This window comes from Nocardia amamiensis, from assembly GCF_015477605.1.
GTDB classification, from domain to species: domain Bacteria; phylum Actinomycetota; class Actinomycetes; order Mycobacteriales; family Mycobacteriaceae; genus Nocardia; species Nocardia amamiensis_A.
The window spans coordinates 285407-398411 of record NZ_JADLQX010000002.1; the positions used below are offsets into that span (position 1 = coordinate 285407).

Genomic DNA, 113005 nt, shown 5'->3' on the forward strand with positions numbered 1-113005 from the left:
TGAGCACCGCGATCGCGAAGCTGTGGGAGGTCTCCGAGCGCGAGACCGGGGTGTCGATCGACGTGTCCGCCCCGGCGGGCAGATGACGACGGCGCCGGTGGACCGCGCCGCCGCGGTCCGCCGGTCGCTGCGTACTTTGGTGGCGCGCAATGGTTTTCACGGCACCTCGATGAACGCCGTCGCCAAACAGGCCGGTGTGGCGACCGGCACCGCCTACACGCACTACGCGTCCAAGGACGAACTGGTGCTGGCCGCCTACCGGGAAACGAAGGCTCAGCTCGCGGCGGCCGCCACGACCGGCCTAGATGCCGGTATGCCGCCGGCGGAGCGTTTTCGCGGTGTCTGGGTGAACAGCTACCGCTATCTCGAAGCACACCGCGATCACGCCCGTTTCCTGCTGCAGGTCGACAACTCGCCGTATCGCGAGGCCGCCCATCAGGCAGCGATCGCCGACGGTGACCCGCTGGTGGAGCAGGTGGCGCTGCCCGACGTCGCCGCCCGGCTGCTGCCGCTGCCGCTCGAGGTGCTCTACGAACTGGGCCTCGCGCCCGCCGTGCGGCTCGCGGCCGGCGGAATGGAGCTGACCGAGGACCAGCTCGGCGACATCGCCGCCGCGTGCTGGCGGGCGATCAGCCGACCGGGCTGAGTCCGGAGCCCGGCTCGGTCTCCAGCCGAACCCGCCGTCGTCGCGGTCGCCGAGCGGATCCGGCCGCGCATCGCTTTGCGCCTGATCGTCCCGGAAAAATCCGTTGTCCGGGACGGGATCGGACCGTAGCGTCCCTTCGGTTTGTCCACCGATCAACCGAAGGAGAACCGTCATGGAACCCGTCACCGAACGCGACATCCGATCGTCGTTCGTCAACTGTTCGAAGGGAGATGCCAAGCGGCTGCCCGTGCCAAGGGACCTGGACGAGCGGCCATGGGACGATCTGGACTTTCTCGGCTGGAGCGATCCTTCCTTGCCCGGCCGGGGCTACCTCGTCGTCCCGCAGGATGACCGCCTGGTCGGCGTCGCGCTGCGCTACGCCACCGGCGGCAACGGCCGGGCACAGATGTGCACGATCTGCCTGACCGGCCACGTCGGCGGCGGCGTATCCCTGATGACCGCGCACAAGGCGGGGGAATCCGGGCGGCGAGGTAACTCGGTCGGAACCTACATGTGCACCGATCTCGCCTGCCCGCTGTACGCGCGCAACAAGAAACGGCCCGCGCTCGGGAGCCGCTATCGAGAGGATCTCACGCTCGAGGAGAAGATCGAACGGGTGCGCGACAACATGACCGCGTTCCTCGCCAAGCTCTACGCCTGATCCTGCTCTCGATACCTGTCCACCCGGCAGCCGACGAGCTGCCCGCCCGAACGGAGGTAGATGCCATGTGCCGACACTCGAGGATCACCGGTCGAGCCGCCCGGGTTCTGCGGCTACACCGCAACAGGACCCGGGCGGTGCCGGATTCCTCGCCGGTCGTGTCGGCCCGGATTGCCCGGACCGTCCCGTCCGGCGAGGAATCCGCATTGCCAGAGCGGTTGGATCCCAATAGATTCCGTCTGGGCGATGCGCCCGCGGACGCATTATTGCGGCGGGTCCTGGCGCGCGGGTTCCCATCTCGCACAAGCTCGGTGCACCGGGCACGCGGTCGGGAGCGGCCGCCGCCGCTAGAGCTTCCCACTGCCGGGAGCATGACCGGGTGAGCAGGCAGTCAGTCCACTGGCGCTTCGGTTTCCTGCACGGTCAACCAGCGCACTGCGCCTGGGTCATCGATCGTCAGCACGGCGGTGACCCGCCGCCGGGTCACGCTTCCGGGCGCCCGGTGCGTCTCCAGGAAACGAACCACCGCCACGCTCTGCGACCGCATGAGTTCCTCGACTTCGGACACCTCGATGGCCATCCCCGGCACGGAGTTCCCAGCTCGGCGCACAACGGCGATCAGCTCGCTGCGGCTCAGCACGTCGCCGCCGGTCGTCACCATGGAAAACCGCTCGTGCTGCGCCGCCGCGAACCGCTCGAACACCTCGACCGGCGCCTGCGAGCCCAGCCACGTCGCGAGGTCGGCATGCAACCGCTCGACCACGCCGACAAGATCGATACCCATGCGCGGCATCGTACGTCCAGTGAAATCAAAAGCCGCCGTACGGGACGGTGATCAACTCCAGGTAATGACCACTGGGATCGAGGAAGTACACGCCGCGCCCGCCGTCGTTGTGATTGATCTCGCCAGGACGCTGCCGGCGCGGATCGGCCCAATGATCGAGTCGATAGCGCTGGATCTTGGCGTAGGCCGCGTCGAATTCGGCCTCGGAGATCAGGAACGCGTAATGCTGGGGCTGGATTTCGCCGAGATCGGCCGGCACGTTCGCGAAGTCGAAGGTGACGCCGTCCGCGAGGGACACCGGAATGAACGGTCCCCACGGTGCTCCGACTTCCAAGCCCAGGATATCCGCCCAGAATTCGGCGGACTCGCGGTTGTCGTGACAACCGACAATGGTGTGGTTGAACTGAACGGACAGTGGAATTGCTCCTCTGAGTCGTGACGATCCCGACCCCGGGCTCGGTACAAGGCGGCCAACGGGAGCACCGTCACGGTCGGCGAAGATAGCACCGAATCGCGGAACCCGCCAGCGCCGGGGAATCGAAGTCCCGTGGTGCTGCCGCCGCAGCGGCCAGACCCCGCTTTTCGAGCGCAGCAGGCGCTGCATGAACGAGCACAGCGCAGCGAACTAAACTCGGCGGAATGAGGATTCGTGGCGCGGTACTGGAACGGATCGCGGCGCCCGCACCGTTCGCCGAGTCGACGCCGATCACGGTATGCGACCTGGACCTGCGCGAACCGGGCCCCGGCGAACTGCTGGTCCGGATCGAAGCGGCGGGGCTGTGCCATTCCGACCTCTCCGTCGTGGACGGCAACCGGGTGCGGCCGGTGCCGATGCTGCTCGGTCACGAGGCCGCGGGACGCGTCGAGTCGGTCGGCCCCGGCGACAGTGATATCGCGGCCGGGCAGCGCGTCGTGATGACCTTCCTGCCCCGCTGCGGCGAATGCGCGGGCTGCGCGACCGATGGCCGCACGCCCTGCGTGCCCGGCAGCATCGCCAACAACGCGGGTGAACTGCTCGGCGGGGGACGGCGGTTGCTGCGCGACGGCGCCGAAGTGCACCATCACCTGGGCGTGTCGGCCTTCGCCACGCACGCGGTGGTGGACCGCAGGTCGGTGGTCCCGGTCGATGACGACGTCCCCCCGGAGGTCGCGGCCGTGCTCGGCTGCGCGGTGCTGACCGGCGGTGGCGCACTACTGAATTCGGCGAAGCCGCGTATCGGCGACCGGATCATGGTCGTCGGTCTCGGCGGTGTCGGCATGGCGGCGGTCCTGGTCGCGGTGTCGCTGGCCGCGGAAGGGCACGAGGTCATCGCGGTCGACACCGTGCCCGACAAGCTCACTCTCGCGCGGGAATTGGGGGCGCACGTGGTGTACACCCCGGCCGAAGTCGCCGAGCTCGGTGTGCAGGCCGAAGTCGTTGTCGAGGCCGCCGGCAATATCCGCGCCTTCGAGACCGCGGTCGCCGCGACCGCGCCGGGCGGCACCACGGTCACCGTCGGACTCCCCGCCCCCGACGCCCGTGCGAGCATTTCGCCGCTGGCGCTGGTCGCGCAGGGACGTTCGATCGTGGGCAGTTATCTCGGTTCCGCGGTGCCTTCCCGTGACATCCCCGAGTACGTCCGCATGTGGCGGTCGGGACGTCTGCCGGTGGAGCGGCTGGTGTCCGCGCGTGTTGGCCTCGGCGACATCAACCGCGCCATGGACGAACTCGCCGCGGGCCACGCCCTGCGTCAGGTGATCGTCTTCGACTGACGCGTGCGACCCGGTGTGCCGTTCACTCGGTGGCCCGGTCCATCGCGTCGACGAATCGTTCCAGCAGCCGTGCGAAGTCGGCGCGCTCGCTGGGGGTCCAGTCCGCCATGGCGGCGGCCATGGCGGCCCGACGCCGGGCCTTGGCGGTGGCGACGGCGTCGCGTCCGGCGGGGGTCAGGCGCAGTACCGCGCGCCGTCCGTCGCGCTGATCGGCGACCCGTTCCAGCAGTCCGGACGAGACTGCCTGGGCGACCAAGCGACTCGCACGCGGTTGGTCGACACCGAGAGCGGGAGCGAGTGCGCCGACCGTGTCGGCGGCACCGTCGGCGACGGCGTCGAGCACGCGGAACACGGCGACGGGAATCGCGCCGTCGCTGAGCGCTCCACGCGTCTGCCTGCGCCGGATCCGGACCATGGCCGCCTCCACGGCAATGGTGCTCGCGTCATCCTCGTCCATTTGCCCAGCCTGCCACGTCCGGCCAATATATGTAATACTACATGTAATTGTTAATTGACATGCATAAGGAGCCGTGATGGCTATCCAGCGCGGAATCGGATACTGGCTCGTGGAACTCGACCGGTTGATCAACCAGCGTTTCGACGAGGATCTCGCCGCGGGCGGGCTCGGCCGCAGACGTTGGCAGGTACTGCACTCACTGGAGGAGGGGCCGCAGCACGCCGGCGACGTCCGCGACGCGCTCGACACCTTCTGGTCCGACGACGCCGAATGGCCCGCCGAACTGGCCGACCTCATCGAAAACGGGCTGGTTTCCGAGAATGGAGGTGTGCTGTCGCTGACCGAGGCAGGACGAGCGACACACGACGAGGCGTGGGTCCGGATCGGCCGGCGCAGGCGGCAGATGGCCGACGGCATCACCGGCGAGCAGTTCGCCGAAACCGTGCGGATGCTGCAACGAATGGCGGCGAACCTGGCGGACGCGCCGACAGCGCAGGTCGGCAGTCCGGCGTAGGGTGCGGCTGCCTCGCTCCGCTCGGTCCGGCGCGATCTATGGATGGACTTAGTCCGGCAGCTCCCTTCTGCGGCTGCCTGTGCCTTCGCTCAGCCCGGCGCGGTCTGTGCACGGAGCGTCCGACATCGTTCGTTCGGCGGCTGTCTCGGGTTCGTCCGGCCCGGTGCGGGGCTGCGAGCGGATTGCGTCGACGGCGCACACTAGGCTGACACCGACCGAAGCGGAACGAGGAGGTGCGGTGACCATTCGGGTCGGAGTGCTCGGGGCGCGTGGAAAAGTCGGACAGGCGATCTGCGCGGCGGTGACGGCGGCGGATGACCTGGAATTGGTCGCGGAAGTCGACAAGGGCGACTCGCTCGACCTGTTCACCGCGGCCCGGACGCAGGTGGTCGTCGACTTCACCCACCCCGATGTGGTGATGGGGAACCTGAAGTTCCTCGTGGAGCACGGTATTCACGTCGTGGTCGGCACCACCGGGTTCGACGAGGCCCGCTTGGCCGAGGTGCGCGGCTGGCTGGCCGGCCGTGCGGACGTCGGCGTGCTGATCGCACCGAACTTCGCCATCGGCGCGGTGCTGTCCATGCGTTTCGCCGAGCAGGCCGCCCGGTTCTTCGACTCGGTCGAAGTCATCGAGCTGCACCACCCGAACAAGGCGGACGCGCCGTCCGGCACCGCCTACCGCACGGCGGGACTGATCGCCGCGGCCAGGGACAAGGCAGGGCTGGGCGGCAGCCCCGACGCGACGACGACCGAGCTAGCGGGCGCGCGCGGCGCCGACGTGGACGGGGTGCGGGTGCACTCGGTGCGTCTGGCAGGTCTCGTCGCCCATCAGGAGGTGCTGTTCGGCACCCAGGGGGAGACCCTCACCATCCGGCACGATTCGATCGATCGCTCGTCCTTCGCGCCCGGTGTGCTGCTCGGTGTGCGTGAAATCGCCAACCGCCCGGGCCTGACCGTCGGACTCGATCCGTTCCTGGACCTGTGAGCGAGCACCGGCGAGTGAATCATGGACGCGGCCGAGCATTCGCTCGTGCCGGAGCCGAGCGCGGGCGAGTGGACCGAGGAGACCGGGCGCGGTTGCGCAGGATGGCGCCGAGCCCGATCGAGGAGCGGTCGTGAGCAGCGCGGAACCGGTCGAGCCGAAGGGCGGCGCGGAGGTCGTCAAGGTCGTCGCGTTGATCGCGGCGCTCGTGCTGGTGCTCGGTTTCTACTTCCTGCTGCTGGGCCGGATCGCGTTCAGTCTGATCGGTTCCGGTGACGTGGCGGCGATCGTCATCGGTGTCGGTGTGCTGATCCTGCCGCTGCTGGGCGTCTGGATCGTCGCGGCCACCGTGCGCGCGGCGCTGGCGCATCAGCACCTGGCGCGGCGTATCCACGACGAGGGTCTGGAACTGGACACCGAAGAGCTGCCGCGCCTTCCGTCCGGGCGCATCGAGCGTGCGGCCGCCGACGAACTGTTCGCGAAGGTCAAGGCCGAATGGGAAGCCGATCCGGACAACTGGCGGGTCTCCTACCGTCTGGCGCGGGCCTACGACTACGCGGGTGACCGGACCAGAGCTCGCGAGACCATGCGCCGCGCGGTCGCGCTGGAACGGCACGAGCGCGACAACACCTGACCATCCCGGCGGCCGATACCATCGCAGGGTGGCCCGGTTGCTGATCATCCATCACACGCCGTCCCCGCACATGCAGGCGATGTTCGAGGCTGTCGTCTCCGGGGCCACCGACCCCGAGATCGAAGGCGTGGAGGTCGTACGCCGCGCCGCGCTGGCCGTCACCGCGTCCGACGTGCTGGCCGCCGACGGGTACCTGCTCGGCAGCCCGGCGAACCTGGGATACATGAGCGGTGCGCTCAAGCACGCCTTCGACACGTTCTACTACCCGTGCCTCGATTCCACCCGGGGTCGCCCGTACGGCCTATACCTGCACGGGAACGAAGGCACCGAGGGCGCCGAGCGCGGCGTGGTCGGCGTGACCACCGGACTGGGCTGGGAGCAGGCCGCCGCCGTTGTCGTGGTGTCCGGTCCACCCGACAAGGAAGACCTGCAGCGGTGCTGGGAACTCGGCGCGACGTTGGCCGCGGGACTCATGGTCTGAGTCGTCCCCCGATTTCTGGTGTCTGACCATTCCGCACCATCGACCGGCATACTGTCATGGCTGTTGTTCCGGTGGGGTTGTGAGTAGCTCGGATGGGAGAGTCAGGTGACGTGGGCCGAAGGGGGCGAGAACGCGCCGCGCCGGATCGGATTGGTCGAAGACCACGAATCGGTCGCGATCGGTCTCGCCGCGATGCTTGCGCCGGAAACCGACCTCGATCTGGTGCTGACCGCGGGCACCGTGCCGGAGCTGCTCGCCGCCGCCGACGGCGCCGCACCACTGGATCTGGTGGTGCTGGATCTGCGGTTGGCCGACGGGTCCTCGCCCGAGGACAACGTGCGCGCGCTGCGTGCGCGCGGCATCGAGGTCTTGGTCTTCACCGGCGCGGACAATGCCTTCCTGGTGCGCTCGGCCGCGCGGGCCGGTGTGCTCGGCGTCGTGCGTAAATCCGAGGACGTGCCAACGGTCGTCGCGGCGGTGCGCCGCGCGGCCTCCGGCGAACAGGTGGTCACCACCGATTGGGCGGCCGCCATCGATGGCGACCCGCAACTGTCCGACGTGGGGCTGAGCCCGCGTCAAGAAGAAGTGCTCACGTTGTACGCGTCCGGGGAGAAGGCCTCCCGGGTCGCGCGATTGACCGGTCTGTCCGAGCAGACGGTCAACGATTATCTCGGCCGGATCCGTCAGAAGTACGCCGACGCCGGTCGTCCGGCGCCGACCAAGACCGACCTGTACAAGCGGGCGGTGGAGGACGGATGGCTTCCGGTTCCCGAGCGGCATCCGCGCGGATGACCGCGTCCAGCATGCTGGACACCCCGTCGCACTCCCGCTCGCTCCCGCCCGACCGGCTCCGTCCGAGCCGTTGGTGCCGCGGTGTCGTCGCGCTGTCCCGAGAGAAGACCTCCGAGGGCGCTGCCGATCGCATCCTGCGCAGGCTGGGGCTCGCCATCGGCATCGCCGGGGTGATCGCCGCCGTTGTCGAGCTACCGGAGATCGCCGACCAGCGCCGGTTCGTGTCCGTCGGCTGGACGGCCGTCGAGGTGCTACTTGCCTTCGGGTGGTTTCCGGTGCTCGCGGTGGTCTCGATCGCACTGGGTCCGCGCGCGATCCAGCTGGTCGCCGGTGCGGCGGCGGTGAGTTTTCTCGCCGCTATGGCGGTGGTGCCGTTCGCGTACGCCGGGCCGGACGCCGAAGGTGCGGCCTCGGTGTGGTTGTACCGGGTCCTGGCGCTGGGCGTGCTCGCGGCGGTGCTCGCGTGGCGTCCGCCGTTCGCCGTGACCTACTTGATTGTCGGCGCCGCGTTCAGTGCGCTGGCGAATCTGACCGTGCTGCGCGAGACCACCGCGCTGGCGCTGCTCGGCGATTTCGCCAGGGCCGCCGGGCTCAGCGCGTTGTTCCTGTGGTGTGTGATCTACGCCAGGGCCGCGGCCGACCGGGTGGATCGGGAATCGGCGATCGAGAGCAGCCGGGCGGCGGCGGTCGCGGGCGCGGCGGCCAGAGAGCGGGAACGCGCGCGCTTCGCCGCGCTGATCCACGATGCGGTGCTGTCCACCCTGCTGGACGCCTCGCGGGCCGGGACCGAATCGCCGGTGCTGCGCCGCCAGGCCGAGCGAACTCTGGAACAACTCGACGAATGCCGGGTCGGGGAGACCGAACCCGACCGGCTTGACGCGCAGTCCGCGATCGGATTCCTGCGCTCGGCCGTGCACGAGGTGAACCCGGGCATCCGGTTCACGGCGCGGCGCTGGTCCGGATTCGACGATCTACACCTGCCGGTCGCCGCCGCCAGCACGATCGCCGCCGCACTCGCCGAGGCCGCGCGCAACAGTCTGCGCCACGCCACCGTCGCGGGGCGCGAAGTGCGGCGAACCGTCACCGTGACGATCAGCGCGGGCGGCATCCGGGTGGTGTTCCGCGACGACGGCGCGGGTTTCGATCTGAGCGAGGTGCCCGTCGATCGGCTCGGTATCTCGGTGAGCATCCTGGGCCGCATGCGACAGCTGGCGGGCGGCGCCGGGTTCGTGGAATCCCAGCCCGGCGAGGGAACGACCGTCACGCTGGTGTGGGGCGGCAATGGCTGAGCAGGACAGCGAATTCGGGCTGCGGGATCTGCTCGGCCTGCGCGACCGGGCGGCTTGGCTGTTCCTGGTCATCCTGCAGGCGACCATCGTGTTGTACATGGTCCGGAACTTCTCCGAAACGCCGCTGGTCGCCGCCGTCGCGGCGCTGGTCGTGCTGGCGCTGGCCGGTGTCGTGGTCGTGGCGTTGCCGGTCGATCCGCTGCCCTGGCCCGCGACCGTGTTCGTCGCCGCCGCCGGACCGGTGGCCACGATCCTGACCTCGTTCGACGTCGAACGAGGCTGGTCGAAGCAGGTGTGGACGGCGTTCGCCGCGTCGTATGTGCTCGCCGTTCTGGTGTTGCGCGGACGGCTGGCCGCGGCCTGGCTCGGCGTGATGGGCATCGGCGCGGTGATCGCGGTGGTGGGTATGGTGGCCGGGCTGCGGGCCGGTGTGGTCGTCGGTTCGATAGTGCCGGTCGCCACGGTCGCCGGGGTGTCGCTGTTCGCGGCGATCATGCGCCCCACACAGCGCTCGCTGCGCCTGTTGCGGGAGGAGGCGACCATGCGGGCCGCCGCCGAGGCCGCCATGGCCGCGGAGAACGGGGAACGCAACCGGCAGATCGCCCGTCTCGACGCCGTGGCGCGACCGATCCTGGAACGCATCGCCGACGGTGACGAACTCACCGCCTCCGAGCGGGAACAGTGCCGGCTTCTGGAAGCCGAGCTGCGCGATGGCCTTCGGGCCCCACACCTGGTCACCGACCAGCTCAGCAGTGCGGCGCGCGGGGCCCGCTCGCGTGGCGTCGAAGTGGTCCTGCTCGATGACGGCGGGTTCGCGGGCGTCCCGGCCCAGGTCCGGCAGCAGGTGATCGACGCGGCCACCCGCGAGCTGGACGCCGCGAACGAGGGCTCGGTCACGGTCCGCATCCTCCCGACCGGCCGCCGCATCCTGGCCACCGTCCTGGCGACCGCGTCGGACCGAGACCGCCGCACCGAGATCGACGCGACCGGCGCGGTCACCGTGTCGACCTGAAGCCGAGGCTGTCCGGCACTCCTGCGGCTTCGGACCGAGCGGAATGGTGCCTACGGTGAGTGTGGCTGTGCGCAGCGCCGCAGGCGCTGCAAATCGAACACTGTCGGTGGCCCATGGCATGGTTCGTCCATGCGGAAGATGGGTGCGGCGGCGGCGCGTCGAACGGCGTTGGCGGCGCAGGGTTTCGGGGGGCGTAAGCCCGGGCGGGCGACACGTCGATCGGTGCTCGGGGTACTGGACAGAACGCAGTTGCTCCAGCTGGATTCGGTGTCGGCGGTGGTGCGGGCGCATTACGCGCCGGTGTTCAGCCGAATCGGTCCTTACGATCGCGCTCTGCTCGATCAGGCCGCGTGGAGCAACGGGGTGCGGCGCCCCCGCGCGCTGGCCGAGTACTGGGCGCACGAGGCCGCGCTGATCCCGGTGCAGGACTGGCCGCTGCTGCGCTGGCGGATGCGGCGGTACGAGCACGGGCGCTGGTCCGGCATGCGCAAGGTGGTGGAGCGCAATCCCACCCTGGGCAAGGACATCCTGGACGTGATCACCGAGGTGGGGGCTGCCACCGCCGGTGAGGTGGAGCGCCATCTGGAACTGGACAAGCCGCGGCCCAAGGGTTCCTGGTGGAATCTCAGCGACACCAAGCTGATCTGCGAGCAGCTTTTCGCGGCGGGTGCGCTGTCGGTGGCCACCAGGGTCGGGTTCACCAGGCATTACGACCTCGCGGAGCGGGTGATCCCGCCGGATGTGCTGGCGCGCGACGTTTCCGAGCAAGATGCGGTCCGCGAGCTGGTGCTGCGGGCGGCCACCGCGCACGGTGTCGGCACCGAGGCCGACCTGCGCGACTATTACCGCTTGCAGCGCACCCAGACCGAGCCGGCCATCGCCGATCTGGTGGACGCGGGCGAGTTGATCCCGGTGGAGGTGGCGGGCTGGGGCAAACCGGCTTATCTGCGGGCCGGTGCGCCCACGCCGCGCCGCATCGAGGGCGCCGCGCTGCTGTGCCCGTTCGATCCGCTGATCTTCTTCCGCGCCCGCACCGAGCGGATTTTCGACTTCCATTACCGCATCGAGATCTACACGCCGGAACACAAACGGGTGCACGGCTATTACGTCTTTCCGTTCCTGCTCGACGGCGAACTCGTCGGCCGCGTCGACCTGCGCGCGGAACGCGCCGCCGGCCGGCTGTCGGTACCGGCCGCGTTCGCCGAGCCCGGCCACGACACCCCAGCCACCGCGCACGCGCTCACCGGCGCGCTGCGTGAACTGGCCGATTGGCTCGAACTCGACGACGTGGTGATCGGAGACCGGGGCAATCTCGCCGCGCTGCTGTAGCGCGAGCGGTGGCCGGACTCAGTCGTCGCGCTTCGGCCCGTGGCCGCGCATCTGGTCGCGCAGCGCGCCGTGCACGGCACTCGACAACCAGGAGTTCAGCGACTGACCGCTCTGTGCCGCAGCCTCTTCCGCGCGTGCCTTCATCTGCTCGACGAGCCGGAGTGTGACCCTGCTGATGTCTCCGGTCATCTCCTCGAACGTCGGCGGTTCGCCGGCCGTCGTGCTCTTGCGCACATCCACGGAGGCGTCCGTGCCGTCGACCGACACGTGCACGGTGCGGTCGCCGAGCGCCGCGCTGACCTCCGCGGCGAGCTCGGACAGCGCGGCGAGCAGCACCAACCGGGCCGAGCCCTCGGTTGCCGCGGCCAGCGCCGCCGCCGTGGCCTGCGTCTTCTCGTCGCCGAGCGCCGCGGCGGAGATCAGGTTCTCCCGCAGCTGCCCGGTGTACTTGTTCAAATCCATGACATCAGTCTGACGTCAAGAATGACGTCGGGCAAGGACGGAGATGACGCCATCAGGGGCCAGCCGCGGGCGATCGCCCCGTTGTTGCGGCCCGATCGCCGACGAGGGTGTCGAGGGTCTGTCCCAGACCGGGTAGCCTTTTTGACCATGACGAACGGTGAATCGACGCCAACGGAGCTGCGCGCGTCCGGCACGGTAGGTGTCGCGATGGTGACCCCCTTCAGCGCCGACGGCAAGCTCGACGTCGATGCCGGGGTCGCGCTCGCGGCCCGCCTTGTCGACCGCGGCGTCGACCTGCTCGCGATCTCCGGAACCACCGGCGAGTCGCCGACCACGACCGAGTCGGAGAAGGCCGATCTGCTGCGCGCCGTCGTCGACGCGGTCGGCGAGCGCGCCACCGTGATCGCGGGTGCGGGCACCTACGACACCGCGCACTCGATCGAACTCGCGCGCTGCGCACAGCGCGCGGGTGCGCACGGTTTGCTCGTGGTGACGCCGTACTACTCCCGGCCCACCCAGGCGGGGCTGCTCGCGCACTTCACCGCCGTCGCCGACGCTACCGACCTGCCGGTCACCCTGTACGACATCCCGGGCCGGTCGGTGGTGCCGATCGCCAGTGACACCATCCGCAAGCTCGCCGAGCACCCGCGCATCGTCGCGGTCAAGGACGCCAAAGGCGATCTCAACATGGGCGCCGAGCTCATCGCGAGCACCGGCCTGACCTTCTACTCCGGCGACGACGCGCTCAACCTTCCGTGGCTGTCGGTCGGCGCGGCGGGATTCATCAGTGTCATCGGGCATCTCGTGCCCGAACGGCTGCGTGCGATGCTGGAGGCGTATACCGCCGGTGAGGTGGTGCGCGCCCGCGAGATCAACACCACGCTGCTGCCGCTGCACGCCGCGATGGCGAGGCTGGGCGGCGTCGCGATGAGCAAGGGCGGGCTGCGCTTGCTCGGGGTCCAGGTGGGCGAGCCGCGGCTGCCGCAGCTGATGCCCAGCACCGAGGAACTGGAAGCGTTGGCAGCCGATCTGCGGACGGTCGGGGTGCTCTCGTGAGTGACTCCCTAGCTCCTCGCCGCCGCCGCAGCGCATCCCGCCCCGCGGGGGCGCCCGCCCCGTCCATGCCGGTCGAGCCAACGCCCGTACCGCCGAAGGAGGCCGAACCGAGCGAGGCGGCGCCCGTCGAAGTGGCGGTGGAGGCCGAACGGGTCGTGCCCGCCGAGGGGACCAAGCCCGCGCGGGCCCGACCGGAGCCCCGGGCGCAGGAGGCGCCTTCCCGGCGTCGTGGACGTGCTCCGTCCGGGGGCCGAGGGACGTCCGGCGCACGGCGGGTCGAGGCGCCCGCACCTCAGCCGGTTCCGCTCGCCACGCACGACCGGCTCGGTGCCCCGCCCGCCCTGCCGCGGAACGGGCTGCGCGTGTTCGCGCTCGGCGGCATCGGCGAAATCGGCCGCAACATGACCGTTTTCGAGTACGGCGGCAAGCTGCTGATCGTCGACTGCGGCGTGCTGTTCCCGGAGGACCAGCAGCCCGGCGTCGACTTGATCCTGCCCGACTTCCGTCCCATCGAGCACCGGATGGACGACGTGGTCGCCGTCGTTCTCACCCACGGCCACGAGGACCACATCGGCGCGGTGCCCTTCCTGCTGCGGCTGCGGCCGGATATCCCGGTTGTCGGCTCGAAGTTCACCCTCGCGCTGGTCGCCGCGAAATGCCGGGAGCATCGTCAGCATCCGAAGCTGGTCGAGGTCACCGAGGGACAGCACACTACGCACGGCCCGTTCGGCTGCGAGTACTTCGCGGTCAATCACTCCATTCCGGATGCGATCGCCGTCGCCATCCGCACGCCCGCGGGCGTCGCCCTGCACACCGGAGACATCAAGCTCGACCAGTTGCCGCTGGATGGACGGCTCACCGACCTGGCCGGATTCTCCCGGCTCGGCGACGAGGGCGTCGATCTGTTCCTGGTGGACTCCACGAATGCGGAGGTCCCCGGATTCGTCACGCCGGAACGCGAGATCGGCGGGGTACTGGACACGGTGATCGGCAAGGCGCGCAGCCGGGTGATCGTCGCGTCGTTCGCCAGCCACGTGCATCGCATCCAGCAGGTCGTCGACGTGGCCCAGAAGTACGGGCGCCGCGTGTGTTTCATCGGGCGCTCGATGGTCCGCAACATGCAGATCGCGCAGGATCTGGGCTATCTGACGGTGCCGGACGGCGTGGTCGTCGACCTCGACGTCGCCGCGACCCTGCCGGGTCACCGCCTGGTGCTGATCTCGACCGGGTCGCAGGGCGAGCCGTTGTCGGCGCTGTCGCGGATGGCGCGCGGCGAGCACCGGCAGATCAACATTCGCGCCGACGACCTGGTGGTGCTGGCCTCCTCGCTCATCCCCGGCAACGAGAACTCCGTGTTCGCCGTGGTGAACGGCCTGGCCCGGCTGGGTGCCACGGTGATCACCCAGCAGAACGCCAAGGTGCACGTCTCCGGGCACGCGTCCGCGGGTGAGCTGCTGTACCTGTACAACGCGGTGCGGCCGACCAACGCGATGCCGGTTCACGGCGAGTGGCGCCACCTGCGGGCGAACGCCGCCTTGGCGGTGGCGACCGGCGTGCCCGAGGACCGGGTGGTGCTTGCCGAGGACGGCGTGGTGGTCGATCTGGTCGACGGCATCGCCTCGATCGTCGGCCGAGTGGCGGTCGGGCACGTGTACGTGGACGGGCTGTCGGTGGGCGATGTCGGCGAGTCCACGCTGTCGGACCGGCTGGTGCTCGGTGAGGGCGGTTTCATCGCGATCACCGTCGCCATCGATGAGACCACCGGCAAGGCGGTCAGCACACCCGAACTCAGCGGGCGTGGCTTCTCCGACGATCCGACCGCACTGGTGGACGCGGCGGAACTGGTGGAGGCCGAGTTGCTGCGGCTGGCAGGCGAGGGCGTCACCGACACCCATCGGATCGCGCAGGGCGTGCGACGGGTGGTCGGGCGCTGGGTGGCCGACACCTATCGGCGTCGTCCGATGATCGTGCCGACGGTTATCGGAGTCTGATTCCCGAACGCGAAAAAGGGCCGGATAGCTCAGCTATCCGGCCCTTTAGCTCAGTCGTGCGCGGTCACTCCTGGCAGGCCGCGGACTCGATCTTCGCGCTCTTGACGATGTTGCAGGCGAAGGTGTGGTCGACCTTCCACTGGCCGCCCTCGGAGACGAACTGGATGAACGCGTCGTCCACCGGGGTGCCGTCGATGGTGACCTTGGCGTCGGCCTTGAGCTTGCCGTCCTTCGGGTCGCCCACATTGGTGACCTCGACGACGACCTTCTGCTTCTTCGCGGCGTCGACGAGGTTGGCGACCAGGTAGGGATCCTGCTCGGCGGCCTGGATCCAGCTGATCTTCTCCGCGTTGGGCACGTTCGGATCGAACGCCTTCTGCAGCCGTTCGTTCAGCTGCGCGACCGTGGGCTTGGCCAGTGCGGGCGAGGACGGAGTGGTCGGCGCGGAGCCGGCCTCCTTGTCGCCCTTGTCCATGCCACCCTCCAATTCACCCGCCGCATGGCTCGGGTTGGCGCTGGTGCTCGGGGACGAGGAGTCGTCGCCGGAAGCGCAGGCGGTCAGGGAGCAGGCCACTGCGGTGAGGACGACAGCCACGGCGGTCCGGAAAGTGCGGTGTTTCACGATGTTTCCTTCGACTCGAATACCGGGCATCAGCCGTGGTTGGACGTGCAGTTCCAGTGCACGATGTAGGCGTCGGAATCGTTGTGCAGCAGAGCTTGGCCCTGCGCGCTGCGCCGGGACGACGCGTACCCCCAGCTCCAGGTGCCGCTGCCGCTGGAGTACGCCACGGCGCCGCAGCCGTTGCGGAACCAGACCACCGACTGGCAGTCCGCGGCGCCGCAGGAGCTCACGGCGCGCCGCTGCGCGGAAGCCGAATCCGGGTAGTCGTAGGAGTACCCGATCAACCCGGTGGAGGTGGACAGCGCGATGGCGCCGTAGTTGTTGGTGTAGGCGTGCGCCGCGGGCGCGCTGACGGCCAGCGCGGTACCCGCCGCCGCCAACGCGGCCACACCGGTAGCAAACTTCTTCACGGAGGATTTGCCCCTTCTTGTCATTAGGCCCACGACCCGATGGACCGAGAGACAAGGTACAGAGCGGACTCTCGTTGCGCTAGCCGGAGATTTCCCGGCATGGGGAGCAACAGACTCTGTGGTATGAAACCGCGCATCTAATGGTGCCTGATCTTCGAATGGCCGCCGGAGTCGTGTTGCTCGATGTTTCCTGCCGCGCGATGGCCGTAGCGGGGTGCTGAGTATGGTCGACGTGTGACGATGGCGCAGCGGGAACGTCGAGGACTCGTCGAGGCCATGCGGGCCGCCGGGCCGGATGCGCCGACGCTGTGTGGTGGGTGGACCGTGCGAGACCTCGCCGCGCACTTGGTGGTTCGCGAACGGCGGCCGGACGCCGCCCCGGGCATCCTGCTGAAGCCGCTGGCCGGACATCTCGCCCGGGTGCAGGCGAAAGCGGCGAACCAGCCGTTCCCCGCGCTGCTGGACCAGGTGCGCGCGGGCCCGCCGTGGTGGTCGCCGCTGCGCCCGGTGGACGCGCTGGCCAATCTGCCGGAGATGTTCGTCCACCACGAAGACGTGCGTCGCGCCGAACCCGGTTGGCAGCCGCGCGAACTCACCGCCGCCGACCAGGACAAGTTGTGGTCGCTGGTACGCCGAATGGCGGCGAGGTCGTATCGCAAGGCGCCGGTCACGGTCGAGCTGGCGACGCCGGACGGCAAACGCACGAGGGTGCGGTCGGAGTCCGGCATCGTGGTCACGCTGACCGGCCTGCCCTCGGAACTATTACTGCACGCCTTCGGCCGGAACGAAGTCCGCCTGGAGACGGCCGGACCTCCCGACGCCGTCCGCGCGGTACTCGGCCTGGACCGCTCGGTGTGACGACTCGAACGGCCGGAAGACCCGGGAGAGGCGCAGCAGTGGGGGATTTGCGGCTAGCCTGGGGCCATGGCAGGTAAGTCCCGCAGCACCACGACGACTCGGGCGCGGGCGGGATCGGCGCGGGGGCGCACCACGACGGCACGGTCTCGCGCGGCCACGCCCCGCTCAACGGCGCCCCGCACGCCCGCCGCGCCCCGCGGGCGGACCGCGCGCACCCGGCGCCCGGTGCGCCGCACCTCGAACACGGCGCCGCTCGCGGTGATCGGTCGCGGCATCAGCAGCGGCTGGACGATGCTGGCCCGCGGCCTCGGCGCGACCACGCGCACGTTGAGCCGGGCCGGTGAGATCGAACACGGCCATCGGCGCGACGGGGTAGCGCTGGCTCTGATCGCGGTGAGCGCGGTGATCGCGGCGGCGGTGTGGTTGTCGGCGGGCGGGCCGGTCGGCCACTGGGTCGAGGACGTCATTCGCGCGATCTCCGGATCGGCGTCGGCCGCACTGCCGTTCGTCGCCTCCGGGATCGCGGTAGTGCTGATGCGTACCGAACCGCGCCCGGAGATCCGTCCGCGGCTGGTGCTCGGCGGCCTGCTCCTCGGCCTGCCCCTGCTGGGTTTGTGGCACATCGCGGCGGGCGCCCCCACCGATGCGCACGGACGTTCCCGCGCAGCGGGTTTCGTCGGCTTCGTGGTGGGCGGGCCGCTGACCAGCGGGCTGACCGCCTGGCTCGCGATACCGATCCTGTTGCTGGCCATCGCCTTCGGCCTGCTGCTGGTGACGGGTACGACCGTGCGCGAGGTGCCCGCCAAGCTGCGCGAGTACTTCGGCACTGAACGCGGAGGCGACGAATACGGCGACTACCGGGACTACGATTCGGCCGACTACGACGCCGACGGCTTCCCGGTGCACCGCTCGGGCCCCAAACGGCGCGGTCGCACGCCCGCGGAGAACTACCCGCCCGACGAGTTCGGCGACCCCGACGCGGTCACCGAGGCCCTCGGCGAACCGCCGCTGCGTGACGCCAAGCCGATCGCGGTCGAGGAACCGGCGGCGAAGCCGAAACCGAAGAAGCAGCGTCCGGCCGCGGCGGTCGAGGATCAGACCCCGCCGCCGCCGAAGCAGCTGGAGTTCGTCACCGACCGCGAAGTCGAGGGCGATTACCTGCTGCCGCCGCTGTCGCTGCTGACCGACGGCGATCCGCCCAAAAAGCGCAGCGCCGCCAACGAATCGATGATCGAGGCGATCACCGAGGTGCTGGTGCAGTTCAAGATCGATGCCGCGGTCACCGGTTTCGTGCGCGGTCCGACGGTCACCCGCTACGAGGTCGAACTCGGGCCGGGCGTGAAGGTCGAGAAGATCACCGCGCTGACCCGCAACATCGCTTACGCCGTCGCGACGGAGAACGTCCGGCTGCTCGCGCCGATCCCGGGGAAGTCCGCCGTCGGCATCGAGGTGCCCAACGCCGACCGCGAGCTGGTCCGGCTGGCCGACGTGCTCAAGGCACCGGCTACCCGCACCGACCACCATCCGCTGGTGATCGGTCTCGGGAAGAACATCGAGGGCGAGTTCGTCTCGGCCAATCTGGCCAAGATGCCGCATCTGCTGGTCGCCGGCTCCACCGGTTCGGGTAAGTCGAGCTTCGTGAACTCGATGCTGGTGTCGCTGCTGCAGCGGGCGACGCCGGACGAGGTGCGGATGATCCTGATCGATCCGAAGATGGTGGAACTCACGCCCTACGAGGGCATTCCGCACCTGATCACGCCCATCATCACGCAGCCGAAGAAGGCCGCCGCCGCGCTGGCCTGGCTGGTCGAGGAGATGGAGCAGCGGTATCACGACATGCAGGCGAACAAGGTGCGCCACATCGACGACTTCAACAAGAAGGTCAAGTCGGGTGCGATCACCGCGCCGCTGGGCAGCGAACGGGTGTACCGGCCCTACCCGTACATCCTCGCCATCGTCGACGAGCTGGCCGACCTGATGATGACCGCACCGCGCGATGTGGAGGACGCGATCGTCCGGATCACCCAGAAGGCCCGTGCGGCGGGCATTCACCTCGTGCTGGCGACGCAGCGTCCGTCGGTGGACGTGGTGACCGGTCTGATCAAGACCAATGTGCCCTCCCGGCTGGCGTTCGCGACATCGTCGCTGACCGACTCCCGGGTCATTCTCGATCAGCCCGGCGCCGAGAAGTTGATCGGCATGGGTGACGGGCTGTTCCTGCCGATGGGCGCGGGCAAGCCGACTCGCCTGCAGGGTGCGTTCATCAGCGACGAGGAGATCCACGCCGTCGTCGACTTCACCAAGAACCAGGCGGAGCCCGAATATCAAGAGGGCGTGACCGCGGCCAAGCCGGGCGAGAAGAAGGATGTCGACCCCGATATCGGCGACGACCTCGACGTCTTCCTGCAGGCGGTGGAACTCGTGGTCACCTCGCAATTCGGGTCCACCTCCATGCTGCAGCGCAAGCTGCGCGTCGGCTTCGCCAAGGCGGGGCGGCTGATGGACCTCATGGAGACCCGGGGCGTCGTCGGCCCGAGCGAAGGTTCGAAAGCGCGGGACGTGCTCGTCAAACCCGATGAGCTGGAAGGGCTGCTCTGGTCGATCCGCGGCGGTGGCGGGGAGAGCGGCGATCCCGACGAGCCACAGGAGTGATCCTGAGATGGTTCCCTCGGCGAGATTCGAACTCGCATCTCCCGGAATCTAGGTCCGGCGCCTCTACCTATTGGGCTACGAGGGATCGGCAGACCGTGCGGAAGCACGAAAAAGAGGCCACACCCTGGCGATTCGCCGCGGGATGGCCCCTTTCGTACGGTCTTGCGAAAGACACGTTCAGGGGCCGCTCCGCACGCTCATCCGCCAATCGAGGGCGGACGATGCGGATAGCGCAGCCTGGGCGCGCGACTGCCGGGCACCGCTGAGCGACAGCCGTCGCAGCACCGTCCGGGTCATCGCTTCGCCTCTCCTGTGATCTTCGTTGCTATTGAAACTAACATCCGATTCCGGTGTTGGGAACCGCTTTCCGCCGTCCTGGTGCGGTTCAGCTCGCGCACGCCCGATGGGTGCGTTCCGTGGTGCGGTAGGACGTCCGGCAACTGGCGATGACGGTCGAGGTCGCGCATGTGGAATCATGGTCGGCAACTACCCCGCAACCTAGTTAAACGGACAAACCGGGCATTATGGACGACATGACCTTCGCTTCCGATCGGCACACCGCATGCAGGTAACCGCACTCGAATGGGTGATCACCATCGCGGTGATCCTCGGATTGTTCGTCTTCGACTTCTACGCGCACGTCCGCACTCCGCACGAGCCGACGTTCCGGGAATCCGGGTTCTGGTCCGCGGTCTACATCGGGCTCGCGCTGGCGTTCGGCGGCGTGGTCGCCTGGCAATGGGGCTCGACGTACGCGGGGGAGTACTACGCGGGCTTCGTCACCGAGAAGGCGCTCTCGGTGGACAACTTGTTCGTCTTCTTGATCATCATGTCCACCTTCGCGGTGCCGCGGATCTACCAGCAGAAGGCGCTGCTGATCGGCATCGTGATCGCCTTGGTGATGCGCGGTGTGTTCATCGGCATCGGCGCGGCCGCGATCAGCGCGTTCAGCTGGGTGTTCTACCTGTTCGGTTTGTTCCTCGTCTACACGGCGGTGAACCTGATGCGGGAGAGCGGCCATGAGGTCGAAGTCGAGGAGAAGCGCGACAGCCGCATCATCGCGCTGGCCAAGCGGATCCTGCCGACCACCGACGAGTACGACGGCGACAAGCTGGTGACCAGGATCGACGGACGCCGCGCCGGCACCCCGCTGCTGCTGGCCTTGCTCGCCATCGGCTTCGCCGACCTGCTGTTCGCGCTGGACTCCATCCCGGCGATCTACGGCCTGACCGAGCAGCCCTACCTTGTCTTCACCGCCAACGCCTTCGCGCTGATGGGCTTGCGGCAGCTGTACTTCCTGATCGGCGGACTGCTCGACCGGCTGGTCTACCTGTCCTACGGCTTGGCGGCCATCCTCGCGTTCATCGGCGTGAAGCTGGTGTTGCACGCCCTGCACGAGAACACGTTGCCGTTCATCAACGGCGGCGAGCACGTCGCGGTCCCGGAGATCTCCACGCCGGTCTCCCTTGGCGTCATCATCACCATCCTGGTCGTCGCCACGGTCGCGAGCCTGCTCCGGACCCGCGCCCGGGTCGGGCGCTAGCGGCTCACGTGAAGGCGCCGAACACCGGCGCCCACTCGACCGCGCGGACGTCGTCGATCAGGGCCTCTCGGGCGAACGGATCCTGCGTGAGCAGGTTCTTCAACGCACCCGCGTCCTCCGACCGGAAGATCAGCAGCGCGCCGGACCCGTCCGGATACGGCCCGCTGCTGAGCAGGGTGCCCGACTCGAGCAGACCGGCCAGCCACGCGCGATGCTCGGGACGGTGGGTGTCGCGACCGGCGGCGGTGGCTTCGGAGTAGACGTAGTGGACGGCGAAGATCGGCACGGGTATCGCTTCCTGTGGGGACGGGCTCAAAGCGTGAGCAGCATTCGAGTATTGCCGAGGGTGTTCGGCTTCACATAGCTGAGATCGAGGAACTCCGCGACGCCGGTGTCGTACGAACGGCACATCTCCGCGTACACCTCGGCGGTGACCGGCGTGCCGTCGATCTCGACGAAACCGTGCCTGCCGAAGAACTCCACCTCGAAGGTCAGCACGAACAGCCGCTGCAGCTCGAGTTCGCGGGCCACGGCGATCAGCCGCTGCACGATGAGCTTGCCCACACCGGCGCCTTTGACGTCGGGATGCACCGCGACGGTGCGGACCTCGCCGAGATCGGCCCACAGCACGTGCAACGCGCCGCAGCCGACGACCCGGCCGTCCAGTTCCGCGACCCAGAACTCCTGCACCGCCTCGTAGAGCGTGACCAGGTTCTTCTCCAGCAGAATGCGGCCGGCGTACACGTCGACCAGGCGCTTGATCTCGGGCACGTCGGAGGTTCGGGCGCGTCGCACGACCGGGACGGAAGTCTGCGCGGCGGAGGCCGCGCCCGGGTGCGCGTCGCTTGTCGAACCACCTAGTGGTCCCCGAGAGGTCATGGGGTGCACAGTAGTCGGCCCGGTTACCGATAGTCTGAACGTGTGCCGCAGATCCAGTCGTTCCGCTCACCGCATCGCGCCGGGCAGCGCGACGGGATCACGGGGCGGGCATGACGCGGCAGGCCGCGGATGAGGCGGCGGTAATTCACACGCTCGTGCCGGAGCCCAGCGCCGGCGAGGCGCAGGCAATGAGGGAGCGTAGCGAGCGAATCAAGGGTGCGGCTGTGCGCACGCTCGTGCCGGAGCCGAGCGCCGGCGAGGCGCGGGCATGAGCGTGCAACCAGAGGAGACGGATCGTCCCTGGGCCGCGCCCGGCCCCGTCCGGCCCGGGTTCGCGACCGCCCCGGCCGAGACCGAGGCGCCGCTGCTGAATATCGCGAATGTGCTCACCATGCTGCGCATCGCGATCGTGCCGCTGTTCGTCGTGGCGCTGTTCGTCGGCGGCGGTCATCAGACGAGCTGGCGGATCGCCGCTGCCGCGCTGTTCGGCCTCGCCGCGATCACCGATCGGTTCGACGGGCAACTGGCGCGCAAATACGGTTTGGTCACGGATTTCGGGAAGCTCGCCGATCCCATCGCCGACAAGGCGCTGATCGGGTCCGCGGTGATCGGCCTGTCCCTGCTCGGCGACCTGGCCTGGTGGATCACGATCGTCATCTGCGGTCGCGAGATCGGTGTGACACTCCTGCGGCTGGTGGTGGTGCGGCGCGGGGTGATTCCCGCCGGACGCGGCGGCAAACTGAAGACCTTGCTGCAGTCGCTGGCGATCGCCCTGCTGCTGCTGCCGTTGTCGGGTTGGTTCGCCGAGCTCGGAATGGTGCTGATGTACGCGGCCGTCGCGCTGACCGTGATCACGGGGCTGGACTACGTCGGCCAGGCGGCCAGGGTCTGGTTCGCCGGGGCTCCGGGCCGGACCCGCGGCGCATGACCGATCCGCTCGTCGCCCAGGTGCCCGCGGCCGACCTCGTGCGGGCGTTGGTGACAGTGCGGCAAACCGTCGCGACCGCCGAATCGCTGACCGCCGGTCTGCTGGCCGCCACCATCGCCGGAGTTCCCGGCGCCAGCGCCGTACTGCGCGGCGGGTTGGTGGTGTACTCCACCGATCTCAAACACAGTCTCGCGGGCGTCGACGCGGACGTACTCGCGACGGAAGGCCCGGTGGCGGCCAGCACCGCCGAGCAACTGGCCGTCGGCGCGCGCAGCAGATGTGCGGCGGACTGGGGTGTGGGGCTGACCGGCGTCGCCGGGCCCGATTCGCAGGACGGTCACCCGGTCGGCACTGTCTTCCTCGGCATCGCGGGTCCGGTCCATTCCGAAGTGGTGCGGTTGAAACTCCCCGGCGACCGGTGGACGATCAGAATCGGCGCAACACGCACGGCGGTATCCGAGTTGCTGCGCTGCGTGCGGGAGACGGGTTCGGCCGGCCGCGCCGGGCGCAGCCATTGACGTTCGGCGGGAACCAACCGGCCCTGCTTCGACGTTGTGCGAGAAAGAACGGCATGCGTGGGGTCACGAATCGCGTCGGCCCGGCGACCGGGAGCGAAGGAGAACGAGATGACGCTGCTGCGAGAGGCGATCGGGGACAGTCTGCGGCGTGCTCGTCTCGCCCAGAACCGGACCCTGCGCGAGGTGTCGACGTCGGCGCGGGTGAGCTTGGGCTATCTCTCCGAAGTCGAGCGAGGTCGCAAGGAGGCATCGAGTGAACTGCTCGCCGCCATCTGCGAGGCGCTGGACGTGCCGCTGTCGCGGGTGCTGTGGGATGTGAGCACGATCATGGCGGGCGCCGACGGACTGCCCGTCGGCACGCCCGCGGAGGACACGGCCGCGGCCGCGGCCGAGTCGGAGCAGGCCGCCGCCGAGCCCGCGGCGACCGCCGAGCCCGCACCGGCCTCCGCCTCCATGTCGGCGGCCGGGGCCAGCCCGCTGCCGCTGGCCGATGACACCCGGATCGTCATTCCCGCGCCGAGAGCGGACATGCTGGTCTTGGTGAAGGGCATGTGACGCGGTATGAGACAGGGCCGTCGCGGCAACGCTGCGGGCCGATGCGAAAAGCGGATAGATTCTCCATAAGGCGTCGTTCGGGCCGGGCTCGCCCGGCCGGGGTGCCACATGGTGGAGGATAGGCACATATCGAGTGCGTGACGGTCGCGCACTGGAGTCGCGCCCCCGGCGCGGCATGTCAGATGGAGGCGGGATCAATCGATGGCTAATCCGTTCGTCAAGGCCTGGAAATACCTGATGGCCCTCTTCGACGCCAAGATCGAGGAGCACGCGGATCCGAAGGTCCAGATTCAGCAGGCTATCGAGGAAGCCCAGCGGCAGCACCAGGCCCTTTCGCAGCAGGCCGCGTCGGTCATCGGCAATCAGCGTCAGCTGGAGATGAAGCTGAACCGGCAACTGGACGAGGTCGAGAAGCTCAACGCCAATGCGCGCCAGGCCGTGTTGCTGGCCGATCAGGCTACCGCGGCAGGCGACACCGAGAAGGCGATCCAGTACACGAACGCCGCCGAGGCGTTCGCCGCGCAGCTGGTCACCGCCGAGCAGGCCGTCGAGGACCTGAAGGTCCTGCACGATCAGTCGCTGCAGGCCGCGGCGCAGGCGAAGAAGGCCGTGGAGCAGAACGCGATGCTGCTGCAGCAGAAGGTCGCCGAGCGCACCAAGCTGCTCAGCCAGCTGGAGCAGGCCAAGATGCAGGAGCAGGTCTCCGCGTCGCTGCAGCAGATGGATTCGACGCTGTCGGCGCCGGGCACCACGCCGAGCCTGGACGCGGTGCGGGAGAAGATCGAGCGCCGCTACGCCAACGCGCTCGGTGCCGCCGAGCTCGCGCAGAACTCGGTGCAGGGCCGTATGCTCGAGGTACAGCAGGCCAGCATTCAGATGGCCGGGCACAGCAAGCTCGAACAGATTCGCGCGTCCATGCGCGGCGACCAGTTGCCCGCCGGTGGCGCCCAGACCGCCATCAATCCGGCGCAGCCCAATGCGGCGCAGCCGCAGATGAACAAGGGGCAGGCCGCGCAGCAGTAGCTCGCGGACGGTCATTCGGCGAGGATGTGTCGGTGGGGGCTGCTTCACTGAAGGACATGGCACGGGTCCCTGACCGGCCGGCCGTCGGCCGGGTCGGCCCCGTGTCCGTCCGATGCGCGCGACCGGTGGGAGAGATGGCATGAGCGGCAGTGGATTTCGCGAGCGGCGGATCGAAACGCGGCGCCCGCGCGGATCCGCGCTGATCCGGGCGCAGGCCGCGCTCGCGCCGCAGCCGGGCAGCCTGCCGGACAGTATTCGCGAAGCCGGCGAGAACGCACTGGTCGCGGTGCGGCGCTGGGCCGATCCACGGGAGCGGGAGTTGCGCCGCCGCCGCAGGGCCCGCCGCCGCAGTTTTCAGCTCGGCACCGTCTCCGGCCTCACCACGGCGGGAACGGTTGGGCTCGTGGTCCTTTCGGCGCCGGTCTGGGCCGTGGTCATGGTCGGCGGCGGTGCGGTCGCGCTGGTGACCGGAGCGGCGCTGAGCACCCGCCGGTACCTGCGGCTGCGGGGCGCTCCGCTGCCGCAGGCGGCGTTCATCCCGCGGAAACAGCCGCCACTGTGGTCGAACGCCCGTCCGCCGATCGCGCGATTGGTGCGGGCGGAGAAGGCATTGCACGGGCTCGGCACACAGATCGCCCGCTCGCGGCGACTGCCTCCAGAAGAATTGGCCGACATGCTGGAGACGGCCGCGTCGGGGGCTGCGGCGCTGCACGCGCTCGCCGCCGACATCGCGGCGATGGAGCAGGGGCTGGCCGCGATGGGGCGCGCGGATTCGTCCGCGGCCGTGGCGCTCACAGAGAACCTGCGACTCATCCTGGGCAGGCTCGATACCGGCGTGGCGGAGTACGAACAGGTCGTCGCCGCAGCGGGCCGGATTCTCGCGGTCCCGGACAATACTGTGGTGCGGCACAATTTCGACGCCATCGTCGCGGATCTCCGGCATGCCTCCGACCGGCTGGACGGATGGGCTCAGGCCCTCACCGAGGTCGCCGACCGATCGGTGCCCGCGTCGCCGCGACCACCGACCTGATCGATGCGCCTCAGCGCGTCCGGTCCCGGCCGCGCAGCTCTTCGGCCCTGGCGCGGAGCGCCGCACCCACCAATTCGCGGCTCTCGGCCATGAGGTCGAGCACCTCCCAGGACGCTTTGCGCGCGGCGGAGCCGACGATCCCCGCGATCGCCGAACCGTGCCGTCGTGCCGCTGCCGCGAGTTCTTGTGCCAGCTCGCTCGTTTGTTCCATCAGGTCCGGCCGCTACGTGAGGTTCAGTGCATGACTGTGTGCTGAGTGGGGTATCGGCATGGATGGGCCATCCCTTCTTCTTGTCGTTCAAGGTCATTGCGCTCGGAAGATCAGAGTACATCCGTGCACTGAATTGGGGTACCGTCCAGGTGGCGCGCGGGCGGCTCCCAGGCGGACGCAAACACGCTGGTCGGCAAGGGAATTGACCAGCTCAGACCCGCCGCCCGAGCAAATCGGTAGGCTTCGGCGATGCGGTTTCTTCCGACTCGCAGGCGCGACACGCGCGTCGCCGGAATGGCGCGCGGCGTGGATCGCTGGTTGGTCGATCGCAGCGCACGCGTCCGGCCGACGCGGGCGGATCGGGTGCTGAAAGGGTTGAGCACAGCGGCCGACAAGAACCGCCTGTGGATCGCGCTCGGCGCGGTTCTGTTCGCCGCCGGAGATCGCTCGGCGCGGCGCGGCGCGGTGCGGGGTCTACTCGCGCTGGGAGTCGCCAGCGGCGTGGCCAACGGGATCGCCAAGCCTCTTTTCCCGCGCCGCCGTCCGCCCGACGAGTCCGTTCCTTTCGTGCGCAGGTTGGTCGCGCCGCCGGTGTCGTCGTCGTTCCCGTCCGGGCACTCGGCCTCGGCCGCCGCGTTCGCCACGGGGCTGGCGCTGGAATCACCGGCGGCGGGCGCGATGGTGGCTCCGGTGGCCGCCGCGGTCGGTTACTCGCGGGTGCACATCGGCGTGCACTGGCCGTCCGACGTCGTCGCCGGTGCGCTGTTCGGGGCCGCGGTCGCGCTGGTCACCAGACGGTGGTGGGCGGTGCGCGAGGACGAACCCGCCACACTCGGCCCGGTCGAACACATCGAGTCGCTGCCCGGCGGCGCCAGGCTCCTGCTGATCGGAAACCCACAGGCGGGAGGGGGCGACGACGTGCTCGCCGAGCTGCGCGAGCGGTTGCCCGCCGCCACGGTGCTGGAGATCGGCGGCGCGGAGGATGTCGAAACGCGGATCGAGGACATGGTGCGGCGCGAGGACATCGTCGCGCTCGGCGTGGTCGGCGGCGACGGAACGGTGTCCACCGTCGCGCAGTACGCGGTGCGGCACGGCTTGCCGCTCGCGGTTTTCGCGGGCGGCACACTGAACCATTTCGCCAGGGACGCCGGGGTGGAGGATCCCGAGGTGACCTTCGCCGCGCTGGACGCGGGCGATGCGGTCCGCGTGGACGTGGCCGAGGTGCGTTTCGACGACGTCGGCGAACGAATCTTCGTCAACACCGCCAGCCTCGGTGGGTATCCCGATTTCGTCCGCATCCGGGAACACTGGGAGCGCCGTGTCGGAAAGTGGCCCGCCGCGGGAATCGCCATGGTGCGCGTGCTGTTCCGCGCGCAGCCACTGCGGGTCACCGTGGACGGTACCCGTACCGCGCTGTGGATGCTGTTCGTCGGAAACGGCAGCTACCAGCCGGCCGACCAGATCCCGATGTCGCGCCCGAGGGTGCACGGCGGCACTCTCGATGTCCGCTACCTCCGCGCGGATGTCCCGCTCTCGCGGTTGCGCCTGATCTCGGCGGCGTTCACGGGCACGCTCGGATACTCCGCCACCTACGTGCACCGGCGGGTCGCTGGGCTCGACGTCCGGGTGGCCGAGGAACCGGTCTCGCTGGCGACCGACGGCGAAGTCGACCATCGGGGCAAGGTCTTCCGGTTCCGCAGCAGGCTCGCGGAGCTGGCCCTGATCAAGAGCGGACACACTGCGAATGATGCGGCGCACCACGACCACGGTAGGTAGCGCAGAAATTGCTGTCGAGCGAAGCGCCTGCGATGGATGCACTGAATTCGTTGCGAATTCGGTTTGGTCGGCAGCAGGAGGGGTAGTTGCCACCCTGTAGCTGATCGACCCCCGACCTGGCTCAGGGCCGGGACCATGCACAACTGGGTAGGAGCACGTCATGCTCGATGTTTCCCACCGGCAATCGCTGCTCGACGAGGATACCCAGCGGCTGGACATCAGCCGCTATCTGGCGTGTGAATCCGCCGACGACCCGGTGCGCAAGGCACGCAGGACACAGCGCGTCGACGCCGGACTCGGCGCCGATCGATCCACAAGCGACTGACCCCCTTTCTCGGTACGCGCGGTGTACGGCCGCGTTCTGTCGGGCTGCGCATCGCACCGAACGAACTGCGGAGGAACCCATGACCGAAATGCTGGAAACGCTCATCGGCAGCTCTGTGTACGACCCCGGCGGCGCCAAGATCGGCAAGGTCAAACGGGTCTACGTGGACAACAACTCCGGTTCGCCCACGTGGGTCGCGGTGTCCACCGGGCTGTTCAGCCCCGACGCCCTGGTCCCGCTGGCCGGAGCCGAGCATCGCGCCGACTCGGCCGTCTTGCAGGTGCAGGTCGAGAAGGAGGCGGTGAAGACCGCGCCCCAGCTGGACCATGACGGGCAGATCAGTCCGCAGGCGGAGCAGGAACTGTTCGACCACTACCAGATCGACCCGGACTGCGCCGCGTGGGACGTCTACGGCAGGCAGCCGCTTGCGGACCAGCCGCCGCGTGCCGAGACCGGGATGCCGCGCTTGGACGAACGCTGCGATCTCGGCGCCGATCAGCAGGATGCCGGCATGGCGCGGATGCGCACGTACCTGGAGAGCGAAGAGGAGACGCTGCGCATGCCCGCTACCGGCGACCCGATGCGGATCGAGCCCGAACCGATCGCCGACGCGTACGCTGTCGACTCGGCCGATCTCGGTATGCATGAGCCGGAGGTCGATCCGTACGAAGACCGCCGCACCGACGGCATGGAGGACCCCGAGCGCCCCAGGCGCTGACCGGGGGGCCGGACCGGCCGCGCCAGGGTGTCCACCCCGGCGCGACCGAGCCGGTCGACGCTGCTGGATCCCGCCATGTCGAACCGGAGTCCATTCGCCCTGCGAGCACGAGATCCGCACCCGTGGTGAAGCCCCGACCGAAGACGGTCCGCTGTGGGGGTGAACCCTGATTTACACCCGGATATCCCGTCTCACCTGGTGATTCCCGAACAGGCAGGTGTCATGCTCGAAGCGGAAACGGACTGCTGGGAGGCATGACATGTTGTGGAAGATCATCGGCGTTGTCGCGGTCGTCTGGATCGCGCTGGCCGTCATCGGGGCGCTGATCAAGGGGCTGTTCCCGATCCTCGTGATCAGCGCCATCGTGTTCGGGCTGTACCTGCTGTACAAGGCGGTGTCGGGCACGGACAAATCGACGGTGAGCAAGCTGTAGCGACAGCTGGGCCCGGGTGGCGTCGGTCGGGGCGTCGCCCGGGCGGTCACCGGCACGGCAATGCTTGAATGATCTCTCGTGGATCAAGTTCCGGAAGACTGGCAGCGCGGCTTGGTTATCGTCGCGCATCCTGACGATATCGAGTACGGCGCCGCCGCCGCGGTCGCACGGTGGACCCGGCAGGGCAAGGACGTTCGCTACGTGCTGGTGACCAGCGGAGAGGCCGGTATCGCCGGTGTGCGGCCCGCCATCGCCGGACCCCTCCGCGAGGCCGAGGAGATCGCGGCGGCCGAGGTGGTGGGCGTGCGCGAGGTGGAGTTCCTCGGCTACCCGGACGGCCGGGTGCAGGAGAGCCTGGAACTGCGCCGCGACTTGGCCGCCGCGATCCGCAGGCATCAGCCGGAAATGGTGGTGCTGTTCAACTTCGGCGACACCTGGGTGCCCGGCTACGCCAACAGCGCCGATCACCGCGCCGTCGGCCGCGCCGCCCTGGATGCCATCTCCGACGCGGGAAACGAGTGGATCTTCCCGGAGATCGCCGAGTGGAAACCGTGGTCGGCACGCTGGGCGGCGGTCGTCGGACCGGTCGCCACGCACGCCGTCGACGTCACGGAGACGCTCGACCAGGCGGTCGCCTCGCTCGCGGAACATCGCCGCTATCTCGAGGCGCTGAGCTCCGAGCCCCTCGCCGATCAGGTTCGCGCCGTCGTGGAGCGGGCGACCGGTCCCAAGGACGGATTCCCCGCCGCGCACGCGGTCGGTTTCGAGCTGTTCTACTTCGGCGGTTGACCCCGTTTCGCCAGCCGGACGCACGGCGTGGACGATGGCGCCACGGTGGCAGGAGGTCACCGAGGCATCGGACGCGCCACGACCGGGTGCCATCCGGCCCGGGTGGCCGTGTGGCAGGCTAGGCGAATGCGAGTAGCCGTTGTCGCAGGCCCCGATCCCGGGCACGCGTTTCCCGCTATCGCGTTGTGCTTGCGGTTTCTGGACGCCGGTGACGAGCCGGTGCTGTTCACCGGTCCGCGCTGGTTCGAGGCCGCGCTGGCGGCCGGGATCGGCGTGCGTCGGCTCAAGGGTCTGGCGCCGCGGCCGGTGGACGACGACACCGACGCGGGACAGCGTATCCACGAGCGGGCCGCGCATGTCTCTACCGAGATCCTGCCGGAATTGAGCGCCATGCTGCCCGAGTTGGTCGTCTCGGACGTGCTGACCGCGGGCGGCGGGATGGCCGCGGAACGACTCGGCGTGCCGTGGGTGGAACTGTCCCCGCATCCGCTGTATCTGCCGTCGAAGGCGTTGCCGCCCATCGGAAGTGGCCTTGCGCCCGGCGCGGGCCTGTGCGGGCGGATGCGCGACGGTCTGTTGCGCGGCATGACCGCCCGCGCTCTTCGCCACGGCCGCCGTCAGCGGGAGCGTGCACGCGAGAGCGTCGGGTTATCGGCCGCCGATCCAGGTCCCGCCGCCCGTCTGATCGCCACTTTGCCCGCGCTCGAGGTGCCGCGCCCCGACTGGCCGGACGCGGCTCACGTCATCGGTCCGCTGCTGTGGGAGCCGACCGAGGTGACCCTCGATCTTCCGCCTGGGGACGGGCCGCTCGTCATGGTCGCTCCGTCCACCGCGCACACCGGCGTCGCGGGGATGGTCGAGACCGCCCTGGAGGCGCTGGACGGCGCCGGTGTCCGCGTGGCGATCTCGATGCTGGACACGCCACCGGCCGATCTCCCTTCGTGGGCGACAGCCGGGCTGGGACGCCAAGACGAACTCCTGAGCCACGCCTCCGTCGTGGTGGGCGGCGGTGGTCACGGCCTGCTCGCCAAGTCGCTGTCCGCCGGCGTCCCGATCGTCACCGTTCCCGGCGGCGGCGACCAGTGGGAGCTGGCCAATCGCGCCGCGCGCCAAGGCAGTTCGATCGTCGTCCGCCCGTTGTCGCCCGGCGCTCTGCGTGCCGCGGTCGAAGAGATCCTCGCCGTCCCCGGCTACACCAAGGCCGCCGAAGCGGCCGCCGCGCACACCGAACTCCCGGACCCGGTCGCCCTCTGCCACCGGATACTCCAGCCCGTCCATCCCTGACCGGCACCGGGGCGTGCCACGACCTGGGCGCGCGTGGGAGGCGAGTAAGTTCGGTACGGTGCGGTTGACCGAGTTCCAAGAACTGTTGCACACCGAGTTCGGTGTCGCCCGGGGCGACGCCCTGCTGGCCGACCATGTGATTCCCGCCTTGGGCGGGCGCACCGGAGCCGACGCCATCGAGGCCGGCGTCGATCCCCGCGATGTGTGGCGCGCGTTGTGCGCGGAGTTCGACGTACCCAAGGCGCGCTGGTGAACGCGCCCGGCGGGGTGGAGCAGGACGACGGGCCGCTCTACCGGTTCGACGAGCGGCAGCGGATGATTCCGCACGACCCGGAGCGCCTCGCGGCGAGGGTGGCGCAGGCTCACCCCGTCGGTTTCGCGGATTTCCGGCAGACCGGTATCGAACTGATGCTGCTCGGTCGCTATGACGAGGCGCTGGATCACCTCGATCGCGCGCTGGAATTGGTGGACACCGAGCGTCGCAGGATCACCGTGTGGATCAACCTCGGCGACGTCTACCGCTACCGCGGCGACGCGGGCACGGCCGAGACGCTCTACCGCCGCGCCGTGGAGCACGCGCGGGCGGCCGCGCCGGACGTGCTCTCGTTCGCGTTGCAGCATTTGGGCAAGGCGCTCGCCGAGCGGAATCAGCTCTCGGAGGCGCAAACGCTGCTGACGGAGGCGATGCGGCTGCGCCTTGCCGAAGGCGAACCCGAGGAGATCGAATCCACCCGCGACGCCCTGGACACCCTGGCCGACCTGCCGATTCCATTGCCGCCCATGGTCGCCGCGCTGCTCGGCGAGTCGCCGACGTGGTCGGACGAGCACGAAGGCATGAGCGGCGACGTCGTGTTGGTGAACGGCGCCTATTGGCTCAAACGCGGACCGAAGGCGGTCGCGGAATACGAACGCCTGCATTGGTTGCGCGACCGCGGGATTCGCTTGCCGGAGGTGGCGGGGTTCGAGGACGACGTGTTGCTGCTGGCCGACGCGAGCGCGCCGAGCCTGGCCGCTCGAGCAGGCTGCGACGCCGAGTATCCGACCTCGATCGGCACGGTGCTCGGCACGGTGTTGCGGCGGTTGCACCGCATTCCGGTCGACGAGTGCCCGTTCGACGGACGGCTCGACGTGGTCTTGGCGCAGGCGCGCCGCCACGTGATCGAAGACCTCGTGGATCCGGACGACTTCGACGACGACAACCGCGGCTCGACTCCGGCGCAAATCCTCGCGCGACTGCTGGCGCAGCGCCCGGCACAGGAGGATCTGGTGGTCGCGCACGGTGATTTCACTCCCTCGAACGTGCTGGAGAACGAAATCCTGCTCGATCTCGGCGCGCTCGGCGTCGCCGACCGCTACCGCGATCTGGCGCCGGCCGTGCGCGATCTGCGCGAGGACTTCGGCGACGCCGAGGTGACCGCCTTCTTCGCGGCTTACGGCCTGGCCGAGCCGGACGAGAGCCGACTGGAGTACTACCGGCTCCTCGACGAATTGTTCTGAGCCTCGGTGTTCGCGCCTCACACCTTCCGCGCGTAGTGCCGGGCCGCTTTGGTGCGGTTGCCGCACGTGGCCATCGAGTGCCAGCGCCGGGTCCCGTTCTTCGAGGTGTCGTAGAAGAACAAGACGCATTCCGGGTGCGCGCACTGACGGATTCGGTCCGGCGCGGCGCGCAGTAGGTCCAACAGGTTGTCCGCGGCCAGCCAGGCGGGCAGCCAGGGTTTCTCGGGAACCTCCACCAGATCGGCGGGCCCCGACTCGGTGAGTGCGCGCCGGATCCGGCCGTGCGCCAGCACCTCGTTGAGCGCGTCCTGGGAACCATGCACGACCACGTCGTAGACGGCCGTGCGGGCGGCCAGCACCGCGGCCAGCGTGGCCTCGTCGGCGGTCGCTCGATCGGCAAGGCTCGCCGACGCCAGCCAGACGCGCAGTCCGGCGACGTCGGTGAGCAGATCCTGCGGTCCGTTCTCGATCCAGCGTGTGTTCAGCAGATCGAGCGCCAGGGGCTCACCGAGGTGGGGGCGTGGATCGGGCATGCCCGAGGGTATCGAGTCCGCGTCGGTGGGCACCGCGACCGCCTCCCTTCTAACTAGTAAAATATATTTCAGTGGTTGACACGGGTGTCGCGATGTCAGTATGTTCTAACCAATCAAACCGCTAAAGACGGTTGAACATTCCGAGGAGGAACACCATGACCGCAGTCGCCGCACCTCAGCTCGCTACCGGGCACATCGGCCTGAACGTCTCCGATCTGGATCGCTCGGTGGACTTCTATCGCCGCGCTCTCGGTTTCGAACAGCTCGCCGCGAGCACCGACGCCGAACGCCGCTGGGCCTTCCTCGGCGCGGACGGCAAGCTCGTCGTCACGCTGTGGGAGCAGAGCGACGGCACCTTCTCCACCGAAACGCCCGGGCTGCACCATCTCTCGTTCCAGGTCGACACCATCGACCAGGTGCGCGCGGTGGAGCGGGTGCTGCGCGAGTTGTCGGTCGCCTTCGCCCACGACGGAGTGGTGGCGCACGGTGAAGGCGTCGCCTCCGGCGGGATCTTCTTCACCGACCCCGACGGCATCCGGCTCGAGGTCTACGCGCCCAGCGGCGCCGAATCCGCCCCTGCTCCCAGCGGCGCGGCCCCGACCTGCGGGTTCTTCTGAGCTCTCGGCCGCGACACGACAGGAGAAGTGTGATGGAGCCGTTCCATGCCGGGGAGGTCGCCATCCAGCGCCGGATGGGCCAGGCGCACATCGCCGAGCGGGTCGGCCGCATGATCCGCCCCGAGATCCCAGCGGTCGCCGCCGGCTTCCTGGCCGAACAGCGGATGGTGGTGATCGCCGCCGCCGACGCGACGGGGCGGCTGTGGGCGAGCGAGCTGGTCGGTCCGCCGGGATTCGTGCACGCGGTCGACGACCGGACGATCGCGGTCGGCGCCCGGCCCGCCGCGGCGGACCCGCTGCACGAGACGCTGACCCACCAGGCCGGCATCGGCATGATCGCCCTGCAACCGCAGCGGCGCAGGCGGATGCGGGTCAACGGCACATCGACGCCAGAGGATGGGGGCCTGCGCATTGTCACCGATCAGGTGTACTCGAACTGTCCGAAGTACATCTCCCGCCGGGATATCGAGAGCTACACGCCGCAAGCCGCGGCGCAGGCGGCCCGGCGCAGCGGCGGACTCGACCGGGACCAGCAGGCCGCGGTGGCGGCGGCCGACACGTTCTTCGTCGCGACTGCCGACGCGGACGGCCACGTGGACGCCTCCCATCGCGGCGGGAATCCCGGCTTCCTGCAGGTGCTTTCGTCCACCCGGCTGCGCTGGCCGGATTACCGGGGCAATTCGATGTTCATGACGCTCGGGAACATCGAGGTGAATCCCCGGTGCGGAATCCTGATCCCGGATTGGGCCACCGGGGCGGCCCTCCAGCTGACCGGCACCGCCGAACTGGTCTGGGCGCCGGAGACCTTCGCCACCGGCGCGCAGTGCTCCCTCGACTTCACCATCGAGGAAGTGGTCGAGCGGCGTGGGGGAGCGCTGCGCTGGGGAGCCGCCGAGCTCTCGCCCGTCAACCCGTGAAATCTGTCTATGAGAAGGAGTCGTCCCATGCGACCTCCGCTACCGCCATTCGACGCGGCATCGGCCAGGCTCAAGGTGCAGGCCGCCGAAGACGCCTGGAACACCCGCGATCCCGAGCGGGTCGCCGCCGCGTACACCGAGGACTCGGTGTGGCGTAACCGCGACGAGTTCTTCACCGGCCGTGACGCCATCGTCGAGTTCTTGACCAGGAAGTGGTCCACCGAGAACGGATACGCGCTCCGCAAGGATCTGTGGGCATTCGAAGAAAACCGCATCGCCGTGCGTTTCCAGTACGAATGGCACGACGACTCGGGCCAATGGTGGCGCAGCTACGGCAACGAGCAGTGGGAGTTCGCGCCGGACGGGCTGATGTCCCGGCGTGAGGCCAGCATCAACGACGTCCGGATCGAGGAGGCCGACCGGCGCATCCTCGGGCCGCGCGAGCCGGGCGACGAGTCGGTGCTGCCGCAGCGGTAGGGATCCCGGACGCCACCGCCGCATCGTCCGGTGCGGCGGTGGCGAGGCGCGTTCGGTCGCCGTCGCGTCGAGCGAAGGCGGTCAGGCCGCCGCGACGTGCTGCTCGGCTCCGGCCGGGTCGACGTCTGCCCGCTGCCGGTGCAGCAGCCCGAACGCGACCAGTCCGAACGTGACGCCCACCGCGGCCGCGACCGCGAAGGCCGCGTCCAGCCCGGCGACGAAGTTCGGCAACGTCATCGGCTGCTCGGCGCCGGCGACGCCGCGGAACACGGTACCGAGCACCGCGACGCCCAGCGCCAGCCCCAGCTGCCGGGCGGTGTTCACCGCGCCCGCCGCGGTGCCGCCCTGCTGCGGCGGCGCCGCCGCCATGCCGACCGACACCAGCGCGGGCGCGTTGACGCCGATCCCGACGCCGATCACCGCGAAACCGGGAATCAGGGCCACCCAGGAGGATCCGGCGCCGATCAGCGTGAGCAGCCAGGTACCCAGACCGACCACCACCAAGCCCGCGCCGACGGTCCACTTCGGCGCCACGTCATGCAGCAGCCGCCCGAACGCACCCGCCACCACGAACGAGGTAGCGGCCATCGGCAGCATCGCGAGACCTGCCCCCAGCGGCGACATGTGCAGGTGCTGCTGCAGCCACAGCGAGATCAGCGGCATGCTGGCGAAGGCGGCGAAGGTCTGTCCGGAGGCGCCGAGCAGCGTGGCGCCGAGATCTCGGTTGCGTAGCAGCGCCGGCGGGAACATCGGCGCGGCGCCGCGAGATTCGACGAGACCGAAGACCAGCGTCGCGGCGGCGCCGAGCGCGAGCGCGGTGATCGCGGCCGCGTCGGTCCAGCCGTGCTCGCCGCCGCGGATGACGCCGTAGGTGATCGCCGTCGCCGCGGTCGCGAAGGCGAGCATGCCGGGCACATCCACCGGCCGGTCCGCCCGGCGGCGCGAGGGCGGGAACACGGTGGCGGTCAACCCGATCGCCAGCACCGCTATCGGCAGGTTGACGAAGAAGATCCAGCGCCAGGACAGTACCTCGGTGAGAACCCCGCCGAGCACGACTCCGATTCCGGCGGCCGCACCGGAGACCGCGCCCCAGATGCCGAAGGCCACGCTGCGATCGCGACCGGTGTAGGTCGCGTGCAGCAGCGAGAGCGTCGTCGCGAACATGGCCGCGCCGCCGACGCCTTGCAGCGCCCGGGCCGCGACGAGGCTCGCCGCGGATTCGGCGACACCGCACACGAGCGACGCGACCGCGAAGACGGCGAGTCCGCCGAGATACGCGCGCTCGGCCCCCACCCGGTCGGCGAGCGAGCCGAATACCAGCAGCAACGCTGCCAGCGCCAGCGCGTAGCCGTCCACCACCCACTGCAAGCCGGACAATCCGGTGCCGAGATCAGCGGCGATGTCGGGCAGCGCGACGTTCACGATGGTGACGTCGATGAGCAGCATGAGCGTGCCCAGGCACGCGGCGAACAGAGGGAGCCATTTCCTCACAGGAGCCTCCACGGCGGATCGAATGATTTCGACGCCAAGCGTGCGGTAATCGAATGCATCCCCCTAGCCGGAGGGCGATCTGCGCTAGATTCCTCCCATGCGCCGCAATGACTCAGGGGAATCCTCCGTGCTCGATGTGCTGGACAAGCAGATCATGCACGCGCTGGCGCAGGACGCCCGGATCTCGTTCGCCAAGCTCGGCGGCATCCTCGGGGTCTCCGAACAGACGGTGGCCCGGCGCTATCGCGCGCTGCGCGAACGGGGAATCCTGCATGTGGCGGGGCAGGTGAACGCGGTTCCGCTCGGGCACACGCGCTGGATGCTGCGGTTGAAATCGACGCCGGACAAGGCGCTGCGGCTGGCCGAGTCGCTGGCCAGGTTTCCGGATGTGAGCTGGGTGACCTTGCTGTCCACCGGATCCGAGGTGACCTGTGTGTGCCGGCCGCGCTCGGTCGAACGGCGCGACGCGCTGCTGCTGCACATCCTGCCGCGCGCTCCGCAGGTGCTCGAGCTGACCGCGCACGAGGTGATCCATCGGTTTCCGCTCGACGAGGAGTGGCCGCGCTACCGGCATTTGTTCACCGCCGCTCAACTCGAGGAGTTGGGTCCGGCCCGGTTCCGTCCGGCGAATGCGGGACCGGACGCGCCGGTGGGCTTGTCCCCGGCGGACGAGGCGATGCTCGCGCTGCTCGCGCGGGACGGGCGTGCGCCGTATGCCCAGCTCGCGGCCGAAACCGGATGGTCGGCGCCCCGGGTCGCGCGACGCATGGCCGAGCTGATGGCGGCCGGGGTGCTCTACTTCGACCTCGACGTCGCGATCGAGCGGATGGGCTACGGCGTGCGCGGTGCGCTGTGGTTGCGTGTGCGTCCGGCCGATCTGGACGCGGTGGGGCGGGCGATGGCGGCGCATCCCGAGATCGTCTACGTGGCCGCAACCACGGGGTCGTTCAATCTGATGGCGTCGATCATCTGCCGCGACACCGCGCACCTTTACCGGTATGTCACCCAGGGGCTCGGTGCGCTGGACGGGATCACCGGCCTCGAGGTGGCGCCCTCGCTGCGGGTGTTCAAGCAGGCGCAGACGCTGCTGGATACCGATCGGATCGCCCTGGTGCGGTGATCGCGCGGCGTTTGCCGAGGAGGCCGGGACGGTGGGGTGTGTCGGCGGGCGCGTCGCTTGACTCGAACATCTGTTCGTCTAGTGTTGGCGACAGAACTTGTCGGTGCCGCGCTCTACTGTAGGCGCCAACCACAGAACGAGACTCACCCGTCGAAAAGGGGATCAGGACATGGCACCACAGGCGTACGACCGGGACAAGGCGCTCGAGCTCGCGCTGGCCCAGGTGGAGAAGAGCTTCGGCAAGGGCGCCGTCATGCGCCTCGGCGAGGAGGCGCGCCAGCCCATCTCGGTGATCCCCACCGGTTCGATCGCCCTCGACGTCGCGCTGGGCATCGGCGGCCTGCCGCGCGGCCGCATCGTCGAGATCTACGGTCCGGAATCCTCGGGTAAGACCACCGTCGCGCTGCACGCGGTGGCCAACGCGCAGGCCGCGGGCGGTGTGGCGGCGTTCATCGACGCCGAGCACGCGCTCGACCCCGACTACGCCCGCAAGCTCGGCGTCGATACCGACGCGCTGCTCGTCTCCCAGCCCGACACCGGTGAGCAGGCGCTGGAGATCGCCGACATGCTGGTGCGCTCCGGCGCCATCGACATCATCGTCATCGACTCGGTGGCCGCGCTGGTGCCGCGCGCGGAGATCGAGGGCGAAATGGGCGACAGCCACGTCGGTCTGCAGGCCCGCCTGATGAGCCAGGCGCTGCGGAAGATGACCAGCGCGCTGAACAACTCCGGCACCACCGCGATCTTCATCAACCAGCTGCGCGAGAAGATCGGCGTGATGTTCGGCTCGCCGGAGACCACCACCGGCGGTAAGGCGTTGAAGTTCTACGCGTCGGTGCGCCTGGACGTGCGCCGCATCGAGACGCTCAAGGACGGCAGCGACGCGGTGGGCAACCGCACCCGCGTGAAGGTCGTGAAGAACAAGGTCTCGCCGCCGTTCAAGCAGGCCGAGTTCGACATCCTCTACGGGCACGGCATCTCCAAGGAGGGCTCGCTCATCGACATGGGCGTGGAGCAGGGCTTCATCCGTAAGTCCGGCTCCTGGTACACCTACGAGGGCGATCAGCTCGGTCAGGGCAAGGAGAACGCCCGCAAGTTCCTGCTGGAGAACGTCGACGTCCGCGACGAGATCGAGAAGAAGATCAAGGAAAAGCTCGGCATCGGCGCCGACGTGACGGCCGACGCTGCCGAGGTGCCCGCCGATTTCTGAGCCGATGCACGGCCGGCGCTCGCCCGGGGAGGGGCCGGCCGCTCCCCGGCAGCCGCGGTCGGACGCGGTGCAGGAGATGCGGCGTCGGCTGGAAGAACTCTTGGCCGCCTCCGGTCGGCCGGCCGACGTGTTGCCCGGCGAGCAGGCACCCGAGCCGGTCCGGCGAGCCGAAGGTGGTTCGGTTGCGCCGGACACCATGGGAACCCGGTCGAACACGTCCGATCCGCAGCGGGCGCGTTCGACCGGGTCCCGTCGCGGTCGCCGGGTTGGGAGAGGGTCCACGGGCCCGTGGACGGCCGACTCCGGGAACTCTGCAAGCCCCCCGTCGAATCCGGTGGCGGCCGGATCCGAAGGCGGGACGGTCGAGCAGGCGAAAGAGGTGTGTCTTCGCCTGCTCGCCGTCCGGGCGCGCAGTCGAGCGGAGCTGGCTCGGCGCCTGGCCGCCAGGGGGTACGCGCCCGAAGTGAGCGAACGGGCGCTCGATCGCCTGACCGAGGTCGGTCTCGTCGACGACGCCGCCTTCGCCGAGCAGTGGGTGCACTCCCGCCACACCTTCTCCGGCAAAGGAAAACAGGCGCTGGCTCAGGAACTCCGGCGCAAAGGCGTCGCGCAATCGGATGCCGTGTCCGCTCTCGCGGGGATCACCGCCGACGACGAGGAATCTCGCGCCGCCGACCTGGTCCGCCGCAAAATGCGGTCCCTCCCGCGAGACCTGGACCACGACAAGGCGGTCCGGCGTCTCGTCGGCATGCTCGCCCGACGTGGCTACAGCCAGTCCACGGCCTACCGTGTGGTCAAGGCGGCGCTGGCCGACCAGGGCGTCGAGAGCGATCTCATCGACCCCATCGACTGATGGTGCGGCGGGCAGCCGCCGATGGGACGAGTGTTGTGCTCAGCTCGACGCAATACTCGATGCGGCAAGCCGCTCGATCCCGCGTTCATGGCTCGCCGTAGAGCTTCTCTCCGGCGAGCTTGCGCCGCTCCAGTCCGCGCAGGATCTCCCGCACCGTGTCCAGGTTCAGATCGTCCAAGCGCTTGAACCGGATACAGGACTTCCCGCAGCTGACGTTCCCGAGCCGGTCGGCGTACCGCTCCGCCATGTACTCTCCGGCCTCCAGTGCCGAAATATAGAGCGACACATAGTTCTTGCGTGCAGCCAGCGCTACCACCGGCCATTCGCCCGGTTCCTTCATGCTCTTGGACTGGTACGGAATCATCCCGTACCCCAGCATGGGCGCACCCATTCCCTCGGTGAGCACCGCTTCGAAAGTCGGTGCGCTGGAGCGGATCACCACGTCCAGCGCACGCAACTCCGAAGCCCGGTCACCCGCCGCGGCAAGGAACCGTTCGAATTCCGGCTCGTCGATGCTCACGGTCTCGTGGCGATATCGACGCCGGGCGCCGCGTCTGTGATGACGGAGTCCGCGGCGACGACGGCGCCTGCGCCCTTCCCGCGCTTGCGTGCCCGCAGTCGCTGCTCCAGTTTGGTCGCCACCAGGGTCAGCGCGCTGTTGAGCGCGATCATGATGACCGCGATGACCATGAGCGCCGGGACGGTGTTCTGCTCGGCCGCGCCGAGCTGCTGGCCCGAGCGCACGATTTCGACGTAGGTGATCTGGTAACCCAGTGCCGAGTCCTTGAGCGCGACAACCATCTGCGAGATCAGCGCGGGCAGCATCGCCGTGATCGCCTGCGGCAGCAGGATCAAGCGCATCAGCTGGCTCTTGCGCATGCCCAGCGCGACGGCCGCCTCGGTCTGCCCCTTCGGCAGCGACCGGATGCCCGCCCGGACGATCTCCGCGATGACCGAGCCGTTGTAGACGGTCAGCGCGGTGACCACCGCGGCGAGCGCGAGATCCTCGGACTTGAACAGGTCGTAGTCGGAGTACACCGCGAACAGGAAGATCATCAGGATCAGCACCGGGATGGCGCGCGCCACCTCGACGATCGCACCCGCCACCCAGCGCACGGCCCGATGGTCCGACAGCCGCAGCACGCCGAAGATCATGCCGAGGATCAACGCGAGCACGATCGACAGCAGCGCGGCGACGATCGTTCCGCGCAGACCGGGCAGCAGGTAGGTCGACCAGACCTCGGCTTCCAGGAATGGCTTCCACTTCTCGGCGGTGAACTGTCCCTTGTCGGCGAACCCGCGGTAGAGCACCCACACCACCGCGGCCATGGCGACCACGACCAGGACCGAGTAGAAGTTGTTGCGCAGCCTCGCCTTCGGGCCCGGCGCGTCGAACAGAACCGAAGCACCTGAGCTCATCGGGCCACCTCGTAACGCTTGGCCAGCCAGCCGAAGAACAGGCCGGTCGGCAGGGTCAGGATCACGAAGCCGAGCGCGAAGATCGCGCCGATCGCCAGCACCGCGGCCTCGGTCTCGGTCATCTCCGCCATCAGGGTCGCGGCCTCGGCGACGCCGATGGCCGAGGCGATGGTGGAGTTCTTGGTCAGCGCGATCAGCACACTGCCCAGCGGCGCGATGACCGAGCGGAAGGCCTGTGGCAACACGACCAGCCACAGGTTCTGCAGGAACCCGAAGCCGAGCGAGCGGCCTGCCTCGGACTGGCCCATCGGCACGGTGTTGATGCCCGCGCGCAGCGATTCGCAGACGAAGGCGGCGGTGTAGATGCTCAGGCCGACCACAGCGAAGCGGAAGTTGTTCTGCGCCAGCGAATCCGGGCCCTCGCCCGCGAGCCGCCAGCCCATCGTGGTGTAGAGGCCCAGCGACATGAACACGATGATCAGCGTGAGCGGGGTGTTGCGGAAGATGGTGACGTAGCCGGTGCCGACCCAGCGCGCCACCGGCACGGGAGACACCCGCAGCGCGGCGACGACGGTGCCCAGGATCAGCGCGCCGATCGCCGACAGCACGGTCAGCTGGATGGTCACCCAGAAGGCTTCGAGGATTTCGGTGTCGTACCTCGAGATCAGGTCGAACACGACGGACGCGTCCCTCCGATCGGGTTTCGATGGTCAGGGGAAGTGCGGCGGATGGCCCGGCCCGGTCGGGGCCGGGCCACCCGTGCTGGGGAAGACGGAGGAACTCAGTACCGGTTCACCGTCGGCGGCTGCGGGGCTTGGTAGCCCGAGGCGCCGACGGTGGCGTCGAACGCCTTCTTCCAGGAGCCGTCGGCGATCATGGCCTCGATCGCGTCGTTGATCTTGTCGCGCAGTTCCTTGTCGCCCTTCTTCACCCCGATGCCGTAGTTCTCCGTGGTGAACGGCTTGCCGACCACCTTGAACGCGCCGGTGCTCTGCGCGGCGTAGCCGGCCAGGATGATGTCGTCGGTGGTCACCGCGTCCCACGAACCCGCACGCAGACCCTCGAGGCACAGCGAGTAGGTGTCGTTGGCCTGCAACTGGGTGTCGGGGAAGTTCTTGCTGATGTTCTGCGCCGGGGTGGAGCCCTTCACCGAGCAGACCTTCTTGCCCTTCAGGTCGTCGGGGCCGTTGATGGCGTTGTTGTCGGCGCGCACCAGCAGCGACTGGCCCGCGACGTAGTACGGACCGCCGAAGTCGACCTTCTCCTTGCGCTGGTCGTTGATCGAGTAGGTGGCGACGATGTAGTCGACCTGACCGTTCTCGATCAGCGTCTCGCGCTGGCCGGAGGGGGATTCCTTGAAGGTGATGCTCTCAGGCTGCACGCCGAGCTTGCCCGCGACGTACTTGGCCACCTCGACGTCGAAGCCGCTGTAAGAGCCATCCTTGTTGCGCAGGCCCAGACCCGGCTGGTCGAACTTGATGCCGACGGTGAGTTTGCCGTCCTTGGCGTGGTCAAGGGCGGATTTGTCGTCGCCGCCGCCACAGCCGGTGGCGGTCGCGGCGGCGAGTGCCAGGGCGATCGCCCCGACACCGATTCGCAGGGCACGGTTGATCCTCATCGGGTTTCCTTCTCCCTCTCGTGGGTGTTGCTGGCCGCTGTGTCCGGCGGGTCAGTGGCTCAAGATCTTGCCCAGGAAGTCCTTGGCGCGCTCGGACTTCGGGGCGGTGAAGAAGACGTCCGGCGGCGCGTCCTCCACCACCTGGCCGTCGGCCATGAACAGCACCCGGTTTCCGGCGCGGCGGGCGAACCCCATCTCGTGGGTGACGACCAGCATGGTCATCCCGTCCTTGGCCAGCGACACCATCACCTCGAGCACCTCGTTGACCATCTCCGGGTCCAGCGCCGAGGTCGGCTCGTCGAACAGCATCACTTTCGGGTTCATCGCCAGCGCGCGGGCGATCGCGACGCGCTGCTGCTGCCCGCCGGAGAGCTGGGCCGGGTACTTCTCGGCCTGATTGGCGATGCCGACCCGGTCGAGCAGTTCCATGGCCCGGGTGCGGGCGGCGTCCTTCTTGATCTTGCGGACCTTGATCGGCGCGAGCATGACGTTCTCCACGATCGTCTTGTGCGCGAACAAGTTGAACGACTGGAATACCATGCCGACATCGGCGCGCAGCGCGGCCAGCGCGCGGCCCTCGGCGGGCAGCGGGACACCGTCGACGGCGATGTCGCCGGAGTCGATGGGTTCCAGGCGGTTGATGGTGCGGCACAGCGTCGACTTGCCGGAACCCGAGGGGCCCAGAACGATGACGACCTGTCCTTTGGGGACCTCGAGGTTGATGTCCTGGAGTACGTGCAGGTCGCCGAAGTGTTTGTCCACATTGCGCATCGAGATCATCGGCGGCGCGCTGGTGGCGGCGCTGACGGCCCCGGCAGGAGCGTCCCCGGTCGTGTCGGGGATGGCGGCGTCATCGGTCATGGTCAAGACCTTAAGCAAAAAACGGGGATTTGCCCGGGTTTCGGCGACACACCGTCGCGACACGCCGATACAACACATCGGCGCAACGTTATGGCCCGTGCCGAGGGCGACCGGAGATTTGCCCGCGAGCCTGCACCGATGCCCGCGAAACCCGCCGGACGCGGCCCCGTACCCTTAATGGGTGGATTCGATCGGACAGGCGGTGTTGACTCCAGCGCCCGCCGAGGGCACAGCACGCAGTTACGAGGTCCGCACCTTCGGTTGCCAGATGAACGTGCACGATTCCGAACGCTTGTCGGGCCTGCTGGAGGACGCGGGATACGTGAAAGCCGCGCCCGGCGCGACGGCAGACCTCGTCGTGTTCAACACCTGCGCGGTGCGCGAGAACGCCGACAACAAGCTCTATGGCACGCTCGGCCACCTGGCGCCGATCAAGGCGGGCCGCCCCGGCATGCAGATCGCCGTCGGCGGCTGCCTGGCGCAGAAGGACCGCGACGTCGTGGTGCGCAAAGCGCCGTGGGTGGATGTCGTCTTCGGCACGCACAACATCGGCTCGCTGCCGGTGCTGCTGGAGCGGGCCCGGCACAACCGGGAAGCCCAGGTGGAGATCCTGGAATCGCTGGAGGCGTTCCCTTCCACCCTGCCGGCCAAGCGTGAATCGGCCTACGCGGGCTGGGTCTCCATCTCGGTCGGCTGCAACAACACCTGCACCTTCTGCATCGTGCCGGCCTTGCGCGGCAAGGAGGTCGACCGCCGCCCCGGTGACGTGCTCGCCGAGGTGCAGGCACTGGTCGGCCAAGGCGTGCTCGAGGTGACCTTGCTCGGCCAGAACGTGAACTCCTATGGCGCGTCGTTCGCCGACCCGGCCGAGCCGCGCGACCGCGGCGCGTTCGCAAAGCTGCTGCGCGCGTGCGGAAGCATCGACGGCTTGGAGCGGGTTCGCTTCACCTCGCCGCATCCGGCCGAGTTCACCGATGACGTGATCGAGGCGATGGCCGAGACCCCGAACATCTGCCCGCAGCTGCACATGCCCTTGCAGTCCGGTTCGGACCGGGTGCTCAAGGCCATGCGGCGCTCCTACCGCAAGGCCCGCTACCTGGGGATCATCGACAAAGTGCGTGCCGCGATGCCGCACGCGGCGATCACCACCGACATCATCGTCGGCTTCCCCGGCGAGACCGAGGAGGACTTCCAGGAGACCTTGGACGTGGTCCGGCAGGCGCGCTTCACCAGCGCGTACACCTTCCAGTACTCCAAGCGCCCCGGCACGCCCGCCGCCGACATGCCCGATCAGCTGCCCAAAGCCGTCGTGCAGGAGCGCTACGACCGGCTGATCGCGCTGCAGGAGGAGATCTCCCTGGCCGCCAACCAGGAGCTGATCGGCACCGAGGTGGAGCTGCTGGTCGCCGACGGGGCGGGCAAGAAGAACGCCGCGACCGCCAGGATGAGCGGCCGTGCCCGTGACGGCAGGCTGGTGCACTTCCGTCCCGGTGACACCGCGGAGCCGATCCGCCCCGGCGATCTGGTCACCGTCGACATCACCGGCGCCGCCCCGCATCATCTGATCGCCGACGCCGCGGTCAAGACCCATCGCCGCACCCGCGCCGGTGACGCGCACGAGCGCGGCGTCACGCCGAAGACCGAGCCCATCGGTGTGGGTCTGGGCCTGCCGCGCATCGGCGCTCCTGCTCCCGAGGCGGCGGCCGCGGGCTGCTCGACCGGCTGCGGCGCATGACTACTAGGCCGGACGACGAAGGCGCCCCGCGCGGCGCCGACGGGGCCGAACCCGTCTCCGGCGACGACGAGCGCGGCGCGTCCGCGGAGACCCCGCGGCAGGCAGGGGAGTCCCCGAGCGTCTCCGGCGACGACGAACGAAACGAGGATTCAGTGAGCTCGGTCGAGAGCACCAACGACTTCGAACAGTTCCGCGACGATCTGGACGCCGTCGAGCGCAGGATCGCGGGGGAGATCGACCCGGGCGTCCGCGCCATGGTGGTGGCGGGAGCGGTGTTCCTGCTGCTGGCGTCGCTGGTCCTGCCGCACGCGGGCACGGCACGCGGCTTCGACGTGCTGTTGAACACCGAAGTGGCGAGCACCGAGCACATCGGGCTGCCCTCCCGGGTCTTCGTATGGTTCCTCGTGGTCTTCGGCATCGGCTTCTCGACGCTGGCGCTGATGACACGCCGCTGGGTGCTGGCCTGGATCGCCGTCGCGGGCAGCGCCGTCGCCAGCGTGTTCGGCGTCCTCTCGATCTGGCACCGCCAGACCCCCGGTCTCGGCAACTACGTCGGCGCAGGCCCCGGCATCGGCCTGATCCTCGGCGCGATCGTTGCGATCGTGCTCACGTTCCACTGGGTGCGCGTGGTGTGGAGCCGCACCGCGCTGCACTTGGCCGCCGAAGAGCAGCGCCGCAACGCCGCCGCGGCCGCGGAGGAACGCGACCGCCGCCGCCTCACCGGCGAATCCTGACCGGAGCTTGCGCAAACGACAAGTCAGCTCGGGGTATTGGCCGCACAGCAACGGTCCCTCCGATCGGAGGGACCGCTGTCGTTGATCGGGGCCGGTACCCGGCCTAGTGAGTGTTGCCGGAGGTAGTCCGTCATCAAGCCCGCGCCGGGGCGAGCGGCGGCTCGAGGTAGTCGCTTGTGCGCCGGGCCGAGCGGAGGCTCGAGGCAGCCGCTCAGCGGTTGCTGACGGCCCCTTCGGCGGCCTCGGCCCACTCGCGCCACTGTTTGGCCTGCTCCAGCGCCTTCTCCGCGTCGCGGACGTTGCCCGCGGCCTGCGCCTTGGCGGCCTGTTCCTCGAATTGCGCCACACGCTCGCGGAACTGGGCGGCTCGTGCCACCGCCTCCGGGTCGGTGCGCCGCCACTGCGCGTCGACGGCGTCGCGGACGCGCTTCTCGATCGCGCGCAGCTTGCCTTCCAGTTCCTGCATGCGGTCGCGCGGCACCTTGCCGATGGCGTCCCATTTGTCCTGAAGCTCGCGCAGCGCGCTGCGGGCGGCCTCCAGGTCGGCGGCGGGGTCGATGTGCGCGTAGGCCTCGAGCAGTTGCTCTTTGTCCGCCGCGTGCTGCTCGAACTCGGCGTCGCGTTCGGAGACCGCGGCGTTGCGGGCGGCGAAGAACACGTCCTGTGCGCTCTTGAAGCGCCGCCACAGCGCCTCGTCGGCCTCGCGCGGCGCCCGACCGGCAGCCTTCCACTCGGCGAGCAGGTCACGGAAGATGCCTGCGGTGGTCACCCAGTCGGTGGAGCCGGACAGCTCCTCGGCGCGCACGCACAGTTCCTCCTTGCGTGCCTTCGCGGCGGCGCGTTCGCGATCCAGTTCGGCGAAGTGCGCGCCGCGGCGGCGGTTGAACGCCTCGCGTGCCTTGGAGTAGCGCTTCCACAGCGCGTCGTCGACCTTGCGGTCCACGCCGCGGATGGACTTCCACTCCTCGAGGATCTCGCGCAGCCGATCGCCCGCGGCCTTCCACTGAGTGGACTCGGCGGCGATCTTCTCCGCCTCAGCGGCCAGCGCCTCCTTGCGCTCGGTGTGCTCATGGCGGGCGCGCTCTTTCTCTTCCTTCGCGTGCGCGGCCGCTTCCTCGGAGTGCTCGGCGATGGCCTGCAGGCGCCGTGCCAGGCCCTCGATGTCGCCGATGACCGCGGCGGTCGGCAGCGATTCGGCCAGCGCCATGGCGGCGGCCTTGGTCTTGCGGGCGTCCGCGCCGGCCGCCAGCCTGGCCTCCAGCAGGGCGATCTCGGTGGCCAGGTCGTCGAACCGGCGGCCGAAGTGGGCCAGGCCTTCGGCGGCGTCACCGGCCTGCCAGGAGCCGACCTGGCGTTCGCCCTCGGCCGTCTTCACCCACGCGGTGCCGTCCTCGTCGACCCGGCCCCACAGGCTGGGATCGGAGACGGTGGGCACGACGACGGGGTGTGGGTGTTGCTGGGCCGGGCCCGGGGCGGGTTTGACCGCGTGCGGCTTGGGCGGTTGAACCGAGCTACCGGGTTTCGGAGCTCCGGAAGAGCGCGGCATCTTGCCGGGGCTGGCTTTCGCGGTTCCGTTGCTGTCGGTCATTTTTCCTCGTCCCTGCCGCGCGTCACGGCTGCCTGGTTACGCCCTAGCTCATCCCATTCAACCCGGTCCGAGCCCTTGTGACCATCGATCCTTGCCTTCCCGCGGAGGAAATCCCGGGGATTCCAACCCCTGATGACCTGGGTTGTAGCTTCTCGAACACTATCAATCCCGGGCGTGTTTACGGCAGAGACACTCGAAGCCGCGCGGGGCCGGTGGTCTGGGCAACGACTACGGTTACGACGTGTTCTCGATCGCCGCCCTCGTTCCCTCGCCGCCCATCCTGGTGCCCGAGCTGTGCGGCGGGTTGGCGGACGTGGCGGGGACGGGCGAACCCGACTCGCGCGCCGTGCTACGGGCTGCGGTACTCGACACCGTGCGCGCTTTCGCGTCGGTGACCGACCAGTGGGTGGTGGTCGGCCCGGGTGCGGCCGAGGCATGCTTCGGTCCGGCTTCCGTCGGCACGTTCCGTGGATTCGGCGCCGACGTCCGAGTGGGTTTCTCCGCAGCCGCGGTCGCAGGCGCGGCGCCGGCGGATCCGGAACTGCCGCTGGCCGTGCTGATCGCCGGGTGGCTGCGCGGGCAGGTCGCGCCGGGCGCCGTCGCCGAGGCACGCATCGTGGCGGCGGACGCACCGCCGGAGCATTGCGGCGAGCTCGGGGCGAAGCTGCGCGCCGACCTCGACGGCGCCACCGAGCGGCGCGGCGTGCTGGTGGTCGCCGACGGCGCGGCGACCCTGTCCACGAAGGCGCCCGGCTACCTGGACGAGCGGGCCCGTCCCGCGCAGGACGAACTCGATCGTGCTCTGACCGCGGGGGACCGCGCCGCGCTCACGGCGCTGGATCCGGGATTGTGCGCTGAACTGGTCCTCGCGGGACGTCCCGCCTACCAAGTGCTGGCCGGGCTTTTCCGCGCCGATCCGGTGGTCGAGACGCGCTATCGCGACGCGCCCTTCGGCGTCGGCTACCACGCGAGTCTCTGGCGCCCAGCGGAAGAGGACGCCCCGTGACGGATTCCGGCATCACGCCCATCGCTGTCGTCGGCCCCACCGCCACCGGCAAATCCGACCTCGCCTTGGATCTGGCCGAACGGCTCGGCGGCGAGATCGTGAACATCGACGCCATGCAGCTCTACCGCGGCATGGACGTCGGCACCGCGAAGCTGCCCGTCGCGCAGCGGCGCGGCATCCCGCACCACCAGCTCGACGTGCTCGAGGTGACCGACACCGCGTCCGTGGCCGCCTACCAGGCGGCGGCAGGCGCGGACGTCGACGCGATCATGCGGCGCGGGCATGTCCCGGTCATCGTGGGCGGTTCGATGATGTACGTCCAGGCGCTGCTGGATCAATGGGACTTCCCGGCTACCGATCCGGCCGTGCGGGCGCGCTGGGAAGCGGTGCTCGCCGAGAGCGGTGTCGCGGCGGTGCACGCGGCGCTGCGCGAGGCCGATCCGGCGGCGGCGGCCACCATCTTGCCCACCGACGGGCGGCGCCTGGTGCGCGCGCTCGAGGTCGTGGAACTCACCGGGCAACCGTTCGCCGCCTCGGCGCCGACGATAGGGCAGCCGCGCTGGGGCACGATCATCATCGGCGTGGACCGGGAGACAGCGGCACTGGACGCGCGGATCGAGCAGCGCACCGACGCGATGTTCGCGGGCGGGCTGGTCGAGGAGGTTCGCGGCCTGATCGAGCGTGGTCTGCGCGAGGGCGTCACGGCCCGCCGCGCCATCGGCTACGCACAAGTCCTGGCCTACCTGGACAACGAATACGACCTGAACCACGCGCGGGAACGCACGCTGATCGGCACCCGGCGCTACGTGCGCAGGCAGCGCTCCTGGTTCCGGCGCGATCCTCGGGTGCGGTGGGTGGACGGTGCCACGGCCGATCTGGTGGCGACGACGCTGGCCCTGCTCGATGAGAAAGAGAAAGAACGGACTCCGCAGTGACCCGACGTGTCAGCACACGCAACGCCTCCGTCCAGGTGTGGCAGGCCTATCTGAACAACCGCACCAAACGTCATCGAGACGGCCGGTTCCTGGTGCAGGGAGTTCGTCCGATCACCCAGGCCGTGGCCAACGACTGGCCGCTGGAGACACTGCTGTATCGCCTCGGCGGCCCGGAGCTGTCGAGCTGGGCGCGCCAGCTGCTGGACACCAGCGCGGTCCCGCAGGTCGGACTGGTGCCCGAGCTGATGGCCGAGCTCGGCGAAAAGAGCGGCGGGGTACCGGAACTGGTGGCCGTCGCGATGTCGCGGCAGCCGGAGCTGGAGACCTTCGAGCCGGGCGAGCCGGGGGAGGACGCGCCGGTGGTCGTGGTGTTCGACCGCCCCAACTCACCGGGCAATCTGGGCACGCTGATCCGCTCGGCCGACGCCTTCGGCGCCGACGGCGTCATCGTCACCGGGCACGGTGCCGATCAGTACGACCCGCAGGCCGTGCGCGCCTCGACGGGTTCGCTGTTCGCGGTGCCGGTGATGCGCGCCGCCGGGCCCGCGCAGGTGCTCGAGTTCCGCAACCGGCAGGTGCGCCGCGGCATTCCTACCCGGATCGTCGGCACAGACGAGCACGGGCATTGTGCCGCCTACGACTACGACTTCACCGACGCGACGATACTGGTCGTCGGCAACGAGACCAGCGGGATGAGTTCGGCCTGGCAGGCGGCCTGCGACGATATGGTGCACATTCCGATGGGTGGCACGGCCAGTTCACTGGGTGCGCCCTCGGCCGCGGCGGTGGCCCTCTACGAAATTTCCCGGCAGCGCCGCACGTTTGCCAAGTGACGACGAGAGAGGGAGACAGCGCACGTGCCGGATATCGAGTTCACCAAGGGGCACGGCACCCAGAACGACTTCGTGGTGCTGCCGGACCCGCATGCCGAGCTGGCGCTGACTCCGGCGCAGGTCGCCGCGCTGTGTGATCGGCAGCGCGGGCTCGGCGCGGACGGTGTGCTGCGGGTCGCGCGCGCCGGTGCGCTGTACGCCGCGGGTGTGCTCGCGGAGATTCCGGACGGCGTCGGAGCCGAGGACTGGTTCATGGACTACCGCAACGCCGACGGGTCGGTCGCCGAGATGTGCGGCAACGGCGTGCGCGTCTTCGCCCATTACCTGGCGGCGTCGGGCCTGGAGACCCGCGACAGCTACGTCGTCGGCAGCCGGGCCGGAGCGCGCCCGGTCACCGTGCACGCCGGGGACGCGGTCGACGGCGAGGTCACCGTCGGCATGGGACCGGTGCGCGAACTGGGCGAATCCACCGCGACCATCGCGGGCTGGGCGCTGTCCGGGATCGGAATCGACGTCGGCAACCCGCACTTGGCCTGCGTCGATCCAGGCATGTCCGTGGAGGCGCTCGGCAAGCTCGACCTGACCGTGCCGCCCGGCTTCGATCCGGACCTGTTCCCGCACGGGGTGAACGTGGAGATCGTCACCGCGCTGGACGACGAGCGCTCGGTCGACATGCGGGTCTATGAGCGCGGCGTCGGCGAAACGCGTTCCTGCGGCACCGGCACCGTCGCCGCGGCCGCCGCGGCGCTGGCCGCCGACGGTTTCCGGATCGCCGAGGACACCGGGCGGGTGACCGTCCGGGTGCCCGGCGGAGCGCTGACCGTCGGCTTGGAGCGCGGCTCGGCGTGGCTGCGCGGGCCGTCGGTCCTGGTGGCCAGCGGCCGCCTCGCCGAATCCTGGTGGAACGGCCTGTGAGCCGCAGCGCGCTCACACCCCTGCCGGTGGCGCGGTAACAGCGTCCCGCCGACCATCTGCGCGGTGCCTGGGCGCGACGGCGGTCGTCCCTGGGGCGCGGTGGTGCCACCGCTGCGCGCGGCCCGCGGATAACCGGGTGCGTGCTGCGGTGATGTCGTGGCAGCATGGATGGTGTATGAGGAAATCAAAGACGTATGAATTCACCCCGGCGGACGCGGATGATCGCTCCGCCGAGACCTCCGACGACCTTGCGACCGGTGCGGATGCCGTGACCGGTGACGTCGTCGCCGAGCACGCCGCCCGCATGCGGCGTTCGGGCTGGTCGGCAGATCCGACCGTGGGTGAGCTCCAGCTCGATGAGCGCAGCTCCCTGCGCCGCGTGGCGGGCCTGTCCACCGAGCTCACCGACATCACCGAGGTCGAGTACCGGCAGCTGCGCCTGGAACGCGTCGTGCTGGTCGGCGTCTGGACGGCGGGAACCGCCGCGCAGGCGGAGGCGAGCATGGCCGAGCTGGCGGCGCTGGCCGAAACAGCGGGCTCACAGGTGCTCGAGGCGCTGATCCAGCGCCGTGACCGCCCCGACCCGGCCACCTACATCGGCTCCGGCAAGGCCGACGAGCTGCGCTCCGTGGTGCTGGAAACCGGCGCCGACACCGTGATCTGCGACGGTGAGCTGACCCCGGCGCAGCTGACCGCGCTGGAGAAGGTCGTCAAGGTGAAGGTGGTCGACCGGACCGCGCTGATCCTGGACATCTTCGCTCAGCACGCCACCTCCCGCGAGGGCAAGGCGCAGGTCTCGCTGGCCCAGATGGAATACATGCTGCCGCGGCTGCGCGGTTGGGGCGAGTCCATGTCCCGGCAGGCCGGTGGTCGCGCGGGCAGCAACGGTGGCGTGGGTCTGCGTGGCCCCGGTGAGACCAAGATCGAAACCGATCGTCGGCGCATCCGCGAGCGGATGGCGAAACTGCGCCGCGAGATCCGGGAGATGAAGACCGCGCGCGACACCATGCGGGCGCGGCGCACCTCCAGCGGCATCCCGTCGGTGGCGATCGTCGGCTACACCAACGCGGGCAAGTCGAGCCTGATGAACGCCCTCACCGGCTCCGGAGTGCTGGTGCAGGACGCGCTGTTCGCCACCCTCGACCCGACCACCCGGCGAGCCGAGCTCGACGACGGCCGCGAGGTGGTCTTCACCGACACCGTCGGCTTCGTCCGCCACCTGCCCACCCAGCTGGTCGAGGCGTTCCGTTCCACGCTGGAGGAGGTGACCGGCGCCGACCTGCTGCTGCACGTGGTGGACGGCTCGGACGCGCTGCCCGCCGAGCAGATCAAGGCCGTGCGCGAGGTGATCACGGACGTGATCAAGGAATCCGGCACGCCGCCCCCGCCGGAACTGCTGGTGGTCAACAAGACCGACGCAACCTCACCCACTGATCTCACCCACCTGCGCGCGCTGTTGCCGGACGCCTCGTTCGTCTCCGTGCACCGCGGGCTGGGCATCGACGCGCTGCGCGAGCGGCTCGCCGAGATGCTCGGCGGTCTGGACGTGGAGATCAGTGTGCTGCTGCCGTACACGCGCGGCGACCTGCTGGCCCGCATCCACGCCGATGGCCGCATCCTGAGTTCCGACCACGAGGAGGGCGGCACGCGGGTTCGCGCGCGCGTCCCGCACGCACTCGCCGCCGCGGTGTCCGAGTACGCGCATGCGGGCACGGGCGGTGCGCATGGGGACGGCGAGCACGTCTCCGCGTAGACGTGTGGGTCCGGTGGTGTCGTTCGCTCGCTTCGAAGACGCCGGTGCGCCGATCGCGAGACGGACTCCGCCAGGGGCGGCGCGCTGCGCACGCCAGCGGTGTCGGGGTCGAGCGCCGATCGGTGACTTCCGCTGTCGTGTGGGCGTATTCACATCGAACCAGGACCCTGCGGCTGGCCGACCCGCGATGACGTGCGAATTCGTCGTGCGCTCCCCGGTGCGACCGGTGCGCCGGTCGATCGGCAACACCGGGCGTGTCGCGGCGTGACGCGCACATTCGATGCGACGCAGTCTATTTCGTTACGCTATCGTCAGCGAATCGACATCAGGAGGGTTCATGTCGGACGCCCGCTCCGGTTCCGGTACCAGCCGATCCGGCGCCGTGGACAGCGCTGATCCGGTGCTCAGCGACGGTGCGCCGCTGTCGGTTTCGCTGACCGACACCGATCTGCGGTTTATCGACACCCTGCTCGCGCCACTGCGTGCGTGGACCAGCCCGCGCTTCTACGGTTTGGAGAACATTCCCGCCGAGGGGCCGGTGCTGCTGGTCGGCAACCACAACCTGCTGGGTGGCATCGACGCCCCGTTGTTGCTACCCGAGGTGCTGCGCCGCCGCGGCCGCCTGATCCGCGGTCTCGCCGAGAACGTGCTGATCAACGTCCCCGGCGTGCGTCACCTGCTGCACCACTTCGGCTCGGTGCGCGGGACGAGGTCCAACTGCCTGACCCTGCTCGCCCGGGGCGAGGCAGTCATGGTCTTCCCCGGCGGCGGTCGCGAGGCGGTACGCCGCAAGAACGAGAAGTACATGCTGAAGTGGGAGGGACGAAGCGGCTTCGCGCACATGGCGATCGAGGCGGGCGCCCCGATCGTGCCGGTCGCGATGATCGGCGTCGACGACGCCTACGACATCGTGGTCGACGGCGACCATCCGCTCCTGCGCCCGCTGCGCTGGACCGTGGAGGCACTCGGGCTCAGCCGCGAGCTCACCCCTCCGCTGATCCGCGGTGTCGGACCCACCGTCATTCCGCGGCCCGAGCGTTTCTACTTCTCCGCAGGCGCGCCGATCGACCCTGCGCCCTGGCGCGGTTCACGCGACAAGCACACGGCTGCAACGGAATTCCGCGACGTCGTGCGTAAGGCACTGGAGGAGGAACTGAAGTTCCTCTTCGCCGAACGGGAGCGCGACCAAGGGCGCACCCTGGTGGGCCGTGTGCGTGGTTGGCTGAAACGCTGACGGCTCCCGCGCTTTTCGGAATCCGTAGCGTGGTGGTCGAGGGTGCGCCCCGGTGCTTTCCTCCGATCGCCGGTTAGGGCCCTGTCGAATATGTCCTGGACGATCACGGTCTAGCCGCCAGCGATTTGGTAGATCGTGGAAGACACGATGCGCGCTCGAGCCGATTTCAGGGGAGTCCTCTCCGTCCTTCAGGATGGTGTCCATGGTCGGTGAACCCCTGTGCGTGTCCCTCGACGAGCTGCGCCGAGCGATCGATGTGCTGCTGGATCATGTCGAGGCGGCTACGGCCGGCGAGACGGTTGCTTTGGATAAAGACTACTTTTGGTCCATCCCGCCGGGCGAGCTCTACGACGTGTACAACAAGCCAGCCGACCTGACGATCGGTCAGCTCTCCGAGTGCTGGCAGCATCTGAAGGATCTGCTCGCCGATTCGGATGGAGCGCTGGGATACCACCTGGTGTGGCTGGCCGACATCCTCCGGGCAATGGGCCACGAAATCTCCTGAAAGCGGCCAGCAACCCGACAACGCGTCCGCCACGGTTCTTCTCCCGTCCGAGCCGAGCGAGGATCGAGCATGCCCGTTCGGGGCCCAGGGGGGCCGTGACCGCGCCGTAGGTCCGCGGGTCGAACCCGCCGTTTGCCGAGAATCTCATCAGTCGCTCCGAGGCCGCGCCGCCGGTCCAGGTGAGACCGCTGTCCAGGCCCAGAAGTAAACAGCGATTCTCGTTCCGGGTACCGTATGAGGCAACGACTGGTCGGTGTGGACCGGCCGGTGTGGTCACTAGGAGGTTGGCGTGGAGCGCACACTGTTCGAACCCGAACATGAGCTGTTCCGGGAGTCGTTCCGCAAGTTTCTCGATCAGCACGTCGCGCCGAACCACGCGCAGTGGGAAGAGCAGGGGATCGTCGACCGGGAGGTCTGGCTCGAGGCCGGTAAGCAGGGCTTTCTCGGCATGGCCATGCCGGAGCAGTACGGCGGCGGCGGGGTGCAGGATTTCCGCTACAACGCCATCGTGGCCGAGGAGTCGGTGCGCGGGCAGTACTCCGGTCTCGGCTTCGCGCTGCACAACGATGTGATCGCCCCTTATCTGCTGGAGCTGGCCACCGACGAGCAGAAGCAGCGCTGGTTGCCCGGCTTTTGTTCCGGTGAGATCATCACCGCGATCGCGATGACCGAGCCCGGCACGGGTTCGGACCTGCAGGGCATCAAGACCCGCGCGGTGCGCGACGGCGACGACTGGATCCTCAACGGCGCCAAGACCTTCATCACCAACGGCATCAACTCCGACATCGTGATCGTGGTCGCCCAGACCGACCCGGACAAGGGCGCGATGGGCTTCAGTCTGTTCGTGGTGGAGCGCGGCATGCACGGCTTCGAGCGCGGCCGAAACCTGGACAAGCTCGGCCTCAAGGCTCAGGACACCGCCGAGCTGAGCTTCACCGACGTGCGCGTGCCCGGCGCGAACCTGCTCGGCACCGAGGGGATGGGTTTCCTGCACCTCATGCACAACCTGCCGCAGGAGCGTCTGTCGATCGCCGTCATGGCGGCCGCGGCCATGGAATCCTGCCTCGACATGACCATCCAGTACGTCCGCGATCGCAAGGCGTTCGGCAAGCCCATCGGCGCCCAGCAGAACACCCGCTTCGTGCTCGCCGAACTGGCCACCAAGACCACCGCGGTACGGCTGATGGTGGACAAGTTCATCGAACTGCTCAACGAGGGCAAGCTCACCGCCGAGGACGCCGCCATGGCCAAGTGGTGGACCACCGAAGAACAGCTCGACCTGATCAACCGCTGCCTGCAACTGCACGGCGGCTACGGCTACATGAAGGAATACCCGATCGCCAAGGCCTACATGGACGCCCGCGTCCAGACCATCTACGGCGGCACCACCGAGATCATGAAGGAAATCATCGGTCGCAGTTTGAAACTGTCCTGACAGAGGCGGTTTCTCACAAGGCCCCGCCGGTGGGCGGCCACCGGCGCCGGGCCCCACGTGCTCGGCTGCTACGGCCTCGGTCCCGACATTGCATCAGCGCTGATCTTCACCTCCAGTGACGACCATTCTGCTGGCGCTTGCCCGTTCAGCCGCCGTGCGCGCGACCGCTGGCCCGCCGTGCACCGATGGAGCGATCGCGCATAGGCCGGTCTCGTAGTGGCCGGGATGGTCGCGGCGATGGCGTACTGCTGCGCACCTGTGGTTTCTGGCCATGCCGATGCTGTTCCGCGCGTACTGGGTGATCCGGCGTCCGGTTCAACCCTCGGCAAGGCTTCCCAGGGCGCCGCGTTGACCGGCGGGCATCGATGCTGAGCCTCGGCCTGTTCTTCACCACCCCAACCCGCTGGAACTGCATCGACGAGCCGGTCCGAGGCAACTGCGTCGGCGGCGTTCGGGCGTCCAGCGTCGGCCGATACCCCCACATCGAGGATATTCAGGCTGCCCGGATCGCAGACCGAGCCGGGCGGGTTACTGGCTCTAGGCTGTGGTTTCGGTGGCAGCTTATCCGCGTTCCGCGTGGGTGTTTTCCAATGCTGCTGCGGTCCGGGCGATTTCCTCGGCTTCGCTGGGTGCTACGCCTAGTGCGATCAGGCAGGCGCGGGCTGCGGCCACTTCGGGTTCGGGTTCGGTCCAGGTCTCGTCGTTGCGTGCCTCGAGCAGGGCGAGAACGAGTCCGGCAAGGGCGCGGGAGATCACCTCGGCGGGGAGGTGGCTGGAGTACACGCCGAGTTGCTGGCCGTGGCGGAACATCGCGGTGCCGTGGTCGTGCACGGGTGCGAGCCGTTGGTCGATCCGCGCGTCCAGGTTGGTTTCGGTGAGTTTGAGCAGCAGGCGGTATTTGTCGCCGACTCGCCAGAGGGCGATCGTGCACCGGGCCGAGGTGACCGCGACCGGCTCGTCGGGGTCGAGTGGGCGGAGGGTGTGGGCGATGTCCTCCGAGGCCAGGTCGAGGATGCCGTCTATCAATGCCTCGCGGGTGGGGAAGTGGCCGTAGAGGGTGCGGCGCACAACGCCGGCCGCGGCGGCGATCTCCTCCATGCTGGCGGAAGGATTACGCGCCAGCTCACTGGCCGCGACGTCGAGAATTCGCCGCCGATTGGCTTGTGCCCGGCTGCCCGGTGTCGCGGATGAAGTCATGGTTCTGATCGCTGGCATGTGAGTCCTTTCACGTTCCAGCCTCGCACAGTTGCACGCTGCTGTGCAAATTCTATAGATTGCACAACAACGTGCAATTGCACATGGATGTGCATCTTAGTGAGAGGACTGAACGTGGCTCTGCTAGTCACCACACCGGTGGAACCGGGCACCATCTATGGCCGACGCTGGGCCGCGCTCGCGGTCCTGTGCCTGAGCCTGCTGATCGGCGTCATGGCCAATACGTCGCTGATCGTCGCCGCCCCCGATATGACCGTCGATCTGGGCTTGTCCAGCCAGGACCTGCAGTGGATCATCGACGCCTACACCATTCCCTACGCCGCGCTGATGCTGCTCATGGGCGCGATCGGCGACAAGTACAGCCGCCGCGGCATGCTGCTGCTGGGTCTCGCCGTTTTCGCGAGCGGCGCGGTGCTGGGTTCGATCGTCGACAGCGCCGACTGGGTGATCGCCGCCCGCGCGATCATGGGCACCGCGGCCGCGATGATCATGCCCGCGACGCTGTCCCTGTTGGTGGCAACGTTCCCGAAACGGGAGCGCGCCACCGCTATTACGATCTGGACGGCGACCACCGGCCTGGCCATCGCCGTCGGCCCGCTGGTGGCGGGCTGGCTGCTCCAGGACAACGGTTGGGCGTCGACCTTCCTGATCAACGTTCCCATCGCGGTCGTTTCGATCGGCGCGGCGCTGGTGCTGGTCCCGCCGTCGAAGGCGGACACGACACAGCGGCTGGATCTCACCGGCGGCGCACTGTCCGTGGTCGCTGTCGCAGCGCTCGTCTACATGATCATCGAAGGCCCCCGCAACGGCTGGCACACCTCCGCGGTGATTGCGGGCATCCTGGCCGCTCTCGCCACCGCCGGGTTCATCGCCTGGGAACTGCGCCACCCCAACCCCATGCTCGACATCCGCAAGTTCCGGGATCGCGCGTTCGCGGGCGCGAATCTCGCTGTGCTGCTGTTCTTCCTGGCCGCGTTCGGTTCGATCTACTACATCACCCAGCATCTGCAGTTCGTGCTCGAATACGACCCACTGGCCACCGGTGTGCGGCTGTTGCCGCTGGCGGGCGCGGTCTTCGTCGGCTCGGCGATCACCGGTGTGCTGACCCCGCGGCTCGGACTGCGGACCATGGTCGTGGCGGGCATGGCCGTCGGCACCCTCGCGCTGGTGATCCTGACCCAGGTCGACGCCCAATCCGGCTACGGGGCGTTCGTCTGGCCGCTGATCCTGCTGGGCCTCGCGATCGGCCTCAGCGTCTCTCCCGCCACCGACACCATCATGGATGCCTTCCCGGAGCGGCTGCTCGGCGTGGGCGGCGCGGTCAACGACACGTCCGTGGAGCTGGGCGGCACGCTGGGCATCGCCATCCTGGGCTCGCTGCTCGGCACCGCCTACACCGATGAGATCGCTCCCCTCGTCGACGGCCGACTGCCCGCCGAGGCGGCCGACGTCGCTCAGGATTCCATCGGCGGCGCGCTCATCGTGGCCCAGCGGATCGGCGAAGCCGGGATGCGTGAACAGGCCGCGCAACTCATCTCCGCCGCGGATGCCGCCTTCGCCCACGCGGTATCGCACACCAGCCTGATCGCAGCGATCGTGCTGGCGGTCGGCACCGCCGCCGTCGCCGCCCTGCTCCCGGCGCGGCGCAAGCCCACCCCCGCTCCTGCGCCGAGCACTACCGAGGAGGTCGTGATGGTCGGCTGACGATATCGACAGAGTCCGCCGACCAGCATGGCGCCGAGGCCGATGACCTGGAAGTTTTGAGCAGCTGTGAACCTCGCGTCTCGTGAAACCGGGCCACCATGGACCGGGTCGCGGTAATCCCCGACTCCTTCGGTGAGGAATGACCGTGAGCAGGACTCACACGCGAGCGGCGGGCAGGGTGACGACGAAGTGGGCGCCGCCGGCTACGCCGTCGGTGACGTGGATGGTGCCTCCGTGGTGCTCGACGACATCGCGGACGATGGCCAGGCCCAGACCCGCGCCGCCTTCGTCGCGGGTGCGGGCGTCGTCCAGCCGGACGAATCGCTGGAAGACGCGGTCTCGGTCGTTAGGCGGCACACCCGGGCCGTCATCGGTGACCGTCAGCAGGACTTGCCCGTCGCTGCTGGGTTCCACGGCGACGCGCACGGAGCTCTTGGCGTGGCGCTGGGCGTTGTCGACGAGGTTGCCCAGCACGCGGGCGAGCTGGGTCCGGCTGCCGGTGACCATGATCGGCTCATCGGGGACGGCGACGTCCACGGCGAGCCGGTCGCCGACCCGGTGGGCCAGCTCGTCGGGGACGAGGGCGGTCAGGTCGACGCGGTCGGAGCGCGGTTGCTCGCCCGCGTCGAGCCGAGCCAGCAGCAACAGGTCGGCGGCGAGGTGTTCCAGCCGGATGGTGTCGTCGATCAGCCCGTCGAGTTCCAACAGGTCCGGATGGGCTTGTGCCACTTCGAGTTGCGTGCGCAGGCTGGCGATGGGGCTGCGTAATTCGTGGGCGGCGTCGGCGATGAATTGGCGTTGGCGCTCCGAGGATTCCTCCAGGGCGGCGAGCGTGGCGTTGGTAGTAATTGCCAGCCTGGCGATTTCGTCGCGTGAGCCGGGTTCGGGAACGCGGCGGGAGAGGTCGCCGTCCATGATCTCCGCGAGCTGCGCGCGGATCGCCTCCACGGGGCGCAGGGCGCGCCGGGTGACCAACCAGGTCACGGCGGCAACGACGACGAGCAGTGGTGACAGGCCGATCAGCATGGCTTGCCTCGCGTCCGCCACCGCGCTGTCGGCGGTCTCCAGGGAGGCGCCCGCGTAGATCGTGGCGGGCTGCCCGCTCGGGAGGGTCACCGGAAGCGCGGCGACCCGGAACGGTTCGGGTCCGTCCTCGGCATCCACTGTCAGTCGTATGTCACCGAATTCCGCTTCGGCCGTCGCGGGATCGGCGGGCGTCGAGGTGCTCTGCTCGTCGTCGTCCTGCTCCTCCTCGTCGTCATCCTCTTCGTCGTCCTCGTCGTCGCGGGATTTCGCGTAGGGCCCGAAGTTGGCCATCGGCGGTTTGCCCTGGAGCTCCGGAGCGGCCGCCAAGACTCGGCCGTCAACTGAAACTAGGTGAACCGGATGGTCTTCGGCGTCGGGCAGCGTCAATCGGCTGAGGTCGCCTGCCGCCGCGATCTCGACCGCCACATCGCGTGCGGTGGTTTCCGCCTGCAAGCTCGCACTCTCGACCAAGTTGTGCCGCAACACCGCCAGCACCGCGAGCCCGGCCGCCGTCAACGCCACCGCGACCACGGCCGTCGCCGCGACCGTGGTGCGCGCCCGCACCGATCGCCACCACGCCCACCTCGGTAACCGGCGGGTCACGCCTCGGCCGCCAGCCGGTAGCCCGCGCCACGGACGGTGGTGATGGACCGGCGCCCGAACGGTGCGTCGATCTTGCGGCGCAGCGTGCTGATGTAGACCTCGACGATATTCGGATCGCCGTCGTAGGCGAAGTCCCAGACATGGTGCAGGATATCGGCTTTCGACACCACCTCTCCGGCGCGCACGGCCAGCTGCTCGAGGACAGCGAATTCCTTGGCGGTCAACGCGACATCCTGCGAGCCGCGACGGCAGGTGCGCGTGGCCGGGTCCACGATCAGATCGCCGACGCGCAGAACTCGTGCGCCGCCGCGGGTCCGGCGGCGCAGCAGGGCTCGGATGCGGGCCAAGAGCACCAGATAGGAGAAGGGCTTGCTGAGGTAGTCGTCGGCTCCGGTGTCCAGACCTTCGGCCTCGTCGTATTCGCCGTCCTTCGCGGTGAGCATGAGCACCGGTGTCTCGTTGCCCGCGGCGCGCAGCGCGGCGCACACCCGGTAGCCGTTCATGCCGGGCAGCATGATGTCGAGGATGATCAGGTCGTACTCGGTGGTGGTCGCCAGATGCAGGCCCTCGGCGCCGTCGTGCACCACGTCCACGGCAAATCCCTCCGCGGACAACCCTTTTGCGAGGGTGAGAGCCAACCGCTTTTCGTCCTCGACGATCAACAAACGCACCCACCAAGGGTCGCAGATGGATGCTGAAACGGTCTTCAGGTGGCTTCAGCTTGCCTTCAGCTTCCTCTTGCGACAGTGGTCCCAGCATTCGAGATCCATACTCCCGCAGGAGGTTCCCATGACAACCGCTTTCCGCCGCGCCTACGCCGGGCTTCGCTGGATCATCCTCGGCACCGCCGTCGCTGCGGTCGTCGCCGGAGTGAGCTTCGCCCTCGGCGCCATCGCCACCGGCGGCCACGATCACACCGTCGCCTTCAATCCCGCCACGCGGGACTGGTCGCTGGTCGCGAACCCCGGCATCAATCGGCAGCAGGCCATCGACAAAGCGATCGAGGCCGTGCCCGGCGGGCGCGTCGACTCCGCCGAACTCGACACCGATCGCGGCACCCCGGTGTGGGAGGTCGAGCTCACCACGCCCGACGGTGTGGAGCACGAGGTGACCATCGATGCGAACAGCGGCAAGGTGCTCGCGAATGTCAACCACGACTGATCCTCTGCAATCCCCGCACGGCGTGTAACGCGGAGCGGTTCGGGTATGCAGGATGCGTTGCTGCCGGTGTGGCCGAGACCAATGGATAGCGTCTCGGCCACAGCCGTATCTCGGCTGTTATGCGCCTGCTACCTCGGCTGACGAGTTCGCGGGAGCATTGACGATTCCACCCGCGTCCAGTTTGCCCGGGAGTAGCCTCAGAAGGGTCCGCTCGACGAATCGAGGTCGCGTTGCACGAAATGGCGATCACCCAGAGCGTCATCGACGCCGTCTGCGAGTATGCGGAGGGACGACGGGTGTACGCCGTCACCGTCGAGGTGGGCGCCCTGTGCGCCGTCGTGCCCGAGGCCATGCGGTTCTGCTTCGAAGTCGCGGCCGAGGACACCGTGGCCGAGGGCGCGGATCTGATCCTGGTGGAGATTCCCGGCGTCGCGGCATGCCGGACCTGCGGAGCCGAATTCCGGCTCGCCGATCCCATCCTGCTGTGTTCCTGCGGCAGCGCCGACGTCGACATCCGCTCCGGGCGCGAGCTGCGAATCCGATCGATGGAGGTGAGTGAGTCATGTGCGCAACCTGTGGATGCGGCGACGACACCACCGCGGTGATCCACGTACCGCACGACCATCAACACGATGACGGGCACGACCACGCCCACTCGGCAGACCATCAGGACGCACACGAGCACCACCATCACCATCACGGCGGGAGCGCCGACCACGTGCACCCGCCCACCACCGAGACGGTCAGCCTGGAGCTGAAGGTTCTGGCCAAGAACGACGAACTGGCGCAGCGTAACCGGGCGTGGCTGGCCGAGCGCGACATCGTCGCGCTGAACCTCACCAGCTCACCGGGCGCGGGCAAGACCACTCTGCTGGAGCGCACCATCCGCGAGTCCGGTCAGTTCCCGATCGCGGTGATCGAGGGCGATCAGGCGACGATGCTGGACGCCGAACGGATCGCGGCCACCGGTTGCCAGGTCGTGCAGATCAACACCGGCGCGGGCTGCCACCTGGACGCCGCGATGATGTACCGCGCGCTGGAGACGCTCGATCCCGCGCCCGGCACGCTGCTGCTGGTGGAGAACGTCGGAAACCTGGTCTGCCCGGCGCTGTTCGATCTGGGGGAGCGGGAGAAGGTGGTGATCATCTCGGTCACCGAAGGCACCGACAAACCGCTGAAATACCCGCACATGTTCCAGGCAGCGGGACTGGTGCTGGTGAACAAGATCGACCTGCTGCCCTACGTCGACTTCGACCTGGACCGATGCCGGGAATACATCGCCGCGATACACCCCGGCGTCGAGGTCCTACCGCTGTCGGTGAGCAGCGGTGCAGGCCTGTCGCACTGGTACGACTGGCTGGCCGCGCAACGGCGCGCGGCCGGTTCGGCGGCTCCCGATCGAGCCGCCGAGCGAGCTAACATGTAGCGATCAGGATCACATCTCCGGGTGACCCCTTCTTCGAGAAAGGTGAGATTCGGCCCCCGGTGGTCCGCTGCGGAAGGTGGCGAGGTATGCCCACTCAGGAAGCAGTACAAGCCGAAGAAACGTTGATCCACGTTCTCTGGATCAATGCAGGACTCAGTTGTGACGGTGACTCGGTCGCCTTGACGGCCGCCACCCAGCCGAGCATCGAAGAAATCGCCCTCGGCGCGTTACCCGGTCTGCCGAAGATCGCCGTGCACTGGCCGCTCATCGACTTCGAATGCGGCCCCAATGGCGGTGCCGACGATTTCCTGGAGTGGTTCTTCAAGGCCGACCGCGGCGAGCTCGAGCCGTTCGTCCTGGTGGTCGAGGGATCCATCCCGAACGAGCAACTGAAGGAGGAAGGCTACTGGTGCGGGTTCGGTAACAACCCAGCCACCGGTCAGCCCATGACGACCAGCGAATGGCTGGATCGTCTCGCGCCGAAGGCGACCGCCATCGTGGCGGCGGGTACCTGCGCGACCTACGGCGGCATCCATGCGATGGCCGGTAATCCGACCGGTGCCATGGGCGTCCCCGACTACCTCGGCTGGGAGTGGAAGAGCAAGGCGGGCATTCCGATCATCTGCGTGCCCGGCTGCCCCATCCAGCCGGACAACCTGGCCGAGACGCTCACCTACCTGCTCTATATGGCGACCGGACAGGCGCCGATGATCCCGCTCGACGACGCGCTGCGGCCGAAGTGGCTGTTCGGCGCGACCGTGCACGAAGGTTGTGATCGCGGGGGCTACTACGAGCAGGGTGAATTCGCCACCGAGTACGGCTCTCCGACCTGCCTGGTGAAACTGGGCTGCTGGGGGCCGGTGGTCAAGTGCAACGTGCCCAAGCGCGGGTGGATGAACGGGTTGGGCGGCTGCCCGAACGTCGGCGGCATTTGCATCGCCTGCACCATGCCGGGCTTCCCGGACAAATTCATGCCGTTCATGGACGAACCGCCCGGCGGAAAGTTCTCGTCCGCCACTTCGGGGCTCTACGGATCGGTGATCCGCGGACTCCGCCATATCACCGCACGCACGGTCGACAAGGAGCCGCACTGGCGGCACAAGGGCCGGAAGCTGGAAACCGGCGCGACCCGCACCTGGTAGGAGGATCTCCGATGACCCAGATCATCCCGGAGCCGTCGCACCGAACGATCGAACCGGACCGTCTCGTCGAGATGGCCTGGGATCCGATCACTCGCATCGTCGGCAGCCTCGGCATCTACACCAAGATCGACTTCGAGAATCGGGAAGTGGTCGAGTGCCACAGCACTTCGGCCATCTTCCGCGGCTATTCGATCTTCATGCGCGGCAAGGACCCGCGCGACGCGCACTTCATCACCAGCCGCATCTGCGGTATCTGCGGCGACAACCACGCCACCTGCTCGTGCTACTGCCAGAACATGGCCTACGGCGTGCGCCCGCCGCATCTGGGGGAGTGGATCGTCAACCTGGGCGAAGCCGCGGAATACATGTTCGACCACAACATCTTCCAGGAGAACCTGGTCGGCGTGGACTACTGCGAGAAGATGGTCTCGGAGACCAATCCCGGCGTGCTGGCCAGGGCGGAGAACACCGAGGCGCCGCACGCGGGCGAGCACGGCTACCGCACGATCGCCGACATCATGCGGGCGCTCAACCCGTTCACCGGCGAGTTCTACCGGGAGGCGCTGCAGGTCAGCCGGATCACCCGCGAGATGTTCTGCCTGATGGAAGGCAGGCATGTGCACCCGTCCACGCTGTATCCCGGCGGCGTCGGCACCGTGGCGACGATCCAGCTGATGACCGACTACATGACCCGGCTGATGCGCTACGTGGAGTTCATGAAGAAGGTCGTGCCCATGCACGACGACCTGTTCGACTTCTTCTACGAGGCGCTGCCGGGTTACGAGCAGGTCGGCCTGCGGCGCACGCTGCTGGGTTGCTGGGGCTCGTTGCAGGATCCCGAGTTCTGCAACTTCGAGTACAAGGACATGGAGGACTGGGGCCGCAAGATGTTCGTCACCCCCGGTGTCGTGGTCGACGGCAAGCTGCTGACCACCTCTCTGGTCGACATCAACCTGGGCCTCCGGATTCTTTTGGGCAGCTCGTACTACGACGACTGGACCGATCAGGAGATGTTCGTCAAGACCGATCCGCTCGGCAATCCGGTGGACCGGCGTCACCCCTGGAACCAGCACACCAACCCCAAGCCGCAGAAGCGGGACCTGGAAGACAAGTACAGCTGGGTGATGTCGCCCCGCTGGTTCGACGGCACCGACCACCTCGCCTTGGACACCGGCGGCGGCCCGCTGGCACGGCTGTGGACGACGGCGCTGGCCAACCTGGTCGACATCGGCTACGTGAAGTCGACCGGGAACAGCGTGCAGATCAATCTGCCCAAGACCGCGCTCAAAGGTCCGGTGACGCTGGAATGGAAGATCCCGGTGCACGGCAGCAACACCCTCGAGCGCAACCGCGCGCGCACCTACTTCCAGGCGTACGCCGCGGCCTGCGCGCTGCACTTCGCGGAGAAGGCGATGGCCGAGATCCGGGCGGGCCACACCAAGACCTGGGAGAAGTTCGAGGTCCCCGACGAGAGCATCGGCTGCGGCTTCACCGAGGCGGTGCGCGGCGTGCTGTCGCACCACATGGTGATCCGGGACGGGAAGATCGCCAACTACCACCCGTATCCGCCGACGCCGTGGAACGCCAGCCCGCGCGACAGCTTCGGCACGCCGGGGCCGTACGAAGACGCGGTGCAAGGACAGCCGATCTTCGAGGAGAACGACCGCGAGCACTTCAAGGGGATCGACATCATGCGCACAGTGCGCAGTTTCGACCCGTGCCTGCCGTGCGGTGTGCACATGTACCTCGGTAAGGGACAGACGCTGGAGAAGCTGCATTCACCGACGCAGACGCTGACTCCGGAGTGAGTCCGCGTCGGCCGAGCGACCGGAGGTGACGGTGGAGGATCGCCTGGACGACCAGGACGACGTGACGCTCGATGATTCCCGCTGGCGCGAAGCCGGGGATCGCATCGAAACCTTGCTGGAGGCGAGCTCGGCGGGCGGTGCGCTCGCCCGCGAGCGCGCCGAGCAACTCGTGCGCGAGATCGTCGAACTCTACGGCGCGGGACTGACCCGCGTGCTGCGGCTGCTCGACGCCGAGGCGATCGAGCGGCTGGCACGCGACGACCTGGTCGCGAGCCTGCTGCTGGTGCACGGGCTGCACCCGCACGACGTGGCTACCCGGGTGGGGACGGCGCTGGACAGCGTGCGTCCCTATCTCGGTTCGCACGGCGGCGATGTACACCTCGTCGACGTCACCGACGGGGTGGTCCGGCTGGAGCTGGCGGGCAGCTGCCGCAGCTGTCCGTCGTCGTCGGTGACGCTGGAGCTGGCCGTCGAGGACGCGGTGCGGGCCGCGGCGCCGGAAATCGAGTCCATCGAAGTCGTCGCGGCGCAGACGGAGTCGGCGGGGGTGATCTCCGCCGACTCGCTGTTCTCCCGAGTCCACGCAGGCGGGCAGCGGTCCGGCAACTGGGTCGCGGTCCCCGAGCTGGCCGAGCTGCGCGCGGGCGAGGTGGGCGGTTTCGCCGTCGCCGGGCTCGCCGTGCTGGCCTGCCGGGTGGGCGACGACGTGTACGCCTACCGCGACCACTGCCCCGCGTGCGACAACTCGCTCGCGGGCGCGGTCCTGGAGCGACGCGTCGGATTCCCGGTCGGTGACGCGGTGCTGCGCTGCCCGACCTGCCGGGCGCACTTCGACGTCGTGCACGCGGGCGCCCGCGTCGACGGTGACGGACACCTCGAGCCGTTGCCAGTCCTCGTGCGCTCCGGCGAGTTGTCGGTGGCGGTGCCGGTGGGGGTGCACGGGTGACCATGCCGTTCCGCGCACTGCAGCGGATCGCCGCCGATCGCACGCCTCCGCCCCGGGCCGGCGAGCGGTGCGAGATGTGCGCCGAGCCGATCGCCGACGAGCACCAGCACGTCGTGGACCTCGAAGGCAGGCAGCTGATGTGCGTGTGCCGCGGCTGCTATCTGCTGTTCGTCGATCAGAACGCGCAGCTGCGTTATCGGGCGGTGCCGGATCGGTATCTCGCGTTTCCCGATGTCACGATCAGCCAGGCGGAGTGGGACGCGCTGGAGATCCCGGTGGGTCTCGCGTTCTTCTTCCGCAACTCCGCGCTGGGGCGGACGGTCGCGTTCTATCCGGGCCCCGCCGGTGCCACCGAATCGGAGTTGCCGCTCGCGGCGTGGGATTCGATGCTCCAGCGCCATCCCGAGCTGGACGTGCTCCTGCCCGACGTGGAGGCGCTGCTGATCCGGATGCCCGAACGCGGGAGCGGGCAGGTCGGCTGCCTACTGCTGCCGATCGACGCCTGCTACGAATTCGTCGGCCGGATGCGCCTGCTGTGGCGCGGATTCGACGGCGGCCAGGACGTGCGGCGCTACCTGGAGGAATTCTTCGCCGCCGCGGCGGCGCGCGCGCAAACCGGCGGTGCGGCATGAGCCCGGTCTACTCCACGACCTTCGCCGTGCTCGGGATGAAACCGGAGCCGTACGCGGCGGCGCCGATGCTGTCCGCGCGCGTGGGCATCGCCGCGCTGGCGGAGGAACCCGTGCACGCCATCGCCTTACGCGCGCAGGTGCGCATCGAGCCGTTCCGCCGCGGCTACTCCGAGGACGAAGCCGATGGGCTGGTCGATCTGTTCGGTCCGCGTGAGCGGTGGCGCGACACCCAGCGCTCGTTCCTCTGGATGCACTGCGCCACAATGGTTCCCGGGTTCAGCGGGGGCGCCGAAGTCGATCTGCCGATGCCGTGCACCTATGACTTCGAGGTGACCGGATCGAAGTATCTGCACGCCTTGCGCGGAGGCGTGGTTCCGCTGCTGTTCCTGTTCAGCGGGACGGTCTTCATCAAAGGCGGCGGTGGATTCGCCATCCAGCAGATCCCCTGGGACCGGGAGGACAAGTTCGACATGCCGGTCTCGGTCTGGCATGACCTGGTGGCCGCGCACTTCCCCAACACCGGCTGGCTGCGCTTGCACAAGGACACCCTCGAGGCGCTCGCCGCCTACAAATCCGGCCACGGCCTGCTCGGTTTCGACGACGCGGTGACGAGGCTGCTGGCGCACGCCGAGGAGGTGCCGTGACCACCGCCGAATCCCGTGCCCGTGCCCGCGCCGTGGCCGACGCGGTGCTCTACGAGGGATACCTGCTTTACCCGTATCGCGCCGACGCGCGTAAGAACCAGTCGCGGTGGCAGTTCGGCGTGCTCGGCCCGGAGGGAGCCGCCGCGGCCGGGCTCGGCGAGGAGTCGGCGCTGTCGGCGCAGTGCCTGATCGACGCGGGGGAGAATCCCCAGCTCACCGTGGCGGTCCGTTTCCTTCAGCTCCAGCACAGGCAAGTGGTGGATGCCGACGGCACGCCCGTCACCGAGCTGACCGATGGCCGGCGGTCGTGGCTGTCCTGGGACGAGGCGGTCGAGCAGGAAGTCGTCATCGGCCCGGTCGCACCCGCGAATATCGCTCGGCCACTGCGTATCCCGGGTGGAACCGATACCGAGCAGCTTCCCGGGCCATCCGGTGCGGCCGAAGGCGCGTTGGTGCGGACCCGGCTTCCGCTCGCGGGCGAACTCACCCTCGCGACCGATTGCGACGACGGCTACCTGCGGCTGACCGTCGTGCTGCGCAACGAGGGGACGCCTGCGACCGACCAACGCGACGCCATCGCGCGCTCGCTGATCGGCGCCCACGTCATCGCGGAGATCACCGGCGGCCAGTTCATCTCGCTGCTGGACCCGCCGCCCGCCGCCGCGGCCGCGGTCGGTCGTTGCGAGCGGCGCCGCTGCTTCCCCGTGCTCGCCGGACCACCCGGCGACTACAGCATGCTGCTCATCTCGCCGATCATCCTCTACGACCATCCGGAGATCGCCGAGCAGAGCGAGGGCGCGCTTTTCGACTCCACCGAGATCGACGAGATCCTCACCCTGCGCGTGCTGACGATGACCGACGCGGAGAAGGCCCGAGCGCGGGCCACCGATCCGCGCGCGGCGGAGATCATCGACCGCTGCGAGGCAATGACACCGGAGGCGATGCGGCAGTTGCACGGCGTCCTGCGCGACCCGCATCCCGATCGTCCGCGGCTGATTCCGGAGATCCCCGAGGGCCTCGATTGGTGGGATCCGCTGGCGGACGGCGCCGTTCGCCCCGAGTCCGACGCGGTGCCGGTCGGGGGCGTGCTGGTGCGCCAGGGCAGCCGAGTCAGGTTGCGTCCGTCCCGGCGGGCGGACGCGCAGGACCTGTTCTTCGCCGGCAAGTGCGCACGAGTCGTCTCGGTGCACGAGGACGTGGACGGTCACGTGCACGTGGGGGTGGTCCTGGACGACGATCCGGCCGCCGATCTGCACGAGTGGTACGGGCGCTACCTGTATTTCGCACCCGACGAACTGGAGCCGCTCGACGGCCCCGACAAATGAAAGGAAGTCCGCGATGGAAAGGGTGGGAGTGATCTCGACGAGCATCGTCGCCGTGCTGGCGGCGGTGGGGCTGTACCTGGGTGTGCGGGCGATACCGGACCTGCGGCGATACCTGAAGATCCGGCAGATGTAGAGGACGACCGGAAAGGAACATCATGGGTGAGCAACGTGAAGAGCCACAGTCGGCTCGCGGCGCGCCGGGTTCGCGTGACACCGGCGCCGACACCGTCGCCGGAGGACCGGCCGACCGGGAACCGGGCGACATCGGCCACGAGGAGATCACCTCGGCCCACGGCACCGACACCGAAGGGGCGGCCGAGTTCACGACGGCGCCCCCCACCGGCGCCGAACCGGCGACCCCGCCCTTCGAAGGACGTAAGCAGACCGCCAATGCGCCCGACGAGACGGCAACGGGCAAGGTCGACGACGCGGAAGTCGGCGGCGCGACGGCGCCGACCGAAGGGGAGGAGTGAGCCGACGGCCACGGTGCTGATCGCCGGGATCGGCAACATCTTCCTGGGCGACGACGGATTCGGACCCGAGGTGGTGCGGCGCCTGCCGCACCACCCTGGCGTGCGCGCGGTGGACTACGGCATCCGCGGCATGCACCTCGCCTACGACCTGCTCGACCCCTGGGACGCGCTGGTGCTGGTCGACGCGGTGCCCGGCCGCGGAGCGCCCGGCCGCGTCGAGGTGTTCCGCGCCGCGCCGGAAGACGGCGACACCGCGCATCTCGACGCGCACGCGATGACTCCGGCCGCGGTCTTCGCCGGAGTGCGCGCGCTGGGCGGTGCGCTGCCGCCGACCGTCGTGGTCGGTTGCCAGGTCGCCTGCCTGGACGAGGGCATCGGCTTGTCCGCGCCGGTCGCCGCCGCGGTCGATGAGGCCGTCGCCGCCATCGGCGATGTGCTCACCGGGTTGCTCGGTGCACCGGTCGCGAGTCCCGGTGAAGCGGGGCAGCCAGGGGGCGCCTCGCCGCTTCCCCCGACCACGGTGCGACAGGAGGACTGACCCATGTGTCTGGGCATCCCGGGGCGGGTGGTGGAGATCCCCGAGGGCTACCACGACCAGATCGCGCTGGTGGACGTGTCCGGTGAGCAGCGGAAGGTCAATATCGGCCTGCTGGACGATGATCCGGCCCGACCGGGCGACTGGGTGATCATCCACATGGGCTTCGCCGTGGAGAAGACCGACGAGGCGGGCGCCGCGGCGGCGCTGGACGGGCTGCGCCTGCTGCAACGCGGAGACCTGCCATGACCGCCACGCGGCTGCGGCGGCGACTACTCGTGCGCGGCGTGGTCCAAGGCGTCGGGTTCCGTCCGTTCGTCTACACCACCGCGGCCGAGCTGGCTCTGTCCGGCAGCGTGAGCAACGACAGCAGCGGGGTCGTCATCGAAATCGAGGGCGCGCAGGCGGATCTGGACGCGTTCACCGAGCGGTTGCGCCTGCGGCCGCCCCCGCTGGCCGTGATCGAATCGGTCGACCAAGCCGAGATCGCGGTGCGCGGCGGCACCGGCTTCCATATCGCCGGGACCACCAGCGACGGCAGCGGTCGCACGCTGGCCTCGCCCGATGTCGCGATCTGCGCCGACTGCGAACGTGAGCTGCGCGATCCCCAGGACCGCCGCTATCGCCATCCGTTCATCAACTGCACCAACTGTGGTCCACGGTTCACCATCATCGCGAGCCTGCCCTACGACCGAGAGCGGACGTCCATGGCGGACTTCGCCATGTGTGACCGCTGCGCACGGGAATACGCCGATCCCACCGACCGGCGCTTTCATGCCCAGCCGATCGCCTGCCCCGACTGCGGCCCGGCACTGGCCTACTCCGGCCCCGGTAGCGGTGCGCCGCCTGCGGCCGCGCGGGAACTGCTGCGCACGGGCGGCATCCTGGCGGTCAAGGGCATCGGCGGGTACCACCTCGCCTGCGACGCCGCGAACGATGCGGCCGTCGCCGAGCTGCGCAGGCGTAAACGCCGCGGCGACAAGCCCTTCGCCGTGATGGTGCCCGACCTCGCCACCGCCCGCGCCATCGTCGAGGTCGACGACGCGGCCGCGGCGCTGCTGACCAGCCCGGCCCGGCCGATCGTCCTGCTCGCCCGCCGGTCCGCGCCCGTGCGATCGGCCGGCGCGCTTTCGGGAGCGGCGGCGTCCCCCGCTGCCGTCGGACCGTCGATGGCCGCAGGATCCGTTGCACCAGGCGACGCCGTTGCCGAAGCTCGGTGTCCGGTCCCGGCCGCCTCGGTCGCGCCCGGTAACCCGGACCTGGGCGTCATGCTGGCCTACACTCCGCTGCACTTGCTGCTGTTCGGCCTGCCCGGCGATCCGCCCGGCCCACAGGTGCTGGTGATGACCTCGGGCAACCTCGGTGGCGAACCGATCTGTTACGAGGACGACGACGCCCGCACCCGCTTGGCCGGACTGGCCGACGGGTGGCTGTCGCACAACCGGCGCATCCTGGTGCCCTGCGACGACTCGGTGGTGCGCGCGCTCGACGGCCGCGAGCTGCCGGTCCGGCGCTCCCGCGGCTACGCGCCGCTGCCGCTGATGCTGCCGGTGCCGCTGCCGCCGACGCTCGCGGTCGGCGCGGATCTGAAGAACACCTGCGCGGTGGCCGACGGACGCTATGCCTGGCTCAGTCAGCACATCGGCGACATGGATGATCTGGCGACTCTGCGGTCCTTCGACGCCGCGCAGCGGCACCTCGCGGAGCTCACCGGTGTCCGGCCCGCGCAACTGGTCGCCGACGCGCATCCCGGCTACCGCTCCACCGCCTGGGCGCGCAGGCACGCGGGCGAGCGATCTGTGTACACCGTGCAGCACCACCACGCGCACATCGCCGCCGTGATGGGCGAGCACGGCCTCGGCCCCACTGAGCGAGTGGTCGGGATGGCCTTCGACGGCACCGGATTCGGTCCGGATGGTGCGGTGTGGGGCGGCGAGGTCCTGCTCGCGGGCTACAAGGGTTACCGGCGCCTGGCCCACTTGAAGTATGTGCCGCTGGCGGGCGGCGATCTCGCGGTGCGCAGGCCCTACCGGATGGCACTGGCGCACCTGTGGGCGGCCGGGATCGACTGGACGGAGGACATTCCCGCGGTCGCCGCGTGTCCGGTCGCCGAGCGATCGGTGCTGGCCCATCAGTTCCGGACCGGGCTGGGCTGCGCGCCGACCTCGAGCATGGGCCGGTTGTTCGACGCGGTGTCCTCGCTGTGCGGCGTGCGGCACGCGGTCGACTACGAAGCCCAGGCGGCGATCGAGTTGGAGGGGCTGTCGCGCCGCGGCGGGGAAGGCGCCACCGAATACCGGTTCCACATCGAGGACGGCGATCCCGCCGCCATCGATCCCGCGCCGGTGCTCACGGCCGTGGTGGCCGACGTGCGCGCCGGTGAACCGGCCGAGGTGGTGGGCGCGCGGTTCCACGCGGCCCTGGCCCGGTTGGTGCTCGATCTCGCACTCCGCTACGCCGCCCCCGCGACGGTGGTCGCGCTGTCCGGCGGAGTCTTCCAGAACGCCCTGCTGCTCGCACGCTCGTGTGCGCTGCTGCGGGACAACGGTTTCACCGTGATCACCCACCGCCGACTGCCGCCCAACGACGGCGGCCTCGCGTTCGGGCAACTCCTCGCCTGCAGCGAGGGATGAGCGAAGGAGAACAACGATGTGTCTTGCGGTACCAGGCAAAGTGCTCAGCCTGCACGAGCGGGACGGCACGTTGATGTCGGTCGTCGATTTCGGCGGTGTGCACAAGGACGTGTGCCTGCAATACATCCCGGACGCGGCGGTCGGCGACTACGTCGTGGTCCATGTCGGCTTCGCGATCCAGCGGCTGGACGAGGAGTCCGCGCTGCGGACCCTGGCCGAGTTCGAGCACTTGGGCGTACTGAACGAGGAATTCGGCGACGGCTTCGAGATCGCCGCGAAGCAGGCGGGTGTGCAGAACCCCGCCGCCGAGCCACCACGCGAGGAACCGGAGGCGACGTCATGAAGTACCTGGACGAATTCAGCAACCCCGAGCTGGCCGGACGCCTGCTCGAGCGGATCCGCGCCGCGACCACCCGCCGCTGGGCGATCATGGAAGTCTGCGGCGGACAGACCCATTCGATCATCCGCCACGGCATCGACCAGCTGCTGCCCGACCAGATCGAGATGATCCACGGCCCCGGCTGTCCGGTCTGCGTCACCCCGCTCGAGGTGATCGACAAAGCGCTGGAGATCGCCGCGCAACCGGGCGTGATCTTCTGTTCCTTCGGTGACATGCTGCGTGTGCCCGGCAGTTCGAAGGACCTGTTCCGGGTCAAGAGCGAGGGCGGCGACGTCCGGGTGGTCTACTCCCCGCTGGACGCGCTCAATCTGGCGAAGGAGAATCCCGACCGCGAGGTCGTGTTCTTCGGCATCGGTTTCGAGACCACCGCCCCGGCCAACGCCATGACGGTGTACCAGGCGAAACGGCTCGGTATCCGGAATTTCTCGCTGCTGGTGTCGCACGTGCTCGTCCCGCCGGCCATTGGCGCGATCATGGAGTCACCCACCTGCCGGGTGCAGGGTTTCCTCGCCGCCGGGCATGTCTGCACCGTGATGGGCACCGACGAATATCCGCCGCTGGCCGAGAAGTATCGGGTGCCGATGGTGGTCACCGGCTTCGAGCCGCTGGACATCCTGGAGGGCATCCGGCGCACCGTGCTGCAACTCGAGTCGGGCAGGCACGAACTGGAGAACGCCTATCCGCGGGCGGTGTCCGCGGCGGGCAACCCCGCGGCGAAGACCATGCTGCAGGACGTCTTCGAGGTCACCGACCGGGCCTGGCGCGGCATCGGGATGATCCCGGGCAGCGGCTGGCGGCTGTCGGAGCGCTATCGCGAATTCGACGCCGAACAGCGGTTCGCCGTGGGTGACATGCATACCGCCGAGTCGACGATCTGCCGCTCCGGTGAAGTGCTGCAGGGGTTGATCAAACCGAACGAATGCGCGGCGTTCGGCAAGCAGTGCACGCCGCGAAACCCGTTGGGCGCCACCATGGTGTCCTCCGAAGGCGCGTGCGCCGCCTACTACCTCTACCGGCGGTTGGATCTGCCCGCGGAGGTGGCCCATGCGTGAGGAAGCCACCGCCCCCGCCACGATCGACATGGAGGGCTGGGTCTGCCCGATGCCGCTGCGGGACTCGCCGAACATCGTGATGGGGCACGGCGGCGGCGGCGCCATGTCCGGCGAACTGATCGAGCATCTGTTCCTGCCCGCGTTCGGCGCGGCGGCGCACGCGGATATGGGCGACTCCGCCGTGGTCACGCTCGGTGGTGCACGGCTGGCGTTCTCCACCGACTCGTTCGTGGTCAAGCCGATGGTGTTCCCCGGCGGCACGATCGGCGAGCTCGCGGTCAACGGCACGGTGAACGATCTGGCCATGGCCGGTGCGCGCCCGATGGTGCTGTCGACGGCGTTCATACTGGAGGAGGGCACCGCGCTCGCCGACATCGCCCGCATCGCACAGGACGTCGGCACCGCGGCCTTGGCGGCGGAAGTGCGGCTGGTCACCGGCGACACCAAGGTGGTCGACGCCGGGCATGGCGATGGTATCTACCTCAACACCACCGGAATCGGTCTGGTGGACCCCGGCGTGGACATCCGGCCGCAGCGCGCGACCGCAGGGGACGTCGTGCTGGTCAGCGGCGACATCGGCGTGCACGGCGTGGCGGTGCTCAGCTGCCGCGAGGGACTGGAGTTCGGCACCACCGTGCTCAGCGACACTGCGCCGCTGCACGGCTTGGTCGCCGCGATGCTGGCCACCGGAGCCGACGTGCACGTGCTGCGCGATCCCACGCGCGGTGGCGTCGCGGCGTCGCTGAACGAGATCGCGCGAGCGGCGAATGTCGGTGTGGCGCTCGATGAACGGCATCTTCCGGTGCCCTACGCGGTGCGCGACGCCTGCGGGCTGCTCGGACTTGACCCGATGTACGTGGCCAACGAGGGCAAGCTCTTGGCGTTCGTCGCTCCCGAGGACGCCGACCGGGTGCTCGCGGCTATGCGGGAACATCCGCTGGGCGCGCAGGCCGCGGTCATCGGCCGGTGTGTCTCCGAGCATCCCGGGATGGTGGTTGCCCGCACGGCGCTCGGCGGCACTCGCGTGGTGGATCTGCCTGCAGGCGAACAGCTTCCGCGAATCTGCTGACCCCGGCGGGTTCGGCGGAGCCCGGAGCGAGAAGGCGAGGTGCGTCATCGTTCGGATCGCAGACACGCGCGCGGCGTCGCGGGGCCCGTCGGCCCGGCGGCAGCCGCGCGGCGTCGCCGGGATGGCGTCGGTCGTCGTCACGTTGCACGTCGTCGGGTGGGTGGCGCTGCTGCTCCTCGTCGTTCCCGGCGGATACGTCGTGGACGGTGCGGTGTTCGGCGTCGGTCTCGGCGTCGCCGCCTACACGCTCGGCATGCGCCACGCCTTCGACGCCGATCACGTCGCCGCGATCGACAACGTCACCCGCAAGCTGAGGGCGGAGGGCCGGCAGCCGCTTTCGGTCGGGTTCTGGTTCGCCCTGGGCCATTCCACCATCGTTTTCCTCCTCGTCGCGCTACTGGCGTTCGGCGTCAAGTCGCTGGCAGGCGATCTGCGCGACGAGGATTCCGGACTGCACCGATGCACCGGGGTGTTCGGTGCCGGCGTGTCGGGAACCTTCCTCCTCGCTATCGGTCTGCTGAATCTCATCTCGCTGATCGGTATCTGGCGGGTGTTCCGCGGCATGCGTCGAGGCAGCATCGATGAGGCGGCGCTGCGGCGACATCTGGACGACCGCGGCGCACTGCACCGGGTGCTCGGACCGATGACCCGCGCGGTGCGCGCACCATGGCAGATGTACCCGGTCGGGTTGCTGTTCGGCCTGGGCTTCGACACCGTCACCGAGGTGAGCCTTCTGGTGATCGCGGGCGGCGCGGCGGCGACCGACCTGCCGTGGTACGCGATTCTGGTTCTGCCCGTGCTCTTCTCGGCGGGTATGACGCTGTTCGACGCGTTGGATGGTGCGTTCATGAACTACGCGTACGGGTGGGCGTTCGCCGGACCGCTACGCACGATCTACTACAACATCGTGGTGACCGGGCTGTCGGTCGCGGTCGCCCTGCTGATCGGCCTGCAGGAGTTGATCTCGCTGCTGGCCGAGGAACTCGGCATCGCCGACGGTCCGCTGGCCTGGGTCGGTGGTCTGGATCTCGGCGCCATGGGTTTCCTCGTCGTCGGCCTGTTCGTATTCACCTGGGCGGTCGCCGTCGCGGTGTGGCGATTCGGCCGGCTCGACCAGCGGTGGGCCCCCGACCGCCGCGGTGAAAGGGTCTGCTGATGTCCAGTGGCGGAGCGGAGATGTTCGCCCGGTACGCCTACGAGCCCAATCGGCTCGGCTACTGCGGGCCACCGGGCGCGGCCGCCTTGCGAGACGGGTCGGATGAGCAAGTGCGTGCGGTGGCGCGCCGGTTCAGTGGCGCGTGGCCCTATCTCCAGGTGATGGCGACGATGACCGGTATCGCCGATCCGCTGGATCGCCGTCTGGTCGAGTCCTATTGGCTGGGCGGCGGGGTAGGCGCGGCGCTGGACCCCGCCGAGTTCACCGCCGAGCTGCTGGCACTCCTCGGCCCGGTCGCGGGCGGGTACTGGACGCATCTCACCCCGCAGTTGGCCGAGGAAGCGGGGGCCAACCACTGCTTCCACGTCTTCGGCGTGTACCCATGGTCCCGGCTGCTCGGCCATGGCCATGAGTATCCGCTGCATGTGCTCGACAGTTGCCGGATCACTTGGGGGACGGTGCTCGACCGCACCGGCAACGAGATCGGGCTGCGTTGTCGCAGGCTCGGCTGGGACGGACAGCGCCTGGCGTTGTCACCGGAATCGGTGCAGCCCGTGCCGATTCGGGTGGACGGATATGCCGCGGTGCCGGATGTGTCAGTGGGGGAGCGGGTCGCGGTGCACTGGGGGCGACTGTGCGGACGTCTCGACGCTGTACAGGTTCGCGGCTTGGAGGCGATGACAACGCGTCAGCTGGAAGTGACCAACCGCCGGCTCGCCCGCTCGACGGCGCGGCCGGTCACTCGGTGATGTGATCGGCCGCCGGGACGTCAATGGCCGCGCGGATCACCGCGCGGCCATTGTCGTTCGCCCCGAGATGATCAGATCTTGCGGATGACCGTGACGACCTTGCCGAGGATCTGCGCGTCGTTGCCGGGGATCGGCTCGAAGACCGGGTTGTGCGGCATCAGCCAGACGTCCTTACCGGTGCGCTTGAAGGTCTTCACCGTGGCCTCGCCATCGATCATCGCCGCGACGATGTCACCGTTGTCGGCGACGTTCTGCTGGCGCACCACGACCCAGTCGCCATCACAGATGGCGGCGTCGATCATGGACTGACCGACAACCTTCAGCAAGAACAGCGAACCGTCGCCGACCAGTTCGCGCGGCAGTGGGAAGACGTCCTCGACGGCCTGCTCGGCCAGGATCGGGCCACCGGCGGCGATGCGGCCGAGCACCGGGACGAACGTGGGCACCGGCCGATCGGCCTCGGCGACGGCCGCGGTGTCGTCCACCGCGGTGACCGGCAGGCTGGTCACCGACCGCACCACTTCGTCCAAGCCTCGGACGTCCACCGCGCGCGGCCGGTTGGGATCGCGGCGCAGGTAGCCTTTGCGCTCCAAGGCCCGCAGCTGATGGGCCACCGACGAGGTGGACGTGAGGCCAACGGCGTCGCCGATCTCCCGGATGCTCGGCGGGTAGCCGCGCTCGCTCACCGAGGTCCGGATCACCTCCAGCACTTTGCGCTGACGCACGGTGAGATCCGCCCCGGTCCCCGTCGAGTCGGCGCCGATTTCGGTCTCGTCACCCGTGTCGTCTGTGTGCCTCACCGCAACCGCCCTTTCTTGCTGTGCCCGGCCGGTCCGCCCGGCGTGTGTGTTCCTGGCTTGTCAAGTCTTCGGTCCTTCGAATCTAGTCCGGTTACGCCGATGTATCAAACATCTGTTCGACGTATGTCGGGCGTTTCTGGTGACTTTGTGGACCGGGCGTGGTAGAAATCGAACATCAGTTCTTCGAACACTTGATCGAATAGAGCGCGAACAAGTGTTCGAATGGCGAGCATCGGCTCGAACGGCGGCGGAGCACCCACTACGGAGGTTTGTCCGATGAGCACTGCGATCAGCGAGATCACCCCATCGATCGGCAAGACGGACGCGGCGCTCGACCGCCGCAGCGCACACCTGGACGCGGCGGCAGACGATCTCGGCTATGACACCGCCCGGCGACTGCTGCACGGCGGCGCGCGATCGCGGGCGCTGACGCCCACGCATCGGTCCGCGGTCGATCGGCGCCCGCGGGATTCGCGCCCCGGCGGCGGTGTGGTCGGATATGGCGGCGGAGCAAGGGCTTTCGGGCGGCAACGAGCCTCCGGCGCGCATCCGATGCGTCGCGTCGAGCAGGCGCAGATCGGGTTCGCCGCGCTCGCCGTCGCGGCGCTGCTCACCGCCTTGGTGGTGGCGGGACTGATCGCACTGGCGCATGCGCGGGCGGGTGAATGGGGCGGTGCGTCCGGTGGATCGGTCCCTGCGGTGGTGGACGGTACCGCCGGGCACGGTGCTGAGCACCCGCGCTGACCGGGGGAATCGGCCACCGGAGGCGGCCGGAATTGTTGATCATCAAACTAGAACGTGTTGCTACCGTGCTGGAAACGTGATCTGGGCGACACTGCCCGAACGAGATCGGGACCTTTCAGCACATGACACTTCTCGCCGCAGGCCGCTCGGCCCGGGTCTTCGCACGGGCGGTCGGATTGTCCCTCTGTCTCGTCTTCGGATTCGGCGCGCAGCCGGCCGCACATGCGGAGCCCGTGTACGCGGCCTACCTCGATCTGCCCTCCGTCAACGGAGACGGTGTGGGCGCGGGTGGCCTGAATCCCCTTCTGCCGTTGGACGAAGCAGTTCTAGCGGAGGCGGTGCGGCAGGCGCGGAGCCACGGCGTCGCTGCACGCCGATATGCGACGCTGCTGCACCAGTATTGGTTGGTTGTCGCCGCCCGCAACGCTGAAATCGACCTAGCGGCTTGGGATCCCGGTCGTGGGGCGCGGGCGAATGAACGCACGTTCAATCAGGTGTACGTCAACTACCTGCGACTGGCCATCCAGCATCCGGAGTTCTATTGGGCGGGCCTGGCCGGGATCGCGGGTGGATCGTTCGCCTCCGGATTCTTCGACATGAGCGACGTGGGTGTCGCGCTCGACGTCCCCGGCATCCATCAGCTCGGCAACGCGGTGGCCGATCTGCTGCGCGCCACCCCGCCGGAATTGGTACAGGCGCTGCCGGAGGACATCCGGCTGCTGGCCACCGAGGGCTCCCGGCTGAGCGCCGGGGACGTCGCCTGGTACCAGACCCGTTTGATGATCATGCAGAAGCACATCTTCACGGACCTGGTGCCGATGCACGAGGCGTACGTCGCACTCGGTATGCCCGGCATCGAGGAGATGTACGCGGCGGGCTTGCTCGACGACGACATCCGCACCGCCTGGCAGTCGATCGCCGCGGGCACCCGGAACGGCTGTATCGACGCGCTGATCCGGATGACCGACCGGGAGCAGAACCGCATCGTCGCCGACCAGTGGGACGAGACGGCGGCGGGCCGCTCACCCATGGGCCGGGTACTGACCTATGTCAGCACCGTCGCCGGCAAACCCGGCGTCCCGGGCGTCCGCGCACCCGGTGTCTTCGCCCCGATCACGGTCCGCGCCGACGTTCCGGGCCGCATCCTGGCGCTGCGCGCACCGCTGCCCGACTTCAACTGGGCCGACCAGGAGACCCGCTGGAACTACATCACCGGTGACCTGGTGCCGCGCCACATCGATATGGAAACCGACCCGGTACTGGCCGGCGCCGTCCTCGGCGAGCCGTTCTGGAGCAAGCTCGCCCGCGGCCGTCTGGCGGCACGGCTGCCGGACCTGCTCACGGACTTGACCGGGCACTGGCAGATCGCCGGATGAGTGCGCCGATCCGGCTTCGACCGGGGTGAGCGGGACGTTCCGGGCACCCGGGCGGGTATTCTCGAAGTGTTATGCAGGTATTCCGCGTGTCGAACGGGGAATACTTGGTGCCGGGGTATAGACCTCTGTACACGTGCTCGCCGGAACGATCACCGCTATCGGTAGCCGGTCCGGACGCGAGCACGCGCATCGACGAAGGATTTCTCGGATGCATTGCCCGTACTGCCGACACCCAGACTCCCGGGTCGTGGACTCGCGCGAGGCCGACGAAGGCGCGGCCATTCGCCGTCGCCGCGCCTGTCCGCAGTGTGGGCGGCGGTTCACCACGGTGGAAACCGCGATCCTGTCCGTGGTGAAGCGCAGCGGGGTCACCGAGCCGTTCAGCCGCGAGAAGGTCATCCGTGGCGTGCGCCGGGCGTGCCAAGGCCGCGAAGTCGACGACGACGCGTTGAACCTGCTCGCGCAGCAGGTGGAGGACACGGTGCGCGCCAAGGGTTCTCCTGAGGTGCCCAGCCACGAGGTGGGCCTGGCCATTCTGGGGCCGCTGCGCGACTTGGACGAGGTGGCCTACCTCCGGTTCGCCTCGGTCTACCGGTCGTTCACCTCGGCGGAGGATTTCGAACGCGAGATCCTCCAGATGCGCCAGGCGCGCGCCGAGGCGCTGTCGGCCGCCGACTGACTCAGCGCCGCAGCGCGGCGATGGCCTTCTCGATTCGCTTGGCGGAGACCGGGAATGGGGTGCCGAGCTTCTGTGCGAACAGGCTGACCCGGAATTCCTCGATCATCCACCAGATGTCCGCGACAGCGGGCGCGTTCCTGCGGTGCTCCGGCAGGGAACCGGACAGACGGTCGTAGGCGCCCAGCACCCGATCGAGTTCGGCCATGCCCTGGCGATCGCGAACCGCCGAGCCGGGCAGTGCTTCCAGACGCAGTACCGCAGCCCGCAGATAGCGGGGAAGTTCGCGCAGCCTGGCGCTGCCCAGCTCGGCGACGAAGCCACGGAATACCAGGTTGTCGAGCTGGTCGCGCACGTCCTCGGCGATATCGCGCTCGCTCGTCCGGGCGAGTGCCACCGAAACCTGATGGGCCTCAGCCAGAATCGGCACCACCAAGCGAACGAAGCGCGCCACGGCGGAGGCGAAGTCCGGACGAATCCGGGCCACGAGAGCATCGAACTCCGCCGGGCTGCGGACCGGACCGCCCGCGGTCGCGAGCAGCTCGTCGGCGGCGGCCGCGCGGCAGTCCTCGATCAGCGCCTCCAGCGAGCCGTACGGGTTCTGGCTCAGCGCGAGCCGGTCCGTGGGCGACAGACCCGCGGTGGCGGTGCGGACCGCGGTGGGCAGCGCATGCAGCAGCAGTGCCCTGGTACCCAGGCGCATCGCGGCGGCTTGCTCGGCGGGGGAGCTCAGCACCCGGACTGCCACGCCGTCGCCTTCCGCGACCAGCGCGGGATACCCCGTAACGGTCTGGCCGGCTACCTCCCGGCGCACCGTCGGCTCGACGGTGCCGAGCGACTCGGAGGTCCACACCGTGGCGGGCGGGCGTTCCGCGCCCGCTGTCGCCCGCGCCACGGATGCGGAAACCTGTTCGGCGAGCTTTGTTTTCAGTGCGGAGAGGCTCTTGCCGCGAGCGAGCGTCGTGCCGTCGCCGCCGATGGCCGCGAAGGTCATGCGCAGGTGGTCGGGCAGCGCGGAGGGATCGAAGTCGGACGCGGCGATCGATACCGAACCCAATCGGGACAGTTCCCGCGCGAGTCCGGTGCGCAGTGGCTCGGCGCGCGGTGTCAGCGCGGCCAAGGCGGTGGCCGCGAAATCCGGCGCGGGAACGACGCTGCGGCGCAACGTCTTCGGCAGCGTCTTGATCAGCGCCGCGGCCAGCTCCTCGCGCATTCCGGGCACCAGCCAGTCGAAACCGACGGCGCGGACGTGGGCGAGCTGTTCCACCGGGATGCGCACCGTGACGCCGTCGTCGTCGTTGCCCGGCTCGAACTGGTAGGTGAGCGGGAAGCTGAGCTCGCCTTGACGCCAGGAGTCGGGGAAGTCCGCCGGGTCCAGCGCGGCGGCGCCCTCGTTGATCACCGTGGTGGAGGAGAAGTCCAGCAGCGTGGGGTCCGTGCGCCGCGCGGTGCGCCACCAGCTGTCGAAGTGACGCACCGAGACGATGTCGGCGGGCAGGCGTTTGTCGTAGAACTCGTACAGGACCTCGTCGTCGACCAGGATGTCGCGACGGCGCGCGCGGTGCTCCAAGTCGGCGACATCGTCGAGCAGCGCGCGATTACGGTGGAAGAACTCGTGCCGGGTCTGCCACTCGCCTTGGACCAAGGCGTGTCTGATGAACAGCTCACGCGACAACTCCGGATCGATCCGGCCGTAATCGACGGGCCTGCCGGTGACCAGCGGAATGCCGTACAGGGTGACCCGCTCGTAGGCGCGCGCCGCGCCCCGCTTGGCCGACCAGTGCGGTTCGGAGTAGGTTCGTTTTACCAGGTCGCCCGCGAGTCGTTCAGCCCATTCGGGCTCGATCTTCGCAGTCATCCGGCCCCACAGACGGGATGTTTCGACCAGCTCGGCAGCCATCACCCAGCGGGGCGGCTTCTTCGCCAGCGACGAACCGGGGAAGATCATGAACTTGGCGTTGCGCGCGCCGAGGAACTCCCTGGACTCCGCCTCCCTGACACCGATGTGCGACAGCATGCCCGCCAGCAGCGCTTGGTGGATGGCGGTGGAATCCCACGGGACACCGTCGTTATCGGCTGCTGCCACGGCGGCGGATCGCCCGTCGCCTCCGTGGCGTCTTCGATTGCCGGACTTGCGATCCGGCCCCGCCGCCTCGCGCGCGCCGCGCCCCGCGGTGTCGGCCGATGGTTCCGCGTGGGCGGACCATCCGAGGCCCTTGGTGATGGTGCGCAGTTGCCCGTGCAGGTCCTGCCACTCCCGGATCCGCAGGTAATGCAGGAACTCCTCCCGGCACATGCGCCGGAACTGGTTGGACGACAAGGTCTTGCGCTGCCCGCCGAGGTACTCCCACAGCCGGAGGTAGGCCAGGAAATCCGACCCCTCGACGGTGAACCGCGCGTGTTTGGTGTCGGCGGCCTGCTGGTGCTCGGCGGGTCGCTCCCGCACGTCCTGGATCGACAGCGCCGCCACGATGACCAGCACGTCGGCCAGGCAGCCGTTGCGATGCGCCTCCACCAGCATCCGGGCCATCCTGGGATCCACCGGCAGCTGGGCCATCTCGCGCCCGATCGGCGTCAGCGACAAACCCGTATCGTCGTCACGGCGGTTTGCTTTGTCCGGCCGGTCGCCGTCCGCTTCTTGCGCCGCAGAGGTGTTCGCCCGCGATCCGGGTTTGGCGTCGCGTCGCGCCAGTGCTCCCAGCTCTTCGAGCAGGGCGACGCCGTCGCGTATCGCGCGACGGTCGGGAGCCTCTACGAACGGGAAGTTCTCGATGTCACCGAGTCCGAGCGCGGTCATCTGCAGGATGACCGCGGCCAGGTTGGTGCGCAGGATCTCGGGTTCGGTGAAGGCGGGCCGGGACTCGAAATCGTCCTCGGAGTACAGCCGGACGCAGATGCCGTCGGCGACCCGGCCGCACCGCCCGGAGCGCTGCCGCGCCGATGCCTGCGACACCGGTTCGATCGGCAACCGCTGCACCTTGGTTCGCATCGAGTACCGCGAGATCCGCGCGGTCCCCGGGTCGACGACGTAACGGATGCCGGGCACGGTCAGCGAGGTCTCGGCGACGTTGGTCGCCAGCACCACCCGCCGCCCGGTATGCGGAGCGAACACCCGATGCTGCTCGGCGGTAGACAGCCTGGCATACAGCGGAAGGATCTCGGTGCGCGGCATTTTCAGATCGCGCAGCGCGTCCGCGGTGTCGCGAATCTCGCGTTCGCCGGACAGGAACACCAGCACGTCGCCATCGCCCGCGGCGAACAATTCGGTGACCGCGTCGCCGATCGCGTCGACCGGGTCCCGGTCGACGGTCCGGGTGTCCTCGTCGTCTTCGTCGTCGGCAGCCGGAAGTTCCAGTGCTAGAGGGCGATAGCGGATCTCCACCGGGTACGAACGGCCGGAAACCTCGACAATCGGTGCGGGAGTGCCTTTCTCGTCCGCGAAATGTCTGGCGAACAGCTCCGGATCGATCGTCGCCGAAGTGATGATCACCTTGAGGTCGGGCCGGCGGGGCAGCAGCTGTTTGAGGTAGCCGAGCAGGAAATCGATATTGAGGCTGCGTTCGTGCGCCTCGTCGATGACGATCGTGTCGTAGCGGCGCAGCAGCCGGTCGCGCTGGATCTCCGCGAGCAGGATGCCGTCGGTCATCAGCTTGATCAGCGTGTGCTCGGAGGCCTGGTCGGTGAACCGCACCGTGTAGCCGACGACGTCGCCGAGCTCGGTACCGAGTTCCTCGGCGATACGCTCGGCGACGGTGCGTGCGGCCAGCCTGCGCGGCTGGGTGTGTCCGATGGTGCCGCGGATGCCGCGGCCGAGCTCGAGGCAGATCTTGGGGATCTGGGTGGTCTTGCCCGAACCGGTCTCGCCCGCGACGATCACGACCTGGTGTGCCGCGATGGCCGCGGCGATGTCGTCACGGCGGGCGCTGACCGGCAGCTGCTCCGGATAGCGGACCCGCGGCACGGCGGCGCGGCGCGCCTCGACCCGGAGTTCGGCCGCCGTGATCTCGGCTTCCACCGCGCTCAGGTCGCCATCGCGGGCCCGGTCGAGCCGACGCCGCAGCCGGTGTTCGTCGCGAAGGGAGAGATTCGCCAGGCGGGTGCGAAGGTCGCGGTAGTCGGTGGCGGCTGTCCTGGTCATTGCTCGACCAGCCTAGCGAAGGCCGCCACTGAATATTCGTTCCAGGCGGCGGGCGCGGTTGCCGAGCGGGTGCCGGGGGCCCGCTCGATCCCGGCCGGTGGTCGCCGATATGCGAAGATCGGCCGAGGGGAACGCGGATGCGGGCGCGCCGTCGCTGCTAGCCGCAGACCACGCGGCTCGAGTACGTTCGCCCTGGTGAAGGCGCGCCACGGCAGACGCCAAGGCCCGAGATCCGGTAGAGGTGGAAACATGAGCGAGCGCAGCGAGGCGCAGACATGAGCGCGCTTTGGCACGGCTTCGCCGACATGGGCGCCGTCGAGCGAGACGGCGCGTTCGTCGTCGCCCGCGGCGACGGCGCCTACGTCTTCGACCAGGCGGGCAACCGCTACCTGGACGCGACCGCCGGCCTGTGGTTCGCCAACGTCGGACACGGTCGCGGCGAGATCGCCGACGCCGTCGCCGCGCAGCTGCGCGCGATCGCGCACTACTCCAATTTCGGTGACATCACCGAACCGGCCACCCAGGAACTGGCCGAGCGGCTCGCCGAGCTGGCCCCGGTACCGAACAGCAAGATCTTCTTCACCTCAGGCGGCTCCGACTCCGTCGACACCGCCGCCAAACTGGCCCGCCGCTACTGGCACGAACTCGGATACTCCGGCAAGACGATCGTGGTCGGGCGGCAGCGGGCCTACCACGGCATGCACGTCGCGGGCACCGCCCTCGCGGGCATACCGGTGAACCGCGAGGGTTACGGCGAACTGATGCCCGCGGCGCGAACCGTGGCATGGGACGACGCGAAAGCACTGCTCGCGCTGATCGAAGAGGTCGGAGCCGAGCGCATCGCCGCGTTCTTCTGTGAACCCGTGATCGGCGCGGGCGGCATCTACCTGCCGCCGGAGGGCTACCTCACCGAGGTGCGCCGCATCTGCCGCGACCACGACATCCTGTTCGTCGCCGACGAGGTGGTCACTGGCTTCGGCCGGATCGGCGGAGCCTGGTTCGCCTCCTCCCGTTTCGCCCTCGAACCCGACCTGATGACCACCGCGAAAGGCCTGACCTCCGGCTACCTGCCCATGGGCGCGGTCTTCGTGGCACCCCAGGTGGCGGAGCCGTTCTTCGCGGGCGGCGTCTGGTGGAGGCACGGCTACACCTACGGCGGGCACGCGGGCGCTGCGGCGGCCGCGCTGGCGAACCTCGACATCATCGAACGCGAGGCTCTTCTCGATGCCGCCCTGCGCCTGGAATCCAGCCTCCACGACCAGCTCGCGGTGCTCGCCGAGCATCCCCGCGTCGCAGAGGTCCGCAGCGGTCTCGGCGCGGTCGCCGCGATCCAGTTGGCCGACCCCGCGGAAGGTCTACCACTGGTGAAAACCCTCCGCGCGCATGGCATCTCGAGCCGCGCGGCAGGCCGAGGCGCGATGCAGATCTCCCCGGCGTTCGTCATGACCGACGACCAGGTGTCCGAACTCGTCGACGGATTCACCCGCGCACTAGGTCCTGGTTAGCGCGCCAGTGTGGTTGTCCGGCCAGGATGCCGGGATCTTCGCCACCGTTCGGGCAATCGTCAGGTCGCCTCCGTGCGGTGTTCGGCGCGCAGGCACGACCGGTGTTTACCCGACGTTGCGCCGCCCATTTGCGGATCAGAGGATGCGGGTCATGAACACGCTGTTTGGGTCGGGCCGGTAGTCGCCGAACGGCGCGCAGTAGTCGAAGCCGTGGGCCGCGTAAAGCCGACGGGCTGGCCGGAAGAAGCCGGAAGCCCCGGTTTCCAGGCTGAGACGACGGTAGCCGCGGGCGGTGGCCTCGGCGATGAGATGGCGCAGCAAGGTGGAAGCGACGCCGCGGCGGTGGTGCGTTTCGGCGGTGCGCATGGATTTGATCTCGGCGTGCTTGTCGTCGAGGCCTTTCAGGGCGGCGCAGCCCGCGAGGGTCTCCCCGTCCCATCCGGTCCAGAGGGTGATGCCGGGGTGGCGTAGCGCCGCGAGGTCCAGCGCGTGCATGCTCTCCGCGGGCGAGTGCTCGGCCATCTCGGCGAGGTGCTCGGTAAGCAGGGAAATGACGGCGGGGCCGGTCAGGTCGTCGACGGTGATGCGCAGCCCGCCGTTCGCCGTATCGGCGGCGCACTGCTCGATCTGGCGGGTCATTCGTCCATCATGGCGTGCTGTCCGGCCCGGCGCGCAGTTGGGGCTGGGTCGAAACTGTCGATGCAGGGGTCTGGCCAGCTGAGCCGCTCACGGGGAGGGGCCGGGCAATCATCTCCCGTCCGCGTAGCGCACTTCTGGAAAGGCTAGTCGCGCTGAGCAATAGTGTCGCTACGAATGAGTTCTCCTGGTGTCCTCGGTATCTCTTGCGACGTGCTGTTCGCACGAGCAGCGCACCCGCCAGCGCGGTGCTCGACTACACCGAGCGAATCTCGGTTCGCCGGCTGCGGGCGTGCCCAAGGTTAATGCGGCGCAATCGAAAAAGGGCACCTAACCGTCTCGGGATGCGAGCATGGAAGTGCGACGACCGGTGGTCGCCGTGATGAGAGGTGGTGGGGTGTGGCGCAATTCGTGCAGGAGTATGCCGTTTTGCGGTGGATGGTGGTGGCGGCGTTCTTGATCACCGCGGCGATCGTGCTCGCGCGGGTGACGGCGGTCGCGGTGTGGCTGCCCGGTCGTGAGGTCGAGCTGGCCGAGGTAGCCCCGAAACCGCGTCTCCCACAGGGTACTTCGGGCGAGCATGCCGAATCCGACGCCGCCCACGTGGTGATGTGCCTGGTCATGCTCGGCATGCTGCTGTTTCCCTCCGGCGCGAGCCCGCACGCGCTGCGTGGCGTGCTGACCGCGATGGCGGTGGTCTTCGCCGCGCTGCTGGTCACCCACGCCGCGGAGCACGCCGCGCAGGGCAAACCCCTGCCGATCGACCAGCTGGTCCCGCTCGGGTACCACATCGTGGCCACCGCGGCGATGCTCTACGCGATGTCCGGCCACACCGCCGCCGGGCACGCGGGCGGCCCCGCTGCCGGTCCTGCTCTCGGTCTCGCCGCACTGTTCCTGCTCGACGCGCTGCTCGTCGCCTTCGCCGCCCGCGGCGGGTGGACGCTCGCGCACAAGCGGGGACCGCTCGGGATGCTCATTCGTTCCGGGGGATGCGTTGCCGCTCTCACCGGGCCCGCCAGGCCATGGGCGGCGGTGCCGCACATTGTGATGGACGCGGGCACCGCCTACATGCTGGTCGCCGCGATATCCGGTTGACCAGGGCGACCAATCCGGCTCCTGGTGCATACCGAACCCCTGTTTATGCAGGCAGGGGATTCGGCGATGAGCAACGAACACGGTTCTGCTTCACCACACGGGTCCGGCTATCCGGCTGGCGAGCGGGACGAACCCGACGACCCGATTCTCGCGTGCCCGGCGCCCGCCGCCGGCGACCGTGCCCGGACCGGTCTGGCGACCCGTGAACTGGCCACGCTGCTGGCCGCGACGGGCGCGGGCGACCGCGGCGCATTCACCGAGTTCTACCAGCTGACCAGCCCGCGGGTCTTCGGGCTGACGGTGCGCATCTTGCGCAGTCACGCCGCAGCGGAAGAGGTGACCCAGGAGGTCTACCTCCAGGTGTGGTCGATGGCCGACCGCTACGACCCCACGCTGGCCAGCCCGGTCGGCTGGATCATGATGCTCGCGCACCGGCGCGCGGTGGACCGGGTACGTGCGGAGAGCTCGGCCAGCAGCCGCGAGCTCGTCTACGCACACGAGCAGCTGGGTCGCGCCCACGACGTCGTGGCCGAATCGGTGGCCCAGCGCATCGAAGAACAACAGGTGGCAGGCTGCCTGGACATGCTCACGCCCACTCAGCGCGAAGCGATCGTCCTCGCGTACTACGGCGGGCACACCTACCGTGAGGTCGCCGACCACCTCTCGGTCCCACTGCCCACGATCAAGACCCGCATCCGCGACGGGTTGAAGCGATTGGAGAAATGTTTGTCCGGGGAAGGTACCGATGGTTGACACCTCGCCGCGCGCGGACGCGGACCTCATCGACCTCGCCTATCCGTGTGCACTGGACGCGGTCGCCGATATCGAACGCAGGCATATCGATGCTCGGCTGGCCGCCGCCGACCCAGCCGTGCGTCAGGCGTTCTCCGACACCGTCTGGCAGGTGCGTGAGATCATGGGACGGCTGGCCGTGCTCGACGAGCACGCGCCGCCACCGGAACTGGAACGCCGCATTCTGGCGGCGTTGCCCGACCGTGGCGCCGGAAAACCGGTCACCCGGATCTCGTCGTGGCGGCGGCCTCCGCGGTGGGCTGTCTCGGTCGCCGCCGCGGCCTGCCTCGTGCTCGGCACCACCGTGGTGACCTCCCGATTCGTCGACTCGCCGCCATCACCGACCACGGCGAACCAGATCGAAGTCCAGCAGGAGGCGCAGACTGTGCGCAGTTCGGTCGCTGGTGGCGGCACGCTGGTCGTGGACGTTTCGCCGGAGTTCGGGCGCGCGGTCGTCGTTTTCGACCAGGTCGCGCCGCCGCCGCCGGGGCAGGTGTATCAGGTGTGGCTGGTCGGCTCCGACGGGCAGCCACGGTCGGCCGGGGTGCTGAGCGACACGCCGTCGGCCGATCGGCCGTTCGTGACGGGATTCCGGTCGGGCGAGCTGCTCGCGGTGAGCATCGAACCGCCCGGCGGTTCGGACGCGCCGAGCGCCGAGCCGATCGCCGGCGTGCCGCTGCCGTGAGCGAGCGTCAGCGAGCGAACCTAGAGCACAGCGCGCCCTCGCGCACGACGGAGCCGAGCGCCAGCGAGGCGTAGTCGTGAGCGAGCGTCAGCGAGTGAACCTAGAGCACAGCGCGCCCTCGCGCACGACGGAGCCGAGCGCCGGCGAGGCGTAGTCGTGAGCGAGCGTCAGCGAGTGAACCTAGAGCACAGCGCGCCCTCGCGCACGACGGAGCCGAGCGCCGGCGAGGCGCAGTCGTGCGCAGACTTAGATCTCCACCGGCTGGTCGGCGACGACCCGCCCGCCCAGGCGTACCCAGCCGTCGGAATCCCACTGGGTGAACAATTGGGAGCCCTTGCCCTGGACGATGACCAGGCTCTTGCGCAGCAGCGCGGTCAACGCCACGGCCGCGGCGCCGGTCGCTTCGTCCTCGACGATCCCCATGGTCGGCGCGAACATGCGGGAGCGCAGCGTCCCGCGATGTTCGTCGGTCCAGCTCCACAGATAGTGCGGGCCGCCGGGAAACTCGTCCGGTCGGAGGGTGGCGAGTTCCTCGGGGTCGTCGAGCTGGTGGAAGGTGAAGGCCGGCGCCCATTCGCCGCGCGCGGTGATCCAGGTCAGCCCGTCGGTGAGTTCCACCGCCACCGGACCGGCGGGGACGTCCAGTGTCCGCACCGGAGTCCCCTGGGCGGCGAACCACCACGCTGTCCCCACCGACGGGTGCCCGGCGAACGGGAGTTCCACCGTCGGCGTGTAGATCCGGACCGTGGCGATCTCGTCGACCGGTGGTTCGACCACCACGGTTTCGGCGTATCCGGCCTTCGCCGCCAGTTCCTGCCGGTCGGCCGTGGCCACGTCCGCGGCCCGGGCGATGCCCAGTTCGTTGCCGAACCGCCCGGCGGCGTCGGTGAACACTCGGACCACGTCAAGCTGTGTGCCCATGCTCGCCGAGCCTACTCGGCTGCCCGACCCGGAGCTGTGGTCCAGACCACACGGGGAACGCGAAGAGGCCCCGATCCGCGGATCGGGGCCTCTTCGCGACGACCTCAGATCGCGGCTGTGGTAAGCGCCTCCGTCGACTGCACGGCCTGGCCGACACCGGCCACGATGGCCGCGGCGCGCAGCGATTCGAAGATCACCTCGCGGGACACGCCCGCCTCGCGCAGCGTGTGCTCGTGCGCCTCCAGGCAGTGCGCGCAGCCGTTGATCGAGGAGACCGCGAACGACCAGAGCTCGAAGTCGGCCTTGTCGACGCCCGGCGAGCCGATGATCTGCATCCGCAGCCCGGCCCGCAGATCGTCGTAGCGGCCGCCGAGGAAAGCCTTGCCTCGGTAGAACACGTTGTTCATGCCCATGATCGAGGCGGCGCCGAGCGCGGCGTTGTACGCCTCCGCGGTCAGCACGTCGGCGGCGGCCTCGGCGATCTCGCGCAGCGTGGTCGTCGACCGGGTCGCGGCCGCCGACGCCAGCAGGGTGCCCCACAGCTGCTGTTCGTTCAGCACCGTGGTGCGCGCGATCGAGGACAGGTTGAGCTTGAGGTCCTTGGCGTACTCGGGAAGGGAGTTCTTCAGGTTCTCAATGCTCATGCGGCGATTCCTCTGCTCAGTTCAGCCCCTGTGGGGCAGGTCGTTTCTCGGTGGTCAAGGTGGTGCACCGGAAACTACCGGTGCGCGAGGGTTTTCAGACGCTGGCCGCGAGCAGCTCACCGGCGTTGATGGTCGGATCGCCCTTCTTCCAGTTGCAGGCGCAGAGCTCGTCGGACTGCAGCGCGTCCAGCACCCGCAGCACCTCGTCGACGTTGCGGCCCACGGAACCGGCGGTGACCGAGACGAACTGGATCTCGTTGTTCGGGTCGACGATGAAGGTGGCGCGGTCGGCGACGCCGTCGGCGTTGAGCACGCCGGTGGCCGTGGCCAATTCACGCTTCAGATCCGAGAGCATCGGGAAGGGGAGGGTCTTGAGGTCCTCGTGCTGCGCGCGCCACTGGAAGTGCACGAACTCGTTGTCCACCGACGCGCCGAGCACCTGCGCGTCCCGATCCTCGAATTCGTCGTTGAGCTTGCCGAACGCGGCGATCTCCGTCGGGCACACAAAGGTGAAGTCCTTGGGCCAGAAGAAGACGATCCGCCACTTGCCCGCGTGGTCGTCGCTGGTGATCCGGGTGAAGTAGTCGTCAGGCTGCTGAGCGTCGACCTTCGACAGATCACCGCCGATGACCGCGGTGAGGTTGTATGCCGGGAATTGGTCGCCGATGGTCAGCAGGGCCATGCTCATCTCCTCGTCATGTTGGTTTGCTAGCGCATGCAAAAGCTCACCGGTGATCTTGCCGGAAGGCCCGATAAAAGGTAAAGGTGATCAGTCGCACTAGACTGATAGGCGTGACTGATCAGACTTATCAGCCCACCCTGTCACAGCTGCGTGCGTTCGTAGCGGTCGCGGAATACCGCCATTTCGGCACCGCGGCCGCCCGGCTTCGTGTGAGCCAGCCCACGCTATCGCAGGCGCTCGCGGCGCTCGAACACGGGCTCGGCATCCAGTTGATCGAGCGGAGTACCAGGCGTGTGCTGGTCACGGCCGCCGGAATGCGCTTGCTGCCCAAGGCGATGGCCACGCTGGAGGCCGCCGACCGCTTCGTCGCCTCGGCGACCGGCGACGGGCTCGGCGGCACCTTGCGGATGGGCATCATTCCGACCGTGGCGCCCTACGTGCTGCCCGGGCTGCTGCCCGAACTGCGCAAGCGGCTGCCCGCGCTGCGCCCGCAGATCATCGAAGACCAGACCGCCCGGCTGTTGGACGGGCTCCGCACGGGCGTCTTGGACATCGCGTTGCTGGCGGTTCCCACCGACCTGCCCGGCTTGGTCGAGATACCGCTCTACACCGAGGAATTCGTGCTGGTCACTCCGCGTGGCCACGAACTGGCCGGGCGTACGGACCTGGCCGCGTCGGTGCTCGACGCCCAGCCGCTGCTGCTGCTGGACGAGGGGCACTGCCTGCGTGACCAGACCCTGGAGGCGTGCCGCTCGGCCGATGCCCACCCCGCCGCGGTCGGCGATACCAGGGCCGCCTCGCTGGCTACCGTGGTGCAGTGTGTCGCGGGCGGGCTCGGTGTGACCCTGATTCCGCAGATGGCCGTGGCGGCGGAAACAGCGGGCGGCGCACTGGATGTCGCGCATTTCGCGGACCCGGCGCCCGGCCGCACCATCGGCCTCGCGTTCCGTGCCTCCAGCGCCCGTGCCGACGACTATGAATACTTGGCCGCCATCATCCGCGCTCAGCGGCCGATGTAGGGATCGGACGCCCCTGCGTGGAGCGTGCGGGACAGGCACAGTGGGTAGCGGGTGAGAGGAGCGGTTGACATGGAATCGGCGGCGCTGGGCCCTGGGCGGCTGGGTGGTCTGTCCGGACTGGATCACGCGCTGTTCGTCTACGGCACGCTGCAATTTCCCCAAGTGCTGGAGGTGCTGCTCGGCAGGATTCCGTCTCTCGAACCGGCCGAGCTGCCCGGCTGGCGCGCGGCGGCGCTGCCGAGGCGGATCTATCCCGGATTGGTCGTCGCGCCGGACGGACTGACCCGGGGTGCCGTGCTCGATGGTCTCACCGCGGCGGAATGGGCGATCCTGGACGCGTTCGAGGACGACGAATACGACCTGCGCCGCGTACTCGTCGGCGACCGGGTGGGTCCGGTGTGGACCTACGTCTGGACGGCGGCCGCCGATCCGGCTGACTGGCAACGGGATCGGTTCGCCGCCGAGCATCTCGCGCATTTCGCCGCACGATCCGCGCGGTGGCGCTACGCTCCACCGGCCGCGGAAGGCGCAACGTGATACCTCGGCAGGGTTCGCGAGTTGCAATTTCAAGACGACCGGTCGTATATTCAATCCATGGCGCGACCGAGACGCAGTGAGGACACCCGGCGACTTCTGGTCGAGGAGGGTGCCGCCGGGTTCCTGACCAACGGCTACCACGGCACGGGGCTCAAGCAGATCCTGGACAAGGTCGGAGTGCCGAAGGGGTCGTTCTACAACTACTTCGACAGCAAGGAGAGCTTCGGGCGCGCGATCATCGAGTATCACTCGCTGTGTGTCCAGCGCAATCTGACCGAGGCGTTCGGCGCCGCGCCGGATCCGGTGAGCGGGCTGCGGGCGTTCTTCGAACGGCTGATGGACGATTTCGTCGCGGCCGATTTCACCGGCGGCTGCCTCATCGCGAACCTGGGCGGCGAACTGGAAGGCAGTGAGCTGCTGCGGGAATCGCTGTCGGCCGCGTGGGGCGCTTGGCGCGACCGCGTCGCCGAGCAACTGGCAGACGGGCAGCGGCTCGGCATGATCCGCGACGACATCGACGCCACCGAGCTGGCCGACCTGCTGCTCGAATCGTGGGAGGGGGCGGTGATCAGGATGAAGATCGATCGCACTCTCGCGCCGCTGCGCAAGTGCTTGGATCGCCTGCTCGGCGACTACTTCCTGCCCTGAGTCAGGGTTGTTCCGGCCGGCGCCTCCGATTACCCATTCCGAGACGACCGGTCGTATATGAGAGAGAAGGAGAGAAATGGCGAAGACGGTCATCGTGACCGGTTCCTCCAGTGGGATCGGCCGCGATATCGCACGCGCGTTCGTGGAACGCGGCGACAACGTCGTGCTCAACGGGCGTGACACCGCCAAGCTTTCGCGGGTTGCCGCCGAACTCGCCGCGCCTGGGCAGGTGGCCACGGTGGCCGGCGACATCGGCGCGCCCGCGACGGGTGCCGCCTTGGTCCGATCCGCCGTCGAGCGGTTCGGCGGCGTGGACGTGCTGGTCAACAATGCGGGCATATTCGGGGCCAAACCCTTCGTGGACGTCACCGAGCCGGACCTGGACCGCTATTTGAACGGAAACCTCAAAGGCACCTACTTCACTACGCAGGCCGTGGTGCGACGGCTGCTGGAGCAGGCCACCGGCGGCAGCATCGTGAACATCGGCACGGTCCTGATCGACCACGCCCTCCCCGGGCTGCCCGCGTCGGCAGCGCTGATCAGCAAGGGCGGCGTGCACGCGCTGACCACCAGCCTCGCCGCCGAACTCGCGGCCGACGGCATCCGGGTCAACGCGGTCGCGCCCGGCATCATCCGCACCCCGCTGTTCGGCGACGGCAACGAAGCGGCATCAAGCAGGCTGGCCTTGCTCAATCGCATCGGCGAAGTCGCCGAAACCACCGCCGCCGTGCTGTATCTCGCCGACGCCGCTTTCACCACCGGACACATCTTCCCCGTCGACGGCGGGTTCATCTCGGGAAGGGCAGCCTGATGCCATACGTGAACATCAAAGTGACCGACGAGGGTGTAACCCGCGAGGAGAAGGCGCGACTGATCAAGGGCGTGACCGATCTGCTGCACGACGTGCTCGGCAAGGCACCGGCGAGCACCTTCGTCGTCATCGACGAGGTTGCGCTGTCGGACTGGGGCGTCGGCGGGATGAACGTCGAAGAGTGGCGCAAGCTGCCATCCTGAACCGCGAAAGAGATTACCGCGCGGTATGATTCGGGCGTCGCCGAGCTCGTGCTGAGCAGTGGCGCCCGAACTCGGCCCACAAGTCATACCGAGGCCGTTGCGTTTCCATCGGTGTCCGAGATCCTGGTACGACCGACACAGCTCGACGGAGGGGAGCTGCGATGCCATCGCTGCTGGAAATCTCGACCCACTTCTTTCTGCAAATCGTGGTCATCCTGGTGACCTACCGACTGCTCTGGCCCCTCTTCCGGCGCCTGGGGCAAGTGCAAGTGGTCGCCATCATGATTGCGGGCTTCCTGCTCGGGCCATCGGTGCTCGGCTGGGCGTGGCCGCAGGCGCAAGAGTGGCTGTTCCCGACGAAGCTCGCGATCGGAGGCACGAGCATCGTCCACCCGAATCTGACCGCCATCTACGTGGTCGGCCAGATCGGATTGGTGCTGTATATGTTCCTGGTCGGCAGCTCGTTCCAGCTCGACATCTTCGGCAAGCACCTGCGCCAAGCGGGGGCCACCTCGGCGACCGGCGTCGCGGTGCCGATGGTGCTCGGCGGCGCGGTCGGCTGGTGGATGGCCGTGCAGGGCGGATTCTTCACCGACGGGGTGGCCGACTGGCAAGGCGCGCTTTTCCTCGCGGCCGCCGTCGCGGTCACCGCTTTCCCGATCCTGGCCTGGATCGTCTACGACTCCGGACTGATGAACACCAGGCTCGGCACGATGTCGCTGGCCGTAGCGGCCGTCGACGACGCGTGCGCGTGGGTGCTGCTGGCCGTGGTCGTCGCGACGGCGAAGGACAGCCCGGGCGGTGTCTACCTCGCGGTCGGCGGCGGGCTGGCCTACCTGCTGTTCATGGTGTTCGTCGCCCGCCGGTGGCTGGCGCGGCTGGAGACCTGGACGCCGCGGCGCGGTGACCGCGAACGCGCGGGCGGACTGCCGGTCGGTCAGTTGACCGTGGTCCTGCTGGTGGTGCTGCTGGCCGCCAGTGTCACCGACTTCGTCGGAATCCATTCCGTGCTCGGCGCTTTCGTCGCCGGTCTCGTCATGCCCCGCGGCGAGCTGCTGGACCGGATCCGGGACCGCTTCGAGCCACTGGTCGGATACCTGCTGCTCCCCGCCTTCTTCATCTACACCGGCCTGAACACGAAGCTGAGCCTCATCTTCGAGCCGAAGGTGCTGGTGATGACCGTGGTGGTGCTGGTGGTGTCGTTCGCGGGCAAGTTCGGCGCGGTCGGGCTGGTCGCCCGCTCCCAGGGCATGGGCTGGCGGGAGGCGGGGGCCATGGGCGCGCTGTCCAACGCGCGCGGGCTGATGGAGCTGGTGTTGCTCAATGTCGGGTTGTCGGCGGGGCTGATCACGCCCGAGCTGTACACCGTGCTCGCGATCATGACGACGGTCACCACCTTCGTCGCCACCCCGCTGCAGCGGATGTTCGAGCGCAGCGCGTGGAAGAACGGCATGGTGTTCGGGCCCAGCGGCGAGGAGCCGAAGGGGAGCACACCACCCGAGCAGCCGGAACTGCCGTCCGTGGACTCGGCCCGAGTCTGACACCGCCCGGATAGGCCGAACGCGCCGGATTCCGACCGGCGCGTTCGGAGTCGATCTGCCTACACCCGCAGCGCGTGCGGTTCGATCGCGCCGCGCACCAGCGCCCGCGCGTCGATGGTCTCGGCCTTGTACGGCAGCAGAGCCAGACGATCGGTCATGCCCTCGACCGGGTCGTCGATCCTGTCGACCAGGCCGAAAAGGAACGACCACTCGTGCTCGTCGCTGCCGTAGTGCACGACGGTGCCGAACTGCTCGTGGAAACGCTGCCAGGACCGCTTCAGCGTCTCGTTGCGCCACATGGTCGCGCATCCGGCTTGCGCGCTCAGCACGCCGCCGGGCGCGAGCAACGCACGACATCGGGACAGGAACTCCGCCTCGTAGAGCCGGTTGTGCTGCGCATCCTCGACGCGCTCGTCCGGCAGGTCGATCACGATGACGTCGTAGCGGGTGCCGGCTTGGGCCGCCGAGGCGAGGAAATCCCAGCCGTCGGCGTAGTGCACCGTGATCGGCCCCTCGCCCTTGACCGCGGCGTCCAGCTCGGCACTGGTGTAGCCGTAGGGCAGGTGCTGCGCGCACAGTTCGACCTCGAGCTGGTCGATGTCGACGTGATCGACGTGGGTGGCGCCTGCGGCGACCGACATCTGGCTGGCCACACCTTCGCCGGAGCCGATGATGAGCACGTTGTCCAGCTTCTCGGCCAGCGTGAAGGCCGGCACCATCATCGCCTCGTGGTAGGTCAGCTGCGAGAACTCGGTGGACTGGCGGTCGTCGTCGGAGAACAGGCTGATGCCTTGCTCGGTCCGCGCGATGACCATGTGCTGGAACGGCGTGTGTGTGTCGACGATCACTTCGTGCAGGTCCCAGATGCGGGTCAGTCCCGCGCCGACCGGTTCCTCGATCCGCTGGCTGCCGTGTCCCCTGCGGATTACCTGCATGCGAACATCCTTCGGGGACAACGCATCCCGGAGCAGCTCGACCGCTTTGGACGCTCCCGCGCCGATGCTGCCGCAGGTGAAGACGTCGACGAAGATGTCGCCGGACTCCGGATAAGTGTGAATCGAGGCGTGGGACTCCGACAACAGCGCGAGGACGGTCACCCCCTGCGGTTCGAACTTCTTGTGTACGACATCGCAGATGGTGACGCCCGCCGCGATCAGAGACTCACGCAACGCCGATTCGAGTCGTTCGAGATCGTCGCAGAGGGCTGCGTCGACACCACCGAACTCGGCCAGCACGTGCCAGCCGGTGAATTCCGCCGTCATGGGCAAACTCACTCTCGCTCAGCGCCCGAGACATGAACGGTCAAGGGCGGAAAACCATTGAAGGACACCGACGAATAGCTCGCGGTATAGGCGCCGGTGTCGGGGATTCGAATGCGATCACCGGCTCGCAACGTGGTCGGTAGGAGGACTCGCGTGCGTTGATACAGTACATCGTCGCCGTCGCAGGTCGGACCGGCTACCACCGCCTCGTCGACGGGGTCGCCGTCCCGGTCGGTGCAGAACCGGTAGGCGATGTACTCGTTCTCGGTCTCGGCCATGCCGTTGTAGCGGCCGATGTCGAGATACACCCAGCGTCGTCCGTCCGGCGCGGTGCGGACGCCGACGACCTCGGCGTGAATCATGCCCGCCGAACCGACCAGCGCCCGGCCTGGTTCGACGACCAATCCGGTTGTCCCGGAAAGGAATTCGGCTGCGGCGTGGTTCACCACCGCGGCGATCTCACCCAGTGCGGGCGCGGAGTCGGCGTAGGAGATCGGCAGCCCACCGCCGATGTTCACCCAGCCGACCGGAATGTCCTTGTCCGCCAATGCTTCCACGATCCGGCCCGCCTGTTCGATGCCGATCCGCCACGCGGTGGGGTCCAGTTGCTGGGAGCCGACGTGGAAGTACGGCCCGGCGACGACCAGTCCGAGGTCCCTGGCCCGGACCAGCAGCCGCAACGCCTCGCCCGGGGCGCAGCCGAACTTCGTGCCGAACGGCGTACGCGACTCGGGCGCCGAGGCGAGGAAGCGGCACTCCACCTCGGAGCCGGGCGCGTGCTCGACGATGCGCAGCAGGTCGTCTTCGGTGTCGAAGGCGAAGCGGCGCACCCCCAGGGCATAGGCCCGGGCGATGTGGGCGGCCTTCTTGATCGGGTTGCCGTAGCACAAGCGTTCCGGCGCCACCCCGAGCCCGAGGCACAGGTCGATCTCGCCGATGCTGGCGACGTCGAACTCCGCGCCCTCCTCGTCGAGCAGGCGCACGATCTCCGGCACCGGGCTCGCCTTGACAGCGAACCGGATCCTCGTCGCGGCCCGGTCCGCGGACAGGGCGGCATCGAGCGCGCGGTAGTTCTCGCGGACACGCTCGGGATGGATGACAAGGTACGGCGATTCGGGCATAGTTGATCTTTCGCTTGGGCAGCGGGGGAGAGAGTATCAGCGGCCCCTACCCAGAAACGAATCCGTCAAACCTTGGATTCGCCGCACGGTCGCCGAACCCCGTCCTGCTCCCAGGATGGGTGGACTGACCTGCGTGGACGCGGAGCCGACGTGCGGTGCTGGCTCAGCCGGCGGATACCGTGACGTCGTCGAAGACGACTTCGCCCGCGGCGTCGGACTCGGCGAGATCGACCACCGCGTCGATCGACCAGCCATGGTCGCCCGCCGGGTCGTCGAGCACCTGCCGCACCCGCCAGAAGCCCGGTCTTCGTTCCACCTGGAACAGCTGCGGTCCCCTGGCATCGGGGCCGGTGCCGATCCGCTCGTACTCGGCGAAGTAGTCGGCGAGCGCCTGCGCCCAGTCCAGGCCGGGGCTCAGTTCGGCCAGGTCGTCCCACCGCCGCAGCGCGGACAGTTCGACGCGGCGGAACATCGCGTTGCGGACCATGACCCGGAAGGCGCGCTCATTCGCGGAGATCGGACGCACCGTCTCCGCGCCGAAGGCGACCTGGTCGGCGTCGGTTTCCGCGCCGGGATTGGTCAGCTGCTCCCATTCGTCCAGCAGGCTCGAATCCACTTGGCGGACAAGCTCACCAAGCCACTCGGTGATGTCGTCGAGTTCCTCGGTGCGCGCGGACTCCGGCACCGTGCGCCGCAGTGCCCGGTAGGCGTCGGCGAGGTAGCGCAGCACCACGCCCTCGGAGCGGGCCAGCTCGTAGAAGGAGATCAGCTCGGCGAAGGTCATGGCGCGCTCGATCATGTCGCGCACCACAGATTTCGGCGCGGGTGCGAACTCCGACACCCACGGATGCCCGGACCGGTAGGTCTCGTAGGCCGGTTCGATCAGCTCGGCCAGCGGCTTGGGCCAGGTCACCTCTTCGAGCAGCTCCATCCGCTCGTCGTAGTCGATGCCGTCGGCCTTCATCTCGGCGATCGCCTCGCCGCGCGCCTTGTGCTGCTGGGCCATGAGCAGCTGGCGCGGATCCTCCAAGGTGGATTCGATGAGCGACACTACGTCGAGGGTATAGCTCGGCGAATCTTTGTCCAGCAGATCCAGCGCGGCCAGCGCGAACGGCGACAGCGGCTGGTCGAGGGCGAAGTCGCGTTGCAGGTCGACGGTCAGGCGGGCGCGGCGGCCCTGCGCGTCCGGCTCCGGCAGCTGCTGCACCACCCCGGCGTCGCGCAGCGCGCGGTAGAGCCGGATCGCGCGCAGGATGTGCCTGCGCTGGGCGGGTCGCGGTTCGTGATTGTCCTCGAGCAGGTGGCGCATGGCGTCGAAACAGTTGCCCGGCCGGGCGATCACGTTCAAGAGCATCGCGTTGGTGACGGTGAAGCGCGACACCATCGGCTCCGGCTGCGCCGCGACCAAGCGGTCGAATGTGTCCTCGCTCCACGAGACGAAGCCTTCCGGCGGCTTGCGCCGCTGCACCTTGCGCTGCTTCTTCGGGTCGTCGCCTGCCTTGGCCAGCAGCCGGGTGTTCTCCACCTCGTGCTCGGGCGCCTGCACCACGACCGTGCCCATGGTGTCGTAACCCGCCCGGCCCGCGCGGCCGGCGATCTGGTGGAACTCCCGCGCTTTCAACCGCCGGGTGCGCACGCCGTCGAATTTGGTCAGCCCCGTGAGCAGCACCGTGCGGATGGGCACATTGATGCCGACGCCGAGGGTGTCGGTGCCGCATACCACCTTCAGCAGGCCGTCCTGGGCGAGCCGCTCCACCAAGCGGCGGTATTTCGGCAGCATGCCCGCGTGATGGACGCCGATGCCGTGCCGGATCAGGCGGGACAGGGTCTTGCCGAAGCCGGCCGCGAACCGGAACTCGCCCAGCGCCTCGGCGATCGCGTCCTTCTCCGCGCGGGTGGCGAAGTTGACGCTGGTCAGCGCCTGGGCACGCTCCAGCGCGGCGGCCTGGGTGAAGTGCACCACGTACACCGGCGCCTGGTGGGTGGTGACCAGTTCTTCCAGGGTCTCGGTGATGGGGGTGCGCGCGTAGGAGAAGCTCAGCGGTACCGGGCGTTCGCTGCCCGCGACGACCGCGGTGGAGCGGCCGGTCCGGCGCTTCAGGTCGCGGGCGAAGAAGTCGACGTCGCCCAGCGTCGCCGACATGAGCAGGAACTGGGCGCGGGGCAGTTCCAGCAGCGGGACCTGCCAGGCCCAGCCTCGGTCGGGATCGGCGTAGAAATGGAATTCGTCCATCACGACCTGGCCGACGCCGGCGTCCGCACCTTCGCGCAGCGCGAGATTGGCCAGGATTTCCGCGGTGGCGCAGATGATCGGTGCGTCCGGGTTCACCGCGGCGTCGCCGGTGACCATGCCGACGCGCTCGGCGCCGAACACCTCGCAGAGGGCGAAGAATTTCTCGCTCACCAGCGCCTTGATCGGGGCGGTGTAGTAGGTGCGCAGGCCCTGGGTGAGGGCGAACAGGTGTGCGCCGACCGCGACCAGCGATTTTCCGGAGCCGGTTGGCGTGGCGAGGATGACGTTGGATCCGGAGGCCAGCTCCAGCAGCGCTTCGTCCTGCGCCGGGTACAGCGGAGTGCCCTGCTCGGCGGCCCACATCCCGAACGACTCGTAGAGCGCGTCGGCGTCGGTCCCCGGGATGTCGAGCAGTTCGGTCAAATCCACTCCGACCACCCTACGGCCTCGCTATCGGTGGCGAGTGCAGGGGCGATCGGTCCGGCGACCGCGCCGGGAGTCAGTCCTGCTCGCCTTTGTCGTCGCCGTTGTAGCCGCCCTGCTCGGCGAGGAATCGTTCGAACTCCGCGCCCAGCTCGTCTCCGCTGGGCAGCTCGCCGTCACCGGCCAGCAGGCTCGACTGCCGCTCCTGCGCGGTGACGAAGCTGTCGTACTGCCGCTCCAAGGCGTGCACCACGGTTTCCACCTCGGTATTGCCCGCGATGTGCTCGTTGACCTGTTCGCGCACCCGCGCGGCGGCCTCACCGAGCGCGGCCAGCGGAAATTCCAGGCCCGCGTTGTCGGCGACGTTCTCCAGCAGAGTCTGCGCGGCCTCTGGGTAGGCGGTCTGCGCCAGGTAGTGCGGCACGTGCACCGAGAAGCCGACCGACTCGTGACCGTGCTGGGCCATGCGGAATTCCAGCAGCGACGACGCGCTGCCCGGCACCTGCAGCTCGCCCGGCCACCGCTGATTCTCGGAGATCAGGTCGCGATCGGAGGAATGCGCGGTCACCCCGAGCGGGCGGGTGTGCGGAATGGCCATCGGAATCGCGCTGAGCCCGATGCTGCGGCGCACGCCGAGTTGTTCGGCGAGCAGGCGCACGGCGGTGGTGAACTTCTCCCAGCGGAGGTCCGGCTCCAGGCCCGCGAGCAACAGGAACGGGGTGCCCGCGGTGTCGCGCAGCGCCCAGAGGTTGAGCTCCGGTTCGGCGTACTCGGAGAAATGATCGGTCTTGAAGGTCATGAGCGGGCGTCGCGAGCGGTAGTCCAGCAGCTCGTCCACGTCGAACGAGGCGACCAGTTCGCTTTCGAGGCTCTCGCGCAGGTGCGTGGTGGCCAGCCGTACCGCGTGTCCGGCGTCGGTGAAGCCTTCCAGTCCGTGCACCAGGACCGGGCCGGAGCCGTCGGCGGACGACAGCTGCGGAGCGGGGAACTCCAGTTCGTACATTCGCGACTCGTAATCCATCGCGTACTCCTTCCTGCGCGGTTCCTGCGGCCCGGACGCGTACCTCACGCGCCAGTGTGGTTGCCTGCCCGATCGTTCGCCACCGGTGGTGGTAGTCGTGTGACGAGCAGTCGTCCGAGACGGGGACCACCGTCCATTGTCCCTCATGGCGATGACGGTCATCGCGCACGGCCGGACACCGACGCATACTCCGAGGCAACAGCATCGGTCTCTCGCGCATTCCCGGGCCGGCGGCGTGGCATCTCCGGCTGGATTCCGGGAGTTTGGCACAGTGAGCGTGTGACGGTGCTGGATTCGACGCGCAGGCGGCCGAGCTGGACGGTGCCGGTCGTGTGCGCCGTGCTGCTGGCCGGGTGCGGGGCGACTGTGCCGGGCCACCCGCTCTCGTCGGCGCCGGCCACGGTGACCCGGCAGGTGAGCGCGGAACTGCCGACGCTGCTGCCGGATCCGGCGCAGTTTCCCGCCCGGTATCCGGCGGTGGTGCTGCCGCAGGAGGCCGTGGCCCAGGCGGCGGGCGATCTGGACGGCATGGGACGCGGTGCCGGCGTGAAGCCCAGCCGGTGTGTGCCGCCCCGCCAGGACTTCGGACCTGATCGGACGGCGATGGCGGTGGGCACCGACGAGGCGACACGCGCCACGCTGACCGTCGAATTGGCGCGTACCGACGAGGCCTTGGCGTCGTTGCGCGCCCGGTTGACGCAGTGCCGGTCGGTGCGGGTCACCCGCGCGGGCGCGACGACCACCGTGCTGACCGAGCTGGACGCGCCACCACCCGCCGTCGCCGACGACGCCGTCGCGTTGCGCAGAACCGTGCGTCCCGAGGCGGGCGGCGCCGGGCTGACCCAGTCCATGCGTACGCTCGTGGCCCAGATCGATGATGTACGAATCTCTGTGACATATATGTCTTTCGACGACGAAGAGCCGGATACGGCGGCGCTGGACGCACTGTTCTCGACGGCCGTGCGAAAGGTGCGAGAGGGGTAGACCCCGGCCGATGCAGGGCCGGTCCCGGCGGCACGGTAGCAGCCGGCACCGACATCGATCGCGGTCGCGACGGCCGCACGGGTGATTCATGCACAGTGTTGAGTGAATTCCCCAGACCAGCCGAAACGTGAGGTCGGCATCGAAGACTCCAGCGCGGGAACCCGCAGACTCGGCGCATGACCACTTCCGCAACACCCCATCCAGCTCCTGAACCCGTCGACGCCGAGCGCACGGGCCGGAGCAGCGCGCTACGCCCTGGCCTGCGTAGCCGACGCGCATCGCCCTGCGCCGACTCCCCCGGTGCCCGGCAACCCGACGACGTCAGAGCCCTTGCACCAGAGTCGGTTTCGAAGCGGGCCCGGTGCTGCGACGAGTCTCCGCCCTTCGGCCGGGATATGCCGCAACCCGCCGTGTCCGTGGATGATCCGGGTGAGCTGATCGCGGCCGTACCCGCGATGCTGGGGTTCACTCCCGAGCGATCGGTGGTGGTGCTCGTCCTGCGGCGTGGAGCCGGGGACGCCGCGGTGGTCGACGCGGTGGTGCGGTTCGACCTGGACTCGCCTGGTGGACGGCGGGTGCGCTCCGGGCCGCTGGCCGCCGCCGTCACGCGGATCTGCGGATCCGAGGCGGCCGAAGTACTGGCGGTCCTGGTCGACGATCGCGCCACCGAACCGGAATCGCACGCCGACCGGAATCGCTGCGCCGCAGGACGATTCGACGTGCTGGTCGGCGCGCTGGGCAGACGCCTGGCGTTCGCCGACATCGCGCTCGGCGGGGTGTGGGCGACTCGCGAGATCGCCGCCGGGCAGCGCTGGTGGACATTGACCGGGCCGGACCGGCGTGGTGTGCTCCGGGATCCGGCCGCCTCGATGGTCGCGCTCACCCACGTGCTGGACGGCAGGCCGATCCGCGGCTCCCGTTCCGAACTCACCGACCTGGTCGCGGTGGATCCGCTGTCGTGCACGGAAGTGGCGGCGCACTTGGACAACGCGCTCACCCTCGCCCGGGAGCGGTTTGCGCGGGCCGCGCGCCGCGGTGACCCGGACGAATACAGCAGGCAGGCTCTCGACTACGTGCTGTGGCAGATCGCCAACGTCGCGTCCGGCACGGCGCTGATGGCGCCCGAACTCGCGAAACTGGCCGCCGCCCTACGGGATCGGGCGGTACGGGACACGATGTTCGCCTTGGCCGTCGGCGACCATGCCGCCGCGGCCGAGGCACTGTGGGGCGCGCTGACCCGCGCACTGTCCGGTCCCGATCGCGCGGAGGCCGCGGCACTGCTCGGCTACAGCGCCTACGTTCGCGGCGACGGCCCGCTCGCGGGCATCGCTCTGGAAGCTGCGCTGGAGGCGGATCCGGGACATCCGATGGCGGTGCTGCTCGATACCTCACTGCGTCTGGGCATGCGTCCGGAACAGTTGCGGCGGCTGGCCAGAAGCGGCTACCAGACTGCTGCGGGACTGGGCGTCGACCTCGGCACGCCGGCGCCGTGAACCCGTTGTGCGGCGTCGACCTCGTGCCCGCCCGAGCCGGGGCATGGCCGACTCGGGCAGCGCGGCGCCGACTACCGTGCGCTGTGCGCGCGGGAACCGAGCGACTGGAAGAAAGCCCAGGCGTCGGTCACGATCTCGTCGAGGTCGTTGTGTTCGGGTCGCCAGCCGAGTTCGGCGATGGCGCGCGCACTGGAGGCGATCAGCGTCGCCGGGTCGCCGGGGCGGCGCGGCGCGTCCTGTGCGGTGATCGGCAGACCGGTGACGCGTTCGCATGCCGAGATCACTTCGCGGACGGAGAATCCGGTACCGCTGCCGAGGTTGTAGATCCGATGGGTGCCCGCCTCCGCGGTCGCCAAGGCCAGCAGATGGGCTTGGGCGAGGTCGCGGATGTGGATGTAGTCGCGGACCGCGGTGCCGTCCGGGGTCGGCCAGTCGGTGCCGAAGACCGAGATCGCCTTGCGATGTCCGGCCGCGACTTGCAGCACCAGCGGGATGAGATGCGTTTCGACCACTCGGTTCTCGCCCAGACCACCGTAGGCGCCCGCGACGTTGAAATACCGGAGGCTGGTCGCCGCAAGCCCGTGCGCGATCGCATAGGAGGTGATGGCATGGTCGATTGCCAGCTTCGAGGCGCCGTAGGGATTGGTCGGGCGGGTAGGGGCGTCCTCCGTGATCGGCACCTGCTCCGGTTCCCCGTAGACGGCCGCGGTCGAGGAGAAGACCAGCCGCGGCGTTCCCGCACGCCGCATCGCCTCCAGCAGCTCGAACGTCTTCACCACGTTGCCGTGCCAGTATTTCTCCGGCTGCTGCACCGACTCGCCGACCAGCGACTGCGCCGCGAAATGCAGGACACCATCGAATGTTTCGGCGGCCAGCAGCGCGGGCGCGGCCACCGCCACGTCGCCCTCGACGAACCGGGCGCCGGAGGGGACGCCGTCGGCGTTACCGGTGGACAGGTCGTCGACCACGACGACCTCGTGGCCGGCTTCCAGCAGAACCTGCGCGCAGACGCCACCGACGTAGCCCGCGCCACCCGTGACCAGAAGTTTCACGCGTCAGACCAGCTTCACCTGGACAGCGTGCGCCATCTCGTCCGACAGCTCGAAACCGTCGTGCCCCGGCACGGTGATGACGACCGAGCCCGGCTTGTTCTCGACCGTGACGCGCGCGTCCGGCACGACGCCCGCTTCGCGCAGGCGGCCGATGACCTCCGGATCGGTCTGGATGTGCTCCGCGAGCCTGCGCACGACGACGGCGTGCACCTGCCCGTGCGGCAGATCCGACAGCCGCACCAGTTTCTCGTCGGTGGTGGCGGGCGGTACGATGCCCAGCTCGTCCAAACCCGGGATGGGGTTGCCGTACGGGGAGGTGGTGGGGTGGTTGAGGACCTCGACCAGGCGCCGTTCGACGTCCTCGCTCATCACGTGCTCCCAGCGACAGGCCTCCGCGTGCACGTTCTGCCAGTCGAGCCCGATGATGTCCACGAGCAGCCGCTCAGCCAGCCGGTGCTTGCGCATCACCGCCACCGCCATGCTGCGACCCTTCTCGGTCAGTTCCAGATGACGGTCTCCGGCGACCAGCAGCAGACCATCACGCTCCATCCGCGCCACGGTCTGGCTCACCGTCGGGCCGCTCTGCTCGAGGCGCTCGGCGATCCGGGCGCGCAGGGGCACTACGCCCTCCTCCTCGAGGTCGTAGATGGTACGGAGATACATCTCCGTGGTGTCGACCAGATCCTTCACCTGTTACCCCTTCGTCGGCACGAATTCTACCCACGCACGCCGACACCGCCGTGTGCCGGATCGTGTCGCTCCGCGCTGCGCCCGGCATCTCCGGTGGCGCCGCGGCAACCCGGTCGGCGCACGGCGGGCAGCCGCGACCGCACTTGCTTGTATTTGTACTGCATAGGAACGTTTCGCGGGGTCCCTTGCTTCCCGCTAGCGTTGCGAATATGGCCATTGCACCCCCCGGCGGACTTCCGGCGTCTGCGTCATCCGGGACGACCCGGCCGGGAACCGTCGTCTGGACCGATCGGTTTCTGGATTACGCCTGGACCCCGGAGCATCCGATGAAACCGGTGCGACTGAAGTTCACCATGGCGCTGGCGGAAAGTCTCGGATTGCTCGAGGGTGTTGAACTGCTCGAACCCGCAGGCGCGGAACGCCAGGACCTGCTGCGCATTCACACGCCCGACTACCTCGACGCCGTCGAACACGCCGTGCCGCCGATCGGTTCGCCCGTCGCACCGCCCTATGGCTTGGGTTCGCCGGATAATCCGGTGTTTCCGCGCATGCACCAGGCGGCGTCCACGATCGTCGGCGGCACCTTGGCCGCGGCCAGGGCGATCGCGGAGGGGCGCACCAAGCGCGCGGTGAGCATCGGCGGTGGCATGCATCACGCGATGGCCGATTCGGCCGCCGGGTTCTGCGTCTACAACGACCCAGCGGTGGCCATCTCCTGGCTGTTGGACCACGGCTTCGACCGCATCGCCTACATAGACGTGGACGTGCACCACGGCGACGGTGTGCAACGGGCTTTCTACGGCGATCCTCGGGTGCTGACCATTTCGCTGCACCAGCACCCGGCAACCCTGTGGCCGAACACCGGTTGGCCGGAGGAGACCGGCGCGGGTGCGGCCGAGGGCACGTCGATCAACCTGGCGCTGCTGCCCGGCACTCGGGATGCGCAGTGGCTGCGTGGGTTCCATGCGGTGGTCCCCGGCGCCGTGGCGGCGTTCCGTCCGCAGATCGTGGTCAGCCAGTGCGGGGTGGACACGCACCGGGAAGATCCCCTGGCCGACTTGGAACTCACCGTCGACGGCCAGCGCGCTGCGTTCCGCGCCATGCGCGACCTCGCCGACCAATACGCCGAAGGACGCTGGCTCGCCGTCGGCGGTGGCGGATACGGCCTGGTCCGGGTGGTGCCGCGAGCCTGGACGCATCTGCTGGCCACCGCGTTGGATCGCACTATCGACCCCGCGACGCCGATACCGCAGAACTGGATCGACGGAATCCGCGCCGCCGCGCCGCAGTCCGATCCGCCGCGCAGCATGGGCGATGGCGGTGACGTTGCTTACCGTCCGTGGGATGGTCCCGGCGGAACCGGGGAGACTGGGGACGTGCGGCTCGACCGCGCCCAACGCGCCGTCGACATGGCCGTGCTGGCCACCCGCCGAGCGACTTTCGGGTTGCTGGGCCTCGACCCGGAGGACCCTCGTGACTGACTTCCCCGACACCGGCGTCGCCGCCGTACCGCCCCCGCCGCCGCAGCACTGGTTCGCCGACGTCCTGGCCTCCGACGGCGGCGTCGTGCGGCTGCGTCCGATCACCCCCGACGACGCCGATCGCCTGCAGGAGTTCCACAGCGCGCTGTCCGATCGCACCAGGTATCTGCGGTATTTCGGTCCGTACCCGCGGATCTCGCCGAAGGACCTGTACCGGACCACGCATGTCGACTACCACGACCGGGTCGGGCTGGTGCTGGAACTGGGCGAGGCGATCGTGGCGGTGGGCCGCTACGAATTGCTGGACCGGGTCGGCCCGCGGGCGGCGGAGGTCGCGTTCGTGGTGGCGGACGGGCATCAGGGGCGCGGGCTCGGCTCGATTCTGCTGGAGCACCTGGCCGGCGCCGCCGCCGAGAACAAGATCGAAACCTTCGTCGCCGAGGTGCTGGCGGAGAACACCGTGATGGTGACGGTCTTCCGGGACGCGGGCTATCAGATCGAGCGCAGCAGGGACGGGTCGGTGCTGCATCTGGAGTTCGCCATCGACCCCACCGAAGCGCTCCTGTCGGTCCGCGATTCGCGCGAACGTGCCTCCGAGGCGCGCAGCGTGGGCAATCTGCTCGCCCCGCGATCGGTCGCGGTCATCGGCGCCACCCCGGCGGCGGGGCGGGTCGGCGGCGTGGTGCTGGCGAACCTGCTGTCCGGTGTGTTCCAGGGACCGGTGTTCCCGGTGAACCCCAACCGGAAGTGGGTGCGTGGCGTACGCGCGTACGCGACGGTCAGGGAGATCCCCGACGAGGTGGATCTCGCCGTGGTCGCGGTGCCGCCCGCCGCGATCGGGTCGGTGCTGGACGACTGTATGGCCAAGGGCGTCAAGGGACTCGTGGTGCTGACCGCCGGATTCGGCGAAACCGGCCAGGACGGCGTGGCGGCCGAACGCGAGTTGGTCGCCGCCGCCCGCGGCCACGGCATGCGCGTGGTCGGACCGAGCGCGCTCGGCATCGCGAACACCGACCCGAGTGTGGCCATGAACGCGACACTGGCCCCGGTCCTGCCCGGCCGTGGGCGGATCGGATTCTTCTGTCAATCCGGGCCGTTGGGCGCGGCCATCCTCGGCGAGGCCGCGGCGCGCAATCTCGGTCTCTCGACGTTCGTCTCGGCGGGTAACCGCGCCGACGTCTCCGGCAACGACCTGCTGCAGTACTGGGACAGCGACCCGGACACCGACGTGGTGCTGCTGTACCTGGAGAGCTTCGGTAATCCGCGCAAGTTCTCCCGGATCGCGCGCCGGGTGGCCAGGACGAAACCGATCGTGGCGGTGAGCAGTGGCCGCTCGGTCGCTCAGCAGGCCGGTGACATGGACCGCTCGATCGTGCGGGATCTGTTCGCGCAGGCGGGCATCGTCCAGGTCGACTCGATCTCCGAGCTCTTCGACTGTGCCGCCCTGCTCGGCTATCAACCGCTGCCGCGCGGCGAGCGGCTGGCGGTGGTCGGCAACAGCACGGCACTGAACTGGCTGGCCGTCGACGCGGCCAAAGGCGAAGGTCTCCAGGTCGGCGATCCGGTGAATCTGGGCCCGCAGGCGACGCCGGGTGCGTATCTGGACGCGCTGGTCGCGGTCCTGCGATCGGACGAGATCGATGCCGTGATAGTCGTTTTCGCGCCGCCGGTGCCCCTGCCGACCACCGGGTTCGCGGACGCCATCCGCGCGGCGGCGGCCGCGGTGCCCGAGGCCGAGAAGCCGATTCTCACCACGTTCGTCGCCGAGCAAGGGATTCCGAACCTGCTCGCCGTCCGCGGCGCGGGCGCAACCGCGGTGCACGGGTCGATTCCGTCGTATCCGGACCCCGAGCGCGCCGCACGGGCGCTGGCCCGGGTCCGGCGTTACGCCGAATGGCGCACCAGGCCGGTTTCCGCTGTGGTGCGGCCACGGGGCATCGACAGCGACCGCGCCCGCCAGTTGGTGGCGGACTGGATGGCCGGGTCGGGCGGTCGCTGGCTCACCGATCTGGAGACCGTGGAACTGCTTGCCTGCTACGGCATTTCGGTGGTGGAGTTTCGCGAGGTGCGCACTGCCGACGAGGCGGTCGCCGCCGCGGAGGAACTCGGCTACCCGGTGGCGGCCAAGGCGACCGGCGAACTGTGGCGGCGCAGGCCGGATCTCACCGGAGTCCGGCTCGACCTGTGGCGGCCGGAGGCGGTGCGGCAGGCGTACACCGATCTGGCCGAGCTGTGCGGGGATCCGCTGCTGCACATCCAGAAGATGGCCACCAAGGGTGTCGGCTGCATCCTGCGTGTGCAGGATGACCCGTCTTTCGGGTCGGTGATCGAGTTCGGCCTGTCCGGCCTGATCATCGAACTCCTCGGCGACCGCGCCTACCGGGCGCTGCCGCTGACCGCCGACGAGGCCGCCGCTTTGATCGACGCGCCGCGCGCCGCCCCGCTGCTGTCGGGTACTCCTGCCAGCCCGCGCGTCGACAAAGCCGCCCTCGCCGAACTCGCCCAGCGCATTTCGGCCCTCTTCGACGATCTACCGGAGATGCGAGAACTGTCCTTCGATCCGGTACTGGCGTCACCGAACTCGGCCGAGATCCTGTACGCGCGCGGCCGGATCGGCCCGGAACCGAGCCGATTCGACACCGGTCCGCGTCGGCTGGGCTGAAGGCGGTCAGGCCGGGCGGGCGCAAGCGCACCGGCGACGAGGACGATGGCGCGCCTGAGTCGTCGGCTCGCACAGGCCATGTCGCGGGTGCCGGATAACGGGCGATCGCTGTTGCCGCGATCTGTGGATGCCAGATTCGTCCGAAAGAAAGGCCGGTTCGCCATGAAGATCCGCATCCTTGCCCTGTTGTCGCTGCTCGCGGCGGCGCTCACCGCGTGCTCGGTCAGCATCGGCACCGCAAAGGTGGCGGAGGCCGACTTGGAGAAGTCGGTCAAGGACACGCTGACACAGAAAGTCGGCCAGGAACCCGATGCGATCGATTGTCCCGGCGATCTCACCGGCAAGACAGGGACGACGATGCGCTGCACGTTAACCGCAGGCGCCGACAACCTGGGTGTGACGTTGACCGTGACCTCGGTCGAGGGCGAGACCGTCAAGTACGACATCGCGGTGGATCAGAGCTGAGCACGGCAACAAGCCGAGGGAGGAAAGAATACGAGACCGCCGACCGGCTCGCGCGACGCCCGGAGGGGGCAGGCACGCGCGGTCACCGGTCGGCGCGGAAAGGTGACCTTCGCGGTGGTCACCGGGCCGAACGCCGGAGCTGTCTGCGAACTACCGGCGCCAGGGAGAATCAGCTGGCGTAGGCGCGCAGCCGGTCGGCCCGCTCGCCCTTGCGCAGCTTCGCCATCACTTCGCGCTCGATCTGGCGCACTCGCTCGCGGGAGAGGCCGAAGAGCTTGCCGATC

General features: G+C 69.0%; 117 protein-coding genes and 1 tRNA gene (2 of these 118 cut by a window edge). 84 read left to right on the plus strand and 34 right to left on the minus strand.

Annotation, left to right across the window (positions count from 1 at the left end; translation table 11 throughout):
* The 3 genes from IU459_RS03820 to IU459_RS03830 all read left to right on the plus strand — a co-directional run.
* Positions 1 to 86, plus strand: partial view of an oxidoreductase gene (locus IU459_RS03820; RefSeq protein ID WP_195128024.1) — the 3' portion only. The gene continues 853 nt to the left of window position 1, outside the view; 86 of the gene's 939 nt are visible here — the last part of the coding sequence; its start codon lies off the left edge, out of view; it ends in the stop codon at positions 84 to 86.
* Positions 83 to 646: a TetR/AcrR family transcriptional regulator gene (locus IU459_RS03825; protein WP_195128025.1), complete on the plus strand. Its 564-nt coding sequence runs from the start codon at positions 83 to 85 to the stop codon at positions 644 to 646. Before IU459_RS03820 ends, IU459_RS03825 begins: the two co-directional genes overlap by 4 nt.
* A 172-nt stretch (positions 647 to 818) precedes the next feature.
* Positions 819 to 1307, plus strand: a complete 489-nt coding sequence (locus IU459_RS03830) for an FBP domain-containing protein (protein WP_195128026.1) — start codon at positions 819 to 821, stop codon at positions 1305 to 1307.
* Between the two features lie 391 nt (positions 1308 to 1698).
* Here IU459_RS03830 and IU459_RS03835 read toward each other — a convergent pair whose 3' ends face one another.
* Together IU459_RS03835 and IU459_RS03840 are read right to left on the minus strand one after the other, a co-directional pair.
* Positions 1699 to 2091, minus strand: coding sequence for a hypothetical protein (locus IU459_RS03835; protein WP_195128027.1), 393 nt, complete (start codon positions 2089 to 2091; stop codon positions 1699 to 1701).
* A 25-nt stretch (positions 2092 to 2116) separates the two neighbouring features.
* Positions 2117 to 2506, minus strand: coding sequence for a VOC family protein (locus IU459_RS03840; protein ID WP_195128186.1), 390 nt, complete (start codon positions 2504 to 2506; stop codon positions 2117 to 2119).
* A 224-nt stretch (positions 2507 to 2730) separates the two neighbouring features.
* On the opposite strand from IU459_RS03840, the gene IU459_RS03845 reads away from it, so the two are divergent.
* Complete coding sequence (locus IU459_RS03845) at positions 2731 to 3843, plus strand: alcohol dehydrogenase catalytic domain-containing protein (RefSeq protein ID WP_195128028.1); 1113 nt, start codon at positions 2731 to 2733, stop codon at positions 3841 to 3843.
* Between the two features lie 22 nt (positions 3844 to 3865).
* Here the strand turns inward: IU459_RS03845 and IU459_RS03850 are convergent, their stop codons facing one another.
* Complete coding sequence (locus IU459_RS03850) at positions 3866 to 4300, minus strand: MarR family winged helix-turn-helix transcriptional regulator (RefSeq protein WP_195128029.1); 435 nt, start codon at positions 4298 to 4300, stop codon at positions 3866 to 3868.
* Between the two features lie 76 nt (positions 4301 to 4376).
* On the opposite strand from IU459_RS03850, the gene IU459_RS03855 reads away from it, so the two are divergent.
* The 8 genes from IU459_RS03855 (at position 4377) to IU459_RS03890 (ending at position 11333) form a co-directional block, all read left to right on the plus strand.
* Positions 4377 to 4814 carry a MarR family winged helix-turn-helix transcriptional regulator gene (locus IU459_RS03855; protein ID WP_195128030.1) on the plus strand — a complete coding sequence of 146 codons (438 nt, stop codon included), beginning with the start codon at positions 4377 to 4379 and terminating at the stop codon, positions 4812 to 4814.
* A gap of 238 nt (positions 4815 to 5052) precedes the next feature.
* Positions 5053 to 5799 (plus strand): 4-hydroxy-tetrahydrodipicolinate reductase, encoded by a 747-nt coding sequence (gene dapB, locus IU459_RS03860; RefSeq protein WP_195128031.1) that lies wholly within the window; start codon positions 5053 to 5055, stop codon positions 5797 to 5799.
* 130 nt (positions 5800 to 5929) lie between these two features.
* Positions 5930 to 6430 (plus strand): hypothetical protein, encoded by a 501-nt coding sequence (locus IU459_RS03865; RefSeq protein ID WP_195128032.1) that lies wholly within the window; start codon positions 5930 to 5932, stop codon positions 6428 to 6430.
* A 28-nt stretch (positions 6431 to 6458) separates the two neighbouring features.
* Positions 6459 to 6911: a flavodoxin family protein gene (locus tag IU459_RS03870; RefSeq protein ID WP_195128033.1), complete on the plus strand. Its 453-nt coding sequence runs from the start codon at positions 6459 to 6461 to the stop codon at positions 6909 to 6911.
* A gap of 105 nt (positions 6912 to 7016) precedes the next feature.
* On the plus strand, positions 7017 to 7703 hold the full coding sequence (locus tag IU459_RS03875) for a response regulator transcription factor (RefSeq protein ID WP_040780472.1): 687 nt from the start codon (positions 7017 to 7019) through the stop codon (positions 7701 to 7703).
* On the plus strand, positions 7667 to 8992 hold the full coding sequence (locus IU459_RS03880) for an ATP-binding protein (RefSeq protein WP_228837289.1): 1326 nt from the start codon (positions 7667 to 7669) through the stop codon (positions 8990 to 8992). Before IU459_RS03875 ends, IU459_RS03880 begins: the two co-directional genes overlap by 37 nt.
* Positions 8985 to 10004: a hypothetical protein gene (locus IU459_RS03885; RefSeq protein ID WP_195128034.1), complete on the plus strand. Its 1020-nt coding sequence runs from the start codon at positions 8985 to 8987 to the stop codon at positions 10002 to 10004. The genes IU459_RS03880 and IU459_RS03885 overlap by 8 nt, the downstream gene beginning before the upstream one ends.
* 129 nt (positions 10005 to 10133) lie before the next feature.
* Positions 10134 to 11333 carry a winged helix-turn-helix domain-containing protein gene (locus tag IU459_RS03890; protein WP_195128035.1) on the plus strand — a complete coding sequence of 400 codons (1200 nt, stop codon included), beginning with the start codon at positions 10134 to 10136 and terminating at the stop codon, positions 11331 to 11333.
* Between the two features lie 18 nt (positions 11334 to 11351).
* On the opposite strand, the gene IU459_RS03895 is transcribed toward IU459_RS03890, so the two are convergent.
* Positions 11352 to 11795: a hypothetical protein gene (locus IU459_RS03895; RefSeq protein WP_195128036.1), complete on the minus strand. Its 444-nt coding sequence runs from the start codon at positions 11793 to 11795 to the stop codon at positions 11352 to 11354.
* A 147-nt stretch (positions 11796 to 11942) separates the two neighbouring features.
* Here IU459_RS03895 and dapA point away from each other — a divergent pair, with 147 nt between their 5' ends.
* Positions 11943 to 12851: a 4-hydroxy-tetrahydrodipicolinate synthase gene (dapA, locus tag IU459_RS03900; RefSeq protein WP_195128037.1), complete on the plus strand. Its 909-nt coding sequence runs from the start codon at positions 11943 to 11945 to the stop codon at positions 12849 to 12851.
* 65 nt (positions 12852 to 12916) lie between these two features.
* On the plus strand, positions 12917 to 14842 hold the full coding sequence (locus IU459_RS03905; protein ID WP_228837362.1) for a ribonuclease J: 1926 nt from the start codon (positions 12917 to 12919) through the stop codon (positions 14840 to 14842).
* Positions 14843 to 14906: 64 nt separating this feature from the next.
* On the opposite strand, the gene IU459_RS03910 is transcribed toward IU459_RS03905, so the two are convergent.
* The gene (locus IU459_RS03910) at positions 14907 to 15464 is read right to left on the minus strand and encodes a hypothetical protein (protein ID WP_195128038.1); all 558 of its coding nucleotides are present in this window, start codon (positions 15462 to 15464) and stop codon (positions 14907 to 14909) included.
* A gap of 29 nt (positions 15465 to 15493) precedes the next feature.
* The gene (locus tag IU459_RS03915; protein WP_324198726.1) at positions 15494 to 15874 is read right to left on the minus strand and encodes a DUF4189 domain-containing protein; all 381 of its coding nucleotides are present in this window, start codon (positions 15872 to 15874) and stop codon (positions 15494 to 15496) included.
* A gap of 234 nt (positions 15875 to 16108) precedes the next feature.
* Between IU459_RS03915 and IU459_RS03920 the strand changes: the two genes are divergently transcribed.
* Positions 16109 to 16732, plus strand: a complete 624-nt coding sequence (locus IU459_RS03920) for a TIGR03085 family metal-binding protein (RefSeq protein WP_195128040.1) — start codon at positions 16109 to 16111, stop codon at positions 16730 to 16732.
* A 66-nt stretch (positions 16733 to 16798) separates the two neighbouring features.
* Positions 16799 to 19384, plus strand: a complete 2586-nt coding sequence (locus IU459_RS03925; RefSeq protein WP_195128041.1) for a DNA translocase FtsK — start codon at positions 16799 to 16801, stop codon at positions 19382 to 19384.
* An 8-nt stretch (positions 19385 to 19392) separates the two neighbouring features.
* Here IU459_RS03925 and IU459_RS03930 read toward each other — a convergent pair.
* Positions 19393 to 19469, minus strand: a tRNA-Leu gene (locus IU459_RS03930).
* A gap of 477 nt (positions 19470 to 19946) precedes the next feature.
* On the opposite strand from IU459_RS03930, the gene IU459_RS03935 reads away from it, so the two are divergent.
* The gene (locus IU459_RS03935; RefSeq protein ID WP_195128042.1) at positions 19947 to 20927 is read left to right on the plus strand and encodes a TerC family protein; all 981 of its coding nucleotides are present in this window, start codon (positions 19947 to 19949) and stop codon (positions 20925 to 20927) included.
* Positions 20928 to 20931: 4 nt separating this feature from the next.
* Here the strand turns inward: IU459_RS03935 and IU459_RS03940 are convergent, their stop codons facing one another.
* Positions 20932 to 21213 (minus strand): YciI family protein, encoded by a 282-nt coding sequence (locus tag IU459_RS03940; RefSeq protein ID WP_195128043.1) that lies wholly within the window; start codon positions 21211 to 21213, stop codon positions 20932 to 20934.
* A gap of 26 nt (positions 21214 to 21239) precedes the next feature.
* The gene (locus IU459_RS03945; protein WP_040780457.1) at positions 21240 to 21806 is read right to left on the minus strand and encodes an amino-acid N-acetyltransferase; all 567 of its coding nucleotides are present in this window, start codon (positions 21804 to 21806) and stop codon (positions 21240 to 21242) included.
* 268 nt (positions 21807 to 22074) lie between these two features.
* Here IU459_RS03945 and pgsA point away from each other — a divergent pair, with 268 nt between their 5' ends.
* The 5 genes from pgsA (at position 22075) to pspM (ending at position 25860) form a co-directional block, all read left to right on the plus strand.
* Positions 22075 to 22734 carry a CDP-diacylglycerol--glycerol-3-phosphate 3-phosphatidyltransferase gene (gene pgsA / locus IU459_RS03950; protein ID WP_195128044.1) on the plus strand — a complete coding sequence of 220 codons (660 nt, stop codon included), beginning with the start codon at positions 22075 to 22077 and terminating at the stop codon, positions 22732 to 22734.
* Positions 22731 to 23252, plus strand: a complete 522-nt coding sequence (locus tag IU459_RS03955) for a CinA family protein (protein WP_195128045.1) — start codon at positions 22731 to 22733, stop codon at positions 23250 to 23252. Before pgsA ends, IU459_RS03955 begins: the two co-directional genes overlap by 4 nt.
* A 108-nt stretch (positions 23253 to 23360) precedes the next feature.
* Complete coding sequence (locus IU459_RS03960; RefSeq protein ID WP_195128046.1) at positions 23361 to 23807, plus strand: helix-turn-helix domain-containing protein; 447 nt, start codon at positions 23361 to 23363, stop codon at positions 23805 to 23807.
* A 201-nt stretch (positions 23808 to 24008) separates the two neighbouring features.
* The gene (gene pspA, locus IU459_RS03965; RefSeq protein WP_040780451.1) at positions 24009 to 24830 is read left to right on the plus strand and encodes a phage shock protein PspA; all 822 of its coding nucleotides are present in this window, start codon (positions 24009 to 24011) and stop codon (positions 24828 to 24830) included.
* A 139-nt stretch (positions 24831 to 24969) separates the two neighbouring features.
* Complete coding sequence (gene pspM / locus IU459_RS03970) at positions 24970 to 25860, plus strand: phage shock envelope stress response protein PspM (protein WP_228837291.1); 891 nt, start codon at positions 24970 to 24972, stop codon at positions 25858 to 25860.
* Positions 25861 to 25870: 10 nt separating this feature from the next.
* Here pspM and IU459_RS03975 read toward each other — a convergent pair whose 3' ends face one another.
* Positions 25871 to 26071: a hypothetical protein gene (locus tag IU459_RS03975; protein ID WP_195128047.1), complete on the minus strand. Its 201-nt coding sequence runs from the start codon at positions 26069 to 26071 to the stop codon at positions 25871 to 25873.
* Positions 26072 to 26320: 249 nt separating this feature from the next.
* On the opposite strand from IU459_RS03975, the gene IU459_RS03980 reads away from it, so the two are divergent.
* The 8 genes from IU459_RS03980 to IU459_RS04015 all read left to right on the plus strand — a co-directional run bounded on the left by IU459_RS03980 (position 26321) and on the right by IU459_RS04015 (position 32893).
* Positions 26321 to 27847, plus strand: coding sequence for a bifunctional phosphatase PAP2/diacylglycerol kinase family protein (locus tag IU459_RS03980; protein ID WP_195128048.1), 1527 nt, complete (start codon positions 26321 to 26323; stop codon positions 27845 to 27847).
* Positions 27848 to 28007: 160 nt separating this feature from the next.
* Positions 28008 to 28172, plus strand: coding sequence for a hypothetical protein (locus IU459_RS03985; protein WP_157172319.1), 165 nt, complete (start codon positions 28008 to 28010; stop codon positions 28170 to 28172).
* 79 nt (positions 28173 to 28251) lie between these two features.
* Complete coding sequence (locus IU459_RS03990; RefSeq protein WP_195128049.1) at positions 28252 to 28890, plus strand: PRC-barrel domain-containing protein; 639 nt, start codon at positions 28252 to 28254, stop codon at positions 28888 to 28890.
* Positions 28891 to 29149: 259 nt separating this feature from the next.
* Positions 29150 to 29323: a hypothetical protein gene (locus tag IU459_RS03995; protein ID WP_195128050.1), complete on the plus strand. Its 174-nt coding sequence runs from the start codon at positions 29150 to 29152 to the stop codon at positions 29321 to 29323.
* 78 nt (positions 29324 to 29401) lie between these two features.
* Positions 29402 to 30112 (plus strand): PIG-L deacetylase family protein, encoded by a 711-nt coding sequence (locus IU459_RS04000; protein WP_195128051.1) that lies wholly within the window; start codon positions 29402 to 29404, stop codon positions 30110 to 30112.
* A 126-nt stretch (positions 30113 to 30238) separates the two neighbouring features.
* Positions 30239 to 31396, plus strand: coding sequence for a glycosyltransferase (locus IU459_RS04005; RefSeq protein ID WP_195128052.1), 1158 nt, complete (start codon positions 30239 to 30241; stop codon positions 31394 to 31396).
* 58 nt (positions 31397 to 31454) lie between these two features.
* Positions 31455 to 31649 carry a DUF3046 domain-containing protein gene (locus IU459_RS04010; RefSeq protein WP_040780443.1) on the plus strand — a complete coding sequence of 65 codons (195 nt, stop codon included), beginning with the start codon at positions 31455 to 31457 and terminating at the stop codon, positions 31647 to 31649.
* A complete protein-coding gene (locus IU459_RS04015; protein WP_324198727.1) occupies positions 31646 to 32893 on the plus strand; it encodes an aminoglycoside 3'-phosphotransferase in 1248 nt (415 codons plus the stop codon). The genes IU459_RS04010 and IU459_RS04015 overlap by 4 nt, the downstream gene beginning before the upstream one ends.
* A 17-nt stretch (positions 32894 to 32910) precedes the next feature.
* Here the strand turns inward: IU459_RS04015 and IU459_RS04020 are convergent, their stop codons facing one another.
* Positions 32911 to 33426 carry a CGNR zinc finger domain-containing protein gene (locus IU459_RS04020; protein ID WP_195128191.1) on the minus strand — a complete coding sequence of 172 codons (516 nt, stop codon included), beginning with the start codon at positions 33424 to 33426 and terminating at the stop codon, positions 32911 to 32913.
* 155 nt (positions 33427 to 33581) lie between these two features.
* Between IU459_RS04020 and IU459_RS04025 the strand changes: the two genes are divergently transcribed.
* Genes IU459_RS04025 through IU459_RS04035 form a run of 3 tightly spaced genes read left to right on the plus strand, consistent with a single transcriptional unit; the run spans position 33582 to position 35437 of the window.
* A complete protein-coding gene (locus IU459_RS04025) occupies positions 33582 to 34043 on the plus strand; it encodes a VOC family protein (RefSeq protein WP_195128053.1) in 462 nt (153 codons plus the stop codon).
* A gap of 32 nt (positions 34044 to 34075) precedes the next feature.
* On the plus strand, positions 34076 to 34960 hold the full coding sequence (locus IU459_RS04030; protein ID WP_195128054.1) for a pyridoxamine 5'-phosphate oxidase family protein: 885 nt from the start codon (positions 34076 to 34078) through the stop codon (positions 34958 to 34960).
* Between the two features lie 27 nt (positions 34961 to 34987).
* Positions 34988 to 35437 carry a nuclear transport factor 2 family protein gene (locus IU459_RS04035; RefSeq protein WP_195128055.1) on the plus strand — a complete coding sequence of 150 codons (450 nt, stop codon included), beginning with the start codon at positions 34988 to 34990 and terminating at the stop codon, positions 35435 to 35437.
* Between the two features lie 81 nt (positions 35438 to 35518).
* Here the strand turns inward: IU459_RS04035 and IU459_RS04040 are convergent, their stop codons facing one another.
* Positions 35519 to 36928 carry an MFS transporter gene (locus IU459_RS04040; RefSeq protein ID WP_324198728.1) on the minus strand — a complete coding sequence of 470 codons (1410 nt, stop codon included), beginning with the start codon at positions 36926 to 36928 and terminating at the stop codon, positions 35519 to 35521.
* A gap of 97 nt (positions 36929 to 37025) precedes the next feature.
* Here IU459_RS04040 and IU459_RS04045 point away from each other — a divergent pair, with 97 nt between their 5' ends.
* The 3 genes from IU459_RS04045 to recX all read left to right on the plus strand — a co-directional run bounded on the left by IU459_RS04045 (position 37026) and on the right by recX (position 40111).
* Positions 37026 to 38048 carry an Lrp/AsnC family transcriptional regulator gene (locus tag IU459_RS04045; RefSeq protein WP_195128056.1) on the plus strand — a complete coding sequence of 341 codons (1023 nt, stop codon included), beginning with the start codon at positions 37026 to 37028 and terminating at the stop codon, positions 38046 to 38048.
* Positions 38049 to 38217: 169 nt separating this feature from the next.
* The gene (recA, locus tag IU459_RS04050; RefSeq protein WP_040780434.1) at positions 38218 to 39258 is read left to right on the plus strand and encodes a recombinase RecA; all 1041 of its coding nucleotides are present in this window, start codon (positions 38218 to 38220) and stop codon (positions 39256 to 39258) included.
* Positions 39259 to 39592: 334 nt separating this feature from the next.
* Positions 39593 to 40111, plus strand: a complete 519-nt coding sequence (recX, locus tag IU459_RS04055; protein ID WP_324198729.1) for a recombination regulator RecX — start codon at positions 39593 to 39595, stop codon at positions 40109 to 40111.
* 85 nt (positions 40112 to 40196) lie between these two features.
* On the opposite strand, the gene IU459_RS04060 is transcribed toward recX, so the two are convergent.
* From IU459_RS04060 to IU459_RS04080, 5 genes are all read right to left on the minus strand, one after another.
* A complete protein-coding gene (locus tag IU459_RS04060; RefSeq protein WP_195128057.1) occupies positions 40197 to 40631 on the minus strand; it encodes a DUF1801 domain-containing protein in 435 nt (144 codons plus the stop codon).
* Positions 40628 to 41530 (minus strand): amino acid ABC transporter permease, encoded by a 903-nt coding sequence (locus IU459_RS04065; protein WP_195128058.1) that lies wholly within the window; start codon positions 41528 to 41530, stop codon positions 40628 to 40630. Before IU459_RS04065 ends, IU459_RS04060 begins: the two co-directional genes overlap by 4 nt.
* A complete protein-coding gene (locus IU459_RS04070; protein WP_195128059.1) occupies positions 41527 to 42207 on the minus strand; it encodes an amino acid ABC transporter permease in 681 nt (226 codons plus the stop codon). The genes IU459_RS04065 and IU459_RS04070 overlap by 4 nt, the downstream gene beginning before the upstream one ends.
* A 104-nt stretch (positions 42208 to 42311) precedes the next feature.
* Positions 42312 to 43148 carry a glutamate ABC transporter substrate-binding protein gene (locus IU459_RS04075; RefSeq protein ID WP_195128060.1) on the minus strand — a complete coding sequence of 279 codons (837 nt, stop codon included), beginning with the start codon at positions 43146 to 43148 and terminating at the stop codon, positions 42312 to 42314.
* Positions 43149 to 43199: 51 nt separating this feature from the next.
* Complete coding sequence (locus IU459_RS04080; RefSeq protein ID WP_067479700.1) at positions 43200 to 43928, minus strand: amino acid ABC transporter ATP-binding protein; 729 nt, start codon at positions 43926 to 43928, stop codon at positions 43200 to 43202.
* Positions 43929 to 44190: 262 nt separating this feature from the next.
* On the opposite strand from IU459_RS04080, the gene miaB reads away from it, so the two are divergent.
* Together miaB and IU459_RS04090 are read left to right on the plus strand one after the other, a co-directional pair.
* Positions 44191 to 45744: a tRNA (N6-isopentenyl adenosine(37)-C2)-methylthiotransferase MiaB gene (gene miaB, locus IU459_RS04085; RefSeq protein ID WP_195128061.1), complete on the plus strand. Its 1554-nt coding sequence runs from the start codon at positions 44191 to 44193 to the stop codon at positions 45742 to 45744.
* Complete coding sequence (locus IU459_RS04090) at positions 45741 to 46478, plus strand: Rv2732c family membrane protein (protein ID WP_324198730.1); 738 nt, start codon at positions 45741 to 45743, stop codon at positions 46476 to 46478. Before miaB ends, IU459_RS04090 begins: the two co-directional genes overlap by 4 nt.
* 211 nt (positions 46479 to 46689) lie before the next feature.
* Here IU459_RS04090 and IU459_RS04095 read toward each other — a convergent pair whose 3' ends face one another.
* The gene (locus IU459_RS04095; RefSeq protein ID WP_195128062.1) at positions 46690 to 48066 is read right to left on the minus strand and encodes a DUF349 domain-containing protein; all 1377 of its coding nucleotides are present in this window, start codon (positions 48064 to 48066) and stop codon (positions 46690 to 46692) included.
* 241 nt (positions 48067 to 48307) lie between these two features.
* On the opposite strand from IU459_RS04095, the gene IU459_RS04100 reads away from it, so the two are divergent.
* The 8 genes from IU459_RS04100 to IU459_RS04135 all read left to right on the plus strand — a co-directional run bounded on the left by IU459_RS04100 (position 48308) and on the right by IU459_RS04135 (position 56682).
* Positions 48308 to 49072 (plus strand): hypothetical protein, encoded by a 765-nt coding sequence (locus IU459_RS04100; RefSeq protein WP_195128063.1) that lies wholly within the window; start codon positions 48308 to 48310, stop codon positions 49070 to 49072.
* Positions 49069 to 50007 (plus strand): tRNA (adenosine(37)-N6)-dimethylallyltransferase MiaA, encoded by a 939-nt coding sequence (miaA, locus tag IU459_RS04105; RefSeq protein ID WP_324198731.1) that lies wholly within the window; start codon positions 49069 to 49071, stop codon positions 50005 to 50007. Before IU459_RS04100 ends, miaA begins: the two co-directional genes overlap by 4 nt.
* On the plus strand, positions 50004 to 50840 hold the full coding sequence (locus IU459_RS04110) for a TrmH family RNA methyltransferase (protein ID WP_195128064.1): 837 nt from the start codon (positions 50004 to 50006) through the stop codon (positions 50838 to 50840). The genes miaA and IU459_RS04110 overlap by 4 nt, the downstream gene beginning before the upstream one ends.
* Before the next feature lie 33 nt (positions 50841 to 50873).
* The gene (gene dapF, locus IU459_RS04115) at positions 50874 to 51755 is read left to right on the plus strand and encodes a diaminopimelate epimerase (RefSeq protein ID WP_195128196.1); all 882 of its coding nucleotides are present in this window, start codon (positions 50874 to 50876) and stop codon (positions 51753 to 51755) included.
* A 304-nt stretch (positions 51756 to 52059) separates the two neighbouring features.
* Positions 52060 to 53508 (plus strand): GTPase HflX, encoded by a 1449-nt coding sequence (hflX, locus tag IU459_RS04120; RefSeq protein WP_195128197.1) that lies wholly within the window; start codon positions 52060 to 52062, stop codon positions 53506 to 53508.
* Positions 53509 to 53845: 337 nt separating this feature from the next.
* Complete coding sequence (locus IU459_RS04125; protein WP_195128065.1) at positions 53846 to 54742, plus strand: lysophospholipid acyltransferase family protein; 897 nt, start codon at positions 53846 to 53848, stop codon at positions 54740 to 54742.
* A gap of 202 nt (positions 54743 to 54944) precedes the next feature.
* Complete coding sequence (locus tag IU459_RS04130) at positions 54945 to 55247, plus strand: hypothetical protein (protein ID WP_195128066.1); 303 nt, start codon at positions 54945 to 54947, stop codon at positions 55245 to 55247.
* 289 nt (positions 55248 to 55536) lie between these two features.
* Entirely contained in the window at positions 55537 to 56682 is a 1146-nt protein-coding gene (locus IU459_RS04135; protein WP_195128067.1) for an acyl-CoA dehydrogenase family protein, read from the plus strand.
* Positions 56683 to 57243: 561 nt separating this feature from the next.
* Here IU459_RS04135 and IU459_RS04140 read toward each other — a convergent pair.
* Complete coding sequence (locus tag IU459_RS04140) at positions 57244 to 57879, minus strand: TetR/AcrR family transcriptional regulator (RefSeq protein WP_195128068.1); 636 nt, start codon at positions 57877 to 57879, stop codon at positions 57244 to 57246.
* 132 nt (positions 57880 to 58011) lie between these two features.
* Here IU459_RS04140 and IU459_RS04145 point away from each other — a divergent pair, with 132 nt between their 5' ends.
* Positions 58012 to 59601, plus strand: coding sequence for a DHA2 family efflux MFS transporter permease subunit (locus tag IU459_RS04145; RefSeq protein ID WP_195128069.1), 1590 nt, complete (start codon positions 58012 to 58014; stop codon positions 59599 to 59601).
* Between the two features lie 156 nt (positions 59602 to 59757).
* On the opposite strand, the gene IU459_RS04150 is transcribed toward IU459_RS04145, so the two are convergent.
* Both IU459_RS04150 and IU459_RS04155 read right to left on the minus strand, forming a co-directional pair.
* A complete protein-coding gene (locus IU459_RS04150) occupies positions 59758 to 61191 on the minus strand; it encodes a sensor histidine kinase (protein WP_324198732.1) in 1434 nt (477 codons plus the stop codon).
* 35 nt (positions 61192 to 61226) lie between these two features.
* Positions 61227 to 61901 (minus strand): response regulator, encoded by a 675-nt coding sequence (locus IU459_RS04155; RefSeq protein WP_195128071.1) that lies wholly within the window; start codon positions 61899 to 61901, stop codon positions 61227 to 61229.
* 118 nt (positions 61902 to 62019) lie between these two features.
* On the opposite strand from IU459_RS04155, the gene IU459_RS04160 reads away from it, so the two are divergent.
* The 19 genes from IU459_RS04160 (at position 62020) to IU459_RS04245 (ending at position 78381) form a co-directional block, all read left to right on the plus strand.
* Positions 62020 to 62391 (plus strand): PepSY domain-containing protein, encoded by a 372-nt coding sequence (locus tag IU459_RS04160; RefSeq protein ID WP_195128072.1) that lies wholly within the window; start codon positions 62020 to 62022, stop codon positions 62389 to 62391.
* A gap of 230 nt (positions 62392 to 62621) precedes the next feature.
* Positions 62622 to 62996 (plus strand): hydrogenase maturation nickel metallochaperone HypA, encoded by a 375-nt coding sequence (gene hypA, locus IU459_RS04165; RefSeq protein ID WP_195128073.1) that lies wholly within the window; start codon positions 62622 to 62624, stop codon positions 62994 to 62996.
* Positions 62954 to 63817 (plus strand): hydrogenase nickel incorporation protein HypB, encoded by an 864-nt coding sequence (hypB, locus tag IU459_RS04170; protein WP_195128074.1) that lies wholly within the window; start codon positions 62954 to 62956, stop codon positions 63815 to 63817. The genes hypA and hypB overlap by 43 nt, the downstream gene beginning before the upstream one ends.
* An 86-nt stretch (positions 63818 to 63903) precedes the next feature.
* Complete coding sequence (locus tag IU459_RS04175) at positions 63904 to 64959, plus strand: hydrogenase expression protein HypE (protein WP_195128075.1); 1056 nt, start codon at positions 63904 to 63906, stop codon at positions 64957 to 64959.
* Positions 64960 to 64970: 11 nt separating this feature from the next.
* On the plus strand, positions 64971 to 66767 hold the full coding sequence (locus IU459_RS04180; RefSeq protein WP_195128076.1) for a nickel-dependent hydrogenase large subunit: 1797 nt from the start codon (positions 64971 to 64973) through the stop codon (positions 66765 to 66767).
* A gap of 31 nt (positions 66768 to 66798) precedes the next feature.
* Complete coding sequence (locus IU459_RS04185; RefSeq protein WP_195128077.1) at positions 66799 to 67713, plus strand: NifU family protein; 915 nt, start codon at positions 66799 to 66801, stop codon at positions 67711 to 67713.
* Positions 67714 to 67715: 2 nt separating this feature from the next.
* Complete coding sequence (locus IU459_RS04190) at positions 67716 to 68345, plus strand: DUF5947 family protein (RefSeq protein WP_195128198.1); 630 nt, start codon at positions 67716 to 67718, stop codon at positions 68343 to 68345.
* Complete coding sequence (locus IU459_RS04195; RefSeq protein ID WP_195128078.1) at positions 68342 to 68989, plus strand: DUF6084 family protein; 648 nt, start codon at positions 68342 to 68344, stop codon at positions 68987 to 68989. Before IU459_RS04190 ends, IU459_RS04195 begins: the two co-directional genes overlap by 4 nt.
* On the plus strand, positions 68986 to 70314 hold the full coding sequence (locus IU459_RS04200; RefSeq protein WP_195128079.1) for a hypothetical protein: 1329 nt from the start codon (positions 68986 to 68988) through the stop codon (positions 70312 to 70314). Before IU459_RS04195 ends, IU459_RS04200 begins: the two co-directional genes overlap by 4 nt.
* 13 nt (positions 70315 to 70327) lie before the next feature.
* Complete coding sequence (locus IU459_RS40465; protein ID WP_440446459.1) at positions 70328 to 70447, plus strand: DUF6893 family small protein; 120 nt, start codon at positions 70328 to 70330, stop codon at positions 70445 to 70447.
* A gap of 22 nt (positions 70448 to 70469) precedes the next feature.
* Positions 70470 to 70787 carry a hypothetical protein gene (locus tag IU459_RS04205; protein WP_195128080.1) on the plus strand — a complete coding sequence of 106 codons (318 nt, stop codon included), beginning with the start codon at positions 70470 to 70472 and terminating at the stop codon, positions 70785 to 70787.
* Between the two features lie 13 nt (positions 70788 to 70800).
* Positions 70801 to 71325, plus strand: a complete 525-nt coding sequence (locus IU459_RS04210) for a hydrogenase maturation protease (RefSeq protein WP_324198733.1) — start codon at positions 70801 to 70803, stop codon at positions 71323 to 71325.
* Between the two features lie 3 nt (positions 71326 to 71328).
* The gene (locus IU459_RS04215) at positions 71329 to 71571 is read left to right on the plus strand and encodes a HypC/HybG/HupF family hydrogenase formation chaperone (RefSeq protein WP_195128082.1); all 243 of its coding nucleotides are present in this window, start codon (positions 71329 to 71331) and stop codon (positions 71569 to 71571) included.
* Complete coding sequence (locus IU459_RS04220) at positions 71568 to 73955, plus strand: carbamoyltransferase HypF (protein ID WP_195128083.1); 2388 nt, start codon at positions 71568 to 71570, stop codon at positions 73953 to 73955. The genes IU459_RS04215 and IU459_RS04220 overlap by 4 nt, the downstream gene beginning before the upstream one ends.
* 16 nt (positions 73956 to 73971) lie before the next feature.
* Positions 73972 to 74298, plus strand: a complete 327-nt coding sequence (locus IU459_RS04225; protein WP_067473178.1) for a HypC/HybG/HupF family hydrogenase formation chaperone — start codon at positions 73972 to 73974, stop codon at positions 74296 to 74298.
* The gene (gene hypD / locus IU459_RS04230) at positions 74295 to 75407 is read left to right on the plus strand and encodes a hydrogenase formation protein HypD (protein ID WP_195128084.1); all 1113 of its coding nucleotides are present in this window, start codon (positions 74295 to 74297) and stop codon (positions 75405 to 75407) included. Before IU459_RS04225 ends, hypD begins: the two co-directional genes overlap by 4 nt.
* Positions 75400 to 76476: a hydrogenase expression/formation protein HypE gene (gene hypE / locus IU459_RS04235; RefSeq protein ID WP_195128085.1), complete on the plus strand. Its 1077-nt coding sequence runs from the start codon at positions 75400 to 75402 to the stop codon at positions 76474 to 76476. The genes hypD and hypE overlap by 8 nt, the downstream gene beginning before the upstream one ends.
* A gap of 121 nt (positions 76477 to 76597) precedes the next feature.
* Complete coding sequence (locus IU459_RS04240; RefSeq protein ID WP_195128086.1) at positions 76598 to 77632, plus strand: HoxN/HupN/NixA family nickel/cobalt transporter; 1035 nt, start codon at positions 76598 to 76600, stop codon at positions 77630 to 77632.
* Complete coding sequence (locus IU459_RS04245; RefSeq protein ID WP_228837292.1) at positions 77632 to 78381, plus strand: DUF6390 family protein; 750 nt, start codon at positions 77632 to 77634, stop codon at positions 78379 to 78381. Before IU459_RS04240 ends, IU459_RS04245 begins: the two co-directional genes overlap by 1 nt.
* Positions 78382 to 78452: 71 nt before the next feature.
* On the opposite strand, the gene lexA is transcribed toward IU459_RS04245, so the two are convergent.
* Positions 78453 to 79181 (minus strand): transcriptional repressor LexA, encoded by a 729-nt coding sequence (gene lexA, locus IU459_RS04250; protein ID WP_195128087.1) that lies wholly within the window; start codon positions 79179 to 79181, stop codon positions 78453 to 78455.
* Between the two features lie 276 nt (positions 79182 to 79457).
* On the opposite strand from lexA, the gene IU459_RS04255 reads away from it, so the two are divergent.
* From IU459_RS04255 to nrdR, 3 genes are all read left to right on the plus strand, one after another.
* A complete protein-coding gene (locus IU459_RS04255) occupies positions 79458 to 79925 on the plus strand; it encodes a hypothetical protein (RefSeq protein WP_195128088.1) in 468 nt (155 codons plus the stop codon).
* 122 nt (positions 79926 to 80047) lie between these two features.
* Positions 80048 to 81301 (plus strand): hypothetical protein, encoded by a 1254-nt coding sequence (locus IU459_RS04260; RefSeq protein ID WP_195128089.1) that lies wholly within the window; start codon positions 80048 to 80050, stop codon positions 81299 to 81301.
* A 208-nt stretch (positions 81302 to 81509) separates the two neighbouring features.
* Positions 81510 to 81980, plus strand: a complete 471-nt coding sequence (gene nrdR, locus IU459_RS04265; RefSeq protein WP_040780370.1) for a transcriptional regulator NrdR — start codon at positions 81510 to 81512, stop codon at positions 81978 to 81980.
* A 1-nt stretch (position 81981) separates the two neighbouring features.
* Here the strand turns inward: nrdR and hrpA are convergent, their stop codons facing one another.
* Positions 81982 to 86115 (minus strand): ATP-dependent RNA helicase HrpA, encoded by a 4134-nt coding sequence (gene hrpA, locus IU459_RS04270; RefSeq protein WP_195128090.1) that lies wholly within the window; start codon positions 86113 to 86115, stop codon positions 81982 to 81984.
* Between the two features lie 275 nt (positions 86116 to 86390).
* Between hrpA and IU459_RS04275 the strand changes: the two genes are divergently transcribed.
* Positions 86391 to 87620, plus strand: coding sequence for an aminotransferase family protein (locus IU459_RS04275; protein WP_195128091.1), 1230 nt, complete (start codon positions 86391 to 86393; stop codon positions 87618 to 87620).
* 135 nt (positions 87621 to 87755) lie between these two features.
* Here IU459_RS04275 and IU459_RS04280 read toward each other — a convergent pair whose 3' ends face one another.
* Entirely contained in the window at positions 87756 to 88259 is a 504-nt protein-coding gene (locus IU459_RS04280) for a GNAT family N-acetyltransferase (protein ID WP_228837293.1), read from the minus strand.
* 396 nt (positions 88260 to 88655) lie between these two features.
* On the opposite strand from IU459_RS04280, the gene IU459_RS04285 reads away from it, so the two are divergent.
* From IU459_RS04285 to IU459_RS04295, 3 genes are all read left to right on the plus strand, one after another.
* Positions 88656 to 89351 carry a DUF5134 domain-containing protein gene (locus tag IU459_RS04285; RefSeq protein ID WP_195128092.1) on the plus strand — a complete coding sequence of 232 codons (696 nt, stop codon included), beginning with the start codon at positions 88656 to 88658 and terminating at the stop codon, positions 89349 to 89351.
* Positions 89352 to 89417: 66 nt separating this feature from the next.
* Positions 89418 to 90104: an ECF RNA polymerase sigma factor SigK gene (sigK, locus tag IU459_RS04290; RefSeq protein ID WP_228837294.1), complete on the plus strand. Its 687-nt coding sequence runs from the start codon at positions 89418 to 89420 to the stop codon at positions 90102 to 90104.
* Entirely contained in the window at positions 90097 to 90828 is a 732-nt protein-coding gene (locus IU459_RS04295) for an anti-sigma factor (RefSeq protein WP_195128094.1), read from the plus strand. Before sigK ends, IU459_RS04295 begins: the two co-directional genes overlap by 8 nt.
* Positions 90829 to 91074: 246 nt before the next feature.
* On the opposite strand, the gene IU459_RS04300 is transcribed toward IU459_RS04295, so the two are convergent.
* The 3 genes from IU459_RS04300 to IU459_RS04310 all read right to left on the minus strand — a co-directional run bounded on the left by IU459_RS04300 (position 91075) and on the right by IU459_RS04310 (position 93075).
* Positions 91075 to 91749: a PhzF family phenazine biosynthesis protein gene (locus tag IU459_RS04300; RefSeq protein WP_195128095.1), complete on the minus strand. Its 675-nt coding sequence runs from the start codon at positions 91747 to 91749 to the stop codon at positions 91075 to 91077.
* 104 nt (positions 91750 to 91853) lie between these two features.
* Positions 91854 to 92393, minus strand: coding sequence for a carboxymuconolactone decarboxylase family protein (locus IU459_RS04305; RefSeq protein ID WP_195128096.1), 540 nt, complete (start codon positions 92391 to 92393; stop codon positions 91854 to 91856).
* Positions 92394 to 92487: 94 nt separating this feature from the next.
* A complete protein-coding gene (locus tag IU459_RS04310) occupies positions 92488 to 93075 on the minus strand; it encodes a peroxiredoxin (protein WP_195128097.1) in 588 nt (195 codons plus the stop codon).
* A gap of 110 nt (positions 93076 to 93185) precedes the next feature.
* Here IU459_RS04310 and IU459_RS04315 point away from each other — a divergent pair, with 110 nt between their 5' ends.
* The 6 genes from IU459_RS04315 (at position 93186) to IU459_RS04340 (ending at position 97834) form a co-directional block, all read left to right on the plus strand.
* On the plus strand, positions 93186 to 94094 hold the full coding sequence (locus IU459_RS04315) for a hydrogen peroxide-inducible genes activator (RefSeq protein ID WP_195128098.1): 909 nt from the start codon (positions 93186 to 93188) through the stop codon (positions 94092 to 94094).
* 69 nt (positions 94095 to 94163) lie between these two features.
* A complete protein-coding gene (locus IU459_RS04320) occupies positions 94164 to 94631 on the plus strand; it encodes a gamma-glutamylcyclotransferase family protein (protein ID WP_195128099.1) in 468 nt (155 codons plus the stop codon).
* Between the two features lie 57 nt (positions 94632 to 94688).
* On the plus strand, positions 94689 to 95279 hold the full coding sequence (locus IU459_RS04325) for a TetR family transcriptional regulator C-terminal domain-containing protein (RefSeq protein WP_195128100.1): 591 nt from the start codon (positions 94689 to 94691) through the stop codon (positions 95277 to 95279).
* 76 nt (positions 95280 to 95355) lie between these two features.
* A complete protein-coding gene (locus IU459_RS04330) occupies positions 95356 to 96090 on the plus strand; it encodes an SDR family NAD(P)-dependent oxidoreductase (protein WP_195128101.1) in 735 nt (244 codons plus the stop codon).
* Positions 96090 to 96293, plus strand: coding sequence for a tautomerase family protein (locus IU459_RS04335; RefSeq protein WP_195128102.1), 204 nt, complete (start codon positions 96090 to 96092; stop codon positions 96291 to 96293). The genes IU459_RS04330 and IU459_RS04335 overlap by 1 nt, the downstream gene beginning before the upstream one ends.
* Before the next feature lie 161 nt (positions 96294 to 96454).
* Positions 96455 to 97834 carry a cation:proton antiporter gene (locus IU459_RS04340; RefSeq protein ID WP_195128103.1) on the plus strand — a complete coding sequence of 460 codons (1380 nt, stop codon included), beginning with the start codon at positions 96455 to 96457 and terminating at the stop codon, positions 97832 to 97834.
* Between the two features lie 59 nt (positions 97835 to 97893).
* Here the strand turns inward: IU459_RS04340 and speD are convergent, their stop codons facing one another.
* The 4 genes from speD to IU459_RS04360 form a co-directional block, all read right to left on the minus strand.
* Complete coding sequence (gene speD / locus IU459_RS04345; RefSeq protein ID WP_195128104.1) at positions 97894 to 99096, minus strand: adenosylmethionine decarboxylase; 1203 nt, start codon at positions 99094 to 99096, stop codon at positions 97894 to 97896.
* Between the two features lie 8 nt (positions 99097 to 99104).
* Positions 99105 to 100217 (minus strand): type III PLP-dependent enzyme, encoded by a 1113-nt coding sequence (locus tag IU459_RS04350; protein WP_195128105.1) that lies wholly within the window; start codon positions 100215 to 100217, stop codon positions 99105 to 99107.
* A 163-nt stretch (positions 100218 to 100380) separates the two neighbouring features.
* Positions 100381 to 102879, minus strand: coding sequence for a DEAD/DEAH box helicase (locus IU459_RS04355; protein WP_195128106.1), 2499 nt, complete (start codon positions 102877 to 102879; stop codon positions 100381 to 100383).
* Positions 102880 to 102949: 70 nt separating this feature from the next.
* A complete protein-coding gene (locus IU459_RS04360; RefSeq protein ID WP_195128107.1) occupies positions 102950 to 103894 on the minus strand; it encodes a PAC2 family protein in 945 nt (314 codons plus the stop codon).
* 279 nt (positions 103895 to 104173) lie between these two features.
* On the opposite strand from IU459_RS04360, the gene IU459_RS04365 reads away from it, so the two are divergent.
* Positions 104174 to 104878, plus strand: coding sequence for a sensor domain-containing protein (locus IU459_RS04365; RefSeq protein WP_195128108.1), 705 nt, complete (start codon positions 104174 to 104176; stop codon positions 104876 to 104878).
* 410 nt (positions 104879 to 105288) lie between these two features.
* Positions 105289 to 106371, plus strand: a complete 1083-nt coding sequence (locus tag IU459_RS04370; protein WP_324198734.1) for a DUF4192 domain-containing protein — start codon at positions 105289 to 105291, stop codon at positions 106369 to 106371.
* 71 nt (positions 106372 to 106442) lie between these two features.
* Here the strand turns inward: IU459_RS04370 and galE are convergent, their stop codons facing one another.
* Together galE and IU459_RS04380 are read right to left on the minus strand one after the other, a co-directional pair.
* Entirely contained in the window at positions 106443 to 107423 is a 981-nt protein-coding gene (galE, locus tag IU459_RS04375; protein ID WP_195128110.1) for a UDP-glucose 4-epimerase GalE, read from the minus strand.
* A gap of 3 nt (positions 107424 to 107426) precedes the next feature.
* Entirely contained in the window at positions 107427 to 108113 is a 687-nt protein-coding gene (locus IU459_RS04380) for a metal-dependent transcriptional regulator (protein ID WP_195128111.1), read from the minus strand.
* A gap of 209 nt (positions 108114 to 108322) precedes the next feature.
* Here IU459_RS04380 and IU459_RS04385 point away from each other — a divergent pair, with 209 nt between their 5' ends.
* Genes IU459_RS04385 through IU459_RS04395 form a run of 3 tightly spaced genes read left to right on the plus strand, consistent with a single transcriptional unit; the run spans position 108323 to position 112721 of the window.
* Complete coding sequence (locus IU459_RS04385) at positions 108323 to 109594, plus strand: acetoin utilization protein AcuC (RefSeq protein WP_228837295.1); 1272 nt, start codon at positions 108323 to 108325, stop codon at positions 109592 to 109594.
* Positions 109587 to 112256 (plus strand): bifunctional acetate--CoA ligase family protein/GNAT family N-acetyltransferase, encoded by a 2670-nt coding sequence (locus IU459_RS04390; protein ID WP_195128112.1) that lies wholly within the window; start codon positions 109587 to 109589, stop codon positions 112254 to 112256. The genes IU459_RS04385 and IU459_RS04390 overlap by 8 nt, the downstream gene beginning before the upstream one ends.
* Positions 112257 to 112301: 45 nt before the next feature.
* Positions 112302 to 112721 carry a DUF4333 domain-containing protein gene (locus tag IU459_RS04395; protein ID WP_228837296.1) on the plus strand — a complete coding sequence of 140 codons (420 nt, stop codon included), beginning with the start codon at positions 112302 to 112304 and terminating at the stop codon, positions 112719 to 112721.
* A gap of 169 nt (positions 112722 to 112890) precedes the next feature.
* On the opposite strand, the gene IU459_RS04400 is transcribed toward IU459_RS04395, so the two are convergent.
* Positions 112891 to 113005, minus strand: partial view of a sigma-70 family RNA polymerase sigma factor gene (locus tag IU459_RS04400; RefSeq protein ID WP_040780281.1) — the final stretch only. The gene runs 854 nt beyond the window's last position; only the last 115 of its 969 coding nucleotides appear in the window; its start codon lies beyond the right edge, outside the window — the gene reads right to left on this strand; its stop codon occupies positions 112891 to 112893.

Coding starts and splice junctions, on each gene's coding strand:
- IU459_RS03960 (WP_195128046.1), top strand. CDS start 23,361: ATGACGCTGCTGCGAGAGGCGATCGGGGACAGTCTGCGGCGTGCTCGT.
- IU459_RS04005 (WP_195128052.1), top strand. CDS start 30,239: ATGCGAGTAGCCGTTGTCGCAGGCCCCGATCCCGGGCACGCGTTTCCC.
- IU459_RS04130 (WP_195128066.1), top strand. CDS start 54,945: ATGGTCGGTGAACCCCTGTGCGTGTCCCTCGACGAGCTGCGCCGAGCG.
- IU459_RS04255 (WP_195128088.1), top strand. CDS start 79,458: ATGAGCACTGCGATCAGCGAGATCACCCCATCGATCGGCAAGACGGAC.
- IU459_RS04195 (WP_195128078.1), top strand. CDS start 68,342: ATGAGCCCGGTCTACTCCACGACCTTCGCCGTGCTCGGGATGAAACCG.
- hypB (WP_195128074.1), top strand. CDS start 62,954: ATGTGCGCAACCTGTGGATGCGGCGACGACACCACCGCGGTGATCCAC.
- pspA (WP_040780451.1), top strand. CDS start 24,009: ATGGCTAATCCGTTCGTCAAGGCCTGGAAATACCTGATGGCCCTCTTC.
- IU459_RS04090 (WP_324198730.1), top strand. CDS start 45,741: ATGACTACTAGGCCGGACGACGAAGGCGCCCCGCGCGGCGCCGACGGG.
- IU459_RS04240 (WP_195128086.1), top strand. CDS start 76,598: ATGGCGTCGGTCGTCGTCACGTTGCACGTCGTCGGGTGGGTGGCGCTG.
- IU459_RS04205 (WP_195128080.1), top strand. CDS start 70,470: ATGGGTGAGCAACGTGAAGAGCCACAGTCGGCTCGCGGCGCGCCGGGT.
- IU459_RS04175 (WP_195128075.1), top strand. CDS start 63,904: ATGCCCACTCAGGAAGCAGTACAAGCCGAAGAAACGTTGATCCACGTT.
- IU459_RS04335 (WP_195128102.1), top strand. CDS start 96,090: ATGCCATACGTGAACATCAAAGTGACCGACGAGGGTGTAACCCGCGAG.
- hypD (WP_195128084.1), top strand. CDS start 74,295: ATGAAGTACCTGGACGAATTCAGCAACCCCGAGCTGGCCGGACGCCTG.
- IU459_RS04125 (WP_195128065.1), top strand. CDS start 53,846: ATGTCGGACGCCCGCTCCGGTTCCGGTACCAGCCGATCCGGCGCCGTG.
- IU459_RS03990 (WP_195128049.1), top strand. CDS start 28,252: ATGACCGAAATGCTGGAAACGCTCATCGGCAGCTCTGTGTACGACCCC.
- IU459_RS04385 (WP_228837295.1), top strand. CDS start 108,323: ATGGCCATTGCACCCCCCGGCGGACTTCCGGCGTCTGCGTCATCCGGG.
- IU459_RS04325 (WP_195128100.1), top strand. CDS start 94,689: ATGGCGCGACCGAGACGCAGTGAGGACACCCGGCGACTTCTGGTCGAG.
- IU459_RS04360 (WP_195128107.1), bottom strand. CDS start 103,894: ATGGATTACGAGTCGCGAATGTACGAACTGGAGTTCCCCGCTCCGCAG.
- IU459_RS03895 (WP_195128036.1), bottom strand. CDS start 11,795: ATGGATTTGAACAAGTACACCGGGCAGCTGCGGGAGAACCTGATCTCC.
- IU459_RS04190 (WP_195128198.1), top strand. CDS start 67,716: ATGCCGTTCCGCGCACTGCAGCGGATCGCCGCCGATCGCACGCCTCCG.
- IU459_RS04305 (WP_195128096.1), bottom strand. CDS start 92,393: ATGAGCATTGAGAACCTGAAGAACTCCCTTCCCGAGTACGCCAAGGAC.
- hflX (WP_195128197.1), top strand. CDS start 52,060: ATGCGGCGTTCGGGCTGGTCGGCAGATCCGACCGTGGGTGAGCTCCAG.
- IU459_RS03955 (WP_195128045.1), top strand. CDS start 22,731: ATGACCGATCCGCTCGTCGCCCAGGTGCCCGCGGCCGACCTCGTGCGG.
- IU459_RS04095 (WP_195128062.1), bottom strand. CDS start 48,066: ATGACCGACAGCAACGGAACCGCGAAAGCCAGCCCCGGCAAGATGCCG.
- hypE (WP_195128085.1), top strand. CDS start 75,400: ATGCGTGAGGAAGCCACCGCCCCCGCCACGATCGACATGGAGGGCTGG.
- IU459_RS04220 (WP_195128083.1), top strand. CDS start 71,568: ATGACCGCCACGCGGCTGCGGCGGCGACTACTCGTGCGCGGCGTGGTC.
- IU459_RS04180 (WP_195128076.1), top strand. CDS start 64,971: ATGACCCAGATCATCCCGGAGCCGTCGCACCGAACGATCGAACCGGAC.
- IU459_RS03995 (WP_195128050.1), top strand. CDS start 29,150: ATGTTGTGGAAGATCATCGGCGTTGTCGCGGTCGTCTGGATCGCGCTG.
- IU459_RS40465 (WP_440446459.1), top strand. CDS start 70,328: ATGGAAAGGGTGGGAGTGATCTCGACGAGCATCGTCGCCGTGCTGGCG.
- IU459_RS04320 (WP_195128099.1), top strand. CDS start 94,164: ATGGAATCGGCGGCGCTGGGCCCTGGGCGGCTGGGTGGTCTGTCCGGA.
- IU459_RS03835 (WP_195128027.1), bottom strand. CDS start 2,091: ATGGGTATCGATCTTGTCGGCGTGGTCGAGCGGTTGCATGCCGACCTC.
- IU459_RS04340 (WP_195128103.1), top strand. CDS start 96,455: ATGCCATCGCTGCTGGAAATCTCGACCCACTTCTTTCTGCAAATCGTG.
- IU459_RS04245 (WP_228837292.1), top strand. CDS start 77,632: ATGTCCAGTGGCGGAGCGGAGATGTTCGCCCGGTACGCCTACGAGCCC.
- IU459_RS04395 (WP_228837296.1), top strand. CDS start 112,302: ATGGCGCGCCTGAGTCGTCGGCTCGCACAGGCCATGTCGCGGGTGCCG.
- IU459_RS03985 (WP_157172319.1), top strand. CDS start 28,008: ATGCTCGATGTTTCCCACCGGCAATCGCTGCTCGACGAGGATACCCAG.
- IU459_RS04025 (WP_195128053.1), top strand. CDS start 33,582: ATGACCGCAGTCGCCGCACCTCAGCTCGCTACCGGGCACATCGGCCTG.
- IU459_RS03890 (WP_195128035.1), top strand. CDS start 10,134: ATGCGGAAGATGGGTGCGGCGGCGGCGCGTCGAACGGCGTTGGCGGCG.
- IU459_RS03880 (WP_228837289.1), top strand. CDS start 7,667: ATGGCTTCCGGTTCCCGAGCGGCATCCGCGCGGATGACCGCGTCCAGC.
- sigK (WP_228837294.1), top strand. CDS start 89,418: ATGAGCAACGAACACGGTTCTGCTTCACCACACGGGTCCGGCTATCCG.
- IU459_RS04160 (WP_195128072.1), top strand. CDS start 62,020: ATGACAACCGCTTTCCGCCGCGCCTACGCCGGGCTTCGCTGGATCATC.
- IU459_RS04030 (WP_195128054.1), top strand. CDS start 34,076: ATGGAGCCGTTCCATGCCGGGGAGGTCGCCATCCAGCGCCGGATGGGC.
- IU459_RS04295 (WP_195128094.1), top strand. CDS start 90,097: ATGGTTGACACCTCGCCGCGCGCGGACGCGGACCTCATCGACCTCGCC.
- IU459_RS03975 (WP_195128047.1), bottom strand. CDS start 26,071: ATGGAACAAACGAGCGAGCTGGCACAAGAACTCGCGGCAGCGGCACGA.
- dapA (WP_195128037.1), top strand. CDS start 11,943: ATGACGAACGGTGAATCGACGCCAACGGAGCTGCGCGCGTCCGGCACG.
- IU459_RS03825 (WP_195128025.1), top strand. CDS start 83: ATGACGACGGCGCCGGTGGACCGCGCCGCCGCGGTCCGCCGGTCGCTG.
- IU459_RS04330 (WP_195128101.1), top strand. CDS start 95,356: ATGGCGAAGACGGTCATCGTGACCGGTTCCTCCAGTGGGATCGGCCGC.
- IU459_RS04080 (WP_067479700.1), bottom strand. CDS start 43,928: ATGATCTCGATGCGCAATGTGGACAAACACTTCGGCGACCTGCACGTA.
- IU459_RS03830 (WP_195128026.1), top strand. CDS start 819: ATGGAACCCGTCACCGAACGCGACATCCGATCGTCGTTCGTCAACTGT.
- IU459_RS03945 (WP_040780457.1), bottom strand. CDS start 21,806: ATGACCTCTCGGGGACCACTAGGTGGTTCGACAAGCGACGCGCACCCG.
- pgsA (WP_195128044.1), top strand. CDS start 22,075: ATGAGCGTGCAACCAGAGGAGACGGATCGTCCCTGGGCCGCGCCCGGC.
- IU459_RS03845 (WP_195128028.1), top strand. CDS start 2,731: ATGAGGATTCGTGGCGCGGTACTGGAACGGATCGCGGCGCCCGCACCG.
- recA (WP_040780434.1), top strand. CDS start 38,218: ATGGCACCACAGGCGTACGACCGGGACAAGGCGCTCGAGCTCGCGCTG.
- IU459_RS03980 (WP_195128048.1), top strand. CDS start 26,321: ATGCGGTTTCTTCCGACTCGCAGGCGCGACACGCGCGTCGCCGGAATG.
- IU459_RS04045 (WP_195128056.1), top strand. CDS start 37,026: ATGCGCCGCAATGACTCAGGGGAATCCTCCGTGCTCGATGTGCTGGAC.
- IU459_RS04310 (WP_195128097.1), bottom strand. CDS start 93,075: ATGGCCCTGCTGACCATCGGCGACCAATTCCCGGCATACAACCTCACC.
- IU459_RS04075 (WP_195128060.1), bottom strand. CDS start 43,148: ATGAGGATCAACCGTGCCCTGCGAATCGGTGTCGGGGCGATCGCCCTG.
- IU459_RS03935 (WP_195128042.1), top strand. CDS start 19,947: ATGCAGGTAACCGCACTCGAATGGGTGATCACCATCGCGGTGATCCTC.
- IU459_RS04215 (WP_195128082.1), top strand. CDS start 71,329: ATGTGTCTGGGCATCCCGGGGCGGGTGGTGGAGATCCCCGAGGGCTAC.
- IU459_RS04020 (WP_195128191.1), bottom strand. CDS start 33,426: ATGCCCGATCCACGCCCCCACCTCGGTGAGCCCCTGGCGCTCGATCTG.
- IU459_RS04260 (WP_195128089.1), top strand. CDS start 80,048: ATGACACTTCTCGCCGCAGGCCGCTCGGCCCGGGTCTTCGCACGGGCG.
- IU459_RS03850 (WP_195128029.1), bottom strand. CDS start 4,300: ATGGACGAGGATGACGCGAGCACCATTGCCGTGGAGGCGGCCATGGTC.
- IU459_RS04280 (WP_228837293.1), bottom strand. CDS start 88,259: ATGACCCGCCAGATCGAGCAGTGCGCCGCCGATACGGCGAACGGCGGG.
- speD (WP_195128104.1), bottom strand. CDS start 99,096: ATGACGGCGGAATTCACCGGCTGGCACGTGCTGGCCGAGTTCGGTGGT.
- IU459_RS04035 (WP_195128055.1), top strand. CDS start 34,988: ATGCGACCTCCGCTACCGCCATTCGACGCGGCATCGGCCAGGCTCAAG.
- IU459_RS03905 (WP_228837362.1), top strand. CDS start 12,917: ATGCCGGTCGAGCCAACGCCCGTACCGCCGAAGGAGGCCGAACCGAGC.
- IU459_RS04275 (WP_195128091.1), top strand. CDS start 86,391: ATGAGCGCGCTTTGGCACGGCTTCGCCGACATGGGCGCCGTCGAGCGA.
- IU459_RS03885 (WP_195128034.1), top strand. CDS start 8,985: ATGGCTGAGCAGGACAGCGAATTCGGGCTGCGGGATCTGCTCGGCCTG.
- IU459_RS04300 (WP_195128095.1), bottom strand. CDS start 91,749: ATGGGCACACAGCTTGACGTGGTCCGAGTGTTCACCGACGCCGCCGGG.
- IU459_RS03925 (WP_195128041.1), top strand. CDS start 16,799: ATGGCAGGTAAGTCCCGCAGCACCACGACGACTCGGGCGCGGGCGGGA.
- nrdR (WP_040780370.1), top strand. CDS start 81,510: ATGCATTGCCCGTACTGCCGACACCCAGACTCCCGGGTCGTGGACTCG.
- pspM (WP_228837291.1), top strand. CDS start 24,970: ATGAGCGGCAGTGGATTTCGCGAGCGGCGGATCGAAACGCGGCGCCCG.
- hrpA (WP_195128090.1), bottom strand. CDS start 86,115: ATGACCAGGACAGCCGCCACCGACTACCGCGACCTTCGCACCCGCCTG.
- IU459_RS03855 (WP_195128030.1), top strand. CDS start 4,377: ATGGCTATCCAGCGCGGAATCGGATACTGGCTCGTGGAACTCGACCGG.
- IU459_RS04140 (WP_195128068.1), bottom strand. CDS start 57,879: ATGACTTCATCCGCGACACCGGGCAGCCGGGCACAAGCCAATCGGCGG.
- IU459_RS04065 (WP_195128058.1), bottom strand. CDS start 41,530: ATGAGCTCAGGTGCTTCGGTTCTGTTCGACGCGCCGGGCCCGAAGGCG.
- IU459_RS04225 (WP_067473178.1), top strand. CDS start 73,972: ATGTGTCTTGCGGTACCAGGCAAAGTGCTCAGCCTGCACGAGCGGGAC.
- IU459_RS04350 (WP_195128105.1), bottom strand. CDS start 100,217: ATGCCCGAATCGCCGTACCTTGTCATCCATCCCGAGCGTGTCCGCGAG.